Origin of the sequence: Mucilaginibacter sp. P25 (assembly GCF_050859465.1) — a bacterium.
GTDB lineage: Bacteria > Bacteroidota > Bacteroidia > Sphingobacteriales > Sphingobacteriaceae > Mucilaginibacter > Mucilaginibacter gossypii.
In genome coordinates this window covers 6,318,146-6,433,488 of record NZ_CP193937.1, presented here as the reverse complement: position 1 = coordinate 6,433,488, position 115,343 = coordinate 6,318,146, and the positions used below count along the sequence as shown (strand labels likewise).

104 protein-coding genes, 1 tRNA gene and 7 pseudogenes (3 of these 112 only partly in view) are annotated in these 115,343 nt (G+C 41.3%); 73 read left to right on the top strand and 39 right to left on the bottom strand.

The features are described from left to right. Nucleotides 1-34 carry the final stretch of a hypothetical protein gene (locus ACRQ5D_RS32410; protein WP_432327838.1) on the top strand. 686 nt of this gene lie to the left of the window's left edge, so only the last 34 of its 720 coding nucleotides appear in the window; the start codon falls outside the window, past its left edge; the stop codon is at nucleotides 32-34. After that, nucleotides 1-1,269, top strand: partial view of a redoxin domain-containing protein gene (locus ACRQ5D_RS32405; protein ID WP_431198796.1) — the 3' portion only. It extends 12 nt beyond the left edge of the window; the window shows 1,269 of its 1,281 coding nt (coding positions 13-1,281); its start codon lies off the left edge, out of view; its stop codon occupies nucleotides 1,267-1,269. Before ACRQ5D_RS32410 ends, ACRQ5D_RS32405 begins: the two co-directional genes overlap by 46 nt. 75 nt (nucleotides 1,270-1,344) lie before the next feature. On the opposite strand, the gene ACRQ5D_RS32400 is transcribed toward ACRQ5D_RS32405, so the two are convergent. Further along, a complete protein-coding gene (locus ACRQ5D_RS32400) occupies nucleotides 1,345-2,052 on the bottom strand; it encodes a TIGR00730 family Rossman fold protein (protein ID WP_090533093.1) in 708 nt (235 codons plus the stop codon). Between the two features lie 161 nt (nucleotides 2,053-2,213). After that, on the bottom strand, nucleotides 2,214-3,710 hold the full coding sequence (locus ACRQ5D_RS32395; RefSeq protein ID WP_091174451.1) for a sodium:solute symporter: 1,497 nt from the start codon (nucleotides 3,708-3,710) through the stop codon (nucleotides 2,214-2,216). Nucleotides 3,711-3,964: 254 nt separating this feature from the next. On the opposite strand from ACRQ5D_RS32395, the gene recR reads away from it, so the two are divergent. The 3 genes from recR to ACRQ5D_RS32380 are packed head-to-tail and all read left to right on the top strand — an operon-like array spanning nucleotide 3,965 to nucleotide 6,228. Then, entirely contained in the window at nucleotides 3,965-4,591 is a 627-nt protein-coding gene (recR, locus tag ACRQ5D_RS32390) for a recombination mediator RecR (RefSeq protein ID WP_091174448.1), read from the top strand. A 1-nt stretch (nucleotide 4,592) separates the two neighbouring features. Then, a complete protein-coding gene (locus ACRQ5D_RS32385; protein WP_091174445.1) occupies nucleotides 4,593-5,426 on the top strand; it encodes a glycosyltransferase family 2 protein in 834 nt (277 codons plus the stop codon). Beyond that, nucleotides 5,413-6,228, top strand: a complete 816-nt coding sequence (locus ACRQ5D_RS32380) for an SDR family oxidoreductase (RefSeq protein WP_091174440.1) — start codon at nucleotides 5,413-5,415, stop codon at nucleotides 6,226-6,228. Before ACRQ5D_RS32385 ends, ACRQ5D_RS32380 begins: the two co-directional genes overlap by 14 nt. A gap of 82 nt (nucleotides 6,229-6,310) precedes the next feature. Here ACRQ5D_RS32380 and ACRQ5D_RS32375 read toward each other — a convergent pair whose 3' ends face one another. Both ACRQ5D_RS32375 and ACRQ5D_RS32370 read right to left on the bottom strand, forming a co-directional pair. Next, complete coding sequence (locus ACRQ5D_RS32375; protein ID WP_432327835.1) at nucleotides 6,311-6,874, bottom strand: hypothetical protein; 564 nt, start codon at nucleotides 6,872-6,874, stop codon at nucleotides 6,311-6,313. 26 nt (nucleotides 6,875-6,900) lie between these two features. Continuing rightward, entirely contained in the window at nucleotides 6,901-7,242 is a 342-nt protein-coding gene (locus ACRQ5D_RS32370; RefSeq protein WP_431198794.1) for a hypothetical protein, read from the bottom strand. 384 nt (nucleotides 7,243-7,626) lie between these two features. Between ACRQ5D_RS32370 and trpD the strand changes: the two are divergent. From trpD to trpA, 3 genes and pseudogenes are all read left to right on the top strand, one after another. Beyond that, nucleotides 7,627-8,617 (top strand): annotated as a pseudogene (gene trpD / locus ACRQ5D_RS32365) (anthranilate phosphoribosyltransferase). Nucleotides 8,618-8,620: 3 nt separating this feature from the next. Next, on the top strand, nucleotides 8,621-10,429 hold the full coding sequence (locus tag ACRQ5D_RS32360) for a bifunctional phosphoribosylanthranilate isomerase/tryptophan synthase subunit beta (protein WP_091174432.1): 1,809 nt from the start codon (nucleotides 8,621-8,623) through the stop codon (nucleotides 10,427-10,429). 108 nt (nucleotides 10,430-10,537) lie between these two features. Further along, complete coding sequence (gene trpA, locus ACRQ5D_RS32355; RefSeq protein ID WP_091174429.1) at nucleotides 10,538-11,308, top strand: tryptophan synthase subunit alpha; 771 nt, start codon at nucleotides 10,538-10,540, stop codon at nucleotides 11,306-11,308. A gap of 258 nt (nucleotides 11,309-11,566) precedes the next feature. Here trpA and ACRQ5D_RS32350 read toward each other — a convergent pair whose 3' ends face one another. From ACRQ5D_RS32350 to ACRQ5D_RS32340, 3 genes are all read right to left on the bottom strand, one after another. Beyond that, a complete protein-coding gene (locus ACRQ5D_RS32350) occupies nucleotides 11,567-12,187 on the bottom strand; it encodes an L-threonylcarbamoyladenylate synthase (RefSeq protein ID WP_090533076.1) in 621 nt (206 codons plus the stop codon). Between the two features lie 103 nt (nucleotides 12,188-12,290). Continuing rightward, on the bottom strand, nucleotides 12,291-13,010 hold the full coding sequence (locus tag ACRQ5D_RS32345; protein WP_432327831.1) for a hypothetical protein: 720 nt from the start codon (nucleotides 13,008-13,010) through the stop codon (nucleotides 12,291-12,293). 244 nt (nucleotides 13,011-13,254) lie between these two features. Beyond that, the gene (locus ACRQ5D_RS32340) at nucleotides 13,255-13,797 is read right to left on the bottom strand and encodes a YceI family protein (protein WP_091174417.1); all 543 of its coding nucleotides are present in this window, start codon (nucleotides 13,795-13,797) and stop codon (nucleotides 13,255-13,257) included. A 185-nt stretch (nucleotides 13,798-13,982) separates the two neighbouring features. Between ACRQ5D_RS32340 and ACRQ5D_RS32335 the strand changes: the two genes are divergently transcribed. Then, nucleotides 13,983-15,617, top strand: a complete 1,635-nt coding sequence (locus tag ACRQ5D_RS32335; RefSeq protein WP_091174413.1) for an FMN-binding glutamate synthase family protein — start codon at nucleotides 13,983-13,985, stop codon at nucleotides 15,615-15,617. Between the two features lie 138 nt (nucleotides 15,618-15,755). Here the strand turns inward: ACRQ5D_RS32335 and ACRQ5D_RS32330 are convergent, their stop codons facing one another. Further along, nucleotides 15,756-16,241, bottom strand: coding sequence for a nuclear transport factor 2 family protein (locus ACRQ5D_RS32330; RefSeq protein ID WP_091174409.1), 486 nt, complete (start codon nucleotides 16,239-16,241; stop codon nucleotides 15,756-15,758). A 316-nt stretch (nucleotides 16,242-16,557) separates the two neighbouring features. On the opposite strand from ACRQ5D_RS32330, the gene ACRQ5D_RS32325 reads away from it, so the two are divergent. From ACRQ5D_RS32325 to ACRQ5D_RS32315, 3 genes are all read left to right on the top strand, one after another. Further along, nucleotides 16,558-16,974: a hypothetical protein gene (locus tag ACRQ5D_RS32325; protein ID WP_091174405.1), complete on the top strand. Its 417-nt coding sequence runs from the start codon at nucleotides 16,558-16,560 to the stop codon at nucleotides 16,972-16,974. Nucleotides 16,975-17,025: 51 nt separating this feature from the next. Next, the gene (locus tag ACRQ5D_RS32320) at nucleotides 17,026-17,619 is read left to right on the top strand and encodes a penicillin-binding protein activator LpoB (RefSeq protein ID WP_090533063.1); all 594 of its coding nucleotides are present in this window, start codon (nucleotides 17,026-17,028) and stop codon (nucleotides 17,617-17,619) included. 114 nt (nucleotides 17,620-17,733) lie between these two features. Next, entirely contained in the window at nucleotides 17,734-19,107 is a 1,374-nt protein-coding gene (locus ACRQ5D_RS32315) for a COG3014 family protein (protein WP_432327829.1), read from the top strand. Between the two features lie 49 nt (nucleotides 19,108-19,156). On the opposite strand, the gene ACRQ5D_RS32310 is transcribed toward ACRQ5D_RS32315, so the two are convergent. The 3 genes from ACRQ5D_RS32310 to ACRQ5D_RS32300 form a co-directional block, all read right to left on the bottom strand. After that, nucleotides 19,157-19,375, bottom strand: a complete 219-nt coding sequence (locus ACRQ5D_RS32310) for a hypothetical protein (RefSeq protein WP_091174400.1) — start codon at nucleotides 19,373-19,375, stop codon at nucleotides 19,157-19,159. An 18-nt stretch (nucleotides 19,376-19,393) separates the two neighbouring features. Further along, on the bottom strand, nucleotides 19,394-19,951 hold the full coding sequence (gene phnN, locus ACRQ5D_RS32305) for a phosphonate metabolism protein/1,5-bisphosphokinase (PRPP-forming) PhnN (RefSeq protein WP_091174397.1): 558 nt from the start codon (nucleotides 19,949-19,951) through the stop codon (nucleotides 19,394-19,396). An 89-nt stretch (nucleotides 19,952-20,040) separates the two neighbouring features. After that, nucleotides 20,041-20,601, bottom strand: coding sequence for an endonuclease/exonuclease/phosphatase family protein (locus ACRQ5D_RS32300; RefSeq protein WP_431198791.1), 561 nt, complete (start codon nucleotides 20,599-20,601; stop codon nucleotides 20,041-20,043). A 525-nt stretch (nucleotides 20,602-21,126) separates the two neighbouring features. On the opposite strand from ACRQ5D_RS32300, the gene ACRQ5D_RS32295 reads away from it, so the two are divergent. The 4 genes from ACRQ5D_RS32295 to ACRQ5D_RS32280 all read left to right on the top strand — a co-directional run bounded on the left by ACRQ5D_RS32295 (nucleotide 21,127) and on the right by ACRQ5D_RS32280 (nucleotide 23,013). Further along, nucleotides 21,127-21,792: an O-methyltransferase gene (locus tag ACRQ5D_RS32295; RefSeq protein WP_091174390.1), complete on the top strand. Its 666-nt coding sequence runs from the start codon at nucleotides 21,127-21,129 to the stop codon at nucleotides 21,790-21,792. 271 nt (nucleotides 21,793-22,063) lie between these two features. After that, nucleotides 22,064-22,339 (top strand): GbsR/MarR family transcriptional regulator, encoded by a 276-nt coding sequence (locus ACRQ5D_RS32290; protein WP_431198790.1) that lies wholly within the window; start codon nucleotides 22,064-22,066, stop codon nucleotides 22,337-22,339. A gap of 74 nt (nucleotides 22,340-22,413) precedes the next feature. Beyond that, complete coding sequence (locus ACRQ5D_RS32285) at nucleotides 22,414-22,569, top strand: hypothetical protein (RefSeq protein ID WP_431198789.1); 156 nt, start codon at nucleotides 22,414-22,416, stop codon at nucleotides 22,567-22,569. 72 nt (nucleotides 22,570-22,641) lie between these two features. After that, complete coding sequence (locus tag ACRQ5D_RS32280) at nucleotides 22,642-23,013, top strand: hypothetical protein (protein WP_091174382.1); 372 nt, start codon at nucleotides 22,642-22,644, stop codon at nucleotides 23,011-23,013. Between the two features lie 79 nt (nucleotides 23,014-23,092). Here ACRQ5D_RS32280 and ACRQ5D_RS32275 read toward each other — a convergent pair whose 3' ends face one another. Continuing rightward, nucleotides 23,093-23,458 carry a response regulator gene (locus ACRQ5D_RS32275; protein WP_091174378.1) on the bottom strand — a complete coding sequence of 122 codons (366 nt, stop codon included), beginning with the start codon at nucleotides 23,456-23,458 and terminating at the stop codon, nucleotides 23,093-23,095. 1,064 nt (nucleotides 23,459-24,522) lie between these two features. Next, nucleotides 24,523-24,879, bottom strand: coding sequence for a response regulator (locus ACRQ5D_RS32270; protein ID WP_091174373.1), 357 nt, complete (start codon nucleotides 24,877-24,879; stop codon nucleotides 24,523-24,525). Nucleotides 24,880-25,247: 368 nt separating this feature from the next. On the opposite strand from ACRQ5D_RS32270, the gene ACRQ5D_RS32265 reads away from it, so the two are divergent. From ACRQ5D_RS32265 to ACRQ5D_RS32240, 6 genes are all read left to right on the top strand, one after another. After that, nucleotides 25,248-26,564 (top strand): gluconate:H+ symporter, encoded by a 1,317-nt coding sequence (locus ACRQ5D_RS32265; protein WP_091174370.1) that lies wholly within the window; start codon nucleotides 25,248-25,250, stop codon nucleotides 26,562-26,564. 4 nt (nucleotides 26,565-26,568) lie between these two features. Further along, a complete protein-coding gene (locus ACRQ5D_RS32260) occupies nucleotides 26,569-27,390 on the top strand; it encodes an alpha/beta fold hydrolase (RefSeq protein WP_218134512.1) in 822 nt (273 codons plus the stop codon). A 106-nt stretch (nucleotides 27,391-27,496) separates the two neighbouring features. After that, complete coding sequence (locus ACRQ5D_RS32255; RefSeq protein ID WP_090533047.1) at nucleotides 27,497-27,847, top strand: glycine zipper domain-containing protein; 351 nt, start codon at nucleotides 27,497-27,499, stop codon at nucleotides 27,845-27,847. 155 nt (nucleotides 27,848-28,002) lie between these two features. After that, nucleotides 28,003-29,217, top strand: a complete 1,215-nt coding sequence (locus ACRQ5D_RS32250) for a hypothetical protein (protein ID WP_091174367.1) — start codon at nucleotides 28,003-28,005, stop codon at nucleotides 29,215-29,217. A gap of 100 nt (nucleotides 29,218-29,317) precedes the next feature. After that, on the top strand, nucleotides 29,318-30,052 hold the full coding sequence (locus ACRQ5D_RS32245; protein ID WP_431198788.1) for a Bcr/CflA family efflux MFS transporter: 735 nt from the start codon (nucleotides 29,318-29,320) through the stop codon (nucleotides 30,050-30,052). Next, a complete protein-coding gene (locus tag ACRQ5D_RS32240) occupies nucleotides 30,021-30,230 on the top strand; it encodes a hypothetical protein (RefSeq protein ID WP_431198787.1) in 210 nt (69 codons plus the stop codon). The genes ACRQ5D_RS32245 and ACRQ5D_RS32240 overlap by 32 nt, the downstream gene beginning before the upstream one ends. A gap of 1 nt (nucleotide 30,231) precedes the next feature. Here ACRQ5D_RS32240 and ACRQ5D_RS32235 read toward each other — a convergent pair whose 3' ends face one another. The 3 genes from ACRQ5D_RS32235 to ACRQ5D_RS32225 all read right to left on the bottom strand — a co-directional run bounded on the left by ACRQ5D_RS32235 (nucleotide 30,232) and on the right by ACRQ5D_RS32225 (nucleotide 31,371). After that, a complete protein-coding gene (locus tag ACRQ5D_RS32235; RefSeq protein ID WP_431198786.1) occupies nucleotides 30,232-30,501 on the bottom strand; it encodes a hypothetical protein in 270 nt (89 codons plus the stop codon). Nucleotides 30,502-30,657: 156 nt separating this feature from the next. Next, the gene (locus ACRQ5D_RS32230; protein ID WP_091174360.1) at nucleotides 30,658-31,065 is read right to left on the bottom strand and encodes a hypothetical protein; all 408 of its coding nucleotides are present in this window, start codon (nucleotides 31,063-31,065) and stop codon (nucleotides 30,658-30,660) included. 144 nt (nucleotides 31,066-31,209) lie between these two features. Beyond that, nucleotides 31,210-31,371 (bottom strand): hypothetical protein, encoded by a 162-nt coding sequence (locus ACRQ5D_RS32225; protein ID WP_176844569.1) that lies wholly within the window; start codon nucleotides 31,369-31,371, stop codon nucleotides 31,210-31,212. A 286-nt stretch (nucleotides 31,372-31,657) separates the two neighbouring features. Between ACRQ5D_RS32225 and ACRQ5D_RS32220 the strand changes: the two genes are divergently transcribed. Next, nucleotides 31,658-33,547, top strand: a complete 1,890-nt coding sequence (locus tag ACRQ5D_RS32220; protein ID WP_091174356.1) for an SPFH domain-containing protein — start codon at nucleotides 31,658-31,660, stop codon at nucleotides 33,545-33,547. 402 nt (nucleotides 33,548-33,949) lie between these two features. Here the strand turns inward: ACRQ5D_RS32220 and ACRQ5D_RS32215 are convergent. After that, nucleotides 33,950-34,788 (bottom strand): annotated as a pseudogene (locus ACRQ5D_RS32215) (MBL fold metallo-hydrolase). Nucleotides 34,789-35,027: 239 nt separating this feature from the next. Further along, the gene (lpdA, locus tag ACRQ5D_RS32210; RefSeq protein ID WP_091174351.1) at nucleotides 35,028-36,419 is read right to left on the bottom strand and encodes a dihydrolipoyl dehydrogenase; all 1,392 of its coding nucleotides are present in this window, start codon (nucleotides 36,417-36,419) and stop codon (nucleotides 35,028-35,030) included. A gap of 398 nt (nucleotides 36,420-36,817) precedes the next feature. Here lpdA and ACRQ5D_RS32205 point away from each other — a divergent pair, with 398 nt between their 5' ends. Then, nucleotides 36,818-40,120 carry a TonB-dependent receptor gene (locus ACRQ5D_RS32205; protein ID WP_091174347.1) on the top strand — a complete coding sequence of 1,101 codons (3,303 nt, stop codon included), beginning with the start codon at nucleotides 36,818-36,820 and terminating at the stop codon, nucleotides 40,118-40,120. A 414-nt stretch (nucleotides 40,121-40,534) separates the two neighbouring features. On the opposite strand, the gene ACRQ5D_RS32200 is transcribed toward ACRQ5D_RS32205, so the two are convergent. The 3 genes from ACRQ5D_RS32200 to ACRQ5D_RS32190 all read right to left on the bottom strand — a co-directional run bounded on the left by ACRQ5D_RS32200 (nucleotide 40,535) and on the right by ACRQ5D_RS32190 (nucleotide 42,709). Further along, nucleotides 40,535-40,696, bottom strand: coding sequence for a hypothetical protein (locus tag ACRQ5D_RS32200; RefSeq protein ID WP_432327821.1), 162 nt, complete (start codon nucleotides 40,694-40,696; stop codon nucleotides 40,535-40,537). Nucleotides 40,697-40,818: 122 nt separating this feature from the next. Continuing rightward, nucleotides 40,819-41,508: a sterol desaturase family protein gene (locus ACRQ5D_RS32195; RefSeq protein WP_091174340.1), complete on the bottom strand. Its 690-nt coding sequence runs from the start codon at nucleotides 41,506-41,508 to the stop codon at nucleotides 40,819-40,821. Between the two features lie 19 nt (nucleotides 41,509-41,527). Next, nucleotides 41,528-42,709: an AIR synthase related protein gene (locus ACRQ5D_RS32190; RefSeq protein ID WP_432327820.1), complete on the bottom strand. Its 1,182-nt coding sequence runs from the start codon at nucleotides 42,707-42,709 to the stop codon at nucleotides 41,528-41,530. A 553-nt stretch (nucleotides 42,710-43,262) separates the two neighbouring features. Here ACRQ5D_RS32190 and ACRQ5D_RS32185 point away from each other — a divergent pair. Then, nucleotides 43,263-45,038 (top strand): chloride channel protein, encoded by a 1,776-nt coding sequence (locus ACRQ5D_RS32185; protein WP_091174337.1) that lies wholly within the window; start codon nucleotides 43,263-43,265, stop codon nucleotides 45,036-45,038. A gap of 205 nt (nucleotides 45,039-45,243) precedes the next feature. On the opposite strand, the gene ACRQ5D_RS32180 is transcribed toward ACRQ5D_RS32185, so the two are convergent. Further along, on the bottom strand, nucleotides 45,244-47,418 hold the full coding sequence (locus ACRQ5D_RS32180; protein ID WP_091174334.1) for a glutamine synthetase III: 2,175 nt from the start codon (nucleotides 47,416-47,418) through the stop codon (nucleotides 45,244-45,246). A 597-nt stretch (nucleotides 47,419-48,015) separates the two neighbouring features. Here ACRQ5D_RS32180 and ACRQ5D_RS32175 point away from each other — a divergent pair. The 3 genes from ACRQ5D_RS32175 to ACRQ5D_RS32165 all read left to right on the top strand — a co-directional run bounded on the left by ACRQ5D_RS32175 (nucleotide 48,016) and on the right by ACRQ5D_RS32165 (nucleotide 51,666). Then, nucleotides 48,016-49,623: an ammonium transporter gene (locus tag ACRQ5D_RS32175; protein WP_091174332.1), complete on the top strand. Its 1,608-nt coding sequence runs from the start codon at nucleotides 48,016-48,018 to the stop codon at nucleotides 49,621-49,623. Nucleotides 49,624-49,955: 332 nt separating this feature from the next. Then, entirely contained in the window at nucleotides 49,956-50,996 is a 1,041-nt protein-coding gene (locus tag ACRQ5D_RS32170) for a porin (RefSeq protein ID WP_090533026.1), read from the top strand. Between the two features lie 70 nt (nucleotides 50,997-51,066). Next, entirely contained in the window at nucleotides 51,067-51,666 is a 600-nt protein-coding gene (locus ACRQ5D_RS32165; protein ID WP_091174329.1) for a DUF4468 domain-containing protein, read from the top strand. Between the two features lie 130 nt (nucleotides 51,667-51,796). Here ACRQ5D_RS32165 and ACRQ5D_RS32160 read toward each other — a convergent pair. Continuing rightward, nucleotides 51,797-53,106 (bottom strand): annotated as a pseudogene (locus ACRQ5D_RS32160) (ammonium transporter). Nucleotides 53,107-53,271: 165 nt separating this feature from the next. Here ACRQ5D_RS32160 and ACRQ5D_RS32155 point away from each other — a divergent pair. Both ACRQ5D_RS32155 and ACRQ5D_RS32150 read left to right on the top strand, forming a co-directional pair. Then, complete coding sequence (locus tag ACRQ5D_RS32155) at nucleotides 53,272-53,394, top strand: hypothetical protein (protein ID WP_431198782.1); 123 nt, start codon at nucleotides 53,272-53,274, stop codon at nucleotides 53,392-53,394. A 516-nt stretch (nucleotides 53,395-53,910) separates the two neighbouring features. Further along, nucleotides 53,911-54,747 (top strand): energy transducer TonB, encoded by an 837-nt coding sequence (locus tag ACRQ5D_RS32150; protein WP_432327816.1) that lies wholly within the window; start codon nucleotides 53,911-53,913, stop codon nucleotides 54,745-54,747. 517 nt (nucleotides 54,748-55,264) lie between these two features. On the opposite strand, the gene ACRQ5D_RS32145 is transcribed toward ACRQ5D_RS32150, so the two are convergent. Further along, nucleotides 55,265-56,305 carry a hypothetical protein gene (locus tag ACRQ5D_RS32145; RefSeq protein WP_091174318.1) on the bottom strand — a complete coding sequence of 347 codons (1,041 nt, stop codon included), beginning with the start codon at nucleotides 56,303-56,305 and terminating at the stop codon, nucleotides 55,265-55,267. 221 nt (nucleotides 56,306-56,526) lie between these two features. On the opposite strand from ACRQ5D_RS32145, the gene ACRQ5D_RS32140 reads away from it, so the two are divergent. Further along, entirely contained in the window at nucleotides 56,527-56,904 is a 378-nt protein-coding gene (locus ACRQ5D_RS32140) for a hypothetical protein (RefSeq protein WP_091174315.1), read from the top strand. Nucleotides 56,905-56,913: 9 nt separating this feature from the next. Here ACRQ5D_RS32140 and ACRQ5D_RS32135 read toward each other — a convergent pair whose 3' ends face one another. Then, nucleotides 56,914-57,396: a YybH family protein gene (locus ACRQ5D_RS32135; protein ID WP_091174313.1), complete on the bottom strand. Its 483-nt coding sequence runs from the start codon at nucleotides 57,394-57,396 to the stop codon at nucleotides 56,914-56,916. A gap of 217 nt (nucleotides 57,397-57,613) precedes the next feature. Here ACRQ5D_RS32135 and ACRQ5D_RS32130 point away from each other — a divergent pair, with 217 nt between their 5' ends. After that, a complete protein-coding gene (locus tag ACRQ5D_RS32130; protein WP_091174310.1) occupies nucleotides 57,614-58,678 on the top strand; it encodes a cobalamin-independent methionine synthase II family protein in 1,065 nt (354 codons plus the stop codon). Nucleotides 58,679-58,867: 189 nt separating this feature from the next. On the opposite strand, the pseudogene bla reads toward ACRQ5D_RS32130, so the two are convergent. Further along, nucleotides 58,868-59,733, bottom strand: a pseudogene (gene bla, locus ACRQ5D_RS32125) (subclass B3 metallo-beta-lactamase). A 193-nt stretch (nucleotides 59,734-59,926) separates the two neighbouring features. Between bla and ACRQ5D_RS32120 the strand changes: the two are divergent. Next, a complete protein-coding gene (locus ACRQ5D_RS32120) occupies nucleotides 59,927-61,222 on the top strand; it encodes a serine hydrolase domain-containing protein (protein ID WP_143020870.1) in 1,296 nt (431 codons plus the stop codon). Between the two features lie 48 nt (nucleotides 61,223-61,270). Here the strand turns inward: ACRQ5D_RS32120 and ACRQ5D_RS32115 are convergent, their stop codons facing one another. Then, a complete protein-coding gene (locus ACRQ5D_RS32115; RefSeq protein ID WP_091174298.1) occupies nucleotides 61,271-61,771 on the bottom strand; it encodes a hypothetical protein in 501 nt (166 codons plus the stop codon). A gap of 208 nt (nucleotides 61,772-61,979) precedes the next feature. Continuing rightward, the gene (locus ACRQ5D_RS32110) at nucleotides 61,980-62,417 is read right to left on the bottom strand and encodes a hypothetical protein (protein ID WP_091174295.1); all 438 of its coding nucleotides are present in this window, start codon (nucleotides 62,415-62,417) and stop codon (nucleotides 61,980-61,982) included. Nucleotides 62,418-62,736: 319 nt separating this feature from the next. Here ACRQ5D_RS32110 and ACRQ5D_RS32105 point away from each other — a divergent pair, with 319 nt between their 5' ends. The 8 genes and pseudogenes from ACRQ5D_RS32105 (at nucleotide 62,737) to ACRQ5D_RS32070 (ending at nucleotide 70,625) form a co-directional block, all read left to right on the top strand. Beyond that, nucleotides 62,737-63,168 carry a DUF6932 family protein gene (locus tag ACRQ5D_RS32105; protein ID WP_091174292.1) on the top strand — a complete coding sequence of 144 codons (432 nt, stop codon included), beginning with the start codon at nucleotides 62,737-62,739 and terminating at the stop codon, nucleotides 63,166-63,168. Then, nucleotides 63,168-63,695: a helix-turn-helix domain-containing protein gene (locus ACRQ5D_RS32100; RefSeq protein ID WP_091174290.1), complete on the top strand. Its 528-nt coding sequence runs from the start codon at nucleotides 63,168-63,170 to the stop codon at nucleotides 63,693-63,695. Before ACRQ5D_RS32105 ends, ACRQ5D_RS32100 begins: the two co-directional genes overlap by 1 nt. After that, nucleotides 63,692-65,314: a KGGVGR-motif variant AAA ATPase gene (locus ACRQ5D_RS32095; protein WP_091174287.1), complete on the top strand. Its 1,623-nt coding sequence runs from the start codon at nucleotides 63,692-63,694 to the stop codon at nucleotides 65,312-65,314. Before ACRQ5D_RS32100 ends, ACRQ5D_RS32095 begins: the two co-directional genes overlap by 4 nt. A gap of 225 nt (nucleotides 65,315-65,539) precedes the next feature. Further along, nucleotides 65,540-65,671, top strand: a complete 132-nt coding sequence (locus tag ACRQ5D_RS32090) for a hypothetical protein (RefSeq protein WP_256337532.1) — start codon at nucleotides 65,540-65,542, stop codon at nucleotides 65,669-65,671. 363 nt (nucleotides 65,672-66,034) lie between these two features. Further along, nucleotides 66,035-68,257, top strand: coding sequence for a phosphoribosylformylglycinamidine synthase subunit PurL (purL, locus tag ACRQ5D_RS32085; RefSeq protein ID WP_091174284.1), 2,223 nt, complete (start codon nucleotides 66,035-66,037; stop codon nucleotides 68,255-68,257). Continuing rightward, nucleotides 68,257-68,645: pseudogene (gloA2, locus tag ACRQ5D_RS32080) on the top strand (SMU1112c/YaeR family gloxylase I-like metalloprotein). Before purL ends, gloA2 begins: the two are co-directional and overlap by 1 nt. Nucleotides 68,646-69,411: 766 nt before the next feature. Further along, nucleotides 69,412-70,071 (top strand): tRNA1(Val) (adenine(37)-N6)-methyltransferase, encoded by a 660-nt coding sequence (locus ACRQ5D_RS32075; protein WP_176844567.1) that lies wholly within the window; start codon nucleotides 69,412-69,414, stop codon nucleotides 70,069-70,071. 62 nt (nucleotides 70,072-70,133) lie between these two features. Then, on the top strand, nucleotides 70,134-70,625 hold the full coding sequence (locus ACRQ5D_RS32070; RefSeq protein WP_091174273.1) for a metallophosphoesterase family protein: 492 nt from the start codon (nucleotides 70,134-70,136) through the stop codon (nucleotides 70,623-70,625). 41 nt (nucleotides 70,626-70,666) lie between these two features. Here the strand turns inward: ACRQ5D_RS32070 and rnhA are convergent. Both rnhA and ACRQ5D_RS32060 read right to left on the bottom strand, forming a co-directional pair. After that, nucleotides 70,667-71,136: pseudogene (rnhA, locus tag ACRQ5D_RS32065) on the bottom strand (ribonuclease HI). A gap of 103 nt (nucleotides 71,137-71,239) precedes the next feature. After that, on the bottom strand, nucleotides 71,240-73,039 hold the full coding sequence (locus ACRQ5D_RS32060) for a heavy metal translocating P-type ATPase (protein ID WP_431198774.1): 1,800 nt from the start codon (nucleotides 73,037-73,039) through the stop codon (nucleotides 71,240-71,242). Nucleotides 73,040-73,459: 420 nt separating this feature from the next. Between ACRQ5D_RS32060 and ACRQ5D_RS32055 the strand changes: the two genes are divergently transcribed. Further along, a tRNA-His gene (locus ACRQ5D_RS32055) sits at nucleotides 73,460-73,533 on the top strand. 65 nt (nucleotides 73,534-73,598) lie between these two features. On the opposite strand, the gene ACRQ5D_RS32050 is transcribed toward ACRQ5D_RS32055, so the two are convergent. From ACRQ5D_RS32050 to ACRQ5D_RS32040, 3 genes are all read right to left on the bottom strand, one after another. Next, nucleotides 73,599-74,990, bottom strand: coding sequence for a sensor histidine kinase (locus ACRQ5D_RS32050; RefSeq protein WP_091174494.1), 1,392 nt, complete (start codon nucleotides 74,988-74,990; stop codon nucleotides 73,599-73,601). A 737-nt stretch (nucleotides 74,991-75,727) separates the two neighbouring features. Further along, on the bottom strand, nucleotides 75,728-77,146 hold the full coding sequence (locus tag ACRQ5D_RS32045; protein WP_432327810.1) for a PAS domain S-box protein: 1,419 nt from the start codon (nucleotides 77,144-77,146) through the stop codon (nucleotides 75,728-75,730). After that, entirely contained in the window at nucleotides 77,143-77,556 is a 414-nt protein-coding gene (locus tag ACRQ5D_RS32040; RefSeq protein ID WP_431198770.1) for a PAS domain-containing protein, read from the bottom strand. Before ACRQ5D_RS32040 ends, ACRQ5D_RS32045 begins: the two co-directional genes overlap by 4 nt. A 469-nt stretch (nucleotides 77,557-78,025) precedes the next feature. Between ACRQ5D_RS32040 and ACRQ5D_RS32035 the strand changes: the two genes are divergently transcribed. Beyond that, on the top strand, nucleotides 78,026-78,229 hold the full coding sequence (locus ACRQ5D_RS32035; protein ID WP_091174262.1) for a DUF5110 domain-containing protein: 204 nt from the start codon (nucleotides 78,026-78,028) through the stop codon (nucleotides 78,227-78,229). A 132-nt stretch (nucleotides 78,230-78,361) separates the two neighbouring features. On the opposite strand, the gene ACRQ5D_RS32030 is transcribed toward ACRQ5D_RS32035, so the two are convergent. From ACRQ5D_RS32030 to ACRQ5D_RS32020, 3 genes are read right to left on the bottom strand one after another with little or no spacing between them, the layout of a single operon-like run. Next, complete coding sequence (locus ACRQ5D_RS32030; protein WP_432327808.1) at nucleotides 78,362-78,829, bottom strand: helix-turn-helix domain-containing protein; 468 nt, start codon at nucleotides 78,827-78,829, stop codon at nucleotides 78,362-78,364. Continuing rightward, on the bottom strand, nucleotides 78,781-79,344 hold the full coding sequence (locus ACRQ5D_RS32025) for a hypothetical protein (RefSeq protein WP_432327806.1): 564 nt from the start codon (nucleotides 79,342-79,344) through the stop codon (nucleotides 78,781-78,783). Before ACRQ5D_RS32025 ends, ACRQ5D_RS32030 begins: the two co-directional genes overlap by 49 nt. Continuing rightward, on the bottom strand, nucleotides 79,341-80,168 hold the full coding sequence (locus tag ACRQ5D_RS32020) for an SDR family NAD(P)-dependent oxidoreductase (RefSeq protein ID WP_091174258.1): 828 nt from the start codon (nucleotides 80,166-80,168) through the stop codon (nucleotides 79,341-79,343). The genes ACRQ5D_RS32025 and ACRQ5D_RS32020 overlap by 4 nt, the downstream gene beginning before the upstream one ends. Before the next feature lie 1,156 nt (nucleotides 80,169-81,324). Here ACRQ5D_RS32020 and ACRQ5D_RS32015 point away from each other — a divergent pair. The 3 genes from ACRQ5D_RS32015 (at nucleotide 81,325) to ACRQ5D_RS32005 (ending at nucleotide 85,458) form a co-directional block, all read left to right on the top strand. After that, nucleotides 81,325-81,456: a hypothetical protein gene (locus ACRQ5D_RS32015; protein WP_431198767.1), complete on the top strand. Its 132-nt coding sequence runs from the start codon at nucleotides 81,325-81,327 to the stop codon at nucleotides 81,454-81,456. 188 nt (nucleotides 81,457-81,644) lie between these two features. Continuing rightward, nucleotides 81,645-82,562, top strand: coding sequence for an NADP-dependent oxidoreductase (locus tag ACRQ5D_RS32010; protein WP_091174255.1), 918 nt, complete (start codon nucleotides 81,645-81,647; stop codon nucleotides 82,560-82,562). A 1,567-nt stretch (nucleotides 82,563-84,129) separates the two neighbouring features. Continuing rightward, nucleotides 84,130-85,458 (top strand): hypothetical protein, encoded by a 1,329-nt coding sequence (locus ACRQ5D_RS32005; protein ID WP_176844565.1) that lies wholly within the window; start codon nucleotides 84,130-84,132, stop codon nucleotides 85,456-85,458. Between the two features lie 367 nt (nucleotides 85,459-85,825). Here ACRQ5D_RS32005 and ACRQ5D_RS32000 read toward each other — a convergent pair whose 3' ends face one another. Then, nucleotides 85,826-86,185 (bottom strand): hypothetical protein, encoded by a 360-nt coding sequence (locus ACRQ5D_RS32000; RefSeq protein ID WP_143020868.1) that lies wholly within the window; start codon nucleotides 86,183-86,185, stop codon nucleotides 85,826-85,828. 492 nt (nucleotides 86,186-86,677) lie between these two features. On the opposite strand from ACRQ5D_RS32000, the gene ACRQ5D_RS31995 reads away from it, so the two are divergent. Next, nucleotides 86,678-87,133, top strand: a complete 456-nt coding sequence (locus ACRQ5D_RS31995) for a hypothetical protein (protein ID WP_091174241.1) — start codon at nucleotides 86,678-86,680, stop codon at nucleotides 87,131-87,133. A gap of 201 nt (nucleotides 87,134-87,334) precedes the next feature. On the opposite strand, the gene ACRQ5D_RS31990 is transcribed toward ACRQ5D_RS31995, so the two are convergent. Together ACRQ5D_RS31990 and ACRQ5D_RS31985 are read right to left on the bottom strand one after the other, a co-directional pair. Beyond that, nucleotides 87,335-87,604 carry a hypothetical protein gene (locus ACRQ5D_RS31990; RefSeq protein ID WP_432327804.1) on the bottom strand — a complete coding sequence of 90 codons (270 nt, stop codon included), beginning with the start codon at nucleotides 87,602-87,604 and terminating at the stop codon, nucleotides 87,335-87,337. Nucleotides 87,605-87,753: 149 nt separating this feature from the next. Further along, entirely contained in the window at nucleotides 87,754-88,284 is a 531-nt protein-coding gene (locus tag ACRQ5D_RS31985; protein WP_431198766.1) for a UpxY family transcription antiterminator, read from the bottom strand. Between the two features lie 443 nt (nucleotides 88,285-88,727). On the opposite strand from ACRQ5D_RS31985, the gene ACRQ5D_RS31980 reads away from it, so the two are divergent. The 26 genes and pseudogenes from ACRQ5D_RS31980 to ACRQ5D_RS31855 all read left to right on the top strand — a co-directional run. Beyond that, nucleotides 88,728-90,071, top strand: a complete 1,344-nt coding sequence (locus ACRQ5D_RS31980; protein WP_432327802.1) for a hypothetical protein — start codon at nucleotides 88,728-88,730, stop codon at nucleotides 90,069-90,071. Then, nucleotides 90,037-91,215: an Ig-like domain-containing protein gene (locus tag ACRQ5D_RS31975; protein ID WP_432327800.1), complete on the top strand. Its 1,179-nt coding sequence runs from the start codon at nucleotides 90,037-90,039 to the stop codon at nucleotides 91,213-91,215. Before ACRQ5D_RS31980 ends, ACRQ5D_RS31975 begins: the two co-directional genes overlap by 35 nt. Before the next feature lie 79 nt (nucleotides 91,216-91,294). Continuing rightward, nucleotides 91,295-92,950 (top strand): PQQ-dependent sugar dehydrogenase, encoded by a 1,656-nt coding sequence (locus tag ACRQ5D_RS31970; RefSeq protein WP_432327799.1) that lies wholly within the window; start codon nucleotides 91,295-91,297, stop codon nucleotides 92,948-92,950. After that, the gene (locus ACRQ5D_RS31965; protein ID WP_432329935.1) at nucleotides 92,892-93,179 is read left to right on the top strand and encodes a T9SS type A sorting domain-containing protein; all 288 of its coding nucleotides are present in this window, start codon (nucleotides 92,892-92,894) and stop codon (nucleotides 93,177-93,179) included. The genes ACRQ5D_RS31970 and ACRQ5D_RS31965 overlap by 59 nt, the downstream gene beginning before the upstream one ends. A 65-nt stretch (nucleotides 93,180-93,244) precedes the next feature. Further along, complete coding sequence (locus ACRQ5D_RS31960) at nucleotides 93,245-93,694, top strand: hypothetical protein (protein ID WP_431198763.1); 450 nt, start codon at nucleotides 93,245-93,247, stop codon at nucleotides 93,692-93,694. Between the two features lie 137 nt (nucleotides 93,695-93,831). After that, complete coding sequence (locus ACRQ5D_RS31955) at nucleotides 93,832-96,084, top strand: Ig-like domain-containing protein (protein ID WP_431198762.1); 2,253 nt, start codon at nucleotides 93,832-93,834, stop codon at nucleotides 96,082-96,084. Nucleotides 96,085-96,292: 208 nt separating this feature from the next. Beyond that, nucleotides 96,293-98,281 carry an OmpL47-type beta-barrel domain-containing protein gene (locus tag ACRQ5D_RS31950; protein ID WP_431198761.1) on the top strand — a complete coding sequence of 663 codons (1,989 nt, stop codon included), beginning with the start codon at nucleotides 96,293-96,295 and terminating at the stop codon, nucleotides 98,279-98,281. 14 nt (nucleotides 98,282-98,295) lie between these two features. Next, entirely contained in the window at nucleotides 98,296-100,026 is a 1,731-nt protein-coding gene (locus ACRQ5D_RS31945) for a malectin domain-containing carbohydrate-binding protein (RefSeq protein WP_431198760.1), read from the top strand. A 395-nt stretch (nucleotides 100,027-100,421) separates the two neighbouring features. After that, complete coding sequence (locus ACRQ5D_RS31940) at nucleotides 100,422-101,216, top strand: polysaccharide biosynthesis/export family protein (protein ID WP_176844564.1); 795 nt, start codon at nucleotides 100,422-100,424, stop codon at nucleotides 101,214-101,216. A 52-nt stretch (nucleotides 101,217-101,268) separates the two neighbouring features. Further along, nucleotides 101,269-103,563, top strand: a complete 2,295-nt coding sequence (locus ACRQ5D_RS31935) for a GumC family protein (RefSeq protein WP_176844563.1) — start codon at nucleotides 101,269-101,271, stop codon at nucleotides 103,561-103,563. A gap of 59 nt (nucleotides 103,564-103,622) precedes the next feature. Next, nucleotides 103,623-104,609 (top strand): glycosyl hydrolase, encoded by a 987-nt coding sequence (locus ACRQ5D_RS31930; RefSeq protein WP_091174216.1) that lies wholly within the window; start codon nucleotides 103,623-103,625, stop codon nucleotides 104,607-104,609. 104 nt (nucleotides 104,610-104,713) lie between these two features. Continuing rightward, nucleotides 104,714-104,911: a hypothetical protein gene (locus ACRQ5D_RS31925; protein WP_431198759.1), complete on the top strand. Its 198-nt coding sequence runs from the start codon at nucleotides 104,714-104,716 to the stop codon at nucleotides 104,909-104,911. After that, nucleotides 104,908-105,627, top strand: a complete 720-nt coding sequence (locus tag ACRQ5D_RS31920; RefSeq protein ID WP_431198758.1) for a glycosyltransferase — start codon at nucleotides 104,908-104,910, stop codon at nucleotides 105,625-105,627. Before ACRQ5D_RS31925 ends, ACRQ5D_RS31920 begins: the two co-directional genes overlap by 4 nt. A 20-nt stretch (nucleotides 105,628-105,647) precedes the next feature. After that, the gene (locus tag ACRQ5D_RS31915) at nucleotides 105,648-105,944 is read left to right on the top strand and encodes a hypothetical protein (protein WP_432327795.1); all 297 of its coding nucleotides are present in this window, start codon (nucleotides 105,648-105,650) and stop codon (nucleotides 105,942-105,944) included. Beyond that, nucleotides 105,919-106,416 carry a glycosyltransferase gene (locus ACRQ5D_RS31910; protein WP_432327793.1) on the top strand — a complete coding sequence of 166 codons (498 nt, stop codon included), beginning with the start codon at nucleotides 105,919-105,921 and terminating at the stop codon, nucleotides 106,414-106,416. Before ACRQ5D_RS31915 ends, ACRQ5D_RS31910 begins: the two co-directional genes overlap by 26 nt. Before the next feature lie 7 nt (nucleotides 106,417-106,423). Then, nucleotides 106,424-107,080, top strand: a complete 657-nt coding sequence (locus tag ACRQ5D_RS31905) for a glycosyltransferase (protein WP_431198755.1) — start codon at nucleotides 106,424-106,426, stop codon at nucleotides 107,078-107,080. 43 nt (nucleotides 107,081-107,123) lie between these two features. Then, nucleotides 107,124-108,094 (top strand): annotated as a pseudogene (locus ACRQ5D_RS31900) (lipopolysaccharide biosynthesis protein); the annotation flags it as partial. Then, the gene (locus ACRQ5D_RS31895; RefSeq protein WP_432329933.1) at nucleotides 108,083-108,625 is read left to right on the top strand and encodes a polysaccharide biosynthesis C-terminal domain-containing protein; all 543 of its coding nucleotides are present in this window, start codon (nucleotides 108,083-108,085) and stop codon (nucleotides 108,623-108,625) included. The pseudogene ACRQ5D_RS31900 and the gene ACRQ5D_RS31895, both read left to right, overlap by 12 nt. A 7-nt stretch (nucleotides 108,626-108,632) precedes the next feature. Further along, nucleotides 108,633-109,550, top strand: coding sequence for a glycosyltransferase family 2 protein (locus ACRQ5D_RS31890; protein WP_091174206.1), 918 nt, complete (start codon nucleotides 108,633-108,635; stop codon nucleotides 109,548-109,550). Nucleotides 109,551-109,573: 23 nt separating this feature from the next. Further along, nucleotides 109,574-110,467, top strand: a complete 894-nt coding sequence (locus tag ACRQ5D_RS31885) for a glycosyltransferase (RefSeq protein ID WP_091174202.1) — start codon at nucleotides 109,574-109,576, stop codon at nucleotides 110,465-110,467. Between the two features lie 43 nt (nucleotides 110,468-110,510). After that, entirely contained in the window at nucleotides 110,511-111,842 is a 1,332-nt protein-coding gene (locus ACRQ5D_RS31880) for a UDP-glucose dehydrogenase family protein (RefSeq protein WP_091174199.1), read from the top strand. A gap of 259 nt (nucleotides 111,843-112,101) precedes the next feature. Continuing rightward, on the top strand, nucleotides 112,102-112,605 hold the full coding sequence (locus tag ACRQ5D_RS31875) for a hypothetical protein (RefSeq protein WP_432327790.1): 504 nt from the start codon (nucleotides 112,102-112,104) through the stop codon (nucleotides 112,603-112,605). Next, nucleotides 112,512-113,477 (top strand): exopolysaccharide biosynthesis polyprenyl glycosylphosphotransferase, encoded by a 966-nt coding sequence (locus tag ACRQ5D_RS31870; RefSeq protein ID WP_432329931.1) that lies wholly within the window; start codon nucleotides 112,512-112,514, stop codon nucleotides 113,475-113,477. Before ACRQ5D_RS31875 ends, ACRQ5D_RS31870 begins: the two co-directional genes overlap by 94 nt. 29 nt (nucleotides 113,478-113,506) lie before the next feature. Beyond that, a complete protein-coding gene (gene rfaE1, locus ACRQ5D_RS31865) occupies nucleotides 113,507-114,454 on the top strand; it encodes a D-glycero-beta-D-manno-heptose-7-phosphate kinase (RefSeq protein WP_431198753.1) in 948 nt (315 codons plus the stop codon). 93 nt (nucleotides 114,455-114,547) lie between these two features. After that, nucleotides 114,548-115,105 carry a D-sedoheptulose 7-phosphate isomerase gene (locus ACRQ5D_RS31860; RefSeq protein WP_091174190.1) on the top strand — a complete coding sequence of 186 codons (558 nt, stop codon included), beginning with the start codon at nucleotides 114,548-114,550 and terminating at the stop codon, nucleotides 115,103-115,105. Nucleotides 115,106-115,118: 13 nt separating this feature from the next. Further along, nucleotides 115,119-115,343: the start of an adenylyltransferase/cytidyltransferase family protein gene (locus ACRQ5D_RS31855; protein WP_431198752.1), read on the top strand. 225 nt of this gene lie beyond the right edge of the window; the window shows 225 of its 450 coding nt (coding positions 1-225); its start codon is at nucleotides 115,119-115,121; its stop codon lies beyond the right edge, outside the window.

Below are 115,343 nucleotides of genomic sequence, written 5' to 3'. Positions count from 1 at the left end.
ATCAAAGCTAAGTATCCTAACGGCGAATCAGTAAAAAACGAGGCGGAATTTGCCATGATGCGCGAGAAGGATGTGCACAAAAAAGATTCGCTTTATAAAGCATATATAGCCAAATTCCCGGCTATGGCTACTGATAAAGGTTCTCGAATAGATTATATACGAGGGCAACTGGCTACCGGCTTTTTGACTGATGGTAATACAGCTGCTTCTAATGCTTATGCAGCACAAGTCCAAAATAAATCAAGCATTGCAAACAGCTATAACAACATAGCTTATGGCTGGGCTCAACAAGATGAGCGCCTTGACGAGGCTGAAAAGCTGTCAAAACAATCATTGGAGATCGTTATTGAAAAAATGAAGCATCCTGAGGCTTCGCCGTTTATGTCGGTAAAGAGCATGCAAAAGCAAAACAAGGATGTATATAACATGTATGCTGATAGTTACGCATTCATTTTATATAAAGAGAAAAAATATAATGAGGCCCTTAAATATCAAAAAGAGGTTTATACAGACAACAAGGATAACGACCCTATCACCACCGAGCATTACGTACTTATTTTAAATGCCCTTGGCAAATATGCCGAATCAAAAGATGTAATTGAAGGCGCGTTTAAGGCAGCTAAAGTTTCCCCTGCTTTAACAGAAGAGTTAAAAAAGGCCTATGTAGGCTTAAAAGGCAATGAAGCAGGTTACGATCAATACCTGGCCGGTTTAACAGCTATTGCAAAAGACAAAAAAAGGGAAGAGGTGGCTAAGCAAATGACCAACGAGCCTGCTGCCAAATTTGCCCTTAAAGATTTTGCGGGAAAAACCGTTTCGCTGGCCGACTTAAAAGGCAAGATTGTTATAGTTGATTTTTGGGCTACCTGGTGCGGCCCTTGTAAAGCATCTTTTCCGGGAATGCAAATGGCTGTAAATAAATATAAGGATGATGAGGATGTGAAATTCCTGTTTATTGATACCTGGGAAAACGGCGATAATTATATTGATGGCGTAAAAAAATTCATTACCGATAATAATTACACTTTTAACGTGCTGGTAGATGAAAAAGGCAGCGATGGCAGGCAATCAAAAGTGGTTTCACAATTTGGAGTAACCGGTATTCCAACCAAGTTCATCATCGATAAAAACGGCAATACCCGCTTTAAGGTTGTGGGATTTGGTGGTTCGGCAGAAGGGTTGGTAGAAGAAGTGAGCACAATGATTGACATGGCAAAAGCGCCGGTTGCCGCGGAAGTTGCTGCTACGCCAAAACAAAACATGAAATAGCTGATTGCAAACCTAAAACTATATCAAACAAAAATGCCGCCCTCATGGAGCGGCATTTTTTTATTGTATTGCCTGTTAAAAGTTTGGCTTAAGCACGTATTTGTTATAGAAACGGGTGATGTGCTCAACAGCTTCTTCCGCGGTATCAACCACGCGATAAAGGTTCAGGTCGTCGGGATTGATATTGTGCTGATCGTTCAGCATTTTTTCTTCAACCCATTTAAACAGGCCTTTCCAGTACTCAACTCCAACAAAAATGATTGGGAAACGGGCAATTTTACCTGTTTGGATAAGGGTAATGGCCTCAAACGATTCATCCATAGTGCCAAAGCCGCCGGGTAAAATGATAAAACCCTGCGAATATTTCATGAACATAACCTTGCGGATAAAGAAGTAATCAAACTCCATGATCTTATCCCTGTCGATATATTTATTGTGGAACTGCTCAAATGGGAGTTCGATATTTAAACCTACCGATTTACCGCCGTTTTCATAGGCGCCCTTGTTGGCAGCTTCCATAATACCGGGCCCGCCGCCTGATATTACACCGTAACCATGCTCGGTAAGCAGGCGGGCGGTTTCTACCGCCAGTTGGTAGTATTTGTTATCGGTATGCGTACGCGCCGACCCGAAGATGGATACGCATGGGCCAATTTTGGCCAGTTTTTCAAAGCCGTCAACAAATTCGGCCATTATTTTAAAGATCTGCCAGGAGTCGGTAACCTTAATTTCCTGCCAGTTTTTGTTCTCGAAAGCTTGTCTTATTTTATCTTCTCCGGTCATATTCTTTTTTTAGTCCGGAAGTTGGCGAGTCCAAAAGTCCGGAAGTGTTTTTTTAGTCCGGAAGTCGGAACGTCCGAAAGTCCGGAAGTTTTTATTCTATATTAATTAATGCAAAGTACAAAGAAAATTGATTCCGGTTTATTTGTTGTTTTACTTTTTAATTACCCGATCTCCGGGTTTTCCGACTTACGGACTTCTCCAGCTTTCGAACTCGAAGTAACCCAAAGCCCAATAAATGTAATTAATCCGTTTACAATGATGAGTTCGTTACCAAAAACATATCCGCCTAAAATTGTTTTTGATTCGGCATTTAAAAAATAGCATATAGCAGGAGAGAGTATGCAAATGAAGGGTACCAGTTTATCCATTACCTGCCTGTGGCCTACAAACAGGCCAAATGAATAAAGGCCAAGCAGCGGCCCATAGGTATATGATGCCACGGTGAATATGGCGCTAACTACAGCATCATTATTAATGGCGTTAAATATAATGATGGTTAAAAACATCAACCCCGAAAAAGCAATGTGTACCCAATGACGCACGGCCACCATTTTTTTGCTATTCACATCCTTGCGCTTGTTAAACCCTAAAAAGTCTACACAAAAAGAGGTGGTGAGCGCTGTAAGTGCCGAATCGGTAGTGGCAAAGGTAGCAGCTGTTAAGCCCAGCATGAATATCATAGCAGGAACAAGCCCTAAATATTGCAGGGCGATAGTAGGGTACAGATAGTCGGTTTTAGTAACGTTGATGCCGTTTTTGGCAGCGTACATGTATAGCAAAGCGCCTACGCTCAGGAAGAATATGTTAATAATCACGAAAACGCCAACAAAGCTGAACATGTTTTTTTGCGCTTCTTTGATATTTTTAAGGCTGAGGTTTTTTTGCATCAGGTCCTGGTCAAGCCCGGTCATACCGATAGTGATAAACATGGCGCCTAAAAACTGTTTACCTAAATGCAGCTTGCTGCTCATGAAATCGTTAAAGAAGAATATTTTGGAATAGCTGCTGTTTTTGATGGTTTCGGCAGCTTCAAAAATGTTCATGTGCAGGCTTTGGCAAATAAAATATATCGACAGGAAAACAGATGTTACCAGGAAAAATGTTTGCAAGCTGTCCGTAATGATAATGGTTTTCAATCCTCCCTTAAAGGTGTACGACCAGATGAGCAGCAAACAAATAAGCACCGTAACCGCAAAGGGAATATGGTAGCTGTCGAAAATAAACTTCTGCAGTACGATAACCACCAGGTATAACCTGAATGCAGAGCCGATAACCCGGCTCACCAGGAATATAGCAGCAGCTGTTTTATAGCTCCAAACACCTAAAGCGCCTTCAATATAACTGTAAATGGATGTGAGTTTAAGTCGGTAATATAAGGGAAGTAATACCGTTGCTATGATGAAAAATCCCGCAGCGTTGCCCAGCACAAACTGGAAATAGGCAAAATCATCGGTGCCAACCTTACCGGGAACAGAGATAAAAGTAACCCCGCTCAATGCCGTACCAATCATCCCGAAGGCAACTAAATACCATTTGGAATTTCGGTTAGCTACAAAGAAGGTGTCGTTATCTGAAGATTTTTTTGATGTAAGCCACGAGATGATGAGCAATACCAAAAAATAACCGATGATGAATGACAATAATACTCCTGGCGACATAGGTGTTGTTTAAGTCCGGAAGTCGGAAAGTCCGGAAGTCCGAAAGATTTTTTATTTAGTCCGTAAGTTCGGTAAGTCCGAAAGTCCGGAGGATTTTTTGCAAAATACAAATACATTGTAAGATTTGCCAATCATAACTTCTCTGCTTTAAATTTTCTAAATCTAAACATCCAACTTTCGGACTTCCCCAACTTCCGGACTTTCCGACGCCCCCGACTTTCGGACTTCCGACTTAAAATCCCTACCTTCGCACAATGAATTTTTCGTCCAAATTACTGGAAAATGCTGTAGCCGAATTTGCCAAATTACCGGGTGTTGGTCAGAAGACTGCCCTGCGGTTGGTGCTGCATTTACTTAACCAGGATAAGCAGGATGTTGAGCGTTTTAGTACGGCGGTAACCAAGCTCCGCAACGAAATACAGTTTTGCCGGGTTTGCCATAATATATCAGATTTGCCTGTCTGCGAGATCTGCTCATCGCACCGCCGCGATCACAGCCTCATTTGCGTTGTTGAAGATACCCGCGATGTAATGGCCATTGAAAATACCAATCAGTTCAATGGCGTTTATCATGTGCTTGGTGGCTTAATATCGCCAATGGATGGTGTTGGACCGTCAGATTTGCAGGTGGATACGCTGGTTGAACGCCTTAAGCCAACTACCGATAACGAGGTTAAAGAAGTGGTTTTTGCCCTCAGCGCCACTATGGAAGGTGACACAACCTTGTTCTATCTTCATAAAAAATTAAAAAATTTCAATATTACCATCACAACTATAGCTCGTGGCATAGCTTTTGGTGGTGAATTAGAGTACGTAGATGAGATAACTTTGGGCCGTTCCATAGCTACCCGCGTTCCGTACGAAAATTCACTATCTAAATAGCATGAAACTATCTATAGTTGTTGTAAGCCATAATACCTGCAACCTGCTCAGGATTGCCCTGAATGCAGCGGTCAGGGCTGCTCAGGACCTTAGTCACGAGGTTTTTGTGGTCGACAATGCTTCGGCTGATAAGTCGATAGCCATGTTAAATACTGAATTTCCGGATGTAAAGATAATAGCCAACGATAAAAACGAGGGTATGGCCCGGGCATATAACCATGCACTTAAACTGGCTGCAGGCGAGTATGTTTTACTGGTCAATGCGGATACTATTACAGGCAAGAAGACCATAGAAAAGGCCCTTGAATTTATGGATCTGCATACCGATGCCGGCGGTTTAGGGGTACGTATGATAACTCCTGAAGGCAAATTTTTAAAAGAATCAAAACGCGGGTTCAACAAGCCCTGGGAAACCTTTTTCAAGCTAACCGGCCTGGCAAAACACTTTTCAAAATCAAGGCTTACCAGTCCGCAAAGTAAAGATTGGGTTGAAGAGTTTCAAACCTCCGAATCGGATATCATCAACGGTGCCTTTATGCTGCTGCGTAAAGAAGCACTTAACCAGGTAGGATTAATGGATGAGCGTTTTCATACCTATGGTTATGATATCGATTATTCATACCGGGTCAGGCTTGCCGGGTTTAAAAACTACTATTTCCCCAAAACATATATCATCAATTTTAACATACAAAACAAGGTTAAATTTAGCTGGGCACACATTAAAGAATATTATGGGGCGATGATTATCTTCGCGTCCAAATATTTATTTAAGGTGCCCGAACTTAAGGTGGAAGGCATCCCCCAGCTAATTCCTCCTTCGTATGAAGTTAAATGATAAGATCGTAATCATCACCGGCGCCTCGTCGGGCATCGGGAAATCACTTGCTTATGAATGTGCTAAACGCGGCGCCAATGTGGTACTGGCGGCAAGGCAATATGTTACCCTTTGCCAGCTTACCGAACAGCTTGAGCGGGAATATAAAATCAAAGCATTAGCTATACAGTGTGATGTAACCAATGAAGATGATTGCGCCCAGCTCATTAAACAAACCCTTATTACTTTTGGTAAAATTGATGTATTGATCAACAACGCAGGCATCACTATGCGTGCCCTGTTTAAGGATGTAAAAGTGGATGTGCTAAAACAGGTGATGGATGTTAATTTTTGGGGAATGGTTAACTGCATCAAATATGCCCTGCCCGAAATTACTAAAACCAAAGGCAGTATAGTAGGTGTATCATCTATAGCGGGGTATAAAGGTTTGCCCGGCCGTTCAGGTTACTCGGCATCAAAATTTGCCATGAACGGCTTTTTAGATTCATTAAGGATCGAAAATCTTAAAACAGGGGTACATGTATTAACAGCCTGCCCCGGCTTTACGGCATCAAACATACGTAACACCGCTTTGAACAGCGAAGGCAAACAACAAGGCGAGAGCACCCTTGAAGAACAAAAAATGATGAGCAGTGATGAGGTAGCCAAACATATTGTTGATGGCATTGAAAACCGGGTCCGCACATTAACCCTCACCGGTCAGGGCAAACTGACGGTAGCCCTGAGTAAATTTATACCGGCATTTTTAGATAAAATGGTTTATAAGCATTTTACCAAAGAACGGGACCCGCTTCTTCGTTAGTCATTCTTTCATTGGGTCATTGAGTCATTGCACTTACGCTGCAAAAAAATGACTTAATGACGCAATGACCTAATGAATGATATCATACGCACTTATCCTGCTCAAATCCAATACAATGCGACCTGTTCTCGTCGCGCTCAAAGGCTGGTTTAAATTTAGCGTCCCATACAAAATCGTCGTATTGGTATGAAGTACGGGAATGGACGGTTTGCGAAAAAGTATCGTCGAAAGTTTTCAGGATTACCGAAAGGCCGGCTTGCCTGCGTTCAAGCTCCTCGGGTATGATATCTTTAATTGGGCTGTTTTCATCAAGCGGGTGAACTACTGTCCAGTTCAGGGTTAAGATACTAACGCGGGTTCGTTCCAGTTCGAGCTGGAAGAATTTACGTACGGTTTTGCCGTTTTCCTCGTCGTTATAGCTGAAAACTACTTCCATTTCCAGGTCGATGAGGATATTTCTGCGTTCGTTGGCCAGGCGAAACATCAAACCTTTACCGCCTTCGCGATAGGGCGCGATAAGCACATTGCGGCTATACATGATCTTGGCCGAGGGACGTGAAAAACGACCATAAAGTAAACCGGTTGCCAAAGCAAAAGCCAGCAGGCCCATCATTGATTCGAGCGCGGCGATGGTATTGGGAATCATACCCCTGGGACTGATATGGCCATAGCCTACGGTTGATATGGTTTGTGCCGAAAAAAGAAGGCGTCCATAAAGCGGTCGAAATCGGTATTGCCGCTTTTGCCGTCAAGCACATCAGGACCCAAGGAAAAATAAATAAACGCGAAAATAATGTTTACTATAAAATAGCAGCTAAAAACAATGAACCAAAACTTGCGCCAGCTCATGGTAATGAGCGAGTGGTAGTTGTTTGATGTAGTAAAAAACGGAAGGCCGGTACGTTTTACATTGATAGTGCCATCCTTATTTATAACAGGTTGGCTTTTTATAACAGGCTGGGTACCAAAACCAAGATCATCTTCGGGATTAATTTTCTCTTTATGTATGGCCATGGAGCTAATTACTGAATTATTGAGTTATTGAATTATCGATTTTTAGAAAATGTTACAGTTTGCTCTGATCTTCTACTAATTTAGTAGCTAAATCAATAATTCAGTAAATCAATAATTCAATAAATGTACTGTTCTGTTTGTTTTTATAAAAACTATTTACATATTTGTGCCAACAAGTAACAATGACAAAATTAAACAACAATTGGTGGTGGCTTAACGAGTAATCGTAAGGCAATTCCATGTTTGTTTAAAAGATATATTCAAAAGGGTTGCCATACGGCAACCCTTTTTTATGCTTCGCCCCCGGCCCCCTAAAGGGGGAGTAACGGCAAAAGGGGGCAAAAACTTTAACAATAAACTCCCCCTTTAGGGGGCCGGGGGCATATGAAACAGATATTAAATCATCTTTTTGAACACAAAACCTTTAGCAGGGAACAATCAAAAGGCATTTTGATCAATATTGCGCAGGGTAAGTACAACAACGCGCAAATGGCAGCTTTCATGACAGCTTATTGTATGCGAAGCATTACCGTTGAAGAACTGGAAGGCTTTCGCGATGCCATGCTGGAACTTTGTCTGCCCGTTAACCTGGAAACCGATGGCCTGATTGACCTTTGCGGTACCGGAGGCGATGGTAAGGATACTTTTAACATTTCAACGCTTGCTTCATTTGTTGTTGCGGGTGCGGGGTATAAGGTGGCCAAGCATGGTAACTATGGGGTATCATCGGGCTGCGGTTCATCAAATGTGATGGAGTACCTGGGTTACCAGTTTACCAACGATATTGATAAGCTGAAACGGAGTGCCGAGGAAGCTAATATCTGTTTTCTGCACGCGCCTTTGTTTCACCCGGCTATGAAAACCGTTGCGCCTATCCGCAGGGAATTGGGTGTTAAAACCTTCTTCAACATGCTGGGGCCCCTGGTTAATCCGGCGAAGCCCGATAATCAATTGGTAGGGGTGTTTAACCTGGAGCTTGCCCGGGTATACGCTTACCTTTACCAAAAATCAACTACAAAATATACTATCATAAACGCCCTGGAAGGCTATGACGAGAATCTCATTAACCTGCGATTTTAAGACCTTTTCGGCAGATGGTGAAAAGATCAACAGTGTTGAAGACCTTGGATTTGAAAAGCTTGATCCTAAAGAAATCATCGGCGGCGATACTGTGACAGCTTCGGCTGCCATATTTAGTTCGGTGCTTAAAGGCGAAGGCACCCCAGCCCAAAATAACGTGGTACTGGCTAACGCCGCGCTGGCCATTAAAACCATCGGCCCTGAAAAAACTTTTGGTGATTGTTTTTATGAAGCCGAAGAAGCATTGTTAAGCAAAAAAGCGCTGAGGAGTTTTAATACTTTATTACAAAACTAAACCATGAAAATAAAGGTTTGCGGTTTAAAACATCCTGAAAATATTAAAGCGGTTGCCGCTTTACAGCCCGACTATGCAGGCTTTATTTTCTACGGCAAATCGCCACGCTATATGGCAAACCTGGCGGCAGGTGCGTTGCAAACCATACCCGCCTCTATCAAAAAAACGGGCGTTTTCGTAAATGAAAGCTCTGAAAATATTGATCGCCTGGTCACTGAATATGGTTTTAACGCGGTTCAGTTGCATGGTGATGAAAGTCCGGAATTTTGCGCTGCTTTTAAAGGTAGGGTAACTGTAATCAAAGCTTTTGGTATTAACGAAGATTTTGATTTTGAACAGTTAAAAGATTATGCCAACAATGTCGATCTTTTCCTGTTCGATACCAAAACAAAAGAATATGGAGGCTCGGGCAAAACTTTTGACTGGGCTATTCTTGATCAATATAAACTGGACATTCCCTTCTTTTTATCAGGAGGGGTAGGGCTTGAAAATATAAAAGAGGTTAAAAACATCACACATCCCCAATTTTATGGGGTTGACCTTAACAGCAGGTTTGAAAATGAGCCGGGCTTGAAGAATATCGAAAAATTAAAAGAGGCATTTAAAATCATCAAAAATAAAATACAACAGATGAAATACGGAGTTAACGAACAAGGTTATTATGGCGATTTTGGGGGAGCATATATCCCCGAAATGTTGTACCCTAACGTAGAGGAATTAAGGGAGCAATACCTCAATATCATAAATGACGATGATTTTAAAGCCGAGTTTGATGACCTGCTTAAAAACTACGTCGGCCGACCTTCTCCGTTATATCATGCCAAAAGATATTCGGAAAAATATGGCGCTAACATCTTCTTTAAACGCGAAGACCTGAACCATACCGGCTCGCATAAAATTAACAATGCCATTGGGCAGATCCTGTTAGCAAAACGCCTGGGCAAAAAGCGTATCATTGCCGAAACCGGCGCAGGTCAGCATGGCGTGGCTACCGCTACTGTATGCGCACTCATGAATATTGAATGCGTTGTTTACATGGGCGAAATTGACATGGTAAGGCAGGCGCCAAACGTGGCCCGTATGAAAATGCTGGGCGCTAAGGTTGTACCCGCCACATCGGGCAGTAAAACACTTAAAGACGCTACCAACGAAGCCCTGCGCGATTGGATAGGCAACCCGGTTGATACACATTATATCATTGGCTCTGTAGTTGGCCCGTATCCTTATCCGGATATTGTGGCCCGTTTTCAATCTATCATATCGCAGGAAACAAAGGCCCAGTTGCTTGAGCAAACCGGCAAGGAGTTACCGCAATATGTGATGGCTTGTGTAGGCGGGGGCAGCAACGCTATGGGGATGTTTTATCATTTTATAGAGGATGAGGCTGTGAAACTGGTTGCTGTTGAAGCGGCAGGTAAAGGCGTAAATAGTGGTGAATCTGCCGCTACAACAGCTTTGGGCGATGAAGGGGTGCTGCATGGCAGTCGCACCATATTGATGCAAACCGAAGACGGACAGGTGGTTGAGCCATATTCAATTTCGGCGGGACTGGATTATCCGGGTATAGGGCCGCAGCACGCACATTTGTTTAAAACCGGCCGCGGACAATATGTAAGTATTACCGATGAGGAGGCTTTGCAGGCAGGTTTACTTTGCTGTCAGCTGGAAGGGATTATCCCGGCCATTGAAACAGCCCATGCTTTGGCCCAGTTGGAGAAAATGAAGTTTGAAGCCAACGATAATGTGGTGATCTGCATTTCGGGCAGGGGAGATAAGGACCTGGATACGTATATTAATTATTTCGGGTACTAATTGGTTCATAGTTGATGGTCCATAGACCATAGCTGATCCGTGAAAAAATCAACAGTAAAAAACAAAACTATGGACTATGGTCTATAGTCCATGGACAAATAAAATACAATGAACCGTTTAAACAAACTTTTTGCATCAAAAAACAATAACCTGTTATCTATATACTTTACCGCCGGTTACCCAGCGCTGAACACTACAGTTGATATTGCTGAAGCCCTTGAGAAATCAGGTGCCGATTTCCTGGAGATCGGTTTTCCTTATTCTGATCCCGTCGCTGATGGCCCGACTATTCAGCATAGCTCAGAGGTAGCATTGGAAAATGGCATGAGCCTTAAAGTTTTGTTTGAAGAGCTTGCCGAACTGCGCAGCAGGGTAAGTATTCCTATTTTGCTTATGGGCTATTTTAATCCCATTGCACAATATGGTGTTGAACGGTTTTGTAAAAAGGCTGCCGAGGTAGGTGTTGACGGTATTATTGTACCCGATCTGCCGATCTATGAATATGAAAAAATGTACTCGTCATATTTTATCGATAACGGCCTGAGCAATATATTCCTGGTAACCCCGCAAACATCCGAAGAGCGCATCCGCAAAATTGATGAACTGAGCAACAGCTTTATCTACCTGCTGTCGTCATCAACAATAACCGGCTATAACCTGAAACTGAGTGATAGTGTAGAAGAATACTACAAACGCATTACCGCGATGAAGCTAAAGAATCCAACCATTATTGGTTTTGGGATTACTGATAGCAGCAGCTTTACCAAAGCATGTAATTATGCCAATGGGGCAATAATAGGCAGCAAATTTGTGAAGCTTTTAGGTGAGGAAGGTTATATGGATAACATTGAGGGGTTTGTGAAAGGGATAAGGCCGTAAAAAAATATACACCGGGCGATGAATATTAATGAATAAAACCGAATGTCATTTCGACAGAACCGGTTGTGGAAAATGTGTGAAGGGGGCAGGAGAAATCTTATACGCCTTGTTCTAAAACATGTGTACGGCTCTACAGGCGTAGGAGATTTCTCTTTCGCCCCAGCGCCGATGCCCAGCTGCTCAATCGAAATGACATTTTCTTTTAGTTAAAGATGTGTTCACATAGTAGTGCAATGCCCTGTAATATTTAAGGCTTTTCTACAAATACAACTCCAAATCACCTTTACCTTCACGAACAATATCAAAGTCGCCGGTAGTGCAATCAACTATGGTTGATGGGATGTTGTCGCCATAACCACCATCGATCACAATATCCACCAGGTCTTCATATTTTTCGTGGATCAGCTCCGGATCGGTTGAGTACTCGATAATATCGTCGTCGTCCCTTATAGATGTAGAAAGTATCGGATTACCCAACACACGCACAATTTCGCGGGCTATATTATTGTCGGGCACCCTGATACCAACCGTTTTTTTGTTGGAGCTGAGCATTTTGGGAACCATATGACTGGCATTGAATATGAATGTAAATGGCCCCGGCAACGCTTTCTTGAGCACGCGAAAAGTAGTATTGTCAATCGGTTTGATGTAATCAGAAATATGGCTCAGATCATAGCAAATGAATGAGAAGTTTGCTTTTTCGGGTTTGATGTTCCTGATCTTACAAATGGCCTCAATAGCGCGGTGGTTGGTGATATCGCAGCCTAAACCATAAATGGTATCGGTAGGGTATATGATGAGGCCGCCTTTTTTTAACACCTCAACCACCTGCTCAATAGCCTTTGGATTAGGGTTTTCGGGATATATTTTAATTAACATAAGTATAAAAACAAAGATACAGCTACTTGGTTTAAAAAGCGCTTGAAAATCAAGGTTATTGACATTTGGTAAAACTTGAAATTGATAACTGCCGTTTAGTTCTTTAGTAGTATTTCGAATTTTGAAACTCCTGGGCCTCTTCCAGGTAAAAATATCCTGTTATTAAATGATCGATATCATCAGCCTTTTCTGTCAATGCTTTTTTTAATTTAAGCTTTTGGGTTTCCTCGCCAGTAAAAAATATAGCATTTAATTCATCATCAATATGTTGTTTTAGCAGCTTGATGTAAAGCTGTTTTTGTTTTACTACATTATATTTTTTAAAATCCTTATTCTCTTCATGGTATTTGTATTTATAAACAGAATATTCAGCGTAGCCAAATATACGTGCTTGCTGATGGTCGAAATACGTACCTCCGCCGGCCAGCTGTTCATATATAAAATTTATATCCTGATACATTTTGATCAATTTCTCTCTTTGATCCGCATATTTTTCCTTCCCGGTTTTAAGCATCAGGAAATACGCGTATAAGAGATAATAATTGTCCATCCCATTCTCGCTGCCGTAGTTTATATAACTTGTATCGTTGGGACGGTTACTTAATGGCCCCTCGTTGTAGGTAGCATCCGGAGAAAGCGGTATCTTATTACCCAATTCGGAGTTGTAGTACAGAATTCTTTTTAGCTCTTTTTTTGAGTATTTGATCGTATCTGTTTTAACAGTGCTGATGTTTATAGTGTCGTTTATAGAGGGGGATGTATTGTCTGCTTTAACGATGTTTATCAATGAATTTACTTTTTCCTCTTTTGAGGGTGAGTACATGCTGATATTAGTAAAATAACGAACAGAATTGAAAGGTGTTTCATAAGGCTTGGTTACTCGTTTTAAAATTAACCAATTGAAAGCAAAATCCATCTAAAAACAACAAAGCCATCCCGATTAAATCAGAATGGCTTTGCTATTTAAATTTTAACCTGTTTTGCTGTTTCAATAATGCCGTGTTGTTTGGATCCTTTAACAACAGCGGCATTTTAAAAGTTAAAACACAGCAACAGTATTAAAACAATTAAGCTTGTTTAGTAAACTGTATGTTGATCAACAATTTAATGTCTTCGCCAACTACAATTGAACCGGCTTCGGTTACACCGTCCCAGGTTAAACCGAAATCTTTACGGTTGATTTTACCGCTGATCTCGAAACCAGCTTTGGTATTGCCATAAAAGTCGGCAGCCGAACCACCAAATTCTACGTCGAGCGTTACCGGTTTGGTTTGATCTTTAATGGTCAGGTTACCTTTCAATTCATACTCTTCATCATCAGTTTTGGTAAATGAAGTTGATTTGAAAACAATCTGTGGATATTTTTCAGCGTCAAAAAATTCGGCCGATTTCAAGTGCTCGTCGCGTTGTGTCTGATTGGTGTCAATGCTGTTGATATCTAAAGAGAAATCAATTTCAGCATTTTCAAAATCATCATTATCAGTTAATAACTCACCGTTAAAGCTTTTGAAAAAACCACTCACGGTTGAAATAACCAGGTGTTTAACTTTAAATTGTACTTCTGAGTGCATAGGGTCAATAACCCATTTTGTTGCTGTTTCTGTTGCCATGATTTTTATTTCTTTTTTGTTGATACAAAGATAAGCACAAAAATAGATGTTTAAACATCTATTTTTACTTTTTGACTTTAAAACGACATTGAGTAAGTTTCTTAACCACAAATTTGCCCTATTGTTTAAATTATAAATCTATTTTTATCAAACTTAATAGCCGCTTCATATAAAATTAACTATCCATGAGAAAGCTCTTCGTTGTTTCGTTCTTTATCATATTCAGTATGCTTGCTTTGTGGACTGTCATCTGGCCACCCGCTGCATGGTCGTTCCTGTTCATTGGACCTATATATCTTATCGGTTTTTATGATATGGTGCAGCCTAAGCATAGCATTGTGCGCAATTACCCTGTATTTGGCCACCTGAGGTATTTGATGGAAGAGTTAAGACCCAAAATATACCAGTACTTTATTGAAAGCGATACCAACGGTACGCCTTTTAACCGTCAAAACAGGAGCGTAATTTACCAGCGAGCCAAAAAGGTTGATGACACCCGCCCCTTTGGTACCGAGCTTGATGTTTATGATAATGGCTACGAATGGCTTAACCATAGCATCGCCGCTATTGATCACCATAAATTAAATATGGATCCCCGTGTAAAGGTCGGCGGGGCATCCTGTACGCAGCCTTATATGGCCAGCGTATTTAATATTTCGGCCATGAGCTTTGGTTCGTTGAGTATGAACGCCATACTGGCCCTTAACGGCGGTGCAAAACTGGATAACTTTGCGCATAACACCGGCGAGGGCGGATTGAGTGATTACCACTTGCAACCGGGCGGCGATATCATTTGGCAAATAGGCACCGGCTATTTCAGTTGCCGCCATAAGGATGGTACTATCAACTACAATGCCTTTGCCGAACGCGCGGTGCTGCCACAAGTGAAAATGATCGAGATCAAGCTGTCGCAAGGAGCAAAGCCCGGTCATGGCGGGATATTGCCCGCTGCCAAAGTCACTCCTGAAATTGCACGGATCAGGCTGGTGGAGATGGGGGAGGATGTAGTATCGCCGCCATACCATACCGCGTTCACCAATCCATTGGAGCTGATGGTATTTATTCAAAAGCTTCGGGATCTTTCAGGCGGCAAGCCAATCGGATTTAAATTGTGTGTAGGTCATAAAAGCGAGTTTTTAGCTATTTGCAAGGCCATGGTTAAAACAGGCATTACTCCTGATTTTATTACTGTTGATGGAGGAGAAGGCGGCACCGGCGCTGCCCCGCTTGAGTTCAGTAACTCGGTAGGGATGCCGCTGCGCGAGGCTTTGGCTTTTGTTTATGATGCGCTGACCGGGTTCGATCTTAAAAAACATATCAAGCTTATAGCATCAGGCAAAGTAGCCACGGGTTTTGACCTGGTCAAAAATTTTGCCCTCGGCGCCGATATGTGCAACAGTGCCCGTGGCATGATGTTCGCCCTTGGCTGCATCCAGGCGCTGGAATGCAACACGAACACCTGTCCAACCGGTGTGGCTACACAGGATAAAAGCCTGATGAAAGGCCTGGTAGTGGATGATAAAAAAGTACGTGTGGCAAATTTTCACCGGCAAACGGTGAGCAGCGCCATTCAAATGATAGGTGCCGCGGGTTTAAGCAAACCGTGCGACCTGCACCGCATGTATATTTACCGTCGTGTTAACCACAGCCAGATCCTGACTTATGGCGAGTTGTTCCCTTACATCCCCAAAGGCAGTTTGTTAAACACACCTTATCCGGCATCGTTTGAGTTTGATATGGCCATCAGCAGCGAAAATACGTTTGTGCCTGATTATAGCGGGATTACAAATGTTGACTATAGCAATGTGAGTTCGTATTGAAGAAACTTGAGAGTTGGTGATAGTTAAAAATGGCGCGATTGCCGGTTCAAGCACGAATGCCTGAACCGGCGGGTTATATTGCGAAAGCCCCGCGCTTGAGAGGGAAATTCAAAACACTTAACGGATCTGTTAGCATAATTAATGTCCTACACTTACTACCCTTGTCACTTTCCATTGCCCGTCCTTATACTGCCAAATGTGTACGAATTTCATTAGGCCGATTACCGGTTGGCCGTTTTCGGTATGTGTGAAACGATGCGTACCCATTTCAATAGCGCCAAAACCGGGCATGGGGTAAACCTCAAGCGTTTCTTTAAGCAGGTCGCGGCGCAGGTCGGCGGCTTGTTTGTTTTCAAAAATTCCTTTAAAGCCGGCCATGGTGCCGTCATAGTCGGTTAAGCCCTTACCGTCATTATAAAATTCAACATCGGGCGCAAACAGTGTTTTCATCACTTCTAAATTACGGCCGTTAAAGGCGTTGAACATTACACTATCCATGTGTGCGATGGTGTTAAATAACTGCTGGTCTTTTGGTTTAAAGGCCTTGGTTTGCGCGTTGGCAACCGAGGCAGACAGTATCGCAGTAAAGCCAATAATAAACAGGGTATAGGTTGATTTTTTCATGATATGATAGAGCGTCTAATAATTAATTCACATAAAATAATTAAATAATGTTAATAAACAGAATGTTAAGCTTTAGGCTTTGTGCATTTTGCTTTTAGCTTTATATAAATGTTAAATATATCATCATGACGCGCCACCATGACCGATAGTGACAATGATATAGACCATTTTCATGGTTAAAAAAAACGTATGGTACTCCTGCAATTCATAATTAAGTAAAAATGCTCCCGATTAACATAATTTAACGGTTTATGCCCGGTGCCTGTGTAATATTTGGACTGCATTTTACGTAACTTTACTTATTAAATTAAGCGCAATGAAAAGGAATATCTTTATGATAGGCTTGATGCTTTTAGGCGGTTTGTTTAGTGGCGCCGTAAAGGCCCAGGAAACAGCATCGCTGGTTGCCGATCAAAATCCACGCTACATGGAAAGCCAGGCAAAATATATCAGGGTTGCCGATACCCTGAACAGCCTGCACGGGGTAACCATACAAAATACTTACAAAGCTTACGATTGGTATGAAGCCAAACTGGAACGCCGCCGTCAAAACCGCGCGTGGCGGCATGAGGAACGCATGAACGGATATTATGATTATTCACCGTCATGGGGCTTATATGGCGGCTACTCTTATTCGCCATTTTTAAACTATGGATGGGGCAATCGCTGGGGCGGCTATTATGGTGGCCGCTGGGGCGGCCGTACAAGCATCGGTATCGGTTTTGGCTGGTAACAAATTAAGCAACAATCAATCTAACACATCATAATTTATAATATACTACAAATGAAATTTAACAGGATTTTAACAGTTGCTGCAATAGCAGTTTCAGGGATTTTTATAGCCTCATGTTCAAGGCAGGTTACACGCGTTAGCACCGACCAAACTATTGATGTTAGCGGCAACTGGAATAACAGTGATGCACGAATGGCAGCCGATGAGCTTACCGGAAAAATTTTAGGTGCTAACTGGATAGATACTCACCTTAACGAGCACCAGGGTAAACGCCCGGTAGTTATAGTTGGCTTTGTACAAAATAAAAGCCACGAACATATTGATGCCGAAACATTCTTAACTGATATTGAAAGCTCATTCATCCAATCGCAAAAAGTACGTTTGGTGCAGGGCGGTAAAAAACGTGATGAGTTACGTGCCGAAAAGGCCGATCAGCAAACAAACGCTACGGTATCAAGCATGAAAAAATTTGGCCTGGAAAATGGTGCCGATTATATACTGCAGGGCTCAATCAATTCAATAGTTGATTCGCACAAACGCCAAAAAGTTGTTTACTACCAGGTAAATCTGGAGCTTACCAACATTCAAACAAATGAAGTGGTTTGGATAGGCGAAAAGAAAATTGCCAAATACGTTAAAAACTAAAGCTGGTAAACATCATTGCCCTGAACATGGTACGCCTGTGTTCGGGGCAGTTTGCATTTAATAATGATCAACTTACGTACGCATATTCTCCGGGTATTTTCTTTTATCGGGCTGATGCTTTTTTTATCGGCGTGTTCAACCTATAATCAAAGTGTTGCTCCTTATTACAAAAATGTATCGGCCGGTAACTATCCCCAGGCCGAGAAGGAGCTTGATAATAACAGCCTGATTCAAAAGCCCCGAAATAAGCTCCTGTACCTGATGGAGAAGGGGAGGATCTGCCATTTAAAAGGCGAGTACGAAAATAGCAACAACTACTTTAACCAGGCCGATCAGTTGCTTGATGAAGGTTTGACCAGCGCATCTGACGCCGCTGTTGGCGTTTTGCTTAATTCCGCATCGCAAAGGTATAAAGGAGAGGATTTTGAAAAGTTCATGATCCATTATTATAAGGCGCTCAATTATTTGTACCTGAATAAAACAGAGGATGCAATTGTTGAAGCCCGTCGTATTACTTTACAGGCTCAGGAACAGGGCGATAAGTATAACAATAAAGACAGCCGTTACTCAAACGACGCATTTTCGCTGACGTTGCAGGGGATGTTGTATGAAAGCAACAACGATGTAAACAATGCATTTATATCATACAGGAACGCGGCTGAGATCTACCTTAAAAGTCCTGATAAAACTTATTACGGTACCCCGATGCCCGTTGAACTGGAGGAGGACGTGATCCGCACGGCAAAGCTGAACGGTTTTACAACAGAAGCTGACCAGTTTGAAACAACCTTTGGCATTAAATATGAACCTGTAAAACCATCGGAAGGCGGTGAGCTGATATTTTTTTGGGAGAACGGCCTTGCCCCGGTAAAAACGCAGGTCGACCTGTTTTTTAGCCTGATCCGTAACAGCAACGGCGACTTGTTTTTTACCGATGCTGCCGGAGGCCTGGTAATTCCCTTTAATTACGACGGTGACAGGAACAGGGTGAACACCAAGTCGGTTGAAAGCCTACGGGTTGCATTTCCTAAATATGTTGCGCAAACGCCATATTATTCAAGCGCAAGTATCTCGGTTAATAACCAGGATGCGTCATTGGTAAAAGCTGAAGATATTAATGAGCTGGCATTTAAAACTTTGCAGCAGCGTGCATTAAAAGAAATGAGCGGGATCCTGTCGCGCCTTGCTGTGAAGAAGATAGCCGAATATTCGATACGTGCAGCTGCCAAAAGTGATGGCAAAACCAACGGGTTATTGGAAGGGCTCGGTTATGGCATTCAGCTTTACAGCTTACTATCTGAAAAAGCAGATACCCGCAACTGGCAAAGCCTGCCGGCTTATATTTCTTATGCACGGATCCCTTTGCAAAAAGGAGATAACCAGGTGCATATTACCCTCAAAAATGCCCAGGGCGCCACTGAAACCAAAACCATTACTATACAAGGGAATGGCAGGTTGCAGTTTTATAATTATGCTACCTTGCGATAGCTTGCAACAATATTTGAGATTTTTATATAAATAAAAAAGCCATTTGCTGTTAAGGGCAGATGGCTAATTTATATTGATAGGGTTTAGGTTCGATATTTAAATACTTTTCTAAGTATTTTTCAAAAATAGCTTTAATATCATCTCCTTGAAATACCCCTTTATCAGTATATTTAAGTATTTCACGGTTCGCCTTCAAAAAAACTAAAATATCTACTGCAATTGCCAGCTCAGTAATCTTTCGGTGTATTGAACCATCAATAGTTTTCATCACATATTGAAAGCAGGTTTAAGCCAGTTGTTTTTCCGTTACCGAGACCAGGTTTACCAGTTCGTTCCCGGCAAGTTCAATAGCACCGTCATTCTGTATTTCGATGCAGTTTTCGAGATTGGTGTTGAGTTCGGCAGTGCGGGCTATACGATTGGCTATTTCTTCAGTGTTTTCCCGTCCGCGCCCAACCAGGCGACTTGCAATAGCTTCGGGACTCGCAGTTACTAGTATTACTATCAGATCGGGGTAGAGCCGCTGTGCAACGGGCAGGTATTCGCGCGATCCGTTAACCACCACATTAAAGCCTTTATTAAGCCAGTTGTTTATTTCCTGGCCTATGCCATAGTATTTATCGTGGCTGCCCCAGCTTAAAGCAAACATCCCGGCTTTGCTTCTTAATGCAAATTCCTCATTGGTTAAGCTAACGTGGTTCTCATTGCCAGAAAATGGCGGACGGGTAATATACCGGTGTGCAAATACCACATTTTCCGATCCGTTAATTTGCTTGCGGGCGTAATTCATCAAGGTGTCTTTGCCTGCTCCGGATGCGCCAATAACATAAAATAGCTTGCTCATGGTGGTTTTTTATGGATGAAAAGAGCGGATTGTTTGAACCGCTATATTTTGGATGGTAAAATTACCGATTGACGGCAGGTTGTTTATAGTCAATTTATTACAAGTGTTGTGGTGATGCCGAAATGATCGCTCGGGTACAAGCCGGTTTCTTCATCAGGCACGTTTAATACCACTGCCGAATCGATAAACCGCGGATAATTATCCGTATCAGGGAAAGGCAAAGTGAAAATCTGATCAACACATACCTGTTTGTTGGCTTTGTAATAGGCGTCTGTAAGGCTGTATCTCGGTTCTGTACCATTACCTTCGGTATAACAGTCAGCAGCTTTAGATAATTCCCGGAAAGCCATAACCGCTTCCGAATCGGGTGTAGCATTAAAGTCGCCGCAAACAATGTGGTATGGTTTTGGGGTTTCCTCAATAACAAAACCCGCAAGGGCTTCGGCCTGGGCTTTTCTTAGGCCTTTATGCTGGCCCAGGTGTGTAAGATGGGTAGTGGTAACAGTAACTGTTTTTCCCGATGGCAGGTTTACGTTTACCCGGAAAGCTTTGCGGTCGTTATCTTCGGCTACTACAGGTAAATCAAAACTCCCGGTTTCGGTAACCGGGTAAACTGATAATATGCCCAGGCCCGATGTACTGTTGACCATACTCCCTTCAAACCGTCTTTTTTTGATCGGCCGGGTAAAAAACAATAGTGCATATTTAATTCGGCAGCCAAAAATTTCAGGGTATCAGCATTTGCTTCTTCACTGTAAAAACATTCCTGGCAAGCTATAACATGAGGTTTTAATTGTTTAAGTTGTTTGGCAAGTATGCCCATGCGCACCCGATACTCACCATCACATTTCCATGTATTTATGGTGACAATTTTAACATTTTCCACTCAGGCAATATCAGCAATCTAAATTATACAATCAATATTCGGTAATTATTAGCTGATAACACCGGCCTGGCGATACTGACCAGGAGCCTGCCGGTTAACCCATGTAAAATTTACGGTATAAAAGTTTCAATTGAGCGTGGCAAGAGGCAAGGTGTTTTCGGCAAACAGGTTTATAAAACTATTAATTTCACATATAGCAATTTAAATTTAAACCAGTTCATTAGCTTTAGGCTTTGTGCGTTTTGCTTTTAGTTCGTGTTTAATTTTATCATAATAAAAAATTTGCGTTATGGATACTTCACTTTTTGAATCGGTTGATCAGTATATAGGTAATTTGTTTGAGGATGAAGACGCGGTGCTGAAAGGTACTTTGAAATCAATGGAGGATGCCGGTATTCCGGGCATCAATGTGTCGGCTAACCAGGGTAAGTTTTTACAGGTACTGGCCCATTTATGTGGTGCGAAAAAGATCCTGGAAATAGGTACGCTTGGCGGTTACAGTACCATTTGGCTGGCCCGCGCGCTGCCTGCCGATGGACAGCTCGTTACGCTTGAACTGGAACAGGCTTATGCTGATGTTGCCCGCCGGAATATCATCAACGCCGGTTTGGACCCTGTGGTTGAAATTAAAGTAGGCAAGGCAATGGAGAGCCTCGCAACCCTTGAGGCCGATGATGAAGGCCCGTTTGATATGATCTTTATTGATGCCGATAAGCTACCTTATACCGAATATTTTGAATGGGCGCTTAAACTTTCCAGGCCCGGTACCCTTATTGTTGCAGATAATGTAATCCGCGAAGGTAGAGTACTTGATGATAACTGTGATGATGAGCGCGTTAGCGGGGTGCAGCGTTTTAATAAAGCGCTTGCCGCCAACCAACAGGTAACAGCCACCATTATCCAAACAGTAGGAACCAAGGAGCATGATGGCATGGCTATAGCTGTTGTGAAGTAATTTAATACCACGTTGGCGGGCTGTTTCGGTAAACGGAGTGCTTTACAAACCGTTGGCTCCTTTGCTACAGCTGTGTTTGCACGTACAGAATGTGGTGCATATTTATTTTACATTTTAAAACAAAGCAAGTGAAAGCGCATTAACCTCTAACCTCTAACCTCTAACCTCTAACCTCTAACCTCTAACCTCTAACCTCTAACCTCTAACCTCTAACCTCTAACCTAAATTTTCATTTTTTTTTGAAAGTTTAAAAACTTGTTTATATTTGTGCATGGAATTGGCAGAGGCAAAGTTAAAGTTCATTGAGGCCTGGGGTAAGCTGGGGTCGGAGTGGGGGATTAACCGTACCATGGCCCAGGTACATGCTTTGCTGATGATCTCGCCAGAAGCTTTGACCACTGAAGAAGTGATGGCCGAATTAAGCATATCACGCGGTAATGCCAATATGACCCTGCGCGACCTCATTGATTGGGGTTTGGTTGAAAAGCGGCATAAAACCGGCGAGCGTAAGGAGTTTTTTACGCCGAAAAAGATGTATGGACTATAGCCCGCTGTGTTGCCGAAGAACGTAAAAAGCGCGAGCTTACACCAATCATTAAAATACTTGATCAACTGGCTGAGGTGGATGGCGATACAAAAGATCCGGCTTATAAAACATTTAAAACCACGGTTACTGATATAAATAAGCTGGCTAATAACGTGAACAAAACACTTGATACCATGCTCAAGGCCGAAGAGAACTGGTTTTTTGGTTCGATATTGAAAGTGTTTAAATAAATTTTTTTACAAAAAAATTTTCAATTTTTACTGAAAATTCTAAATAATTAATAATAACTAAATCTTTGTATCATGAACTACTTTATTTTAACCTATGTCATTTACCTGTTGGCAAGCATAGCATTAACAGTATGGGTTGCCAAAGTGCTGTTTAAAAACGGGCGTATATTTTTAGTGGATATTTTTCACGGCAATAGTGAACTTGCCGATTCTGTGAACAAGCTGCTTGTAGTAGGCTTTTACCTGGTAAATATAGGCTATATGAGCCTGGCCTTAAAGGAGTATGGCAGTATTGCAAATATGCAGGTAGTGGTTGAAGTACTGAGTTATAAAGTGGGCTGGATAATTTTAATATTGGGCGGTATGCATTTCCTAAACCTTGTCATTTTCTTTAAGCTGCGTAATCGTGCTAAACGGGAAAATGCATTTACTATAAATGCTTAGTTTTTAGTTTTGTTTTGATTTGACGGGGTAGGCCAATATTTGCCTGCTCCGTTTTTTTTGCGGGGACATGTCCAGTATATCAGGCAGCATTTCTTAATTGTCTGTTTATACTATTCAGCAAAACATCAATATCAAAGGGTTTGGCTATAAAATCATCAGGCGAACCGGCTTGGCTGAGCATACCCGGATTATGGCTTGCCGAAATTAATATAACAGGGATGTTTTTGGTTTCCTGTTGGTTTTTAAGGGTCTTGCAAAGTTCACGGCCATCTAAATTGCCGAGCATAATGTCAAGCAAAATCAAATCGGGTTCATGTTGCTTTATCCGGTCAAACAAATTTTTGCCTTCAGTTAAGGTATCAACCTCGTAGCCTGAATCTTCCAGTATATATTTTATGATTTCTAAAATATCTTTGTCGTCGTCCACCGCTAATATCCGTCGCATAGGTAATCTGTTAAAAAAATGTATCAGCAAAAAAGTCAATGGCGATATGGCTTTATACAATATCAGGAAAATTACAGCAATTTTTATACCAAGTATTATGCTTAACTATCTTAATCCAAATTTGTAGTTTATACGGCTTTATATGGGAATACTCTGTAATTCTGTATTTATAACATATACAACGATTATATTTTTGTATACAAATAAGGTCGGGGCTTTAAAATAACAGTATAAGAGGAGTGCAAACGCAGATTATCTGCATTTACTGGTAATAACAGGGTATCAATACACCGAAGAAATTGATTAATTGAAAATTATTTGATGAAAACGTGAGCCGATTTTTTGCACTTTGCGCAAAAATATTTCCTAACTGGTATAAAAAACAGGACGTTTTTCAAAAACCAACTCCTTCGCATCTGGAAGTGGTAAGGGGCTCCGCATTTTGAACAATAATATCTTTTCTTTGACTTGGCTTCGTTTTCTTCCACAAACTTAAAATAACAGGCAGCCAAAATACAATATCTATATTATGGTGAAGAAGAAAAGGAAGGAAAAGTACTTTTAAGTAAGTGTTGATTTCTTTTTATGAAATAAATTATCGTAATACGTATCTCTTGCGTTGGCATTTGAAGCACATGTACCTCTTTAAAGGGAGAAAAAACAAAACTTTTTTCACAAAAAAGCCTCTGGGCACACGGTTATCAAGCTCTGATTTACACCTTGGGCATACCGGTGCCTTTTTTACTTCTGTTTTCTCGTGTTGATTTATTGATAGTACCATAATACAATCAGGGGCTTATTGTATTTAATTAATTATTTTGCTTTAACCTATAAAACAAAGTTAAAATAATTACCAATATTTCAATCATGCTCTTTAAGTATTGATAATTAGTCAATTTATACCTTGAAAATATGCTGTATTTGTAATGTTGAATGCTTTAAAGCGCTTTCTTTGCTTTTTTTATAATTATTATCCCGGTTTAGCAGAAGAAAAAAATGAAATAAAGGTTAAATGGATAGTGCAAGAGGGAGGTAAATTGACCGCTGAGGTTGAGATTACGTTTTTAAAGCAGGTTATTAACCTTTTCAACAAGTTCGGTCAAATCAAATGGTTTGTTGATTATTGCGTCGCACCCGTAGCCGATGAGCTCATTTTCATTGTTCACATAGGCCGAGAATATAATAACAGGAGTATTGCCAAATTTAGGATGTACTTTTATGTTTCGGCAAATTTCGCCGCCATTGGTACCCGCTACCCGGTAATCAAGTATAACAAGGTCCGGTTCAAAACTCTCAATTAACGGAAGCACATCGGTGCTTATTGATGTACTTTTAACTTCAAATTGTTCATAAGTAAGGGTTTCATGCACAATATCAAGTATGTCTTGATTGTCGTCTAATACTAAAATACGCTTTACCATAATAAAAGTTAAAGAAATAAATGCCGAAAAGGTATTAAAGTATGTGTTAAAATTACAGTATCCTGTAAAATAGCGGTTTGGGTTAATCTTAATCGGATAAAACTTTAACGCAAAATTAAAACTATTTTTTATAAAATTAATAAAACAATGCTATAAATAGCAACATGTTGTATGTTAGTTACACAAACTGCTTGTTTTTCAAGTACAAATGACAAAATTAAAAGGCTTATTGATTATTGAGGCCGGGTTATCAAAGCTTTTACCATATAAAAACCCTAAACTCAAATTTTGTTATTACTTTAGTTGGCATCAGCAGGTGCCCTATACTGAGGTTGCACGCCCGCTGGCCACACATAACCTATAACTTAATGGTACTGTTAACTATCTTTTTTTGTATTGTTTTACTGGTTTTGCTGGTGAGCCTGGTAAAAATAAACCCTTTTATTGCCTTTCTCATTGTTTCGATAATTGCAGGTTTGTTATTAGGCATACCCATTAATAAGGTAACCGCTTCCGTTCAAAAAGGCATGGGTGATATTTTAGGTCAGCTGCTCATCATTATTTGCCTGGGCGCTATGCTTGGAAAGCTGGTTGCTGTGAGCGGGGCCGCGCAAAAAATAGCGAGTGTACTTGTTGCCGCCGTAGGCGAAAAATATATTCAATGGGCGCTGGTTGCAGCTGGGTTTATTATAGGCATTCCGCTGTTTTATGGTATTGGCTTCGTGCTGATGGTACCGCTTATATTCTCGGTGGTTTACAAGTATAAACTGCCGGCTGTGTATATAGGCTTACCCATGCTGGCTTCGCTGTCGGTAACGCATGGTTTTTTGCCCCCGCACCCGTCGCCATCGGCATTAGTGGCTTTATTTCACGCTAATATGGCAACTACCTTTATTTACGGACTTATGATAGCTATTCCGGCTATTATACTGGCGGGGCCGGTGTTTGCACAATTTCTTAAAAAAATCCCGTCGGAGCCGCTGGCTACTTTCAGGGCTGAAGAGTTACCTGCCGAAAAGCTGCCCGGCGCGTTCAATAGCTTTTTTACGGCTTTATTGCCGGTTTTGCTTTTAATGCTTACCGCATTTTTTCCATACCTTAACATACAGGATCCGGGTGTAGCAAAGTTTATCACATTTCTTGGCGATCCTTCAATTGTTATGCTGATAGCGCTTATGGTTGCCACTTATACTTTAGGTATAAAACAAGGTAAAAGCATGGGCCAGCTTGCGGGCAATTTTACCGATGCCGTGAAGGATGTGGCCTTGATATTATTGATCATAGCAGGATCGGGCGCCTTTAAAGAGGTTTTAACCGCCAGCGGTGTAAGCGGCCAGATAGCATCGCAACTGCAATCGTTCAATTTGCCGCCGTTGTTATTAGGCTGGGTGATAGCCGCTATTATCCGCGTTAGTTTGGGCTCGGCAACAGTTGCCGGACTAACAGCTGCAGGCATTGTTGCGCCGCTGGTTTTGCAAAATCATATTAATCCCAATTTAATGGTATTATCTATCGGGGCCGGGAGCCTGGCATTTTCGCACGTAAACGACTCGGGTTTTTGGTTGTATAAAGAGTATTTTAATTTAAGTATTAAGGATACTATAAAATCATGGTCATTAATGGAAACGCTTGTTTCTGTTATAGGGCTTGTGGGGGTAACCGTTATTAATCTGTTTATTAAATAAAAATATGCTTGTTATCAAAAAACTATCGGCAAGTTTAGCTCTGTTAATTTTTATGCTGATTACCGGCAATTGTGTATTAGCGCAGCCGGTTACTGCTCCGGGCAGCTATTATACCTCGTTTGATGGTGTTAAAATCCATTATGAAGCGAAAGGCGATGGCTTCCCGGTGATACTGGTACATGGTTTTTCGGGCACGGGCGAAGGCTGGAAAAAAGGAAAGCTTTATAATGATATGTTAACGGCTGGTTATAAGGTGATTATACTGGATCAGAGGGGCAACGGACGGTCGGACAAGCCCCACGATGATGCGGGTTATGCTAACGATGCCGAAGCTAAAGACATTATGGGCCTGGCTACAAGCCTGGGGCTGAAACGATATGATGTTGTTGGATACTCCCGCGGATCGATCATTACTTCGCGCGTGTTTGTGCTGGATAAACGGGTTCAAAAGGCGGTAATGGGTGGTATGGGCGATGCTTACACTAACCCCGAATGGCCGCGAAGGATTCATGCTTATAAGGCTTTAATGGGCGATACCAGCTTTCATGATGTTGATGGGATGATCAATTATATCCACAGTAACCCTTTTGATGAACTTGCTTTAGCCTATCAGCAAAAGTGGCAGCCATCAACCAGCAAACAGGAGTTAGCTAAGGTGAAAATCCCGGTACTGCTCATAGATGGGACCGAAGATCATGATAACGGCGACGAGGTTGCTCTTCATAAACTCATTCCCGGCTCAAAGCTGGTTCACGTTCCGGGCGATCATAACAGCGCCAGCCGCACTCCCGAATTTTCAAAAGCTGTAATAGCTTTCCTGAAATAAACATTGTCGGTTAACTTTTAATTGTTGAATTTTTGTGCCGCTATTTTCGATAATGGTCTATTATTTGCATGAGTGTTTATGTTAACACTTATAAATACATACCATTATGAAAAAGCTAATGATATATATGTGCTTTTTAATTGGCCTGATGCTATCCATCAGTATCACTGCCAATGCACAAACCACACAGAAAAAGGGAATAAGTAAACAAGGCAAAGGCGCAATCATAGGTGGAGCAGGCGGTGCAATTGCGGGTGGCCTTATTACGCATAGTGCGGGCGGCGCTTTAGTTGGCGGTGCGCTTGGTGCCGGTGGCGGTTATATTATCGGTAATGAAGCCCGCCGGCGCGAAGAGAAAAGGCAGCGTGCTGCCCGCATTGCCTGGCGCAGGGCACATCCCCATCACCATTATACCACAACCAAAACAACCGTAACAAAACAAACAACCTATCATTAATTTAAATGGTTGTTATAAAGGCCTGTAGGTTTCAATGCTTACAGGCCTTTTTTATTTCAATTAATTTAGCTAAATTGAAGCGATTGCCCTGTTTTCTCCGTTATTAAAATTATTAACAGCCAAACAGCAAGTCAATATTTTTCGTTTAAGGTACGATGGTAAAAGGGTTATGCGTAATAGTTTTATGTTTGATTCCGGCAATGTTGCTGGCACAGCAGCCGGTTGCAGATACCATCAGCATAAAAAAAGATTCAGTACCGCAACGGGATGTTATTGACATTGTACGTTCGCTTTTTAAAATACAACCCCGGCACCAGGCAACTCAACGGAAAAAGATCTACTTTTCTGTTTTTCCCACCTCAACAACCGATGGGCGGAGTGGCGGAAAAGCATTGTTTACTTCAACAACAGCTGGGTTTTATCTGGGGGATGAAGCTACTACTAATTTATCAAGCTTTACTTTTACCCCTTATTTTAATTTGAAAGGGAGGTACGGCTTGCCTATCCGGTCAAATATCTGGCTTAATAATAATGAGTGGAATATACAGGGTGATACCCGGCTGATGGTTTACCCTCAATATACCTGGGGCTTGGGTGGCAACCAGGGGCCAGCGGATAAGTTTTTGATAAATTATAATTATCTCCGCTTTTATCAAAGCGTGTTAAAGCAGATTAAGCCATACTTTTATGCCGGGTTAGGGTATAATTTGGATTACTATATGGATATTGAAAGCAACGGCGATCAAAACCTGCGTAAGTTTACCGGTTATAAATATGGTACTGCGGCCGATCAGGATGCGTTTTCATCGGGTGTAACGCTCAATTTATTATACGATTCGCGCAAAAACTCAATCAATCCACTACCCGGGGCTTATACCAACATAGTTTACCGGGTTAATGCCAAGGCCTTTGGAAGCCATACCGACTGGAGGTCACTGTATATCGATATGCGTAAATATGTGCAGTTAACCAACTCGGGGCCTAAAAACGTGCTGGCTTTCTGGGCCTATTACTGGACAACACTTACGCCCCGCACACCTTATCTTAACCTGCCAAGTCTTGGCTGGGAACCTTATCAGCGATCGGGCAGGGGATTTCCGCAAAGCCGTTACCGGGGCGACAGGCTGGTATATTTTGAAACTGAATACCGCCGCGATATCACCCGCAATGGTTTATTGGGCTTTGTAGTATTTGCTAACGTAAACTCCGTTACCGAGCCCGAGAACCATGCTTTTGTGTACTGGCACCCAGCAGCCGGCACAGGCCTGCGTTTTAAGTTCAATAAAAAAACAGGAACCAATATCAGCCTCGATTATGGCATGAGCAAAAACTTTTCATCAATAAGTCTTAATTTAGGCGAGGCGTTTTAGGGGAGTTCATAGTCGATGGTCCATAGACAATTGCCTGGACTTTGAAAAATCACTAAGATACAATAAATCCAATATCACCATCGACCATGGCCTATTGACCATGGACCAAATAAATATGACCAAACAAAAATATACAGTACTGATCCTCATATTGGGTTCGCTTACGGCACTTGGCCCTTTTTCTATCGATATGTACCTGCCGGGCTTTAAAGCCATAGCTAAGTACTTGCATACCAGTACCGATGAGGTAGCGCTGTCATTATCGAGCTATTTTATTGGCATCGCCGCCGGGCAATTACTTTATGGGCCTTTGCTCGACAGGTTTGGCCGTAAAAACCCATTATACTGGGGGCTTGGACTTTACATCGTGTCATCAATGGGATGTTTTTTCTCTTCATCGCTCGAAATGCTTATTGCACTGCGTTTTTTTCAGGCGGTGGGCAGCTGTGCGGCAAGTGTAGCCGCCATGGCCATGGTGCGTGATTTGTTCCCGATTGAGGATAATGCCAAAGTATTTTCGTTGCTGATCCTGGTACTCGGTGCTTCGCCTATGCTGGCCCCTACCGTAGGCAGTTATATTACCGCGGCTTTTGAATGGCAGGTCATTTTCCTGGTATTAACTATTATAGCGGTGCTCATATTGCTGTCCGTAATATTCTGGCTCCCCGAAAGCTATCAGCCCGATCCTGCTTATTCCTTAAAGCCAGGGCCGATTATAGGGCATTTTATAACAGTTTTAAAGGATGCGCAGTTTGTAACCTATGCCATAGGCGGCGCGTTCGCTTTCGCGGGTTTGTTTGCCTATGTTCTCGTCATCGCCCATTGTGTTTATTGAGGGCTTTAAAGTAAGCGAAAAACAGTTCGGCTGGATCTTTGCAGGGCTTTCGGTAGGGTTTATTGGTTCAAGTCAGCTAAACAGTGTGCTGATAAAAAAATACAAAAGCGAACAAATGATAGGCGCATCACTTATTTTAATGGTGATTATCTCCACATTTTTTTGGCGGGTTCATTAAATCATTGGTTCGGGATAGGTGGTACTATAGCGATGATATTTGGAGTGTTATGCTGCGTTGGCATTTGCGCGCCCAATACATCAGCATTATCCCTTGCTCCCTTCTCTAAAAATGCGGGCTCGGCTTCTGCAATATTGGGCGCATCGCAAATGGCGGTGGGGGCCTTGTCATCTATCGGTATCTCTATAATAAAACAACACAGCTCGCTGCCCATGGCGGCGGTTATGGCAGCCTCATCAATTTTGGCACTCCTGATTGTATTTATTGGCAAGCGGTTTATAAAAAACAAGGTTGAGGCAAGCACAGATGTTGTTGCGGCACATTGAACCTTGATTTTAGGATTACAGGATTAGCTTGATTTTAAATTACTTGTAAATTGCTGCCACAAGGCACAGCCTTGTGGCCTGCATGCAAAGAATTAACTGACTTAAAATTTGCTTGCCCGCAAAGCTGTAACCTTTGAGCCTTCGGGGCCGGTACTTTCAAAAACTATCTTAGTGTCGGTTAGTTCCGAAACGTAAAAAACGAAATTGCGGGTTTTGCCATCAGGGAGTTTCTCGGTTACATTCATGTTGCTGCCATTCAGCGTAAAAGAGCCGTGCGACAGGAACTTGCCGCCCCACACAATCAGGAATTTCATTTCGGGCGTAAACTGAATATAAGGTACGTTGGCATCCAGCTCGGCTTGTTTTACGGTATCGGGCGGGCTGGCATTTGGATGCTCGATTTTTATATATTTCCATTTGCCGGTAAGCGTCCTAACCGAAACTTCAGGTTTACATGATGCTATAAAAAGCACTACAACAGCAAACAATAAAAAGCCTTGTTTTATCATAACAGAAAAATGTTTGGATAAAACTATACAATTGCTTTTAAAATTGAAAGCGAAGGCTTAGTCTTTAGTCTAAAGTCATAAGTCTGAAATGCGGTGAGGAAAAAGAGATCTTTTGACTTCCGACTTAAGTCTATTGATTTTACACTATCTCTTCTTCAAACCTTTATTAGTGCGCTCTTCGGCTTGCTTCACTTCATCTTTTTCACTTAGTGGGCCTTCGGTTTTGATCTCTTTGGCTTTTTGTCCACCCGCTTTTGCCGGACTTATCCTGGTGCCTTCTTTTTTGATGTCTTTTGGGATACTCATAGCGGTAATGTTAAGTATGCATTAAACAATAGGATACTTATTTAACTATACCTGTTGTAAAATGTTTCCTGAAAAGCGTTATAAAATTTACTTTCTGTGTATCAATTAATTACATGTATCTGACGATGCCCTTAAAATATTTTTAAGATTTTTCGTAACAAAGCTTAATTGCAACTGTCTTAATGACACTATATAGCCAAGGTACTCTTCCAGGTAAGCTATAAGTGTTGTGAGGGCCCGCACCTTAAGGGTTCCGTTAAAAAAATCAAAAACAATCTTTAAAAAAATGGACAATCTAATTGTTAGTCTGTGGTGGGTTATACCCGTCATAGTGTTATTGCTGATGTACAAATTTGTTTTGCGCGTGTTTTGCGGCATGGTTATCGTTCCGGACGACCGTATTGGGTTGGTGATCAAAAAGTTTGCCCTTACAGGTAACAGCCGCCTGCCCGATGGTCGGATCATTGCCACCAAAGGCGAGGCTGGTATGCAGGGCCGTGGCCTTGCGCCGGGCTTATATTGGAAAATGTGGCCATGGCAGTATACTATTATCATGCAGCCCTTTACCATTATTGAGCAAAACAAGCTTGGCCTGGTAAAAGCAAAAGACGGTGCCTCGTTTGATACCGGCCGTGTGCTGGGTAAACCGGTTGATTGTGATAAGTTTCAGGATGCGGTAGCATTTTTGGATAATAATGGTCAAAAAGGCCCGCAGGCAGCTTTCCTTACACCGGGTAGTTATCGCATCAACACATTTTTGTTTGATATTGAGATGGTGCCTATCACCCAGATCCACGAAAACAAAGTAGGTATTATTACCACTTTGGATGGCGAGCCGCTGAACAAAGGCGAGATAGCCGGCGAATCGGTTGCAGGGCATAAAAACTACCAGGACCCAATCGCTTTTATCACCGCAGGCGGTCGCAAAGGTTTGCAGGAGGACGTGATCCTGGCGGGTACTTACTACCTTAACCCCTGGTTTGTGAGCGTTGAGCAGGTAGATATGATCTATATCCCTATCGGTTACGTAGGTGTTGTAAACTCCTTTGTGGGCCCGGAAGGCAAGGATACCAGTGGCGATAATTTCAAACATGGTAACATTGTTAAGCGTAACGAAAAAGGGGTTTGGGACGAACCGCTCGATCCCGGTAAGCACCCGGTAAACATCTATACCCATGCTGTTGAAATTGTACCCACAACCAACATCGTATTAAACTGGGCAGATAGCCGCACCGAGTCGCACGAACTGGATAAGAACCTGTGTACCATTACGGTAAGGTCAAGCGATGGTTTTACTTTTAACCTGGATGTGTCACAGATCATCCACGTGCCACGTAACGAAGCACCGAAAGTGATAGCAAGGTTTGGTAAAATGAAAAACCTGGTATCGCAGGTACTGGAGCCAACTATTGCCAACTACTTCCGTAACTCGGCCCAAAAAAGTGATGTGATCGGCTTCCTGGCCAACCGTATCCAAAGGCAAACTGATGCCCGTGAGCATATTGGTCGCGTACTGGAAACCTATAACGTAATTGGTGTGGATACCCTGATAGGTGACATAGTGCCTCCGGCAGCGCTGATGAAAACACTTACCGACCGTAAACTGGCCGAGGAGGAAAAGGTTACTTACGAGATACAGCGCCACGCGCAAATTGAACGTAAAGAATTTGAAAGCGCCCGTGCCGGTGCCGATATGCAGCCTGAGGTAGTAAAATCAACCCGCCAGGTTGAGATTAACACCCAGATGGCCGCTTCAAGGGTTGCCGCTTCAAAAGGTGAGGCAGAAGCTAAGACCATCAACGCCAAAGCCGATGCTGAGGTAAGGATCACGATAGCCAAAGCCGATGCCGAAGCAAAAACAGTGAACGCCAAAGCCGACGCTAACGCCACAGAGGTGAATGGTATGGCCGAAGGTGCCAAGATCAAAGCCATAGGTTTATCAGAAGCCGAGGTTACCAAACAAAAAACCGAAGCCATGGGTACCGAACAATACGCCATAGTGCGTGTGGCCGAAGCTTTGGCTGCTGCAGGTATTAGGTTGGTTCCTGAGATATTGGTAAGCGGCAAAGAGGGCGGTAGCGGCGGTATGATTGATGCCCTCATAGGTACCGAAATGCTCAAAAAACTGCAGATCGAAAACCAGGGCAAAGGCGGCAACACCACTAAAGGCGAATAATTGAATATCCCTTTGCATAAAAATTTGCGGGTTGGTTATGTAATCCCTTCAAATTATGCATCGTGGTTAAGGTTTGTGATGAGAGATTTTGAGGAAGAGTACAAAATAACTCAAAATCCTAAACCTTTTTATTGAAGAGATCAACGGTTGGAGGTTGGTAATTAAATGCCGCCTCCGGCCAAAGATAATACGTTCTTTATACCTAAACCTTTTTTATAGTGATCAGAGCTTGAAGATTAAAGATAGGTTGCTGTGATAGTATCCGGCTTTATGATTCAATCGCACTGATTTAATTGACGAGGCTTTTAACCTAAACCGATCAATGAACAAAGGCATCCCGCGAGGGGATGCCTTTGTGTTTTTACAAGTTAAAAAATCAACGAAATCAAAACCAATCAACGGTTAAAGGTCGCTTAGTTTAAACGTATCCTTAACCCGGATGCCTTTTTCTGTTTGCTGTAAAGTGCAGCATTCATTAACCGGGTCGTGCTCAAAGTATAGTATGTATTCTTTTTCAAGGGCCTCGTTTAAAAATAGTTTTTTTCAGTAAGCGTTTGAAGCGGGAACATATCATAAGCCATTATATAGGGGATAGGCAGGTGCCCGATTGATGGCAGCAGATCGGCCATATAGAGTACCTTTTTCCCCTTATAATTAATAAGCGGCAGCATCATTGATTCTGTGTGCCCGGATACAAAGCGGACCTCAAAATTTTTCATAAAGTTAATGCCGTCTTCGGTATCAACAAATTTTAGCTGGCCGCTTTCCTGTATAGGGATGATGTTTTCTCTGAAAAAGGAAGCTTTTTCCCGTTCGTTAGGGTTAACTGCCCAATCCCAATGTTTGGGATTACTCCAGTAGGTGGCGTTTTTAAAGGCAGGGAGCAGGTTTTCGCCCTCGCGTACAACGGCACCGCCCACATGGTCAAAGTGCAGGTGGGTTAAAAACACGTCGGTAATATCATTCCTGTGGAAACCAAGAGAAGCCAGCGAACTATCTAAACTTGCGTTGCCGTGAAGATAATAGTGGCTGAAAAACTTTTCGCTTTGCTTGTTTCCTATGCCGGTATCAACTAATACTAACCTGTTTTCATGTTCAACCAGCAGGCAGCGCATGGCCCAGGTGCAAAGGTTGTTTTCATCGGCGGGATTGGTTTTGTTCCAGATGGTTTTAGGAACAACGCCAAACATAGCGCCGCCATCTAATTTAAAAAAGCCTGTATCAATGGTGTGTAGTTTCATTTTAGTTCATGGTTTATAGTCCATAGTCCATAGTCGATGGTCCATAGATAATGGGCGTGACTTATAATGTGCTGATAGGGCTAAATTAGAATAATATTTTAAAGATAAGTTGTGGTTATAAAGTATGAAACTAAAAAGCCTCAAACCAAATGCAATGCATTTAATTTGAGGCTTTAAATATTTATTGTAGCTATAACTATCAACCATGGTCTATGGTCTATCGACCATGGGCCAGAATACTACAAGTGGATACACTCGCCGTAAGCTTCGGCAGCGGCTTCCATTACAGCTTCACTCATGGTTGGGTGAGGGTGTACCGATTTGATGATCTCATGGCCGGTAGCTTCCAGTTTGCGGGCAGTAACTACTTCGGCAATCATTTCGGTAACGTTGTAGCCAAGCATGTGAGCGCCTAAGAACTCGCCGTATTTGGCATCAAATATCACTTTTACAAAGCCATCTTTAGCGCCGGCAGCACTTGCCTTACCCGATGCCGAGAATGGGAATTTACCAACTTTAACTTCATATCCAGCCTCTTTAGCTGCTTTTTCGGTATAACCAACAGAAGCAACTTCTGGTGAGCAATAGGTACAGCCCGGAATGTTGTTGTAATCAAGCGGGTGAGGGTTTTGACCGGCAATTTTTTCAACGCAGATAATACCTTCGGCAGATGCTACGTGAGCCAGGGCCTGGCCTTTAACAATATCGCCAATGGCATAAACGCCTTCAACATTGGTACGATAGAAATCATCAACCAATACTTTGCCGCGATCGGTTTTAACACCGTTTTCTTCAAGGCCGATGCCTTCAAGGTTGGTGGCGATACCTACCGCAGAAAGAACGATCTCGGCTTCAAGAATTTCGGTGCCGGTAGCTGTTTTTACAGTTACCTTGCACAAATCGCCGCTGGTATCAACCGATTCCACATTGGAGCTGGTCATGATGTTGATGCCCTGTTTTTTAAGAATGCGGTTTAATCCTTTTGATACATCCTCATCCTCTAACGGAACGATATTATCTAAAAACTCAACTACGGTAACTTTTGTACCTATTGAGTTGTAAAAATAAGCAAACTCAATACCGATAGCACCCGAACCAACTACAACCATTGATTTAGGTTGCTGCGGTAATACCATGGCCTGGCGGTAACCGATAACTTTTTTACCATCCTGTTTCAGGTTAGGTAACTCGCGCGAGCGCCCGCCTGTTGCTAATATAATGTGTTTTGCACTGTAGGTTTTAGCTGTACCATCGGCAGCTTTAACTTCAACAGCGCCTTTGCTTTTCAATTTACCAAAGCCAACAAGAACATCTATCTTGTTTTTCTTCATCAAAAACTGAACGCCTTTGCTCATGCCATCGGCAACGTTACGGCTTCTTTTAACAACCGCGGCAAAATCAACTTCGCCGGCGCCGTTAATTTTAATACCGTAATCGGCACTGTGGTTAAGGTATTCAAAAACCTGGGCGCTTTTTAATAAAGCCTTGGTTGGGATACAACCCCAGTTCAAACAGATACCGCCTAATGATTCTTTTTCGACAATGGCGGTTTTTAAACCAAGCTGGGAAGCGCGGATAGCAGCAACGTAGCCACCCGGACCAGACCCAATAACAATTACATCGTAATCCATATTATTATTGATATACTTTAATTTCGTTTCAAAGGTAAATAAGCTGCGCGGATTTTTGTGGTTTTTCCGCAGCGCCTATTTTTTGAATGCCAAAGCTAAGGAAAAGGGCTGAAATCAAAAAATGTACTGCCGGTATATATTACCTGCCTTGGGTTATTTATATCTGCGCTGTGTCATAAAAGCAAATGGTGTAATGTAACCGTTAAGCTCCGATATGATTTAAACTATATTATTTGTAATATTTTCATTGTTTTTGGCGATTGTTTTATGGTTTTTATACTTATAATGTAAAATGTTGATAAATATATAATAATTGTTAACGTTAACTTAACATTGGTAATTAGTTCATTAATTATCTTTGCGCCAATTAATTAAACGTATAATTAAAAAAGCAATTTATGAGGAAGCATTACCTTCTTTTATTCATTTTTTCGCTGCTCACACTAAACTTTGCGTTCGCGCAAAACGTTACTACAAGTAGCATGTCTGGTACAGTGGTTGATGAAAAGGGATTACCACTCCCTGGTGTAACCATTACCGCGTTACACACACCCACAGGTACTAATTATTCAACTGTTAGCCGCGCCGACGGCCGTTACAACTTACCAAACATCCGTGTTGGTGGTCCGTACACTATCAGTTTTAAATTTATTGGTTTTAATACCTTCAGCCAGGATAACATAACGTTATCATTAGGTCAGGACTTTAAGATCAACGCTAAACTTGCACCAACCAATACCGAACTTAAGGAAGTTGTGGTTTCGGGTGTACAGAACAAGGTTATTAATACTTCAAGAACAGGTTCTCAGGAGATTATTAACCGCGCCCAGATCGATCGTTTACCAACTATCAGCAGGTCAATTTATGATTACACTAAATTAACTCCTACTGCAAATGGTACATCATTTGGCGGTCGTAACGGTAATGGTAACAACTTAACTGTTGACGGTGCCTTGTTCAATAACTCGTTTGGTTTATCAAACACCTTAGGTGGCCAGGCAAACTCACAGCCAATTTCATTAGACGCGATTGAGCAGATCCAGGTTTCTGTATCTCCTTTCGACGTTAGCCAGGGCCGTTTTGCCGGTACCGGTATCAATACCGTAACCAAATCGGGTACCAACGAATTTAAAGGTAGCGTTTACTACTACAAACGCTCGGCTGGTTTAGTAGGTTTACATACGCTTACTACCGATGTTCAAAAACCAACAGTTGATTATAACCAACGTGGTATCAGCTTAGGTGGCCCGATCATCAAAAACAAATTATTCTTCTTTGTATCAGGCGAGCAGGAAAGGATCAAAGATCCGGCTACTTCTTACACCGCTTTACGCGATGGCCAAACTGCCGGCGGTAGTATTTCACAAGCATCTTATGCTGATTTGACAGCCCTGTCTACCTTCCTTAAAACTACTTATGGTTATAATCCTGGCGCTTTTGAAAACTACCAGTTACGTACGCAATCAGATAAGATCGCTGCCAAATTGGATTGGAATATCGACAAAAATAATACCTTGTCATTGAAATATTTCTATTTGAAATCTTTCCGTGATGTGCCTCCAAGCAGTTCAGGTGCGCCTACAGGTGGTCGTGCACCAAGCAGCACTTCGTTGCCGTTCTTTTCATCTTACTATACCATCAACAACAACTTCAATATTGGTATTGCCGAGTTGAACACCCGTATCAGCTCAAACCTTGCCAATAAATTAACTGTAGGTTACCAGGCCCTGCGCGATTTCCGCCAGTCTCCGGGCGGTGGTTCATTCCCATTGGTTGATATCCAAAACCCTAATGGTACTACTTTAACCTCATTTGGTTATGAGCCATTTACTGCCAACAACGTATTGAATACCGATACCTGGCAGGCATCTGATAACTTAACCCTTTACAAGGGTAAACACGAGCTTAACTTTGGCTTATCATATGAGTCGAATAAATTTAAAAATGGGTTCGCTCCTAACTACTATGGTGGTTACCGTTTTAAAAGCTTAGATGATTTTTACGCTTCGGCTAAACAAGGCTTGCCAACCGCAACCCGCTACGATTTCCGTTATTCAGCTTTGCCTGATGGCTCGTTCCCGTTTGCTATTGTAAAATCATATACCATCGGCGCTTATGCTCAGGACAAATGGACAGTTAACGACAACTTTAAATTAACTTACGGTATTCGTTTTGATTTACCGGTTTACAATACTGACAGCCAGTATAATACCAATGCAGCAGCGTTAACGGGTTTCAGGGACGGTTACAAGATCAATACTTCACAGTTCCCTAAAACGAATATTCAAATTTCACCAAGGGTAGGCTTTAACTGGGATGTTAACGGCGATGCCAGCACACAAGTTCGTGGTGGTGCAGGTATCTTTACCGGTCCGGTTCCTTATGTATATATATCAAACCAGGCCAGCAACAATGGTGTACAGTTTGGTTCATACAGCATTGTGCCTGGTGCCGGTGGTGTATTACCAACCGACCCCCGTTTGGTTTTCAGCCCGGATGTTAATAAAAACAGGCCAACTGGGGCTGCTGCAAACACTTCATATAACCTGGTTGTTACCGACAGGAATTTCAAATTCCCATCAAACTTCCGTTTAAACCTGGCTTTAGACCAAAAATTGCCATTAGGCATTATCGGTACTTTAGAAGGTATCTATTCAAAAGATATCAACTCGGTATATTTTGTTAACCTTGCGTTGCCTACATCAGGTCAGGCTTTAAAGGGTAATGATAACCGGATCCGTTACAGCAGTACTACTGTTTATCCTTCAATCCCTGCTGCCCAGGGTGGTAACACAGCGGCGGTACCTAATATTACCGACGCTATCCTGATGAAAAACACCAGCAAAGGTTATACTTACAGCGTTACCGGCCAGTTACAAAGAACGTTTAAAGAGCTTTACTTTAACATAGCTTACACTCACTCTGATTCACGCTCGGTTAATGACGGTGGTTCTATCGCCCAGTCAACCTGGAGAGACCGTGTTGTATCCGGCGATCCAAACGCTGATGTTACTTCATATGCTAACTTTTACCAGCCAAACCGTATCATCGCTTCGGTATCATTCCGTAAGGATTATATCAAACACCTTACTACTTCGGTTGGTTTAACTTACGAAAGTGCTAACAACGGTGTTGCTTCATACACTTATAATGGCGACTTGAATGGTGACGGTCAAACTACCAACGATTTGATGTACATCCCTAAAGATGCAAGTGATATCGTGTTGGTAAAAGATAACTTAAATGACCCTCGTACTGTTGACCAAACTTACCAGCAGTTGAACGCGTTTATTAACCAGGACCCATACCTGAGCAAACACCGCGGTCAATATGCTAAGCGTAATGCTTTGGTATTGCCATACTTTCACCTGGTTAACTTTAACTTCACTCAAGATTTATATGCTTCAACCGGTAAAGTTAAAAACACCTTACAGTTTGAGTTTAACATTATTAACCTTGGTAATTTCCTGAACAGGAACTGGGGTAACTTTAAATTTGTTAACCGTACAAGCCCGTTATCATTTAAAGGTTTATACGCTAACAATGCTAACCCTAATGATCCTAACATTGGTAAGCCAACATTCTCGTTCCCTTACTTTGATGATAAAAACCAAATCCCGCTTACATCAACTTTTGGTAACGGTATTTCGCAGGTATCACGCTGGCAAGCTCAAATTGGTTTAAGGTATCTCTTTAACTAATTGAATTTACCATATGATTTAAAGCCCCGGTCAATTTGACCGGGGCTTTTTTCGTTAGAAATAATTTGATTATATATTTATATTATTTCATAGTGAGTGAAAGTTAATGTATTGGTTAATAATTATTAACCAATACATTAACTTTGTTTTGAATTATGTTTTATATTTGAATAATACTTAAATTTTATCACTTATGAAAACAAATATCAAAATCATCGTGCTCATCCTCTTTAGTTTTTTAATCGGCTTCTCCATACACTTAGGCTTTACTATGTCAATTGTGTCGTTTGAATTTACGTTATTGAAAGATATATTAAACCCCGGAAATAGCTTTTGGAATCAACTAAATATCTCACTTTTAGTGTTGTTTCACCTTGGATTGTTAGCGCTGCCCTTCATAAGATCATCAAAGTATTATAAAGTCTTTTTGATCTTTATTCCGGCGTGTTTTCTGTTAACGGTTTGCACAAATACGGTCATCTTTTTATTAATAGCGCCGGATTTGGCAGTCTCGATGATTCCCTTTATAATTATGTGGATCATCTGCCTGGTTAAAAAAGATAATTCTAAGCGCATACCATATGAGGTGTCGTTGAACATATAAGCAAGGATAAAATTCGATTTAACCAATTATAGCCGGGAGCATTTGCATCGCCTCCGGCTTTTTTTATAAAAGGTGAGCTTATAAGCTTATTGTTTTAAGGCTTATAAGTTTTAAATAACCTATCCCAGATGTTGGTATAAAAGCCGAAATTAAAATCAATTTCCAGGTGATGCCGATGGTGAAAAGAGGGTGTACCTAAATATTTAAAAGGAGCCATTTTTCGAACAGAGGCAGGAACGGGTTCGATACCTAAATGGCCCATGATACCGAAAAATACATTGGCTGTAAGGTAAATCAGTACCGCATAGAAATTGAAACCATAAAGAGCCAATATTACAAGCCATAAAGAGCCAAAGCCAATGGTTTCAACAGGATGGAGAACAAACAGGTCGATAGGGATAGGATCGGTGTAATGATGGTGAAATTTGTGGATCGCTTTATAAATAACTGAGTGGTGGATGAAGTAATGGAAAATGAACATGGCCAGGTCCATCAGCATAAATAAGAGCAAGAAATCAAGAAGGGTGTACCACTTTAACTGGAACGTGAGTGTTATATAGTTGTGCTTAAAAAGCCAATAACCGGCATAGGTGATCGCTGTGTTGATGGCATTGGTTAACATGCATACCAGAATCTCGTTTCGGCTTGCCCATTTTATTGGTTTGTTGGATAGTTTTAAGATCAACCATCCGAATAGCAGGGCCAGGGTAGTAACAAAAAGGTTTTCGGCTAAAAATATCGCCCATAATTTTAATGGGGACAAAGTAGCCAAAAACCTCAGCATAAATTTATGTCGTTATTATTTACTCGTACTCAAACACTCCAAACTCCGATGTCACGGTTACTTTTTTAGTATCTGCCTTTTCTACACGGCCAATAACCTGCGCATCAACACCAAAGCTTTTTGAAATATTGATCAGATCAGCAGCTATAGCTTCAGGCACGTAAAGCTCCATGCGATGTCCCATATTAAATACCTTGTACATTTCCTGCCAGCTGGTTTTTGATTCCTCGTGAATGAGTTTAAACAATGGTGGTACAGGGAACAGGTTGTCTTTTATAATATGCAAACCTTCTACAAAATGCAATACTTTGGTTTGCGCGCCGCCGCTGCAATGTACCATGCCATGAACCTGGCTGCGGTAGCCATCAAGTATTTGCTTAATGATTGGCGCGTAGGTACGGGTCGCACTTAAAACAAGCTTGCCTGCCGTTACGGTTTCACCGTTGCCAATGTCAATAGCGTCGGTAAGGTTTTTACTGCCCGAAAAGATCAGCTCGTAAGGGATGGCCGCGTCATAGCTTTCGGGGAATTTATCGGCGATGGTTTTATTAAACACATCATGGCGGGCAGATGTAAGGCCGTTTGAGCCCATGCCGCCGTTGTATTCTTTTTCATAAGTAGCCTGGCCGTATGAGGCAAGCCCTACAATTACATCGCCGGGCTCAATACGGTGGTTAGATATCACATCTTCACGTTTCATACGGCAGGTAACCGTCGAATCAACAATGATGGTACGTACCAGGTCACCCACATCAGCAGTTTCACCGCCGGTGGAGTAGATGCCTATGCCGGCCTCGCGCAGTTCTGCCAAAATTTCTTCGGTGCCATTAATGATCGCGGCAATAACTTCACCGGGAATGAGGCCTTTATTGCGGCCGATGGTTGATGACAGCAGGATATTATCTGTAGCGCCAACACAAAGCAAGTCATCAAGGTTCATGATGATGGCATCCTGGGCTATGCCGCGCCATACAGAGATATCGCCTGTCTCTTTCCAGTAGGTATACGCCAGGGACGATTTGGTACCGGCACCATCGGCATGCATAATATTGCAATACTCAGGATCGTTGGTTAAGATATCGGGTACTATTTTGCAGAAAGCTTTTGGGAAAATGCCCTTGTCGATATTTTTTATGGCATTGTGCACGTCATCTTTGGAGGCTGATACGCCACGCTGATCATATCTTTGCGAAGAAATCATGGGCAAATATAATGCTATTAACCTTAATTTCCTTACCTCAGCTATCTGAAGTCGGGGACTTAGGAGCATTATACTTGTAGTGCCAAAACTGTAATGTGTTTTAGACTTAAAAAATTATGGAATAGCTGTGGTTGCAACTACTATTATAGATAATTTGAAATCGGTGAATTTTAACAGGGAGTTTTTAATATTCCCATCCTTCATACTTGATGTCTGGTATTTCGGTTTTAGGTGATTGTCTTATTTTTCGGTTCCGCTGCTTTTTTAACCATTTTCTAAAGCCGGCTTTAGGCTTTACGTCGTATTTTCGATTAAACCAGTGTTCAATCTGTTGGTTTCTTAAAGACATATAATAAGCTATAGACGCAAGTTTAATAATTAATTAGTTGTTGTAAATTAACCTCTATTTACTTTAATGAATATAAATTGCCCTGAATTGTGTTAATTTGTAACAAATAGACTAATACATGTCATTGGTCTGTTTTATCAGCTTAATTGAAAACAATTCGCGCTCATAACTCTTCATCAGCAGAATTGGTAGTATATACTTCTTATGTTAAAAACGCTTTCCTACAAAATAAACCGCTGGCGGTTAAAACGCAATAGTCAACGTAACTTTTTAATTTATTGCAGCGTGTTTGTAGGTTTTATGGGCGGACTGGCCGCCGTTGCCCTTAAGTTTTTAGTGCATTTAATGGAAGAGTTAAGCCGGAATATCTCTTCGCACCTGTATTATCATATAGCATATGTGTTTTTACCTGCAATAGGCATTTTGGGTACGGTGCTGTATCAGCACCTGATCAATCGCGATAAGATTGAAAAAGGGATAGGTAAGGTGCTCATCAATATCAAAAAGAACCGTTCAAACATCAAAGCCAATAATATTTATTCGCATTTAATAACCAGTTCGTTAACCATAGGTTTCGGTGGCTCGGCAGGGTTGGAGGCGCCTATTGTTTGTACGGGTACAGCTATCGGTTCAAACGTAGGTAAGTTTTTTAAGCTTACACCCTATGAAAAAACGGTATTGTTGGCTGCAGGATGTTCGGCGGGCATAGCTGCTGTATTTAACAGCCCTATTGCCGGGGTGCTTTTTTCGTTAGAGATATTAATAGGAGAGATCACCATTCCCACCTTTATACCTTTATTAATAGCCTCCGCTACAGGAGTTGTGGTTTCCAAATTATTATACTCGGGGCAATTGTTCCATCTGGTTACCGAAGGCTGGGCAATGAACGCCCTGCCATTTTACGTGCTGCTTGGCATATTAAGCGGATGGATAGCGATATACATATCCAAAGTAGGGGGTAAACTTGAAGGAGGGATCCTTAAAAAACAAAACCGATATGTGAGGGCAGTTGGTGGCGGTGTGATATTAGGGTTGATCATTGCTGTGTTTCCTCAATTGTTTGGCGAGGGGTATCATTATCTCACCGAAATTTTAAATGGTAATATCAATGTATTAAAGGAAGAAAGCTTTTTTGCCAACTGGCTTTCCGAACCGCTTATCATGCTGTTATTTATAGGGGCACTCGTGTTTACCAAGATCATTGCTGCGGGTATTACCATTGGTGCCGGTGGCAATGGCGGTACATTTGCACCTACGGTATTTACCGGCGCTTTCCTGGGCTTGTTTGTGGCTTATGGGGTTAATCAAACCGGGCTGATACATTTAAATACGGTTAATTTTATTGCGGTGGGTATGGCGGGGGCCCTGGCCGGTGTATTGCATGCACCCTTAACTGCTATATTTTTGATAGCCGAAATTACCGGTGGATATGTGCTGTTTATCCCGCTCATGATCGTATCGGCTATGTCATACATCATATCTCGCTATTCATCGCCTCATAATATGTACTGGAGCCAGCTGATTCATCACAACAATATTCACCCGGGGCAGGATTATGGCATGCTTAACAGTATAATGCTTGATAGCATCATTAACCGCAAATACACCCCGGTTGATAAACAAATGCCGGTTGGCGAATTTTACCAGGTACTGGCCAAAACCGATGCTAATATTTTCCCGGTGCTTAAAGGGGACGGGAGTCTTGAAGGTGTTGTATTGATAGACGACATTCGCCGGCGCCTGTTCAATAAAGATATCGCGGATGAAAATATAGCCGATATCATGATTGAACCACCGGCTATAATTGATTATGATCAACCGGCCAGCAGCGTTATGGACACCTTTGATGCCATTGACGTATGGCAGTTACCGGTGGTAAAAGATGACGTTTTTATCGGCTTTATATCCAAATCGGCATTGCTATCAAAATACAGGGCTGTGATTATTGAACAGCATAAGGCGAGTGATTTGTTTGCATAGGCACTAATTTTACAAATTCAATCGAATTTCACGAATTGCCTTGCTTATTTGTGAGAATTAAGAGAAGAGATAGGGGCCTGGTAGCTCAGGTTATAATTCTGCACAGCCAGATTATGGGATTAAAATAAAAAACGAATTGCCACAAAATTTATCGAACTATAATTGGTGTAATTCGATTTAATTCGTGGCAATTCGTGTTAATATCTTATTTAATAAACAACAGCTCCCTGAATTTAGGCAGCGGCCATTGGCGGTCATCAACCAGTTGCTCCAGTTTATCAACGTGGTAGCGGATAGGCTGGAAGAATGATTTTACCTTTTCATCGTAATCAATAGCGCGCTGACGAAGGTCGTCGATAACGTTAGCTTTTTTGCGCTCGTTAACCATTTGCTCGGTATTGGTTTTAATGAAGTTCACATGCTCAGAGATCCTGTTAATGATGTCAAGCTGCGAAGCATAAGTTGCTTTATCCAGGCCAATATCTTTTAGTCCTTTTACATTTTCAATCAGTTTGCTTTGATAAGCAATTGCTGCCGGGATAATCACGTTCATCACCATTTCGCCAATTACGCGGGCTTCTATCTGTAGCTTTTTGTAGAAAGCATCAAGTAAGATCTCGTGACGTGCATGTGCTTCACGCACGGTGAACACGCCGGTTTCGGCAAAAAGATGTTCCGACTTATCGTTTATTAAAGCATCCAGCGCTTTTGGTGTGGTTTTAATATTGGGTAAACCTCTTAGCGCGGCTTCTTTTTCCCATTCTTCGCTATAGCCATTTCCCTCAAAGCGGATGTTTTTTGATTCTTTGATGTACTTTTTGATCACCATTAATAAAGCCAGATCTTTTTTCTCGCCTTTTTTCATCAGCTTATCTACATCGTATTTGAATTTTTTAAGCTGATCGGCAACGATAAGGTTAAGAATGGTCATCGGGCTGGCCGAGTTGGCTGATGAGCCTACTGCGCGCAGCTCAAACTTGTTACCGGTAAAGGCAAAAGGCGAAGTACGGTTGCGGTCGGTATTGTCGGGCAAAATTTGCGGGATCTTAGGGATGCCCTGCCATAACAGGTTTTCTTCTTTGATTTTTTTGCTGATGCGGGATGTTTCTATCTCATCAAGCACGTCGCTAAGCTGGCTGCCCAAAAATATAGATATAATGGCTGGAGGGGCTTCATTGGCACCTAAACGGTGGTCGTTATTAACTGATGCAATGGACGCTCTTAACAGATCAGCATGCTCGTGTACCGCTTTTATGGTGTTCACAAAAAAGGCCAGGAACATGAGGTTGTTTTTAGGCGTTTTACCAGGCGATAACAGGTTTTTGCCTGTATTGGTTATCAGCGACCAGTTATTGTGCTTGCCCGAACCATTAAGGCCTGCATATGGTTTTTCATGAAGTAACACCTTAAAGTTATGGCGCCTGGCAACACGGTCCATCAAATCCATTAACAGTTGGTTATGGTCGATGGCGAGGTTAATCTCTTCATATATCGGTGCACATTCAAACTGGGATGGAGCAACCTCATTATGACGGGTTTTAAGCGGGATGCCTAATTGCAATGCTTCGGCTTCCATATCCTGCATGTAAGCATACACGCGCTCAGGTATCGAGCCAAAGTAATGATCTTCCAGTTGCTGGTTTTTGGCCGACATGTGGCCGAATAAAGTACGGCCGGTTAAATAAAGATCGGGACGGGCATTAAATAAGGCCAGGTCAACCAAAAAGTATTCCTGCTCAATACCTAATGATGCATTTACTTTTTCTATGCCTTTATCAAAATAATGGCAAACATCAACAGCCGCTTTATCAAGCACGTTCAGTGCCTTTAATAAAGGTACTTTATAATCAAGTGCTTCGCCGGTGTACGATACGAACACTGTTGGGATACACAGGGTACGCGCCATTAAAAAGGCAGGCGAGGAAGGGTCCCAGGCAGTATAACCGCGGGCCTCAAATGTATTACGGATGCCGCCGCTCGGGAAGCTTGAGGCATCAGGCTCCTGTTGTGCAAGGGCATCGCCCGAAAAACGTTCTATAGCACCGCCATCTGCAGTGGGCTCAAAAAAAGCGTCATGCTTTTCGGCAGTGGTGCCGGTAAGCGGTTGAAACCAGTGTGTATAATGGGTTGCACCTTTGCCCAAAGCCCAGGCTTTCATTGCCGAAGCGATCTGTTCTGCCAAATCACGAGGGATCGGCTCACCTTTTTCAATTGAATTTACTATTCCCTGGTAAGCCTCTGATGAAAGGTATTCTTTCATCTTCTTTTTATCAAAAACATTCGACCCAAAATAATCGGAAATTTTTGGTGAGGGCGGTTTTACTTCAGGGATAGTTCTTGAAAGTACATCCTGTAAGGCTTTAAAACGAATATTGGACATATTTTATGAGGTTTAAATAAAGGTTAGTGTTCAAAAATATAACTATCCTTTAAAATATCGGGCAAAATTAAGTGAAATATAACATACCACCTAATCATTAAAAAACTGATATAATTTAAAGGAAAGTCTTAATTCTTCTAAAAGTTCTGCCTGAAATCAATAAAATCGTGTTTTTTTATTGCTTTTGGGCGATTATTTGCTTTTAAAGCTGATTAAATGGTATTTTAAACTGTAAAAATTAGATTTTTTAATTTTTTTAATGATGAAAATGAATTTATATTGAAAATGTCATTTTTAAATGTTTAAAAAATGACATTTTAAGAGCCTTGTTTTTGCAATTTTCATAATTTTTCTATTTTTTACCATTAATTTATCATTAATAATTTGTTATTCTTAAAAATACTACCTAATTTCAGAAAATAATTTACGAAAACACACCAATTATTATGCTTTTTATAAAAAATGAAAAAGATTAGAGGCGTGATTGAGGATTTGGAGGTGAAAAGTGTTTTGTAATTCAGGATAGCAATCAAACTAAATTTAAATACAACAATCAAACTAATTAATTTTTAAAAAACAATCAAACTAAATTAAACGATGAAAGTAGGTTCTACAAAACACAACTTCCTAAGTGCAGTCCGACAGCTGACACGTGAAAAATGGGCGCTGGGAGCAACCATTTTTACAGGGAAAATGATTGGCTTATTGCTGGTGTTTGCCGCAATGATGGTTTTGCCAGGTGTATTTGGCACAAAAGCTAACGCTGCCGAAACGTACACCGCCCATGAAACAGCGTTAATTAACACGGTTAATACTGTTTGGACACTGGTTGCTGCCTTTTTGGTATTTGGTATGCAGGCGGGTTTTGTTATGCTCGAGGCTGGTTTCGCCCGTAAGCGCGAAACAGTGAACGTGCTGATGGAGTGTATTTTTGATACTTGTCTTTGTGGTTTGCTATTTTACGCTATAGGTTATGCCTTTATGTTTGGCAATGGCAACGGCTTTATTGGCTGGGGTGGTGCTGATGGCAAAACCTGGTTCTTCCTTCAAAACACACCTGAAACTTATGGTTCAACCGGTATCCCGGTATTGGCACATTGGATTTTCCAGTACGCTTTTGCTGATACCTGCTCAACCATCGTATCTGGTGCTATGATCGGTCGTACCAGTTTCCGTGGCGATATTCTTTACAGTATCGGTATTACCGGCTTTATCTATCCTATTATCGGTCACTGGGCTTGGGGGCCGGATGGTTTCCTTGCTACCATGGGAACTTCAGGTTTCTTTAAATCAATAAGCGCTCAGCCTTTCCGTGACTTTGCAGGTTCAACAGTAGTACACACTATTGGTGGTGTGGCTTCTTTGGCTGGTGCAATGGTATTAGGCCCACGCCTGGGTAGGATATTTGCCCGCGATGATAAAGAAAAAGGCGGTTTGCCCCCAGGTCACAACTTATTGGTTGCTGCTGTAGGTGGTTTCTTACTTTGGTTTGGTTGGTATGGTTTTAACCCTGGTTCAACTTTATCGGCAATGGATATGCAGGGTATCGGCCGTGTTGCTGCAAACACTACGCTTGCTGCCTGCGCTGGCGGTTTTACTGCTATGCTTGCTGCCTTATGGTTTGGCCCAACAAAAGGCAAATTTGATTTAGCCTTTACTATTAATGGTTTCCTTGCAGGTTTAGTTGCTATTACCTGCCCTTGTTACTGGGTTAGTCCGTTTGGCGCTATCATGCTTGGTGCTATTTCAGGCTTCATTATCTTCGGCGGTGTTTACCTTATTGAGTGGTTCCGTATCGATGATCCGGTTGGTGCAGTATCAGTACACGGCTTTAACGGTATCTGGGGTACTATTTCATTAGGTTTATTCGCTTCAGGTCAATATGGTGCTACCGGCCCAACAGGTGCTGATAACTCTGCTCCGGTAACAGGTTTATTTTACGGCGGTGGTTTTGATGTATTAAAAGCTCAGCTGATCGGTAGCCTTACCATTACCCTTGCAGTATTCGCGGTATCATATGTGATGATGTTTGTGATCAACAAATTAGGTCATCCATGGAAATTGCGTATCGAAGAACACGGTGAAACAGGCGCAGGTGGTATCGACGTATTTGACCACGGTATCGAAGTTTACCCTGTTCAGGATGATGAGATCAGCTTAAGCGGTCTTTTTGATAATGGCGCTAAGGTTGCTTCTGAAGCCTGATCATATAGGAGCTTAACAGCTTAAATAAAGATATTGATGCCTTGTGCGGTTGGAGAGTGGTAGTATTAGCCTGTAGTCCTCAGTTTAAAGTCGGGAGTTCATTTCTGACTTTAAACTAAGGTGGAGGCTTAAGACTAAACAGCATTTCATATTAAAACAGCAGTAGTTGTTTAAATGGACGTTGCCGTTGCCAATCGTGCAGGGATTTTTTATGCCGACACATAAACTATCCTTTTAACTGCAAGGTGTTGATAATCAAATAATAACAGTGTATTTATCCCAAAAAACAACAATTAACAAATAGTTTATCAATTCACAATTAAATCGTTATCATGAAAAAAGTATTTCTACTCTTCTCATTTTTTTCAATTGCGGCCTTTACGGTTAAGGCTCAGGACACGGTTAAAACAACCTCAGATTCTCCTCTGGTGATCTACGGTTCGGTAGATACCTATTATAAATATGATTTTTCTGATAAGGGTTCGCAAATCCCTACCAGCTTTGCAAGTGATCATAATTCAGTATCAATTGGCATGATTGATCTGGGTTTGAAGAAAAAAGTTGGTAAAGCAGCTTTTGTGGGCGAGCTTTCATTTGGTCCGCGTGGCCAGGCCCAATCAATTCCTAATGGTCCTAATGGCGATTCATTCCACATTCAAAATTTGTATGTATCATATGATCTAACCGATAAATTAAACCTTACCGGTGGTTATATGGCTACCTTTATTGGTTATGAGGTTATTAGCCCGGTAGGTAACTTTAACTACTCTACTTCGTATTTGTTTACCAACGGTCCGTTCCAAAATCCTGGTGTTAAATTAACTTACGCGTTTAGCGATAAAGTAAGTTTAATGGCGGGTATTTTTAATGATACCTGGAACAATTATACTTCAACGCATAAGGTAAATACTTTCGGCTCACAGTTGTTTGTATCTCCTGTTAAAGGATGGACTGCTTATCTTAACCTTGCTACCGGAAGTACTTCAGGTACCGAAGTTGATTTAACAACCGCTTATCAAATTACTGATGCCTTTAAACTGGGCTTAAACGGCGCTACTTATTCAGCTCCGCATGATGGTGGTGGTTTTAGTGGCGTTGCTTTATATCCGCAGTTAGCAGTATCAAAAACAGTAACTTTAGGTTTAAGGGGCGAGTACTTTAAAACTAAAAAAGGGGATTTGGTGACTTTAGGCCCTCCTCCGGGACAAAATGTTAAAGCATTTACCTTTACTGCAAATATCAAATCAGGTCCGCTTACTTTCATTCCTGAAATCAGGTTAGATCACGGCTCATCTACTTCATTCCTGAACCACTCTGGCGATCCTTCAAAATCAGCCGGTCAGTTTGCTGTAGCTGCTGTGTACGCTTTCTAAAAAAATAATTTAATCTATTTTTATCACGAGCCGTTCCGGAATTATCCGGAGCGGCTTTTATATTTGTTACATGAAAAAGATACTATTAGGCTTTGTCGGTCTCCTTTTTTCATCCGGCGCTTTTGCGCAGAAGGATTCACTGGCTTTTGATGAGAATAATAAATACATTTATTATAAAACGGTTGACCAGCCCGGCTCCATTGCAGATTCGCTTTATAGCAGGGGATTGTATTTTTTGACCAAGGCTTATCCTAAAAAGGTGCTTAAACTGGCAAAGGCTGATAAGGATGGCAATGCGCTTACTGGTACGGGTATTTTTTTAGTTAACAAAAAAGGCCTGATGGGTAATAGTGAAGGCGGTGAGCTAAGCTATACGCTTAAAATAGAGGTAAAAGATGGCAAATACCGTTATTGGTTAACGGATTTTGTTTATCAGCCATATCAGCGTAACCGTTATGGTAATGTGGAACATATGCATGGCAAGGATGTCTCCCTGGAAAAGGCGTCGGAAAAATTATCAAAGGTTGATTTTAACGCCTGTTTAAACCAGGTGCTGAGCAACAGCAAGCATGTAGGTGATAATTTAAAGGCTTATATGCTTAAAACCTCGTCGCTTGAAAAGCCGGCGGAAGTTAAAAAAGTAAAAAGGGTATCTACTAAAGAATGGTAATTGTCTTGAGATTGGAGTTGCAGTTTCAGTAAATAATGCGCAAGATGAAATAAAAGAGCCGCACCCTGTAAAGGGTGCGGCTTATTTTTTATGTTGTTAATTGAGTTTAATCAGGTAGGGTAGGATCTGGTTATAGTTCCTCGTCGTGCTGGCTGATGTCAAGGCCTGCAAGTTCTTCTTCTGGTGTTACACGCAGTGTGCTGATCATGTCGGTGATCTTTAATAAGATGAATGAGCCGAAGAAAGCGAAGGCTGATACACCTACAAGGGTAATTAAATGAATAATGAAAAGGTGTGTTTCGCCGTAAAATAAACCGTTACCGGTTGTGTTGGCGGAGTTTACGTTTTGGTGTGCAAATACTCCGGTTAATAACATGCCTACCATACCGCCTACACCATGGCATGGGAATACATCGAGGGTATCATCAATGCTGGTTTTTGTTCTCCAGATCACAACCAGGTTACTTACAACTGCTGCTACGATACCGATAATTAATGAATGGGGAATAGTTACATAGCCCGCTGCAGGGGTGATAGCCACCAAACCTACAACCGCGCCGATACAGGCACCTAATACACCTGGTTTTTTACCGCGAAGGATATCAAAGAACATCCATGCCATAGCAGCCGCGGCTGATGCTGTGGTGGTTGTTGCCAAAGCGGTTGCTGCCAATGTGCCCGAACCCAGGGCCGAGCCTGCGTTAAAGCCAAACCAGCCAAACCACAATAAGCCTGTTCCTAATAATACATAACTGATCCGGGCCGGATTGTGTGATGTTTCATTACGGCCCTTTAAATATATGGCTGACGCCAAAGCTGCCCAGCCTGCACTCATGTGCACCACGGTGCCGCCGGCAAAGTCAAGTACACCTTTTCCGAAAAGGAAGCCTTTTGGATGCCAGGTAGCGTGAGCTAAGGGTGCATATATAAACACCATGAACAGGCAAAGGAAGATAACATAAGAGTTGAAGCGGATCCTTTCGGCAAACGCGCCGGTGATGAGGGCCGGGGTGATAACCGCAAATTTTAGCTGGAACATAGCAAATAGTATCAGCGGGATAGTTGGGGCCAGTTCCCAGGTGGCGTTGCCCAATGTGCCTTTCATCATAAAGAAAGTGCCGGGATTGCCGATAAAGCCACCAAACTCATCTTCGCCAAAGGCAAGGCTAAAGCCGAATATTACCCATATAACAGTAATTACACCCATACAAACAAAGCTTTGCAGCATGGTTGACAACACGTTTTTTTGCTCACCATACCGCCATAAAAAAATGCCAGGCCGGGGGTCATGATCAGTACAAGGGCGGTACTTACTAATAGCCAGGCGGTATCACCTGTATCAATTTTGCTGTCTTTAATGGTTGTAAGTGTAACTGAAGGGTATAGAAGGGCTAATACAATTACAATTAAAAGTATGCCGAAGGGTATGAATTTTTTCATGTTTTGGGTTTAAGGGAGGAAAAATGAAGGTTTGAATAATACTGCCCGGTATCCAATCAAAAATACCGGACAGCATTAAAACTAAATTTTTTTAAAAAACAATAAATCCTACATGCTTAATCAGAGCATGAGGGTTGGTTTATTGTTTTTTGCCTACCAAAAATCGTGAAACGGAAAAAGGATGAGCTTGCGGAACCTGGAGAGCTTACTTGTATCCAGTTCGCAAATGAAATCAAGGTATTTAAATTTAATGGCGTAGCCGCCGGGCGTTGCTACAAAGGCCTGTAAAGAATGTGCACCCCTATGCTGGTGTATATTAATAGCGGGCGTGAGCGCATTATTGAGTGTGAATTCAAAATTTAACGGGCGGTGATGCGGTATTGTCGCGGATACCGTGGTTTTTTTTGTGGTTTTGTGGTAATAATGGTATAATTCACCCTTGGCGGACGCAGTAAAGCCGCTAAAGAGTAAAAAAATAAGGCGATAAGTTTATAAAGCCTGTTAACCATATCTAAAAGTAATAAAAAAATAAAATAGCTGCACTTTTTTTTAAAATATTTTAAGATTTTGATGATTTATATATAAAAATTGTGTTCAAATGAATGTTTTTGTGCTGTTTTTATTTAATTGATAAAAAAAATGGACTTGGTTATTGATTTTTAAACAGATTATTATGATTTGATGATTTTTGTAGGAAAATGAAAATTTGATGAAAAATTATACGGAATTATTTTCGAGAAATTTAGTTTTATACAAAATATAATATAAGTATATTCGTTATAATTGAAATTTAATTCTGAAATCATGCTTATCACCAAATTTGATTTGTACAATGCCGAGTGGCTCGACCTTGTATTTGACCATCGCAACAAAAATTACGGCGCTTATGAATTAAGACAAAGCTATGGGCGTACCATGACAAAATCCATGGGGATAGCCTTTGCGGCAGTAGCCCTTTTATCGGCCGCAGCCATTATTTTTAAGGCAAAGCCGAAACCAATTGATAATAGCCGGACAATTGAAGTGACACTTGATCCTTCCATCCCCAAACCACCTGTTGAGGCTAAACCTAAGCAGCCGGATGCTTCAGCACCGGTTGAACATCAAAAGCCCGCTGCTCCTATTGAAACTAAAGGCTTTACTACTCCGCATATAGTTCCAACTGATCCGCCAACAGACCCGCCAACTATTACCGATTTGAAAGATGCAGCTATTGGGCCGGCTGATGTAAAAGGAACTCCTGGGGGAAACACTGTTATTGAGCAGCCTCAGCAAGGGGGAGGTGGCGGTGGCGCCGGAAAAGGAGAGGAGGTTGTTACTGATTTCGGTGGGCTTGAGGTTATGCCCGAACCTGTTGGCGGGGCTGCAGCCTGGGCTAAGTTTTTGCAAAAAAACCTACGCTTTCCGGGAGCCGCACAAGATGCGGGTGTTTCAGGCAAAGTTCTTCTGAGTTTCATTATTGAAAAAGATGGCACTTTATCAAATATAAAGGTGGACCGTCCAGCAGGCTATGGTTTTGATGAGGAAGCTTTACGTGTACTTAAATTAGCCAAAGCCTGGAAGCCGGGCGTGCAAAACGGCCAGAATGTACGGGTTAGGTACAGTATCCCGATAAGCTTTCAGTTAGCGACAGAAGAGTAGGTAATAATTTGCTGTGTGTTTTTAATTAAATGTGTGTTATATAGTAGCTAACTGTTTCGGCCCCGCTTACGCGGGGCTTTTTTTATCCATCATGCCTCCCGGAAAGTGGTTTATGAACAGGTGAAACATTTTTGGTAGAGACGCATAATTGCGTCTCCCATAGGACAAGCCGGTTTGTAGGTCATTAAGTTCAGGAATTTGCATGTGGGAGACGCATGTGATGCGTCTCTACATAAAACAAAATTCGTCATTGCGGGTAGCCTCCCTGGGGAACCCGGAAAAAGTTGCGGTGATGTATAAAATAGGTTTTAGTGATGGTGCGCGGGAGCCGCGTTAGTGATAGGAGCGGATACCGGCTAATGAGCATAAGGCCTGCAGGCGTATGAGCGTATAGCACGGCCGCAGGCAACGCCCATATTTATAATATTGATCGGGAAAACACATTTAACGATCAGTAACTTACAGTCGCGGTATTATAAGTAATGAAACTATGAGGCCTTATCTAATAAAATCTTCATCAGGCTGTTTTTAAATAGCCTCTTAATACCTCATTATATAAAGACTGTGCCGAAACTATCGCCGAGTATTTGCCACTTTCTGTTATTACAATAAAAGGATCTTCATTGGCGAACAGGGCGTTTGTTTGCTGCTCATTGTCCCAGTTTTTGTCTATCTGTTTTTTTATCAGTACCGGCTTAAATAAATTATCAAGGTGTACGGTGCTGATATGCTTTGCGCCGCCCGTGCTTTCAATAGTTTGGCCAAGTTCGTTCTGTAATAACTGCTCGGTTAATAATTCGTTAGGTAAACCGGTGGTGGTTGAAAATGCCATCCAGGCGTGGCTCAGGGCAAGTATACCCTGCATCCAGGGCGGTGGCGGCGGAGCATTATAATAACTGCCGGGCGGCAAGACAGCTAAAGGGCCTAATAATGCCCATTGCGCGGCAGCCGCACGGGCGGCATAAAAGGTTCTTAAATATCGCGGGTCTTCTTTTAGCAGCTGTTCCAACAGGTCGCCGGGGCGGGCCCAGCCTAAATAAGTTTGCTCTCTTGCTTCGGCAGTTGCTACAAAAACAATTTTATCGGGCTTTTTAAGGCGGTCGGCGCCGGCCAGCAAAACTAACAACCGGGTTTCCCACCAGGCGTGCCCATCTTCAAGGTCGATCACCGCGACGCCCGAAGAGGTGGCTGCGCGCAGTGTTTCGAGGATATTGGAAGTGCCGCTGTCGGCAACATACTGTCCCCGTACCCCAATATTGGCGGGCACGGTAAAACCCGAATTTGACAGTTGCTGGATTTTTGAAAAGTCGATCTTGAGGTCGCCATAGCCTATGCTGCCCCCGCGCTCAATAACTACATTGAGGATTGCGAGGACGATAGGGAGCAGGCTAAGGATAAAAATACCGATCAAAACGGTGTTATTGGCCGATTCGGCAGGCCAGCCTGTATAAACACGGAGCACCCCGGTGAGCAGCAGGAGTACCAATAAAACAACAACGGCGGTAATGATACTCACCTTTGGCGTAAACGGCCAAAAACTATGATCGCGCGGTTTCATTTATTTCGCCTTTTAATAAATATTAATGATGGTAAAAGCACAATTGTGCTTGTGCAAATCCTAATTGCTGGTTGGTATGGTTTTATTGCTGTTAGATGAATGAAATTAAATATAAATTATTGAAAAGCAATGCGTTGAACCACTTTTTGCGTGTGCGGTTTTTACGTGAATGTAGTATATAATATAGCGAAAACAACTATCTTTAATTCAATAAATTTTTTATGAAAAAGTTAATTCTGACTATATTTTTACTGGGTTTTAATTGTGCTTTTGGTTATGGGCAGGAATATGGGGCAGCTACAAATGCAACAGAGCGAAAGGTATTAAAGCTTATTAATGCTTTACCAGAGGTGCAGCGGGAAAATGAGTTTAGAAAAGCACATAAAAATCCCAGGTTGTTAAAAGCACAAATTGAGGATACACCAACTAAAGAAAATAATTATTACAAGGTATCAATAATTGAAGATCTCGGCTTTCAATTGCGAACTTATGAATGGTACGAAGTTGATGCCAAAACCTTCGCTATAAGGTATTGGGATGTCGCGAACGATAGAACCATGTCATTAAGCGAAATGCGCAAGCTTAAAAGATCTCAATGATAAACAGAATTATTTTGCAACTTCAGGAGCCGCCTGGGCCATTTCCCTTATAGAAACCCAACCGTAGGGGCTGTTTTTATACCTGACAAAAACAGTCATTGATCGCCCCCGGCCTACAGACGGCTTGCCGCCATTTACCGGGGTTGCCCTAAACGCGAATATGCAGGTTTCGATAATGGTGTTGCCATTAAAGGCGGTACTTTCAACCTGGTTCTGGATTAATTCCATCCTGGATGTACGGAACATGGCCTTTAACTGCCGGGCCAGCTGCGCGCGGCCGGTAACCACATTGCTGCCGCCAAAATATTTAACAATATCAGGATGGTGCAGCGCTACAATAGCCTTTACATCACTATGAGCAAAAGCAGCGGCAAAGGCGGCCTTGGTTTTTTCAAGAGCAAGTTTGTCGGCGGCAAGGTTATCGCTTTGGGGTGCTGAGGAGCAGCCGCAAAATATTAAAGCGATGAAAATAAGACAGCGTGATATTTTCATGCCGGTTATTGGTTTTTGATACCAAAATAGCTAATGCTAACGGTATGGGTTTGATGAATTGATGATTGTGTTGGGATAATTGACGAGATGCGGGTTGGGAGGGACGAGAGGGGGCGGATATTGATATAGCGTGCATTGAATCATTATAATTTATTTACCCATAATACTTTACCATAGGTTTCATTTGTTAACTTTATGAATCAATCTTAACCTATATATGAAAATACTTACTGAACCCATCGGGAGCATTCCGCGCCCGGTTTACTTGCAACAAGCCATGGCCGCCTTTGCAGGCGGACAAATTAAAGCCGACGAATTAAACGACCTGTTCGATCGGGCTACGCGGGAAACTATTCAGGAACTGGAAGCAACAGGTTCGCCCGTGATTAGTGATGGCGAGCAATCAAAACCAAGCTTTGTTACTTACCCAATGCAGGGTTTTAAGAACTTTGCTGCTGATGGCGTGGTGATCCCCTTTGCTGACGGGCATACCCGCCAGTTACCCAAACTAACAGCCGGCCCATTTCATTACACTACTTTTGCAAACTCATACCTAAACCAAGCCAAAAAGTATGCTAATTTGCCGGTGAAACAGGCTGTTATTTCCTGCTCGGCCATGAGCCTGCTTTATCCGCAGGAGGGCATCGACGGTTATTCGCGCGATCAGTTCCTTGCCGATTTGGTGAACGATGCGGTGTATGATATCCGCTCATGCCTTGAAAGCGGCGCTTATAATGTACAAATTGATTTTACCGAAGCCCGCCTGGCCATTAAGTTAGATCCCAGCAAACAACTGCTATCGGCTTTTATCGACCTCAATAACCAGGTACTCGACCGCTTCACTGCCGAAGAACAGAAGAAGATAGGCGTACACACTTGCCCCGGCGGTGACCATGACTCAACCCATAGCGCCGATATTTCTTATACGGAACTGCTCCCGCTGCTGTTTAAACTCCATGCCGGTAATTTTTACCTGGAATATGCAGCAGAAAAGGATAAGAAAACGGTGCTTAATGCTATTAAAGAAAACCTTGGAGCAGGCCAGCGGGTATTTCTTGGTGTTACCGATGTGATTAATCCCAAAATAGAAACTGCCGAAGAAGTAAGTGACCTGATCCTGGAAGCCGCGCAGGTGATTCCTGTTCAACAACTGGGGACTACCGACGATTGCGGTTTTTCGCCATTTGGTGATGATACTTCAACTGCGCGGGAAATTGCTTTTGCCAAGATCCGCGCCAGGGTTGAGGGTACTAAGCTGGCGGAGAAGGTATTGGGGAGGTAGAAGGTTTAAATATCTGATACTGGTTCAAGTTTAGCGATAGCGTAACCTGGACCTAAAACAATGTAAGCGTCCTGCTTACGGTTTAAGTTGATATTTTTTTATGGATTTGGGTTAAGCTAAAAGCTTAACCCATTTTAGGACGAAGTTACGCCGTTGCTAAGCTTTGACCAGTAAACGATTCTTCAAAAATTATTTTAACGCCATTTTCTTATCATACTCATCCTGCAGTTCATTTATTTCATCATAATAATTCTTCTTATCAGCAAAAACCATCGGATTATAAGGGCTGCCTGGCTTGTGCTTGCTGAGGAGATCAAATTGGATACCATGGGATGCTAACCAGAGATCAAATTTCAACCCCTGCATTGCTTTTAAGGTATACGCATAGTCATTAGCGATGTTAGGGTAAGAAGGTATATCTGTGAACTTTTTATTGGTAACGATAGTGGGCATGTTGGCGATCAAAACCCTGTAGTTTCGTTTATTATCTTTTACATCAAATAAATAGCTGCAAGACCCTTTGGTATGGCCCGGATGGTGAAGTATAGTTAGTTTCATGTTACCCAGCTTAATACTATCGCCGTTGTGTAAAATACGGTCTGCTTTTACAGGGTTGAATGTGCGCACATCCCCTTTAAGATCATAATCAGAAAGCCCCCGTCGGCTGCTACCGCCGCGTCGCCTTCATCTACCATCATTTTGGCTTTTGTGATCTTCTTTATTGCCGCCATAGCGCCCATGTGATCAAAGTGAGCCTGCGTTGTTAAAAGAATTTTTGTGTCTGAAACCTTGAAGCCCAGGGTTTTGATATTTGCTGTGATTTGTGGTTCGGATGACGCAAGCCCGGTATTGATCAGGATATTGCCTCCGGAAGTGGTGATGAGATAACAAGCCAGATCGGTGGTGCCCACATAATAAAGATTGCCCGCGATTTGAAATGGGGGAAACGGCCGGGTCCATTCCGGGTGCTTTTCTGCTGATGGTTCCAGTACCCTTTGTGCCTGGGCTATTAAAGCGTTGCAGAAAAATAATAACAGGATAAGCGTTCGTTTCATTTCATCAATCTTTTAAAGGTGAAAGGATTTATTTATGCGCGCATGGTGCTGCAACAAAAATGCAACAAACTCGAAAGTATTTGCAACATACGCGTAAGTGTTTTTTTACCGGTAATGTAGCTTTGCCTTTGCGTTATAGCCCCGGCAACAAAGCCCGAAATTTACACTAAACCTAATATCCATTAAATACCCTATGAAAAACACTTATCCATCCGGGCTTTATAGCCTATCGTTTAATGCTTTGAAAATCAGTAAATTAATTACAATTGCGTGTCTGCTGTTTTTTGCCGCCTGTAAAAAGGATGCACCTTCTGTAACTAAAACAAACAACGGTGCAGATACAACCGGTAAAGGAACGGGTACAGGCACCGGTACAGGTACCGGAACAGGCACAGGTGGAGGAACGGGTACCATTATTGATACCCTAACCCCCAGTAAAGTTGCTGTTGCCGCTTTAGATGATGAGGTAAATACCTTTATGACTACTTATGATGTACCGGCGGTATCCGTAGCGATTACCAAAGGCGAAAAGCTGGTTTACCTGAAAGCTTACGGCGTAAGCGATAAATCTAAAGGTACCAAAGCTGTTATTAGCGACCGTTACCGGTTGGCCAGCTGTTCAAAACAATTCACGGCGGTTGCCATCATGAAACTGCTTGAGCAGGGCAAAATAAAACTATCGGACAAAGTATTTGGCGATGGTGCTATTTTAGGTAAAACCTATGGTACTAAAGCCTACGGCTTACACATTACCGATATTACGGTTGATGAATTGCTGCACCACACCTCGGGCGGCTGGGGGAATGAAACAGATGACCCGATGTTCAGTAACCCGACAATGACGACGGCCCAGCTCATTACCTGGACTTTAGATAACCGCCCGCTCGATCATGTACCGGGTACCAATTACGATTACTCTAACTTTGGATATTGCATATTGGGGCGTGTAATAGAAAAAATTACCGGCCAAACCTATGCTGAAGCTGTAAAAACATTGGTTTTAACTCCAATCGGAATTACTGATATGACCATTGGCGGCAACACACTGGCCGATAAACAGGCTAAAGAAGTTACCTATTACGGTCAATCCGGAGAGGATCCTTATGCTTATAATATTACGCGGATGGATGCGCATGGGGGCTGGGTTGCTACCGCTGCCGACCTGGCCAGGTTCCTGGTTTATATTGATAAATTTCCCGTACGGCCAGATATCCTTACCTCGGCTTCGCTAACCACCATGTATACCGGCTCAACTGCAAATGCCGGCTATGGTTGCGGCTGGGCCATTGCAGGCGATAGCTACTTTCACCAGGGAAGCCTGCCCGGTACGGCTACAGAACAAGCCCGTTTGGGTAACGGGTTTAATTTTGTGATCCTGACCAACACACGCAGTTTCAAAGCTAATTTCGATTTTGCCCTTGATCAGATCTTCTGGAAGGCGTACGCCAAAAACCCAACCTGGGCTACAGGGGATCTGTTTCTGAAATAGTTAATTGGCTGCATCCCCTCGCTGGTTGGGAGACCGGTGGGGGATGAATTATTTTTGCTTCAGTTTTGCAAAGAAATCGGTAATAGTGCCAATAACCGCGCATGACGAATTGGCCGGGCAGTTATTAACTACCGGAACATAAAAAATCCTCCTGCTGGCGGCCTGCCCGTCGGGACTTATCTCTATAACATAGGTTTCCTCACTCATACCGCCGCAATTACATTCCCGCTTGTTGATGTTTTCGAAATTTTTTGCGGTCAGCTTGCTCATGAAGTTGTTCATGGTGGCATCCGCTATGTATTTGCCGTTTTCGGCTGATAAAGGTTTACCTATTTGCAGATGCGGTACTTTTTTAAAGTAATAACACTTAGTATCCAAAAGTGCTATGGCCTTAACCTTATGGTCTTTTTTATGATGCGGGTTATACCGGTAAATCACAACCGACTTTGAACTGATGTTTGACGGAGATTGGCTGCCGGTTTTGGCAAATGGGTTCCCTGTGCTTATGATAAGCAGCGCTGTCGATACGATTTTTATAAATATGGACATGGGTTTAAATTGGTGTTTGCTGGTGAATGCCTTTTTTGTGTGCTTTTTAGCTCTTCATTACTCTAATCAACATATCCGCCTTGTGCTTGTGTCTGGCATCAGAAGGGTGGAGGTTATTGTAAGGCGTGTTTAGTTTGAGTTGAATAAAATTAGGGAATTGTTGGGGGAATGGCAATTGTTGGTTGTTAGCATCTTATTTCACAATAAATCAAAACTTCAAAATAAATAACCACTTGTGGTCTTTCTTTTTGAAATAATAGATTATACGACGCTGACTGTTTAGTGAATCATATGCTATCGTATCAGCATTAATTTTCATTAGGTTTTTGCCAATGATTTGGCATTCCAGTTTGGGTTTTAGATCAAAGGCTTCAAAGAAATCCCGGATCCTGGAAAACTCTTCTCTTTTATATCCAAGCCAGCCTTCGGATTTTAAAAAACTAACGCTATTGAGCGAGCCATCTTTGTCAAAGTTTTCGATACTTTTTATATGGTAATTATTCTTTTTGTATCTTATTGACTCATTTAAAGGAGGTTGTGGAAAAATTTTTTCTACCACAATAGCTGTTGTTCGCTCTTTAACCTGAATCTTATGCGGTTCGCCGAATAAGATGATTGTTAGTAGAAATATCAAATGGTTTTTCATCCTTTGGTTTGTTGGTACCCTGTAGCTTCATGATATGCTAAGTTATTTAAAATGCTTTACAAAGTCACGAGTACACCACGCTTCTTGCCTGCGCTGCATACTCGCGCCAGTTGGGGTTTAGTTTGAGTTGAATAAAATTAGGGAATTGTTGGGGGAATGGCAATTGTTGCACGGAGATATAGTAATGAAAAAGAGGTTGAATAATAAACACCGGTACCAGCACGGCATCAAAAGGCTCGTTTTAGTAGAATTTATCCAAACAATTTTGTTGTGTTATTCGTATAAGATAGTATCTTTGAACAAAAACCAAGTTTAATTAATGATTCCCGAACTCGCCGAAAATGGCATATTGCCACCAGGAATTCATATTTGCGAGATTAAAGAACTGGAGGCCAAGTTCGTTTATAATTTACATAGACGTAATCTATATAATGGTTTAGTGAGATTAGTGCAAGATTTAAAAAGTATTAACGCACAAGCTATTTACGTCGACGGCAGTTTTGTTACCGCCAAATTAATGCCTGGTGATATTGATGTGTGTTGGGATGAAGGTACCGGCACTGGCTATGAATACGAGCTAGCCAATCTTCCAATTCTGTTTAATAGGCAATTAGCCAAGGCGCGATATTTAGCCGATATTTTCCCGGCGGCGATCATGGAGCAAGGTTCTAAAAAATTATTTATCGATTTCTTCCAAATAGATAAACAAACGGGAGAGCAAAAAGGTATTTTAAAAATAAATCTATTCTGATGATAAAGAATCAAAAACAAGCAGCACTTACTAAGGAAAAACTAAAAGTGCTTGAAAAGGATAGAATCGCCTTTATGGCTGATGCAAAAAATAAGACGTCCGCGGAATTGATCCTAGGTTTAAATTCTTTTGATGCATTAATAGACGATATGAAGGCTGAACTTCACGAGTTTGATGAATTGACAAAAGGTAATTTACATATCATATCTGCAAAATGCTTAGATGATATACATAAATTATTAATAGGGGCTAGAATTGCGCAAAAAATCACTCATCGCGAATTGGCAGATCGAATTGGAATCCAAGAACAACAAATACAGCGTTATGAAGCAACGGATTATGAATCTGCAAATCTAGCTCGACTAAGAGAGGTTGCTTTGGCATTGCAAATTAGATGCTATTTTGAAAAAATCATCTTTATAAGCATTGAACCCGAGTTTAATTTACCAGATCATATTACTCCAGAGAACGTTGCGATTACAGAAGATCAAATAAGAGAACGGGGCGCTTTACTTTGCATCGAATGAAAACAATAACATTTTATTCCTACAAAGGCGGAGTTGGACGTTCATTAGCATTGACCAATATCGCCGTTCGCCTTTCAGAAATAGGACAGCGCGTATGCATCGTTGATTTTGATCTTGACGCACCAGGCCTTCATTTCAAGTTCAAGAATTATGAACTAGCTAATCCAATAAATCGTGGCATAGTTGATTATATCCATCTATTTTCGTCAGAAAAAGTCATTGATCAGGATTTGGAATCATACGCTGTAATACTAGAGCCGGCGGCTAGTGTTTTCCAGCCAATTACTATGATACCCGCAGGAAATATCGATTCTCCGGAGTATTGGAAAAAACTGTCCATGATTAATTGGTCTGATTTGTTCTACGCTGAAAATGCGTCTGGAGTTAGTTTTTTCCTTGATTTTAAAGCCAAAATAGAAAAAGTATTCAAGCCTGATTTTTTATTGATAGATTCCAGAACTGGAATAACAGATATTTCAGGGATTACGCTCCGTTTGCTTGCAGAACAAGTAGTTATACTATGTATCAACAATAAGGAAAATCTTTTTGGTAGTAAAAAAATTATCAAAAGTTTAACAAATCCAAATAACGCACTTTTTGGTACGACACCTAAAATCAATTTTGTTTTAAGTCGAGTTCCTTTTGGCCCCAATGAAAAAGAAAAAGAATTCTTGATCGTCGAAAAACTTAAACATGATTTTAAAACTGATTTTAACCTTCCTGAATTTGACGTGTCAGTTATCCATTCTGACAAAAGAATAGAAGAGGAAGAGAGTTATTTGTCATCCCCTCATTATGATTATCAGCCAGGGTCGATTTCCAATGATTATCTAAAACTGTTTGAGACTATAACCGGAGATCAACTTCACCTGGATGATCGCTTCCTTACTTCCAAGCGCGCGGAAGTGGAATTTCACAAAAGCAATATTGAAAGTGGCATGAAAATGAAAATGCAACATATAAATAAGGCTATTGAGTTAGACAGTAGTAAATATGCGTATTATATTGCTCGTGGTGTTTTGTACGCACAACAAGGGAATGCATCGATGGGTATTGATGATCACTTGAAAGCCTTGGAGCTGAACCCTGTGTCTCCTCATATCAGATTTAACCTGGGATTGCTTTATATGAATTTAAAACAATATGATGAAGCACTTAAATACTTGCGTTCAGCTGAACGTTATGGACCCATTGTGTTTCTTAACATAGGGTTAATCTATGCACGATTAAGGAAACCAGATAAGGCGATCGATGCATTTGACAAAGCTTTAGCTTTACATCCATCTTTCGATATGGCTTTAAATGGAAGAGCAGATCAATACCGAAGTAGCAAACAATTTCAACAAGCGTTAAGTGACATAACAAAAGCGATTGAACTGAATTCGAATCAGCCGATTTTTTTCGCGACACTAGCTGAAATTTATGCCGATATGGATAAAATAGAAGAATTCTATTTGAATTTAGCGATAGCGTTGTCCAAAGGATTAAAGACATCTAATATGTATTATGCAAGAGAAGTGTACGAGCGTTTTTTTAATGACGAAAGATTTATCGCGTTAATATCAAAATATGATATGAATATAGATGACTTCCAAATTGATCCCGAACAATATATTTGATTTATCCATTTACAAACGCAAGCAAATTCAAAACATAGCACATTTACCACAGGGCACAGCTCCCCAACTGGCGCGAGTATGCAGCTCTGGCAAAAGCGTGGCGTACTCGTGACTTTTATACAAGGTAAGTTATAAGATGAGCCTGATTAGAGAAAACACGAGCACCAGACCACCGTTCCCTGCTGCATAATCGCGCCAGCAAAAGAAATTTAATGCCTTGTCTTAATGAATTTAAGCTATAACAATGGTGTCGCTATTCTGTCAGTACCTTTTGCAACTAAAGCGCTGATTGCAGAAAATCTCCAAAAAATCATAAAAATGAGTGAAATAGATGGGGATGAAAAATCGATGGCTTGATCCCGTTTTTTACTCATGAAAGTTTTATTTACTGATTATGAGTTATTTAATGGTGTTTCGGGTGAAATGATAGTTGTTTGATTATCAAAGTGTTTCAATAAAAAGGTGTCCCGCGTTTTCACACTCAAAATCTGGAACATGCCCATTTTAAAAAAAAGGACGCCGGAGATTTTTTTATTTTTTTGGGGAATCAAAAAAATTGGGACAGCCGCTTTGTTACAATTGAATGCCTCAATTTATGCAATTATCTGCTCGTACCTTTCGCCTTTCAGCTTCTACCTTTCACCTAAACCTAAACTCCCTTTCGCCTTTCCCTCAAAAATTCATACTTTTGCGCATCCTTTCAAATAAAACAATATTACATTGGAGCACCAGGAATTAACCACCGTTGAAACCGCTAAAGATCTGGGCCTTTTACCCGAAGAATTTGCACGTATAAATGAAATATTAGGGCGTGTGCCCAACTTTACCGAGCTTTCTATTTTCTCGGTTATGTGGAGCGAGCACTGCTCATACAAAAATTCAATTACATGGCTTAAAACTTTACCAAAGGATAGTCCGCGGATGCTGGCTAAGGCAGGTGAAGAAAATGCCGGTCTGGTTGACCTTGGCGATGGCATAGGCTGCGCCTTCAAAATCGAATCGCACAATCACCCTTCGGCCCTTGAACCGTACCAGGGCGCCGCGACAGGCGTGGGCGGTATTAACCGCGATATTTTCACCATGGGCGCAAGGCCAATCGCACAGCTTAACTCATTACGGTTTGGCGACTTAAGCCTCGACAAAACCAAATGGTTAGTTAAAGGTGTGGTTAAAGGGATCAGCCACTATGGTAACGCTTTCGGCATCCCAACTGTGGGCGGCGAATTATTTTTTGACGATTGCTATAATGTTAACCCGCTGGTTAACGCTATGTCGGCCGGTATTGTTAAGGCCGGCGAAACCGTTTCTGCTACATCATATGGTGTAGGTAACCCGGTTTATATAGTTGGTTCGGCTACAGGTAAAGACGGGATCCACGGTGCCGCCTTTGCTTCTAAAGATATTACCGAAGATTCGGTGAACGACCTTCCTGCCGTACAGGTAGGCGACCCTTTCCAGGAGAAATTGTTACTGGAAGCTACCCTTGAGGTTATTAAAACCGGTGCAGTTGTTGGTATGCAGGATATGGGCGCTGCCGGTATCATCTGCTCAAACTCAGAAATGAGCGCCAAAGGCGAGCACGGTATGCGTATCGACCTGGACAAAGTGCCAACCCGCCAGGATCATATGAAACCTTACGAAATCCTGCTTTCTGAATCACAGGAGCGCATGCTGATCGTGGTTCACAAAGGTCGCGAAAAAGAAGTTGAAGACATTTTTGACAAATGGGACCTTAACTGCGCCATTATTGGTGAAGTTACTGATACCAAACGTTTGGAGTACTTTATGCACGGCGAAAAAGTTGCCGATGTGCCTGCCGATGACCTTGTATTAGGCGGCGGTGCCCCGGTTTACCAGCGCGAATACCGCGAGCCTGCATACTTTGCCGAAAACCAGAAATTCAATATAGACGACGTTGCCGAGCCTGCAAACCTGGTTGAGGTTGCAGAGCATTTGGTTGGCCATCCTAATATTGCTTCAAAACGTTGGGTAACCGACCAGTACGATAGCATGGTAGGTGTACAAACTATGACCGCCAACCGTTCATGCGATGCTGCCGTTGTTGCCGTTAAAGATACCGATAAAGCTATCGTATTAACTACCGACTGTAACTCACGCTACGTGTACGCCGACCCATATAAAGGTACTGCCATTGCCGTTGCCGAAGCTGCACGTAACATTACCTGTGCCGGTGGCGAGCCGGTTGCTATTACCAACTGCTTAAACTTTGGTAACCCTTACATTCCTGAAGTTTACTGGCAGTTTGTAAGCGCTATTAAAGGTATGGGTGATGCCTGCCGCAAATTTGAAACCCCGGTTACCGGTGGTAACGTGAGTTTCTATAATCAGTCTGCTGACGGTGGTTCGGTATTCCCTACACCAACTATTGGTATGCTTGGTGTAATGGACAACGTTGAAAACATCATGACTGCCGACTTTAAACAGCCTGGCGATTTGATCTATCTGATTGGCGAATCTGTTAATGATATTGCTTCGTCGCAATACCTGGCTTCATGGCATAAAATAACTAAAGCACCTGCGCCGCATTTCGATATCGATAAAGAATACGATATGCAGCAAACCGTTAAGGAACTGATCAAACACAAAGTGGTTGAATCGGCTCATGACGTTGCTGACGGTGGTTTATATATTGCGCTGTTAGAGTCGGCAATGCCTAACGGACTTGGTTTTGATATAGCTACTGATGACAGCATCCGTAAAGATGCCTTTCTGTTTGGCGAGGCACAAGGCAGGGTAGTGGTAAGCGTTGCACCGGAAGAGGAGGAACGTTTTGTTGAGGTAATGGCTACCAGCGAGGTTGAGTTTACCCTGCTGGGGACTGTAACCAACGGTGCTTTAACTGTTGATGAAGAAGCCTTTGGCCATGTTACCGACCTGAAAATGGTTCACGCCAATATCCTTCACGGTATTTTAGGCGAATAATGTTAAAACTTAACCGGGTACATCATATAGCTATCATTTGTTCGGATTATGCAAAATCCAAACGGTTTTATACTGAGGTGCTTGGTTTAAAAATAGTTCGTGAGGTTTATCGCGAACAACGACAATCATACAAGCTTGATCTGGAAGTGGGTGACCTCTATCAGATCGAGCTTTTTCTTTTCCCAATCCGCCTGCACGTTCTTCGCGTCCTGAAGCGGCAGGTTTACGTCATTTAGCTTTTGAGGTTGATGATTTGGATGAAGCGGTAGCACATATCTCTTCTTTTGGTGTGGATATTGAACCTATCCGCATAGATGAAACCACCGACAAACGCTTTACGTTTTTTGCCGATCCGGATGGTTTGCCGCTGGAGTTGTATGAGCGATAAAGGACGTCTAACTATATTCTAAGATAGAAAGTCGTGCCGAATTTATTTCGGCATCCCACGGGAAGTGTCTACTTCGTTTTTAAAAATAACTTTTGTTGTTATTAACTATCATCGGCCCGCTCAATTGCCGCGGGTTGGCTTTGTTCTTTTGTCTTGATACAAAAGAACCAAAAAATCAAGTCAGCAGATAGGCTTCTTTGCCGCACTGGCCACCCACACATGCCTTTGCTTGGTCTTTGCCCTGCAAAACGGGCAGAACCACGGGCTGCAATTATTTTGCCCTGCCCGCGCTTGCCCAATGCTTCTGCAAAAACTTGCTATGCCCCTGCAACCGCACAGGCCACCATTGTTCTGCCCGCTTTCACCCGAAGCTTACCTGCTGACGGGGAGGGGAAAAGATTCAGGAGATCAAGATGCAAGAGACAAGAAAGAGGTGGGAAAGAGAAGCGAGAAATCGATATACAAGCAGTAAGTCAACTGCTTCCTTAGGAGAAAAAAATAACCTTACGATTCCCAAACCAAAAGCGGGTAAAGGCCCGGCAAAAAAGCGGGCCAGGGAGTATGGCCTGTGGGGGAAGCATTTTTTTGCCTTGATGTTTGGTTACTTTGCATCTAAGGTAAAGTAACTGGCCCCGCCCGGCCAAGAGGGCGACGATGTAAGTTATATAGTAGAAATATCTTTAAAACCCAACCAACAGAATAAAACAATAACTTCGCCCTCATGTTCCGTTTCAAACAATTCAGCGTTGATCAAGCCGGCTGTGCCATGAAAATTAATACCGATGGGGTATTGCTGGGTGCAATCGCAGGTGATGGTCATCCGTTAAACATACTTGATATTGGCACCGGAACAGGTGTAATAGCCCTGATGCTCGCACAACGTTTCACGGATGCCAAAATAGACGCAGTTGAAATTGACGAACAAGCAGCAGCTACGGCCAAAAGCAATTTCGGCAATTCGCCATTTAAAAACAGGTTAACGCTTTACGCAAATGGGTTTGAACAGTTTTTTGAAGATTATCCTGAAAAAAGATATGACCTTATTGTATCTAATCCTCCGTTTTACATCAACTCCCTGCAATCGCCGGGAGTTAAAACAAATTTAGCCAAACATGCTGCTGATGGCTTTTTTGAAAAGTTGATATCGGTAGTCGCAACGCAGCTTACAGAGCAGGGCATTTGCTGGCTGATACTGCCTGTAGATACTTCGGCACTGGTGAAAAATCTCGCCTTACAAAGCGGTCTTTATCTGCAAAAAACAATTAGCATTCACTCCTTTAAGGATGATACAGCGCACCGGGAAATTCTTGCTTTCGGAAAAAACAACACGCATATGATAACCGGTAAATTTGTAATCTACAGCGAACCAAATGTATATACGGAAACGTACCGGGGAGTGCTAAAGAATTTCCTGACGATATTTTAGCCCGCCTCGAATCTTAATTCTTGGCTCTTAACTCTTGACTAATTAAATCCTAACTTTGCCCCATGACCCGCATAGGCCTCATTTCCGATACCCACAGCTACCTTGACGATGCCGTTTTTAAACATTTTGAAAACTGCGACGAGATTTGGCATGCCGGCGATTTTGGTACCATTGAACTGGCTGATAAACTTGCTGCTTTTAAACGTTTAAAAGGCGTATACGGCAATATAGATGATAAAGACGTACGTATAGTTTACCCCGAACATTTACGCTTTAAATGCGAAGAAGTAGATGTATGGATGACCCATATCGGGGGCTATCCCGGCAGGTACAGCCAAAATATCAAGGCTGAGATTTACAGCAATCCGCCTCAATTATTTATTACCGGCCATTCGCACATATTAAAAGTGATGTTTGATAAAAAGATCAACTGCCTGCACATGAACCCCGGCGCTGCCGGTAAGCAGGGCTGGCATAAGGTGCGTACGTTGTTGAGATTTAATATTGATGGTGACAAGATCCAGGATCTGCAGATAATTGAATTGGCGGGGTGAAAGTTTTGATGTAGAGACGCATAATTGCGTCTCCCGCAAAGCTAAACCATCCCCGCCCTTGCATTCTCCGCCTCAAAAACCGAATCAATGAGCAGGGGAGGGCGTTTACCAGCAGCTACTGCCAATTGGTCGCAACGCTCATTTTCGGGGTGCCCGTTATGCCCACGCACCCAGGTGAATTTAATTTTATGAAGCTTGCTGATCTCCAAATAGCGCATCCACAGATCTTTGTTTTTTTGCCTGCGAACCCTTTTGCTACCCAACCATTAACCCAGCGTTTTTCGATAGCGTCAATAACATATTTGGAGTCGGAAAAGATCATTACATTTTGATTGGGCGCTTTCAGCGCTTCCAGGCCTTTGATCACAGCAAGTAGCTCCATCCGGTTATTGGTAGTTTTCCGGAAACCTTCGGATAGCTCTTTATAATGCTGTCCCGAACGCAAGATCACACCATATCCACCCGGTCCCGGATTTCCGCTTGAAGCTCCGTCTGTAAAAATCTCGATCATATCTTAAGTCCATGGACGATAGTTGATAGTCCATGGCAAAAGTAAGAAACTTTAAATCATACGTTGCATTGATCTAAAGCAAATAGAAACTATGGGCTATAGACTATGGTCTATCGACTTTCTTAATCTTCAGTCTCAATGAGTTCCCAATCACTACCACGTCCGAAAACGCCATGGTGAGTGCGCCAACCATAGGATTAAGGAAACCCATTGCTGCCACAGGGATAGCTATGATATTATAGGCAAAGGCCCAAAAAAGGTTTTGTTTTATGGTAAGCAGCGTATGCCTGCTGATCTGTAAAAACTTGATCACCGAATGCAGGTCGGTATTTAATAATACTACATTGGCCGACTGAATTGCCACCTGACTGGCATCATTCATTGATATGCCAACATCGGCATGGGTTAGGGCAGGAGCATCGTTAATGCCGTCACCTATCATAATGGTTTTACCTTTTTGTTTATAAATGTCAATCACTTTCAGTTTTTCTTCGGGAAGTTTTTCGCCATGAACCTCTGTGATACCTAATTGATGAGCTACGCTAAGACAACGGTCTTTTTTATCACCGCTCAACAGTACCGGGATAATACCCATTTGTTTAAGTTGAGTTATAAGCGTGGCGGCTTCAGGTTTTACCTGATCATCGACAGCAATTTGCGCCATCAGTACCTGGTTTTTATACAGCACAATGTTGAAATTGGCTTGGTGGTTGGTTTTCGCTGTACCCAAAAAGTAATTATTGCCGTGGATATCTTCTGCACGCATACCCAAGCCTTTTTCTTCTTTAACCGATTTTAAAATGAGCTTTTGCTGTGGTAATTCTTTTAAACCGTTTACAAGCGATTTGGCTATCGGATGATTACATCGCTCCTCAATGGCAGTGATCATGCCCCTGATGTGTTCTATATCCGCACCATTCTCAATCCTGATCTCATTAACGGTAAACTTGCCGGTTGTAAGTGTGCCTGTTTTATCAAAAACTACATATCTGGTATTAGTAACGGCTTCAATCGTATCTCCGCCTTTTACCAGGATGCCGTTCTTAGCCGCCCGGCCTAAACCAACCATAACAGCAGTGGGCGTGGCTAAACCCATGGCACATGGACAAGATATAACCAGCACAGCAATAGCATTCATGATAGCATGTTGTAAACCCGAACCGCCAACAAAGTAAGTGAGCATAAAGGTGGTCAATGCTATCAGTATTACCGCAGGGACAAATACAGCCGCAACCTTATCACCGAGTTTTTGAACAGGTGGTTTAGCCGCCTGGGCTTTCTTCATCAAGTCGATGATCTGCGCAAGAATGGTATTTGAGCCAACACGGGTTGCCAGCATATGGAAATTGCCATTAAGCAATATAGTACCGCCAATAACCTTATCGTATTTTTGTTTTTCAACCGGGATACTTTCGCCTGTGAGCATGGCCTCATTAACCGAACCCTGGCCTGAAAGGATCTCGCCGTCAACAGGTATTTTATCGCCTTCATTAACCAGTAATGTATCACCAGGGCGCGCCTCTTTGGCATTGATTATTTCAACGCTTCCATTTATGATGCGATTGGCATTCACTTCCTGAAATTTGATGAGGTCTTTTACAGCCGAGGTAGTTTGACTCACCGAACGTTTTTCGAACACATTACCTAACAACACCAGGGTAATAATGGTGGCGCAAGTTTCGTAAAACTGGTATTGAGGGCCGAGGTTTTGTATTGTGCCGATAAGGCTATATATAAATGCCGATGTTGAGCCCACAAAAATGAGCACATCCATATTAGGGACACCTCCCTTTATTGAACTAATGGCGCTTTTGCCAAAGTGTAAACATCCAACTATAAAAACCGGAAGGCATAACAACAATTGAATTATGGGCTGATGCAGAAAATGCCAGGGTAATATCATGTGCAGCAAAAGTGGTGCGGTAAAGATGGCGCAGAAGATAAATTTGTTTTCTACCCGTTCGTAAAACGGTACCGAATGGGTGCTGAGATCCTCGACAACTTTAAAACCTAAACTTTCTATCCCTTTTTTTATTTCAGGCAGCCGGGTTTCATCGTTGGTTGAAAATTTTACCTCTTCGCCGGCAAAATCAACCAGGATATTGTGTAAACCTTTTTTTCGAGGAATTTATGGACGGACATTGCGCAATTATTACAATGCATGCCGGTCACATTTAGTTCTATCAATTGCTCAGCCATAGTTACAAAAATACTTATTAAGCATAATCATTCTAAATTAAACGGGTAAGCTTAATGTAATTTTAAAAAAGAGTTTGCAATTAACCGGGAGATTTCTATTTTTGCACACTCGAAAAACAAAACGGTAGGCATAGCTCAGTTGGTTAGAGCACCAGATTGTGGTTCTGGGGGTCGTGGGTTCGAGCCCCATTGCTTACCCGCTTTTATAGGGCTCATTTACATACGTAAATGGGCCTTTTTTACGCCCATATTATGGCTCATTATTACCTGGCACGGTCCGGCAGGTTGGGCACCTGTTCAGACAGGGGGAGAAAAATAAAAAAACTGGAACCTGTTCCGACAGTGCTTTCATAATTAAGCCTGCCGCCCTGGCGTTCCATGAAATCTTTACAAAGCACCAAGCCGAGGCCAATACCCCGTTCGTTTTCTGTACCGTAAGCGGGTTCGGTAACCGGAGAGAAAAGACCTGCTCTCTTGTCCGATGGTATACCAACTCCATTGTCGTTTACTTCTAGCTTACAATCAGCACCGGATATGCTTCCACGGATTAAAATGAGACCGTTCGGTCGGGTAAATTTGATCGCATTGCTGATCAGGTTGCGGATCACCAGCTCAAGCATGTCTTTGTCGCCGGTCGCGGTAAGCCCGGATGCAATGTCCCATCTAAGATCTATCTTTTTTACTGCAGCCAATGAACGTTCCATTTCCAGTGTTGGCAGGAGGGTACCCAGCAAGTTAAGCGCGGTGAGGTGAACAACGGGGCCTGTCATTTGTGTCCTTGACCAGTTTAACAGGTTAGACAACATGTTGATCGTATCGCGGGTGGCGTTTTTCAAACTGTTTTCCAGCATTTCCCTATCCTGGCTGTCCAATTGATCCTCGCTTAATAGTTCCAGATAATTTTGGATATTGATCAGGGGCGCTCGTAGGTCATGTGAAATGATCGACATAAGTTTGCTCTTTTCTGCGTTGCTTTTTTCAAGCTGTTCTTTGTGTTGCAGCATTTGCTCGTTTCTTAATTCGATGGACTTCGTTTTTTCCGATACCTCGCTTCTTTCTTTATCATAATTTTTCCTGATAAATTTGATTATGATATAAATCGCCAGCACAGGAATGGGAAACGCCGTGATCCGGTCAAGGACCTGGCCCTCGCCCTGCACGAAAGGATGGCTCACCAGGGAAGGATCGAGGTATTCGGCCAAGTGGATCAATATAAAAACGATGACATATGTTGAAAGCCAGGCAAGGTGCTGCCGGTATGGCGAGATGGCAAACACGAGTAACAAGTAAGACGGCCAGATGAGGTCTGTGGAACCGCTGATGCCGGCGTTGGAAAAATAGTTTACTGAAAATATGAAAAGTCCGGTTATTCCGAATATGACATTACTATGCGGTTTGCTCCTGAATCTGGAGAAATAGAATTGATGTAGGAAAACGGTGCCAATCAACAGGCATGATACAGCTGCTACTTTCAGACCCGCGACAAGATTGTATGGAATATAACAGGCGGCCAAAACCATCAGGCTTAGGCTGATTGAATGAAATATACGTGATTCAAGCGAGAAATTTGAGGAATCGCCAATTAATGAGTTCCACAAGTGAGGAATACGTCGGCAGTACCGAACAAAGAAGTAGTTTAATTTAGGGTTTTGCATGATGAACAGGTACTTGGAGCGCAAGAATACACTTCTATACGCCATTTATTTTAAAAAGTTGTTTATGTGAGATTCAGGCCCCCGGGTTGTTTTTATTTTTTCTGATATTGTTTGTCGGATAATGACATATCATTGCTTTTCATTACCTGATTAAAAACCCGGCCATGTACGGCCACTTCATCGATAAGTAAAATCAGATACTGGAAGCTGCCTTTTCGAAAATTTTTGACAGGAGTGACCTCGGCGTAACATTACTGGATCGTCGCTTTAAGATCCTCTACCGGAGCCCGGCTGTTAAACGTATAAAAGGTTAGGCGTGTTTGAACTATTTTAAATGCTACGCTCTCCGCCTCGCTAATTGAGCAAAAATGAATTTGCCCCATTGGAAAAACTGGCGAAAGCAAAAAAACTGCACAAACAACCGGCGCAACAGAGAGATGGCTTTAGCTATTATCAAATTATTTGTCCGGCAAGGCGCCTATATTTATATCACCGGCACCGCCAAGAACGACTCAATCCCACCGCTAAGTATTTTTGAATTAGAGAGAAATTTCTGCAAGTCAATTATTTACAAGTTTTTTATAATTTTAGCCCGATCAAAATAAACCATTAATCGCTTTGTTCCGGTGACCTGTAGATGAACTTGTTAGCGGTAAAACTGCTGATTATCAAAACGATTATATAAAATTTTTGCCGTTTAAAGTTATTCACCTTTGCAGACTTTCATTTCAGAATTGTTATTTGTATTTTATTTCCTCAGCATTTTCAACGATTTCTAATATTATTGCATCTAACTTATTAACTGCAGTTAACAAATGATTTAATACCTCCCCCTTTTCAGCCTCTGTTAATTCCTCGTTTTTCAAAACATTCATTAAGCCCAATAAATTTGCAACATGAGGCCGGGTTAAGTGGGATTGCATCCAGGCAACTGTCCTTAATTTTTCATTTTGTTGCTCTATAGCTTTGGAATGAAGCAACCTTTCGGTAATGTCCTTAAAATACACCGACAATCCGTTTTCGGATGGGTAAACCATTACGTCAAACCACCTATTCACGGCAGGGCTTAATGTTTCAAACGATTGTACAGTTTTTTCTTTAAACGCTTTTTTGTAGTGCTCGTAAGTAGCGCGTCCTGGTATATCGGGATAAATATCTCTCAGGTCTCGTCCAATAACTTCTTCGCGAGGCTTTTCCAGAATAATTTCGGCCCTTTTATTCCAATAGTTTACTACCCAATTTTTGTCCATCGCAAAAAAGCCATCGCCAATACTTTCCAGTATTTCATTTCTTTCCTTGTAAGAACTGTTTAATTTTTGCTCTGCTAATTTTTGCTCTGTAACATCCCGCTCAATCGCAATCCAATGAGTAAACCTACCCTTTTCATTTGCTATGGGCGTAATAGAAGTGTTTATCCAAAATTGCTCGCCACTCTTTTTATAATTGATAATTGTGATCTCACAGGATAGCCAATTACGGATTGCCTCATTAAGTCGTGCCAACTCGGCCCAATCACTGCTCGGCCCCTGCAGAATTCTTGGCGATTTACCCAGAACCTCGGCAGCAGTATATCCCGTCATTTTAGTAAATGCATTATTAACATATATGATACGTGGTCCCTGCTCATCAAATGGCTCAGCCTCCATTATAATTACCGAATCGTTGGTATTAGTAATCACAGATTCCAACAATCTCAGCTGTCGTTCTTCTTTTTTCAATTCGGTAATATCGTGTACCGACCCTACCAGTTGCACACAATTATTGTATTGGTCAAAAATTGGTGTAACTGTTACTTCCCCTATTTTTGTGCCTGTAGGGTATGGTGTTGTTTCTGTCCAGGTAATTTTTTCTTTACTACTTATCGCCTGTTTATACTTAGACACCGCCAGGGTTAAAGATGGTTCGGGAATTATATAGTCAATGTATTTTCCTATAACATCACTTTCCTGAATTCCTGTTATGTCGGTAAAGGCTTGGTTTACAGATAGGAATTTAAACTTCCCGTCCGCTTCAATGCTAATCACAAAAATTACATCTTTAACATTGTTATATATAAGCGATAACTGCTGTTGGCTATCCAATAGCTTTTGTTCGTTATCTTTTATCTTCTTCAAGCTAATTTCCTTTTCGGTAATATCGTTAAATACAACCATCATGCATTCTTTGTCGTCATAAGTGATGGCGTAACCCGAAACTTCAACGTTAATAGTCGTGTTGTTTTTTTTAAATGCTCATATACCCCAAATTGGTATGCCCGATTTTTATCAATAAGGCCATTAAGTATCTTATTAACCTCTTCAACATCTTTTTGAGGCCTGTAATCATGTATAGTCATGTTTAAAAATTCGGCCTTGCTATATCCGTAATGTAAGACAGCCATCTCATTTACATCAAGTATTCTATAACTAGATAACTCATATATGAGCATTGGTAACGGGCTTTTGTCAAACAGCACACGGTATTGCAAGTCGTGTTTCTTGGTTTTTACCTGGCCCTTGGTTTTTTCTACGTAACTCCCACCAGCAGCGGTAATTTTTTGTAAAGAAGCATCATTTCTCTTTGACATAATCTTGGTCCTAACACCTGTAAATACAAATAAATGTAAGTTATGAGAGTTTAAAAAGTAACAAAAGAATGAATTTTATTTTCGTTTAAAAATTGGTTCGAGCATAATACAACTAAGTTTAATTAATTACAGTAAATGCATGTTAAAGTCAGATAATTAATCCGACATAAGATGTTAATTTCCGAACAATAATATCGCGTGCGATCTCATATCATGTGCCAAGATATTTTGACTTATCAAATGGCTGGATAAACCATAACAGATTGACCCCTGCAGGCCAATTTGATTTTGACCGCCTTTATTTATCAGTCAAAACTTTAAATAAAATTGGTGAAGACGGGGCCAATCAAAACAGTTTCTCCAGTTATCAAAATACAGGCGAGAAATCGTTGAAGACTTTAACGCTATATATTAATCCAGATGCAAAAGACAACGCTACGGGCGAACTTTACTGGGATAAGGACGAAGGTTGGGATTTAAGAAAAAGCAGTACAGCAAAATCAAATTCAAGGCAGCAAAAAGCGGCCACGAAATTACGCTGCGTGTGGTTACCCAGGAGGGCAGTTATCCCATTAATAAGGAGGTTGCCAATTTAAAAGTTGTCGTCCTTAAGGATGGCAAAGAATATTTGGGAGCAGGTAATTTGAAAAAGGGCGTTTCTGTGCAAATCTGAAGTTTCTGGCTACTGCAGTCTCGTTAGTTCAAGTTGCAGAACAACTGGCAATTCTGGTAGCTGTAAAAAGGGGGCAACTATTATCTGCCAAATGTGTAATTATTAAAATGACAGCGGATAACAGGCAAGTTGCTAATTAAAAGATTTCCTGAATTCCAGCGGCGAAAGATTCGTCCTGGTCTTAAATAGCTTACTGAACGACTGTGAATGCTCAAAACCTAAAGCATAAGCCAACTGGTTGACCGACAGGCTTGTGGTAGATAATTTTTCCTTCGCTTTTTCAATGAGATGATCATGAATGTGCTGTTGGGCGCTTTGCCCGGTCAGTGATCGCAGCATGTCACTCAGGTAGTTAGGCGAAAGGTTCAGTTTTTCGGCCAGGTAGGCAACGGTAGGGATTCCGTGGCTCAACGTCAGTTCATCATTGAAATACGTATCCAGTGTTTCCTCCAACCGTTGCAGGATGTCGGTGTTGGCCGCTTTGCGCGTCAGGAACTGCCGCTTATAAAAACGGTTGGCATAACTGAGCAGCAGTTCAATCTGGGAGATCATCACCTCCTGGCTGAAGTCGTCGATCCGGCCTTCGAGTTCCTTTTCCATAAAGCTAAAGATAGCCAGGACCGTGTTTTTTCTTCTTCCGAGAGATGCAGTGTTTCGTTGGTGCTGTAGGAAAAGAAGCCATATTGCTTGATCTTTTTAGCCAGTGGGTACCCCAAAAAGAAATCCGGGTGGATGATGAGAGTGTACTCTGAGCACACCGTCCCCTCCAGGTCGTTACCGCCGATGATCTGCCCCGGTGCGGCGAATAACAAACCGCCGTTATCAAAATCATAATAGCCCTGGCCATATTTCAACTTACCGCCCAACCTGGGCTTGTAGGCGATCTTGTAATAGGCCAGCACATGCCGGGTGGGTAATTTGCCTTCCAATACCGTGTGTGCACCGTTAATCAGGCTGATCAGCGGGTGTTTAGGCTGCGGTAAGCCGAACATCCGGTGCGCCTCGGTCAGCGACTCAAGTTTCAATGGCGGGTTCTCATCCTTTTTCATCATAGCTAAGTTAAGGACACCAAGCCGTAATTTGCAGTGGCTGGTGTCCGTATTTTGTAATTTCATTGCGCAGAGCGCGAAACTTCATCCCAGGCTTCCCAGGTGGCAATGCGCTCCGCGTAGGCAGTTTTCAGGCCGGTTAGGTTATGGCTACCAAGGTTAAAACGTAGCGGCGGATTTTCAGAGTCCACCACTTTGAACAGAGCCTGCGGGGTGGCGGCCGGGTTGCCTCTCTCCATGCCTTTTATTCCCTCCATGAATTTCGCTTTAAAATCGTGGTACACCGGATTTCCTTCGAAAACCGTCGGGATCTGATCGCTACCAAATTCGGTTGCATATGCGCCAGGTTCAATGATGGTGACTTTGATACCGAACTGCGCCACTTCCAGGGCCAGGCTTTCATGGATAGCTTCAAACGCCCATTTGGACGAACAGTAATAGCCCAGGATCGGCATGGCCAGATGGCCCAGGTTACTGGAAGTACCCAGGATATGTCCGTAACCCTGCCCACGCAGCAGCGGCAAAGCCGCCTGGATCACACTTACAGGGCCTATCACGTTGGTTTCGTACAGGGCGCGGATATCGCCGGCACTGCCGTCCTCGATCGTCCCGATCAGGGGGTAGCCCGCGTTATTCAACACGATGTCCAACCGGCCAAAATGCTCATGAGCTTTATTTACGACTTCTTTAACCTGAGCAGGGTTAGTCACGTCGAGTTCCAGTATCAATACCCGATCACCATATTGTTCTTTTAATGCAGCGATGCTGCTCAGTTCGCGGGCCGTAGCGGCCACCAGATCTCCGCGCTCTAATGCCGCTTCTGTCCATATACGTCCCAGACCGCGCGAAGCGCCAGTGATGAACCATATTTTATTCGTTTGCTGTGTCATACTATATTTTATTTGATGAAAGCAAAGTTCAGGGAACAAGCCTTTTGCTTTGTAGCCTAATTACTGTTCTTTGTAGGCTGATCTCTGTATTTTTTCAGGTAATCCGGGACACATCCAGAGAGATCTCCAAAAAAGCGCAGGGACATATCAGGGCTTTAATCGCTGCGGGGAAAAGTATATTTTGCCCATGCTGCAGGTGCACAGCGCCCCACAGGTAGGAAGCCAGAAGCAATAGCCCCAAGAGGGCGATCCATCAAATGATGAATAAGTCTGCCGAAGTTAGTTATGTAATGCCTAACAACTGATAGGTTCCGGGTGCAATGACAAAAAATTGCGTCATTAAGCAAGCTCTGTTATTATTTAATTCAAACAGGTTAATTAAATGCTTTTATGTGAATTTGAATGGGATGCTTTTATTCAAGAACCTGACCTGGTCTTAAGTTACTTATAAAGTATTATTATATAAATTCTAAAAAAAGTGGAGGCGGAGGGAGTCCTATCGAACAGTTAATGTCGCTGCTTTTATTTTTAATGAATTGAAAATCAAATAGTTTTAGCGCTGTATAGCTCTATGGGGAACATAAAAACAGGGTTCCTTTTCTTCGTTTTTATTTGAAATCAATTTATGTTGACATTTTTGTCTACTCAAAATGCTCGATTATCGAACACTCTTATAGGTTTTTAAATCAGGGGTTATAATTTTGCTGATTTCATAATCAAAAGAGCTTTTTAAAATCTTTGCAGATTTTAGAATACGCAAGTGATGTAACTTGATGAATATATTAGGCCATTTAAGCGTTATTCATTAATGAATCGCTAATCCAATTATCTATTGGTTCGAACCCAATTAGGGGAGGCATTCTTGAAGGCCAGAACCGAAAGGGATTTGATCTGGCTCAGGCTTATATCTTCTTTTGACTTATTGATTCTTGAAATCGGTTACGCCGACCGAGGTAAGCCGTGCTGAAACTCAGGTTTATTATCGATAATTTAAAAGACAAGTTGCTAAAAAAAGTTGCCAATAAAATTGACAACTTGCCTGAAAAAGTAATCCTTATTGTATAAATCTCGAACTATTTCCTGTCTGATCTGCACTTATTTGCTGATTTAGAATTATAAACCGAAACGTGACGTCGCCGTTCAGTTTGCGAAAAAAGTGATCGAGACCCGTGGCAAAGTTAGCGACGCCGATTTAGGCGTAGTACGGGACGCAGGCCACACAGATGCAAATATTATGGAGATCGTTGGCCTGGTAGCCATGTACTCCCTGACGAGATTTTATCAATAACGTGTCTGATCCTGAAAAGGATTTTCCGCCGGTATTGCCTGCCGGCTCGATCTCACTATAGCAAAGTAATCTCCGGGAATGTCTGGATTATAATATGGATTAACGCTAAAAAATAAAAAAATAAAAACCAATGATCAGCAACATCACTTCTTTTAAGTGGTTGCTGATCAATAAAAAGGAGGTGTATTATGAAAGCAATTGTTGTAACAGATCAGGATGCTGGATTAGCCGGAATGAAACTGGTGGAGTTGCCAGAGCCGCAGCCGGCCATCAACGAGGTCATCGTTCAGGTTTACGCGGCCAGTATTACCGGGGACGAGCTGTCATGGCCGTCGACCTGGACCGATCGTACTGGTCGTGACCGGACGCCTTCGATCCCGGGACACGAACTGGCAGGGGTGGTAACAGCGCTTGGCTATGGCACAACGGGATTGTCAGTAGGACAACGGGTTTTCGGCCTTCAGGATTGGTATCGCAATGGTTCGTTGGCAGAATACGTGGCCATTGAAGCGCGCAACCTTGCACCATTACCAGACGATGTTGAGTTCAATGATGGCAATGCGCTCGTGATGTCTGGCTTAACTGCATGGCAAGCGCTTTTTGATCACGGCCAACTTCAGGCAGGGCAAAGAGTCCTGGCGCATGGAGCGGCTGGTATCGTTGGATCGATGACTGTCCAACTCGCACGTGAGGCCGGTGCGTACGTCATCGGCACTGGTCGGGCTGCTCACCGTGAAGCGGCGTTCAACTTCGGCTCCAATGAATTCGTTGACCTGGATAATGATACGTTAGAAGACATTGGCCAGGTAGATCTGGTTATTGATGCCCTCGGCGGCGATATCGCGAAGCGTTCCCTGGGTGTAATCCGTCCCGGCGGAAAGTTCGTGTCCATTACCGGCTGGAATGAGGAACAGGCCAACGGAGTCTTGAGTATTGATTTCGTCGTGGAAGCAGACCGCGCTCAATTAAGTGAGATCGTGAAACGATTCCGGGATGGATGTTTGAAAACGAATACCGGTAACATTGTTACGCTTGACGATGCGGTAGCCGTCTATAACTCGCCCGGTCAGGCTAAGGGTAAGACGATTGTCCGAGTTCGCCCGTAGACCCGGTCTTAATTTATATTTATCATTTTGTCAAACTAAAATTATCTAAATCATACGAGATAATTAATGGGAATTCTTCTGTTCCCCAAACTATACTATACCCTTAATCCAGACTTTATTTGCATGAAATGCATGAATACACTTTTGTTCTAAAGGAGCCTTGGACTTATTAAGATAAATGAATGTTAAACGTGGCGTATTCGTTTTCTTTTCAACTTGACAAACGGCGATGGAATCCTGATAGATTTTCGCGCTGTAAATGCTATCATGGGCGATGACAACTTTCCAATCATTTCATAAAGTGTTGGTACTTTTTTTGAGCAAATGTGATTTGACCCAATAAAAGTATGAATGCGATTAATAAAGATTGTTTCATGTCGGATTACTGTTGGCAAGGGTTTGCGGGAGGATTATAAAAAAGTACTGGCGGAGACAGTTGCAGAAACCGCGAAGGCTATGACATTAAATAAGCTCCTCAACTCAAGTAAAACATCAAATTATTCGGGGAACAAGTGATTTGTGAAACCTGTAATTTATTTAAACTCGTCCCGGGGCTTATCTGCCCCCTCATCTGCCAATTCATTAAATTCGATAGAACGCAGGTAGCTATTGAAATCGTTTAATAGCGTCTGATATTTTTTTGCCAGTTATTTATCCTATCCGCACCATTGCAACAATTGTTATTAATAAATAAATCAGATTGTCCTAAAATAGCGAAGTCGGCGGGAACAAAATATTCGGGAAATTCTTTCGAAAAATCGTGTCTTATAACAAGGCCTATCTTTCGGATATTTGGCGGAGGAAGATTCTTTTGTTGAAACCAATTGTAGCAAGAGCGGCGATTTATCTGCAATGCCCGTGCTAAGTCACTGATATTATAACCGTTTTTCCGTACTATGTACTCCGTAATTTGCCCGTTATGTTTCTCCATAATTATAAGTTGCATTTTACAATACAAAATTCCGACCGAAAATGAAGAAATACCGTTTTTAAAATCTAATGGTGTAAGATTTTTCCGTTCATTGTATTCATTTTCTTAAAACGAAAATTAAATTTAGTGTTTTAACAGTTGCCGGATCAGGTGAATGTTTTATGATACAAAAATGCTCACAAAAAAAGACTTTCCCATACATGATATTTTTTAGGCATAATCTTCTGTAAGTCAGTTTTTTATATTATTTAAAAAAGAAATTGACGCAAGATAAACTATGGGTTAATAGCTCTTTTTAACTGGGAGTTTAAAAAAATAATGAATACAAACGATTCAGCTACTGGATATTTGCTGAATTTCATTTAACGATAATTAATTTGTTATTACTTTATTTATGCCAGGGATATTTTTAATCAAAAGATTATAAAAAACGCACACATTGGAAATAAAAAAGCCTTTTATTAAAGAAAACTTACAGCAATTATTTAAAATGATGTAAATTAAGTCAATTCATTTGAAGCATGGAAAAACCCCGATACCAAAGCGTTACAATCCCAATAATATTGTCTTTCCTTTTGATAATTATAACGTTTTCCTATGATATTTGCACTGCTATTGACGTCGAACAAGACAGAATTGGGCGCTTTAATAAATGCATTTGTTCCGCTTGTTCTTGGGGTATTAAGTTTGGTTATTATGGCAATGGTGTTAATTTTTTCGAGGAAGGAAAAAATTGCTTTTTACACGCTGATATTTTTAGGTGCAGTTAACTTAGCTACTGCAGTTTTTCTTAAGTTCAATTTTAAAGATTTCTCACCGCTAAATTCTAATCACGACTTAACTACGTCAAAAGTTCTGCTTTCTTCGGTTTTAACACCAATTAACGAGCGTAGCAAAATTATAATTGAAAATCTTGACGGCTTGCCTGATAATGATGTTCTCGCATTTTCATTTGTGCATAAATCCGGTATTACCAATAGTGATATCCGCAAAAAAACCTTCGACCATAAGGAAGTAACTGTCTGTTTAATCAATAATGCTTCTTCTGATTTGATAATCAGAGGTATGGCGCTATCTGACGATGAACTTTGGCATATTAAATCAATAAAAAAAGATGACAAAATACAAAGCACTTATCCTTTAGTAATCACGCCTTCAGGCCAGGTATACATAACAGTCGAATTCACCGCTGCTAAGATCGAACAGCGCATCAAAGCCCCGTGGTGGAAATATCTGCTTAAAACTCAAAATTTTTTGGCCGTACAATCAAGATATTTTAATTATCAGAAATTAAGAGGCGCTACCTGTATCAATACAAAGGGGATTTTGGTTTTAAAAACCGACAGTAAAACGGAGCCATACTGCAATATTCATCTAAATGGTTTATGGCAATATAAAGTAGAGGGAGATTGGGAACCAGATTTACAAAGAGTGGTTAATACGTTGGGCTTCGGGACCGTAATAGGCTTTAAAAATTTTGATAACGGTTTAAATGGGAATAAGCTTGTTCCTTTTTCTGATGAAGTTACAGGGAACTGTTTCAGTGTTGCCGACCAGAGCAAATCCGTAAGAATAACTAAGATAGCCGCTTATCACGGCTGTTGTTCCGTCGAGGCCGTTGATTCTACCTGTTACTATTATCCTGCAAAAAATAAAATGTTCCCTTTGTTTGTGTCAATGCCGCGTACCAGGCAAATGTTATTTCCTAATGGCTATAATACGGGTGTAAATTCAGTTTGTTTTAAACCAGATTATCCGTTTGTTTTAAAAGTTGGTAAATCCGACATGGAGAGAAAAAGAAACTTTCAAAGTAAAATTGGATTGAGAATATGGAAAGCCCGCGACTTAAACGGCTCACCTATTTCCAATGCCTTTATTTTAGGTGCTGATCATTTAGGTGCAAGAGGCACCAATTATGATTATCAGGATGAAGTTCTTTATATAGAGAATGTTAAAATTAAGTAAAACCTCTTTATAATTATATTGCCGGGGAGACAAAAAATGTAAAAACCTCGACTATCTATAAATTAATGTTTTTAACAATTTCTTTTACTTGGCTCAATGTGTCCTCCTGGCCTTTGAAATTGTCAAGTACATCATCGATTATAATCCTAAAATTTTGGGCGGATATATCTCCTTCACAATTGTAAGTATTTTTAGTTGTTGAAATTAAACAATAGCTGTCTGATTTTAGAATGATCTTAAGACTTTTATAAGCATTTAACAGCCGTTTCACTACAGTTTTTTTAACAGCTTAATACGTACTACGCATGTAGAAAGTTACGTGTTAGGCTAATGAAAAAAACAGCATTAGCTATAAATCAATAGAAAATTATAGGTAAGCACGATCTTGCAGGATCAGGTCATTGAATTCTTGTAATAAGCGTAAATATTTCTCTTTCCAAAAATCATTTTGGCTTTGTGCAAAATTACTGATATAAATTACCGGGGCATCCTGCATTTGATAGATAGATTTAAAATCATCCCTATGGAAAAATTCCGGAAACTCATGCGAGAAATCATGCTTTATTGTTAATCCTATCCTGAGAATGATTTCTTCCTTTAGGCGTTTCGAATTAAACCAATTGTATACTGATCTCCGATTTATGTTGCAAGCTTTGGCTAAATCACTAATACAATAAGCATTTTTTCTTACTCTATATTCCACAATTTGCCCGTGATGCTTTTCCATAAATTTAAGATATTGATAGTTGGCTATAATTTGTTGTTTATTAATGGTCAAAAAAGATTTACATTATTGGTGGCCCGATAGCTAATTAAAAATATTGGCAGACATTACGGCATATCCCTGTGTTGTTTGTTATAGACATACACAATTATATTTAATAATACTAATGATGTAACTAATGCCTCCATAAGGGTAGCGTAAAAAGGTTAAAATATCGATGGAAGTCAAATTTAACTAACGCGACAATGAAAATCTACAATTTACTACCTCGCAATTTGATACAATAATATGCTCATAAATGACCGCTTTTTGTGGTGGTTTCTCGTTTTTTAAGCGGGAAGCAAGTACTAAAATTCATTATTGGTCTTCATTTATAAATACAATTACGATATGCTGGGTTGGATTTACAATTATTCTCATAATGTTATACACTTTTGTGTATGAGGCACTTCGTTGGTTTTGATGTGCTATTTTTACTAAAAAAAGATCAAGATTATGGAAATTTTAGACAAAAAATTAAAGCTAGGGATGTTAAACCAAGGGAGTGCAAATGCTTTAAATGTAACTACATTTATTAAACGAGTGGGGTGTTTATTTTTAGCGGCCGTATCGTTTTTTGCAAATTCAGGATGTAAAAAATTATCAGATGAGGATATACAAAATAAAGGTAGCTATTATGGTTACGGCAAACTTGTTGTAACTTGCAGTGGAGAATGTAACGTGTCGTTTGGAGAAGTTGGAAAAATGAATGTCTATACTATTAGCTCAACAACAGCAACATATAGCTTCAGGTATCAAACCAAATACCAACTCGGAATTTCTATCACTCCGACAGATAAGGACCAAAGCATAAAAATGGATGTATATAGCAGGGAAGAGAAGCAAATTTTTCACAACACCGTCAATCAAAAGGTTAATATTCCATGGCAATCACAGATTCTGGTACCATAACGCTAAACATGGTGCTATATCCCCAAGGTTTAATTGGAGTTTAAAATATTATATTTTTAATGAGATTTAATTGAATCTGCCTCCAAAAGGGCCTGGTGCACAAGCACCAGGCCTTTAGAGCCTAATTAGTTGGATGGCTATAAAAAAAGAACCCTATAAGGGTAATTGAATTTGAAATCAGGGAAGTATGATTATGACCGGTTAAGAATGTCGATTACTTTCAACCCTGCTTCTCAATAGGGTATTGTATTTCTCAAGTAATTCAATGTATTTGTCCTTCCAGATAGCATTTGCATTTTCGGACGGATAATCGCTATGAAAACCACCCTGTGTTTGCATAAAATCGCTTTTTCTAAATAATTCAGGAAACTCTGCGGAAAAATCATGCGAAATTAATATACCTATTTCATGAATAATTTCCTGCTTTAAATATTTTTGGTTGAACCAATTATAAACAGATCTTCTGTTCATGTTTGTCATTCTGGCCAGTTGGCTTATACTGACCCCTTTTTTCTGATGACTAATTCAACTATTTGCCCATAATGCTTGTCCATGCCGGTAGAAATTTGGAGGTTAGGTTATACAAATTACTCAAATAAGTATATAAATAAAAACGCAGATCAAACTTGTTGATATGCACGGAGGTTTTGCAACGGTTCACCAACCCGAGACAGATGCTCCGGCTTGATTTTAACAGTTAATGCAAATCCCAGATTTTCAATCGTCAAAATAACCAACCTGCCGTTGTAAGCTGTTACAATGCCCTCGTGATGGGATAACAAACCATCTTTAACTTTTATTTGCTCGCCTAATGTATAAGGCTTCAATGAAACAACCTCAATATCGGTATAAGTGCGTATTGTTGATTTTATATTTTCAATTTCCTGAATTGTAATAACCACCGGATTGCCGCAGTGCTTTACCACGTGTAACACACCTGATATCTGCATAATTTTAGCGATATCATAATTATTGGCTAAAACAAAGATATAAGATGGAAAAAGCGGTATTCCCACAGATTTTAAGCGGTCTGCCCATTTTCTGGTAACGTGTAACAAGGGGCAGAATGATTTGAAGTTATGATCTTTTAAAGCCCGGTCGATTTTTTTCCCACCTCGGTCGTGTGTATAAGACAAGCCATTTCTTTTCAATCTGATCCATTTTTGTAAAAGATTTTATCTTTTTAAGCGATTTCCGGTTGGTTTCAAATGTGTATTCAACCAATTCTTCATAACAATTGTTTCTAAAGATAAACGAAAACTGATACGGGATTGTGCAAGATGGGAAATTTGTGTATGAACATGAGAAATGGTGAGAAGCAGAATAGAAATATGTTACAGTCTATTACAAACAAAGCATTTACTACATTTCTTGGCCCGGGTCGCTGTTGCTTATTAGTTTCTCACATTTATACAATTCAGCATCAACGATGTTTAATATCAGCTTTTTATGTCGTTTTATAGGTAAAATTGCTATCGAGGATACAATAAAATGATTTGCGAGGCGGTGAAGTTATCTCTTATGCTATTGTAAAAGGTAGTTATCAATAACAACTCAAATGGGTATTAATGATCGACCGTAAAAAATAAAACATATGACCAGATTTTTCCCCATATTGTTTTTGCTACTTATAAACTTTATCCATCTTAACGCGGCGACCGGTATTATTAATCATAAAGTTTTGCGCGTCGGGATAAAGACAAAACCGGATACCTGCAGCAGTATCAGCACATTGCCCTGTAGTGCCCTTACCGTTACTCTTCCTTTCAAATTATCGTTTGATGCCTCAGTACCTAACACTATTATTGATAGAAATGGCCAGGGAACAGGTTTTACAACGGTAAACAAGTACTCTGGTGTAAGATTAGCGGCTGACGGTAACCCCTCAAACCCAGTCATGCCAGGTTATGAAGCATCAAAAATAACTGTAATGGGCGGAAGTTTACAGCTGGTTACCAATAAGGGCATTGATATATTAACTAATAACAACCAACTAAATGTGCTGGGTGTAAAGGTTAATCCTGTGAAAAAACTACAGATAGATGTGAAGGTTATCAATCCTGTGAATGGAGCACAGGCCCAGCAGGCAGGTATTTGGTTCGGATTAAATGATAAAACATATCTTAAACTGGATGTAAGCAATAATAAAATTGAATTAAGAAGAGAAATCAACGACGTTACCAGTTCAATATCTGGTATTGCTAACCCGGATCAACGTATTACGCCAGCTATCACGGCTTTAAGTGCCAAAACAGTTAGTCTGAGGTTAGTGATAGATTCTGTAGCCAAAACAGCAGAAGGCTTTTATTCAACCGATGGGTTAAATTTTTTGAGCGCTGGGGCGGGCTATGCAGCGCCGTATATCAGTATTGATAGTACTGGTATAATTAACCATGCAAATTACGCAGGCATTTTTGGAACGCACCGTAACGCCAGCGGGGCGGTAACATATAGTTTCGACGACTTTGCAGTTACGGATATAGGTTCAAATTCAAAAGTGCTTTCCTTTTCTCAAAACATACTCAATATATCAATAATCAAAAAGGGGCTGGTGTATCCGCAAACAGTAAATATTACTTCAAACGTTGCTTTGCCGGCAGGTTACACGCTAACTAAAACAGATGCAAATTGGTTGAATTTACCACAACCCAAAAATAACTTATTAACCTTTGATGCCAACGCAATCGATTCAAATACAAATGCGGGTAGTTATCAGGCTGTCGTTACCTGCGCCGCCACTGGTTACAAATTTGCAACATTACTGGTAAACCTTAACGTAGTTGACGGTCAATTCTCACAACCGATAAATGTTAATTTTCAAGACCCGGCAGCGATTCCGCCTGTAAATTATATGAGAGATTACGGCCAGGGCTATGCCCTGCGTACAGCGCCATTACAGGGGAGTGGGTTGGAATTTGGTTGGCGACAGAAAATCTGATGGCTCGGCAATAAATATAACCGGTAATGGCCGGAATAGAAATAACCCCGAAGACGTACTATTGGCCACGTTAATTCATATGCAGGCCAATACTATCAGCGGATCGTTTAGCGGCACCAAGGTCGAATCGTTTTGGGAAATTAAGGTTCCTAATGGTATTTATGATGTAACAGCATCTGTTGGTGATGGTTATGTGGGTTCGGCACCCGAGTTTCATTCGTTAAATATTGAAGGCGTTAATGTGATAAATCGCTTTGCGCCGGTTGGTAAGGAAGGCTCGATAGGGCGTTTTAAAGCTGTAACCAGCCGCATAATCGTTAATGACGAAAAACTAACTATAACAGCAGATGGCGGTACAAATACCAAAATAAACTATGTTAATATAGTGCCATATTCTTTGAGTTCGTATTTGTTTTGGGGCAAGGGCAACCAAAATTTGATTGTGAATGCAGGATCAAAAGATGTAAGCACATTCTCGATACCGTTAGGCAGCTCAAATAACCAGGCAACATCGTACGCCGTTAGCGCAAGTTATACGGGCGCGAGTAGCAACTGGCTTACTTTTACCCCCTCGCAAACGGGGGTACAACCCGAAGTTTTCTTTAACTATTCTGCCACAAAAAACTTACCAATAGGTAATTACAAAGCCGTGATTACCGCAAAAGCGCCACAGTTTACGAGCAGTACATTTATTGTGCAGATAAATGTTGTTGATAGTTTAAGGCCTTATGTGATATCATCATCGCCGGCAAACGGGGCAACGAAAGTGCCGTTAAATTTGGTTAGTATAGCCGCGAATAATTTACATGTGCCTGTGGCTGCCGGGTATCATGGCGGTGTGGATAACAGCACCATCACCAATAATACTGTTAAATTATTTAAACTTGTTGATACATCATATATTGAAGTGCCGGGTGTTGTGCAAGGCACCGGTGGGGGCGACGCCATCAGTATTTCGCCTTCGGCAACCTTAGATCCTAATGCCATTTATAAGTTTGTTATAACTTCGGGAGTTAAATCGTACGCAAACATCCCTTTTGTGCCTTACGAGATGACGTTTACTACCGATGCTGCGCAGGTAGATTCTGTCGGCTCTTTTAAACGCTCAGTTTACCAAGGTACCCATTGCCGGAACACAGAATAAAAAGTATAGTTCGTTAGCTATCGGCCCCGACGGTAAATTTTATGCTCTGCGCCTGGATGGTACGATCGAGCGTTATTTAATGAACCATACCGACGGGTCCCTTACGCTGGATAAAACAATGGGCACCTTGGTTGCCAAATATGGCGAGCGGACAGCTATTGGCTTAACCTTTGCTCCTACGTCTACCTCAAGCAATGTAATTGTATGGGTTTCTCATTCTTCAGGCGGATTGACTGCGGCCCCATCATATGATGGAAACATATCTAAATTATGGGGAGATAGTTTACAATTTGAACAGTTGGTAATAACTAAGTTACCTCGGTCAACTCGCGACCACATGGTAAACAGCTTAGCATTCGGGCCTGATAACGCACTTTATATATGCCAGGGCAGTAACAGTTCGGCCGGATCTTACGATAATGACTGGCAGCGTAATGAAACATTATTATCAGGGGCTATATTACGATTGGATTTAACCAAGCTTAATAGTTTTGTTTTACCACTAAACGTGCAAACTACCTCTAACCAAATGGTGATAAACGCCGCTCCCGGCAACACTGCTGCCATGTCTGACGGAACGTATAATCCTTATAGCACGGTTTCGCCGCTAACTATTTATGCTTCAGGGGTGCGCAACGCTTTTGATATGATTTGGCATAGCAACGGGCAGTTGTATTTGCCAACCAACGGCTCGGGCGGTGGAGGTAATTCGCCGGCATCCGTTGCAGGTACCCGCAGACCTGACGGCAGTTTTTATCACGGGCCGGCAGTTGCCGCTACCGTTGGTGTAAAAGTACAAAACGACTGGCTGTTCAGGGTAAATCCCGATTTGCCTGTTGGCTTTTTTGGTCATCCCAATCCGTTGCGCGGCGAATATGTTATCAATAGGGGATATCCCGATAACCCGCTTTATTCACCTACAGTTAATCCCGATTCCAATTACAGGGCCGCATATAGCTTTGGTTTAAACAACTCGCCGGATGGGGCTTTGGAATATAAAAGCAACACTTTTAACGGCGCTTTAAAAGGGAAATTATTAGTATGCAGGTTTAGCGGCGGCGGCGATATTATTGTGATGGAGCCCGGCGCGATGACTAAAACTGCTTACTCCGGAACTAATGATCATATCTATGATATAGTAAAAGTTACCACCGGATCAAGTAACAGTGGCTTAATAGGTATGTCGGGCTTTGCAAATCCTCTTGATATAGTGGAAGATGCAGTAAATGGGAATTTGTATGTAAACGAATTTAACTGGAATAACAATACAAATCTTATTTCGCAGATAACCTTATTAAAGGTTTCAAGCCCTGCCCCGCCAATGCCGGTTTTGGCGGTTAGTGCCGTGTCCCGCTCATCGGTTAATGATAACGATGATAAAGAGTACCAGATAACACTGATTAATAAAGGAGACGGGGTATTAAAGATCAAGGATATACGGCTATCTGGGCGCGATGCCGGGCGTTTTGCTATCAGCAATATTCAACTGCCATCTGAACGGTCACTACTTGTGCTTAGTAAAAACAGATCTTTAAGTTTCAAGGTTAACTCAAAAACTAAGGTCGATGGCAACTTAAATGCCTTATTAAAAGTAACGAGCATTGACGATACCACTAAAATAGTTCAAATAGATAATTCTGCGCATGTAGATTCGGTTATCATCAAAAAAAGTATTGATGAATTTAAATCGGTGGCTGCAAGTGGCGACAGAACGTGTGTTGCAGGCTTATCCTAACCCCATAACAAACGGAATAGCGAACGTTAAGCTATCTCATTTCAAGCCGAATGAGCCTGTATCGATTTATGTTTTTGATATGACGGGCAAGAAACTCAAAACAAACAAAGCCCAGGTAGATGAAAAAGGGTCTTTAAGTACAAAATTCGAGTTAGAACAGCGGGGGGTAATAAATTCTACATCATTAGGGCCGTATACAAATCCGGTTACAAGTATGCCAAAATTATAGTTGATGGTGGCAATTAATAAAACAGCTGCCAAATGGCAGCTATATAACTATAAAGATTGTTTTAGATGAGGCGGTTTTTAGAAAAAAGTTTAAGAGTTTATTTAATTTATTTAACAGCGTTTGGCTGTATCGTATTCCTGTTTTGCAGTAATTATGAAACAGTAATTAAGCCTTCAATTTATAAACATGATGAAAAACTTGTTTCATCACTGCTTTGCATAGCCGAGAACCCCGTTATAGAGCCCGTTAAGATAAATTTTCAGGATGAAAAAACCGTACCGCCTCCGGGGTGGCTTAAAGATTTTGGCGGCCAGTTTGAAAACAGGCCGGGTGTGTATGAGGGATCGCAGTTAATGTATGGCTGGAAACGTGTTGATAACGGGCGACCGGTAGACATAACCGGTAACGGACGTGCGAGAAATGAACCAGAAGATGTTCTGCTGTCAACCTTTGTACATATGCAGGCTAATGATATTAATACCCTGTTTTATGGAATTTTTAAGGGAAAAAAATAGATAGCTACTGGGAGCTTAAACTGCTAAATGGGGTTTACAAAGTTACCGTCGCGGTTGGAGATGGAGAAGTTGGCAGGGCTACCGAAAAGGATTGTATAAATGTTGAAGGAGTAAAAACCATTTATAATTTCACGCCGATGGGACGCGTTCGAAGCCCCGGAAGATTTAAAACCTCTACCGTAACTGTTACCGTAAGTGACGGCGCGTTAACGATAGATGCGATAGGAGGTACCAATACCAAGATCTGTTATGTAGAAGTTGATCCCGTTAGCATATCACCATATGTTTATTTATCAGCAGGTTCCCAAAACCTTTTGGTTGATAAAAATAATAAAGACAGTAATACGATAAACGTCAATATCCATAATTCATTAAACACTAACATAAAGTACAAAGTATCAGCAAGCTATGACAAGGAAAGCAATGGGGTAGGCTGGTTAAACAAATTAAAAAATGTTAAAGAGGGAGATTCAGTTATAACTTTTGATTATTCGGCAGCAAGAGCAATGCCTACAGGCACTTATACAGCCTCTGTACACGTTTCGGCCAATGGATACAGTAATGCCGTTATAAATTTAGCCTTGCGGGTTGTGGATCATAAACGGCCTTATGTTATATCCTCTACACCAATAAATGGCTCAAGCGCAACCTATAATAATATCACTATAGCGGCCAACAACCTGTTTATACCTGTTGCCAAAGGAGTAAAAGGAGGGGTTAATAATTCAACAATAACCAACGAAACCGTAAAACTTCTGAAAATAAGCAACGGTGAAAGTATAGAAGTGGCTGGAAATGTGCAAGGTACGGGTGGTGGCGATGCTATCAGTTTTGCGCCTGCAAAGTCGCTTGAACCCAACACCATTTATAAGTTTGTTATCACAAGCGGCGTAAAGTCATACGCGGGAACATCTTTTATGCCTTTTGAAACTGCTTTTTCAACTGCTTCAGCGCCCGTTGATTCTGCCAATCTTCTCAATGCTTCTTTTACCAAAATTTCTATCCCCGGCACACAGAATAAAAAATACACCTCGCTAACTTTTGGCCCCGACGGGAAGTTTTACGCCTTGAAAATGGACGGAAGCATAGAGCGATTTGACGTAGACCATACAAGCGGAATGTTAACCAACATGACACTCATCAATACGCTTATCGCAAAATATGGTGAAATAACCGCCATCGGATTAACATTCGATCCGAGTTCAACGTCATCAAACCTTGTAGCTTGGGTTTCTTTTTCATCATCGGGTCTTACTGCAGCCCCGGTTTTTGATGGTAACATAACCAGGCTAAGTGGTAATGCTCTGAAAGATGAACAGCTTATGGTTACCAGGTTGCCACGCTCAACGCGTGATCATATGGTAAATAGTATGGCTTTTGGCCCGGATGGCGCTTTGTATATATCAGTAGGCAGCAATAGTTCGGCCGGCGAATATGACAAGGGATGGCAAAGGGATGAAACGTTGCTGGCCGGCGCAATTTTAAGGCTTGATTTAAAAAAATTAAGAGATGTGAAGTTGCCGCTTAATGTACAAACAACTGCTAATCAGGGTCTGATAAACCAGGCATCTGATCTGGCCTTGAAGTTACCAGACGGTACTTATAATCCTTATTGCTTAACCGCACCGCTTACAATATTTGCTTCAGGCATACGTAATGCGTATGATATGGTTTGGCATACCAACGGCCAGTTATATGTCCCGGCAAATGGGTCTGGTGGTGGCGGTAATTCACCAGCATCTGTAAAAGGAACCAGGAGACCGGATGGTACATATTACACCGGTGCCGAAATACCTTCTACCAGGAGTGTACCGGTTCAGCATGATTGGTTATTCAGGGTAAATCCTAACAAACCGGTTGGTTTTTTCGGGCATCCAAATCCTTTAAGAGGCGAATATGTAATTAACCGTGGTTCGGTGGATAATCCTAATTACCAGTCAAACACAAAGCCTGATATTAATTACAGGGGTGCTGCATACGATTTTGGTTTTAATAAATCGCCAAATGGCGTGATCGAATACCGGAGCAACAATTTTAACGGGGCCCTTAAAGGTAAATTATTGGTTTGCCGGTTTAGCGGTGGTGGCGATATAATGGTTTTAGAGCCGGGATCGATGCTAAAGCAAAATAACAAAGGGACATCTACCGATGATCGCATTTATGACATAACTCATACTGCAACCGGGGCAAGTAACTATGGCCTTGAAGGGATGAACGGATTTGCCAATCCGTTGGATTTAGTAGAAGATACCATAACCGGCAATTTATATATCAGCGAGTTCAACTGGAATGAGAACCCAAACTCTATTTCACAAATAACTCTGTTAAAGGCTAATAAAAAAGATATAGAACAATCTAAACCCACTGTGTATGCGTCGGGTAAGCGTTGATCTTGTCGCGTGTGGATGGTATTAAAGCAATTTGTAATGTTTTTTAGTCAATGATTATCATAAGATACGGTAATAAATTTAAATCCCCTTTTTCATGAAAAAACACAGGTACATTTTAATTGACAGCTCAATATTTAAGCGGTGTTACAGTGTTTTAATTTTATTATGCCTCGGGATAGGCTCTGCTTATGGAGCAGATAGAACAGCGGTGAAAGACTCTGTCAAAGGTATTACCGATCGCGTTTTGAGTCAGCCAGCTGATGGGTGCACACCTATTAGTACGCTGCCATGTTCGGCAATTACAGTGAGTTTGCCATATAGTTTGTCATTCACCGGCGGCGTAGCCTCCTCCATTGTTGATAAAAATGGTTTAGGAACAGGCTTTACTACGGTTAATAGTTATTCAGGTACACGATTATCTGAAGATGGTACACCTACTGATCCGTCGGTTCCGGGCTATGTACCTTCAAAGATAACGGTAACAGGAGGCAGGCTTCAATTGGTTACCAATAAAGGCATAGATATGCTTACTAACAATAACCAGTTGAATGTACTTGGGGTTAAAATTGTTGCAGTATCAAAATTGCAATTAGACGTAAAAATAATAAATCCCGCAAATGGTACCCAATCACAACAGGCGGGATTGTGGTATGGGTTAAATGATAAAACCTATCTCAAACTGGATATTAGCGGCAATAAAATAGAGTTGAGAAAAGAATTTAACGATGTTTCCAGTTCAGTATCCGGTACCACTAATCCAGACCAACGGATTACGTCAGTAATTAGCGGATTAAACACTCAAACTGTTAGCTTAAGGCTAATAATAGATTCAACAACCAATACGGCGGAGGGTTTTTACTCTGTAGACGGCGTAAATTATTTAAGCACGGGCGCTGCTTATTCAATTGTAGGGTTAAATATTGCCGGAACAGGCTTAACAACAGGGGAGCTATTTGCAGGCGTTTTTGCAACCCATCGTAATTCATCAACGGCACTTACATATACTTTTGACGATTTTGCAGTGAGTAGCATTGCGGTTCCAACCACCACTAATATTGACTTTTTACCTGCCGGTTCAACTGCTCCGGCAGGTTTCATTGCAGATAATGGCTTGCCTTATGATGCGACTAGAAAATACGGGTGGGTTAACCCGGTAACAAAGGTTCCTATAGATCTAAGTGCCAATATGCGCTTGCGTACAGGCACAAGTGATGCAAAACTGCGTTCAGTAGTTCAGATGCAAGCCAGCACTAACGGGCAAAATCCGGGTACCTGGGAATATGTTGTTCCAAACGGAAAGTATAATGTAACAGTAAGCGCGGGCGATGATGGCTATTACGACAGCAACCATCAAATTAATGTGGAAGGTTTACCTACAATAAGCGACTTCACGCCTTCTGCTTCAAATAAGTACAAATCAGGAAATGCAACTGTGCAGGTAAGCGATGGGAAATTGACTATCGATGCTAATGGCGGTACCAATACCAAAATGAACTATCTGACGTTTGCTCCATTTAGTGCCGTAACGGATAACACGGCTCCTACAGCCAGTGTTAGAACGGTTGGTTCGCTAAAGTTAACCGGCGTTTACTATGACCTGGTGAGGGTTTACATCACAGCGGGTGATGCTGGTGGGTCGGGCTTAAGTTCATTGCAATATTCAATAAATAATGGTGCCTATGTTAATTATACGGTTCCATTTTTCTTAACAGCTACCGGTGCCTACAAAATACAGGTAAAAGCTACGGATGGTAACAATAACCAGGTAATTACAAACGCCTACAACTTTAGTATCGTCCCTTCTTCGGGTGCATTTATGGTATTGAACAATCCGGATGCTTTTCCAAGCAATGATCGTTTGGTGTTTTCACTTATTCAAACGCCATGGAGAAGAACCAGCCCGGATACCACTGCTTATAATGCCAATCACGATAAAGTGAAGTTACGGATAAACAATAAAGGTACAGGCAACCTGGTGTTAAGTAACCTTACTTTGTCAAATAGTACAGCCTGGAAAATAGCATCTGTTAATACAGATACAAACAGTGTTGTCCCTATAAGTATAGCGCCTTTATCGTATGCGGATGTTACTGTGCAATTCATAGCCCAAAATGCGGCCACAAGGCTTAAAGTATTTAATGATACTTTAACTATAGCGAGTAATGATAGTATCAGCCCGCAAAAAAGGTTGTCTTAAGTGGGATATGGCAAGTGGCAGGGGAGAGTACTAACGAGCCCTATGCGCAGCAAATAATAACCGCGTTTGGTTTTAATACCAGTACAGGCTATGGGCATGATGACGGCGATATAGACGGCACAACAAGGGTTCCTAATTCGAGCGAAGTAAACGCGGGATATTTTGTAATTGCCGATCCAAGTAAGCCGATAACGGTTCATCAACTTGCTGCTTACCACGGTTGCTGCTCGGCGGTAGAAACTTTTGCCTATTACAAAAAAGGATCGAACACGCTTACCACGTTGTTTACGCATAGTAATTTAGATGGGCAATCTGTTTTGCCGCGATTAACAAATACAACAAAAGGGTCTGCACAGGGTTCGTTCACGATATCGGGATCTTTTGGAATTAAAGTTGGTACATCATATTCTGATCGTACCAAAAATTTCAACGGCCTTATAGGCATAAGATTTTTAAAGGTATATGGGCCTGATGGTAACATTGTTCCGGATGCCTATATTTTAGATTGCGATTATTTAGGTACATCTGCCACCAATTATGATTACCAGGACAATGTTTACTACATTGATAATATTAAACCGGATTCTGGTTCGCTACATCATTCTGAATTGGCGGCCTTACCCAACACGGCTATTAATTTCGACCCCATTAAAACCGGTACATCTTCATCATTTGTGGTAACGATAAAAAATCAGGGTATTACCTATCCGGACGGAACCGGCGATTCGCCAATTACATTGAAAAGCGCGGTTATATCAGGGCCGAATGCTTCGGAGTTTACTGTAAGTGCATTAAAAACTGCTACTTTGGCCGAGCAGGCGACTACCACGCTTACCGTTAAATACACACCTGCTTCTGTTGGTATTAAAAATGCTGCCTTGCTTGTAAATTATAACAGCGATGCTTCGCCATTGAGGGTGCCATTATATGCTATAGCCAATAATGCAAATAGCACGGTTAGTATTGTAAAACGCATTAAAGGGGGCTCTGACGTAAACTTGACTATCGGCAATCAGGTTTATGAAGCAGACAAAAATTATCGTTCCGGGTCGATCAAATTTGATTCCCAGCAGGTACTTACCGGGGTTGCCGGAACTGATATCGATTCATTGTATATAAGTTATTTGTCGGCAGCGGCAGACCAAGCACAAACGAGGTATGAGATCCCGGTAATAAATGGTGATTACTTGCTAAGGTTACATTTTGTAGAGAACTTTTGGACGGCACCAGGCTCACGGATCTTTAATACTACAATAGAAAATAAAGTAGGATTGCAAAATTTTGATATTTTTAGTGAGGTTGGATATCGTACGGCCCTGGTTAAAGATTTTACTACCACCGTAACCGACGGTTCATTAAGTATAAAATTTGACCCGACCGCAAATAGGGTTGCATTGGCCGGTCTTGAGCTGTTTAAGGTGAGCACACAGGCTACCTCATTGGCATCTACATTTATTGCGCCTGCGGGACCGTCTATCACCACCAAAAAAATTGTTGTGTTCCCTAATCCAAATTTCGGAGCATCATTTAGTCTTAACGCTGCAAATTTCCCCGTGAATGAACCAGTTCAATTATCAATAAGTAATATAAGCGGTAAATTGATCCAAACACAAACGTTTACGACCGATGAGTTTGGCGCTGCTGGGATACAAGTTACTTTTAAAAACAAGTTGGAACGAGGCGTATATATAATTAATACACATTCTTCTTCCGGAAATCTTTATTCGAAATTGCTAGTTCAATAGCCAGGTGATTTTTAATAATCATTGAGTTGAATTTGGTAGGGAAACCTGTCAAATTCAACTTTTTTTGAGAATTTTCAATTAAAAAGAGCCAATAAAACCGCTGTGCTACATGTGAATTATCGCTGGTTTTCACACCTATTCTCACAATTCTACATTAAAGTATCAATGCTCAAAATCAGGCCTTAATAATTGATATTTTGATAATATTTGTTGGAGATCAATGAGGAAATGCTTTAATAAATCATGAAATATTAAATTGATCGCAACTGATAGCCAAAATCTTACACGCTGTAAGCGAGATGGCGACGCTGTATCGAATCAATAACAATATATATGTATTACAAAATTATACAGATTAATAAGTAAAACGAGAAATGATTATAAAACACCTATACATGGAAAATAACCGTTACTTCATTGCTTTAATAGTTGCACTTTTTGGCTTCATGTTATGTTCATGCGGAAGCACAAAAAAGCTAATTTACGCGCAAGACGTTTCACAGGCGTCTACGCCAACTTCCCTGGCACTTGGTAATTACACAGAGCCTGTAATTCAGCCGGATGATATCCTGGCGATAAATATAAATACAACCGACCCAAATGCAACCTTGAGCATAAATAATAAAAATGGTGTTTATGCAAACGGCGGCACCTCAACCAATGGCTCTTCAAATCCGCTTGCGGGTTATTTGGTAGCGAAGGACGGCAATGTTGATATCCCGGTTCTGGGAACAGTGAAACTTGCCGGTTTAACAACGTTTGAAGCTCGTAAGACGCTAAAGGCTATTGCTAAAAAATCCTTTGAGAACCCAACCGTTGATGTTAGGTTTTCGAATTTTAAGATCACTGTTTTAGGCGAAGTGAATCATCCTGCGGCTTATATAGTGCCTAACGAGCAAGTGACAATTTTAGATGCCTTAGGATATGCCGGCGACTTGACAATTTACGGACGCCGCACAAACGTATTGCTTATACGCAAAAACGCCAATGGCAATGACTTTTCTGTGAGGCTGGATATGACGAGAAAGGAGTTTTTGAATTCGCCATATTACTATCTGAAGCAAAACGATGTATTATACGTGGAACCGCTTAAAACAAAGGTTCTTAACAATGACAATAATCTGGTTAAGTACTTGTCGTTGGCAGCTACCTTACTCACTGCTGCAATATTTGCAAAACGCTATTTGTAGTAACCGTTTAACGCAAGTTAATTCTCTATCTATAATTCACCCCAAGAAACAAATGAAAACAAGATATTTAAACGGGAACGATAAAAATGACAATAAGTTGCTGTCGCAACTAAAGTCCTATTGGTACTTATTCTTATTATGTCCGATACTATTTGTGGCATTGGCGTATTTTTTTACCATTTACGCCACTCAACAGTACCTTGTAAGCAGCTCAATGCTGCTGCAGCAGCAACCTAATAATCCAGATGCCAGCTCCGCATATGCAAATGGCGGCGCAACATCTGCATTAAACCTGAATGAGATTATAAAAAATGAAGGCGATGTGCTCCGGTCGCGCAACCTGATTCAGGAAGTGGAGCAAAAGCTGCAACTCAACATTAAATTGTTCGCTAATAGTGGATTGTTCGCGACAGAGATCTATGAAGAATCGCCTTTTGACGTAAAAATAGCCAAAACTAAAGTCGACTCTTTGAAAAGGCGGGAGTACGTAATTACTCCGGTGGATGGTACCCATTTAAACATTGCCAACTCAAAAGAGAACGTAAACTTAAATGTAAGCTATGGAGCTGCTATCAAATTGCCTCAGTATGACCTGATAGTTACAAAAAAACCGAACGTGCCAGTTTTGTTAAGCGAATATTCTACACAAATTGTATCTGATGATGACGCTATAGCGGATATTACCCGCAACTACGACGCGGAGTTTATAGATAAAGGTACTACCACCGTTGCGCTAACATTATATTATCCAAATTCAAAGAAAGGTGAAGTGATATTGCAATCCTTAATGAATCAATATCTTGAGGATAATCTTACACAGAAAAAAGCATCTATTGATAGTACTATTAACTTTATTAATTCTCGACTGGGGGTTGTAGAAGATGAGTTAACTAACGTTGAGAAAAACTATCAAAACTACCGTAGCAGTAATAATATCGCGGATCTTGATGAACAGTCGAAAGTTTTGGTTGGCTCAGCAAGCGAAAACACCAATAAATATCAGCAACAGCAAATTCAATTATCTATAATTAAGGATATAAAAAGTAGGCTTGACGATCCTAACAATAAGCAGGTTATTCCAAGCTCGTTGAATATCCAAAACGCTTCGTTTGCAGCAAGCTTATCCCAGTACAACAATTTGCTGAATGAAAGGATAAAACAGCGTTTATCCTTCACAGAAACCAATCCGGTTATAGTTAACATAGATCAACAGATACAAACAGTAAGGCATAATTTGTTGCAAAGCATTGATAGTTACAAAAATGAGATGGTTTTGAACAGCTCGGGAATTAACGCTCAAACTAATATACTGAGTAACTCCATCAAACAGGTTCCGGGCAAGCAACGTACTATTATGGATTTTAACAGGCAGCAGGAGCTTAAACAGCAACTATATGTATACCTGTTACAAAAAAGAGAAGAAACTTCGATGGCCAAGGCGGCCAATATATCTTATTCAAGGATAATTGATGACGCGAAAAGTTCAAAAGATCCTGCTAAACCTATCAAACCGCTTATTTACGCCATGGGCTTTTTTATGGGGCTGATAGTGCCTTTCGGTATAGTTAATTCTAAAAAGCTGATACAGTCAAAAATTGTTTCTGAGGGAGATATAGAGCAACAAACCGATGTTGCGATTATAGGTAAAATTGGGCATCAATCGCTAAAACTCAATTCAAAATCAGATCAATTGGCCCGGACACAGGTTACAGAAAGCATGCGCACATTGCGAACTAAGCTTAGGAATATATTGGATAGCGGCCAATCCAGTGTGATAATGGTTACCTCGAGTGTAAATGGAGAAGGGAAAACTTTTCTGACCAAGAACCTGGGTGGCACTTTTGCGATGGCGGGGAAGAAAGTATTACTGATAGAATTAGACCTCCGGAAACCGAAGCTCTCATCCGTATTGAATGTTGATAACGCAGACCTCGGTTTTTCCAACTACGTTTTAGAAAACATCAATGCCGATGATCTTATCAAGCCCAGCGGATTTGACGATAACTGCTTTGTAATAACATCGGGACCGGTTGTTTCGAATGCCAGTGAACTTTTGTTGACAGATAAATTGGGTGAACTTATAACCGAAATGAGAAATAAGTTTGATTACGTAATTATCGATAGTTCGCCCGTAGGGCTTGTATCTGATGCACTTGTGATCCAAAAGCATGTTGATATGACCATTTATGTTTGCCGTCATAACTACACAAATAAATCCCAGATTGAAATCATAAATGAAATAAAGGAGAAGGATAACGTGGATAACCTGTACCTGGTTATTAACGACGTTAATTTTTCGAAAGCAGGTTATTTCGGGTATGGATATGGCATTGGCTACGGGGATTGACCTACTGATATAGTCTCATTAATATAAAAGCTTCAAACATCTTTTAAAAGCTCGATTTTATGATGAAAGTATCATTTATGGTTACCACTTGCGTGTTGCTGTTTTACACATGCCGTGCGCAAAACCCTAAATCTCAGTTTGTATGGGGTATAAATGGGCATCCCTTAACACAAAAGGACTACAGTAATAATTTAGATGACCAAATAGCAGCTTTAAAAGATTTGAATGTTTCCAGCTATCGTTTTGACGTAATACTCACAAAGGATGGTTATGCAAAAAATCAGCCGGCGTTCATAAAATTGCTTCAAGCGCTTAGGCAAAATAATATTTTGCCTTTTGCCGCCGTGATGCAAACAGGTATTGGCGGGATGCCACCAGATTCTGTCTATCAAATCGCGTTTTCACAGGGGAAGAATTTTGGTGTAGCCTACGGTGATTATTTTACCGTGCTTGAAGTAAACAATGAAGTTGATAACAAGATCAGGGTAAGAAATGTACCAGCCGGAGTTAGACCTGATGCCGAGTATGATATCGAAAAAAGTAAGCGTTTTATGGCGCAGATATCAGGCTTTATAGATGGTGTCAAAACGGTTAAGCCCTCTATAATGATCTCGCTGTCAGTTAGCTTTACCCATTTTTACTATCTGGAGTTATTGAAAGAAAACAAAGTGAACTATGATATAATTGGCTGCCATTGGTATTCCAACATGGGAGACATGCTTGCTCAAAAACTACCAATAGCAAATGTGCTTTCCTATATACAAGGTCATTTCAATAAACCCATCTGGATTACGGAGTTTAATAGGTTCAAAGGCACGGGTGCTGTGAGTTTTGCTCTGCAAAGCCAATATATAACCGATAATATCCCTAAGCTGATATCGCAGAAGAATATAGGTGCATTTTTTGTTTACGAGCTTTTTGATGAACAGTCTTTGTCAGCAAAATTCCCATTAGAAGCAAACTATGGTATCATGTATAAGGATGCTTCGGGTAATTATGTTAAAAAGGATTCCTTCTATGGCTATAAAAGATTGATATATAAGTAAATAAATAAAGTGTTGAAAGTGGTTGACTACGGCTCTGATATCAGCCGGTTGCTAACCGACCCTAATAATTTAAGTATTGCGTTAAAATTACAAATCTCACAGCTATGAAAATCGCAATTGTACATGATGACTTGGTGCGTAAAGGTGGCGCAGAACAGGTGGCTTTAAGTTTTCACCATGCATACCCATCGGCACCAATTTATACGCTTTCTTATGATGCCGCCAATACTTATCCGGAGTTCAAATCGTGTGATATCAGGACAAGCTGGTTTGGTAAGTTCATAAAAAAGGAAAAAACATGAAGCGTTTTTTCTATCCTCTTGGGGTGATGGCCATGCAAAGATTGGATTTAACTGACTATGACGTTATACTTCAATCAACAACACATTGCGCTAAATATATCAAAGCGGGTGCTAACGCACTGGTAATTACCTATTGCCACAATCCCTTTAGATTGGTTTGGAGCCCAGACTCTTACGAAAAAGTTAGAGAATCGGGCAAGCTAAAAAGGAGCATATTAAACAAGGTGCTGGCCACTTTGAAAAGCATCGATATTGAGGCGGCCGATCGTACAGACTGGTTTATCACAAATGCAAGGGAGGTTGTATCAAGAATTGAGAAAGCTTACCACCCAAATAATCCAATAGTGGTTATCAACCCTCCCGTGCGGATTGAGAATTTTTATGTTTCAAATTCCGTTAGCGATTATTTTTTGGTGGTTTCCCGTTTCGAGTCCTATAAAAAAGTAGACTTGGTAATTGAGACATTCAACCAGATGCCAAACAAAAAACTTTTGATTGTAGGCAAAGGCTCAAGAGAAAAGGAACTAAAGGAAATAGCCAATAGTAATATAACATTTTTGAGCGGGCTTGATGCCCGCAACCTTGCCAAACTTTACGCTAATTGTAAAGCGTTCATTTTTCCACAATTGGAAGATTACGGTATAACCCCCTTAGAAGCAAATGCATCGGGCAGACCCGTTATTGCTTATAATAAGGGGGAGTATTGGATACAATGATCCCCTATACCGATAATTCGATGAAATCAACAGCGATTTTCTTTGAACACCAGACTGTCGAATCGTTAAAAGAAGCAATTTTATTATTTGAGCAATTGGAGTTTGATCCCACCTTTATAAGCGCGCACGCGCACGGTTTTGATGAAAATCATTTTATTGAAAAAATAAGAGCCTTTGTTTCAGAAAAATACACCGGCAGCACTGGTGAACCAAGCCTCAAAGAAGCTAAAAAGTGGAGAAAGTTGGTGTATGAGAGTTTTGCTAACAAACAGTTTTTATTATCCTGCTTTTGTGGGCGGTGCCGAAGTTTCTGTTAAAATTTTGGCAGAAGGCCTTGTAAATGCCGGTCACCAGGTATATGTATTAACAACCGGATTGTATGATCAGGTTTACCGGGTAAATGGAGTAATCGTAATCAGCCTGAAACAACAAAATATTTTCTCAATATATGGCGGTACTGATGGCGTCTCTAATCTGAAGAAAAGTATTTGGCATTTAATTGATTCTTGTAACCTGTTTTATCACACCCGGATCACCTCTATATTAAAAAGGATCTCGCCCGATATAGTAAATACAAATACCATACAGGGGTTTTCACCGGCTTTGTGGCTTACAATCAAAAAGCTCAGAATTCCCCTGGTACACACCATGCGCGATTATTACTTATTGTGTCACAAATGCAGCATGTTTAATAACGGTAATTGTGCCACTTTATGTGCACCATGCAAGGTTACCCATCAGGTAAAAAAACTTTTTATCATACCCAGACCATTACATTGCTATCAGTGATTTCATTTTGAAAAAGCACCGTCAGTTTTTCACTATAGCAGATGGCCGCGCTACTACAATTTACAATGCGGTATTAAAGGCTGGAAACCATAAGCACAACACCGAAACCGGAAAGTTCAGGTTAGGCTATATAGGAAGGGTGGCAGCTGATAAAGGGGTGAGATACCTGGTTGATGAGTTGTTAAAGCTTCCTGACGATAAAAAAGATATGCTAAAAATTATTTTCGCCGGAAAAGGCGACCCCGAATTTGTAGCACAATTACAAACTGAACTTACAGGGATTGAACATGCGTTTCTGGGTGTTATAAGTCCAGCTGATTTTTATGGGTGTATTGATACCCTGATTGTCCCGGCGCTTTGGAACGAGCCTTTCGGCCGTACTGTAGTTGAGTCCCTATCTTTTGGCGTACCAGTATGCCAAAGCGACAGGGGAGGACTGGAGGAGATTTTTAGTGCTGATTGTTCCTGGCTGTTTTCACCGGACGAGGGTAACCTTTTAGACTTACTTCAGCATGTTTTAGATAACCGTGATGAAGTAGAGAGGAAAAAACAAAATTGCATCCGTCGGTCACGTGATTTTTCGGCAGATAACTATATCAAAAATTACCTGGAATTATATCATAAAATACTTGTCCCCTCGGCCTTACTTCAATCTGCAAATTGATTTACAGCCGGCGATAAAACACTGTTATACTTTTTTAACTTATATGGATAATGCAATTCTATCAAACGAAAACACACAAGAACTAAATATCAAAAAAGCAGGGTCCGACAAAAAAGTTGTAGTGTCCGGTATCTTTTGGAATTTTGTTCAGTTAGTTGTTAATCAATCCTTCAATTTTCTGCTAAAACTGGTATTAGCAAAATTGCTTTTTCCCGGCGAGTTTGGAATAGTAGGCATGGCAACCGTGTTTACGGGCTTTGTACAGGTATTGAATGATTTGGGCGTTGGTGCAGCGTTGGTACAGAAAAAAGAAGAAACTTTACGCTCGGAGCATTATCATACCGCCTTTTGGACCGGGGTTGGCTGGTCGCTGTTGTTGTTTCTGGTTATGAGTTTTGCGGTAGCGCCCCTGGCTGCAATATTTTATAACAAACCTATTCTTGAATCAGTAATACCGGTACTTAGTATAGGTATTTTAATAAGCCCGGTTAATTTAGTTCATAAGGCCCAGCTTACAAAGCAAATGGCTTTTAAAAAGCTGGCTTATATTGATAATGTATCAAATATTGTAGTTGGTTTGATAGCCCTTGTAATGGCGTTTAAAGGGGCCGGGGTTTGGGCTTTGGTTTTTAACTCAGTTGGTAATGTTTTTTTTGCCATGCCTTTGTTTTTCAGGGCAACCAGGTGGAAACCGGCCTTCATTTGTGAAAAAAAGCATTTAAGGAAATATTTGGATTTGGTGTTTACACAACCGGCTCTAATATCTTAAACTATTTATACAATAACATTGATTATTTGTTAATCGGCAAGCTTTTAGGCGCATCTGCCCTGGGTTTGTATACGTTGGCTTTTGTGCTTACAGATACTTTTCGCGGAAGGTTGATGGCTGTTATCAATAACGTGATGTATCCTATTTATGGAAAAAAGCAAAACGATCTGGTGGCAATTAAAAAGTATTATCTAAAAGTAGTTTTATTCAATTGTTTACTGGTTTTTCCGGTAATGATCTTTTTTATCGTAAATGGCGAGCCCTTTATTATCCATGTTTTTGGTGCCAAATGGCACGACACCGTAACTCCTTTACAGATTTTATCGGGTTCTGTCATGCTGCATATTCTGGTTAGCGGGAACACCTCTTTGTTGAGAGGTTTAGGACGGCCAGGTATGGAGATGAAGCAGCAACTTCTAAAAGCCGCTATATTTCTCCCTTCTCTGGCATTTGGGATATACTACGATGGACTTGTTGGAGCAGCCTGGGCAATTTTAATCAATAAACTTTTTGTGGTGCTTATAGCACAATATGGGTTTAGCTTTTTATTGACGGTTAAAATTTCTGTAAAAGACTTTTTTACCGAATTAAAGGTACCGTTCATCGCGGCGGCGGTTTCATTCATCACCATTTATTTGTTAAAAATGGTTGGGATAAACTTTATTATAAATGGTATTTGCCTTTGCATAGTGTACTTCGGCCTGGTTTATTTACTGATGGGCGATGAGTTAAAGATACTTTATCAAGGATTTAAAACGAAGAGGACGCAATCTTAAATTTATAATGATATCTGTTATAATACCATGTCATAATGCTGCAAGGTTTGTTGAACGGGCCATTAGGAGTGTATTGGTTCAAAGTTATAAACACATCGAAATTATCCTGGTAAATAATAATTCGACGGATAATACTTTGGAGATATTAGAGCGTTATGCTTCTTCTTATCCCGGTAAAGTGTGGGTTTTAGACGAGAAGAAACCAGGTGCACCGGCAGCGCGCAATACCGGCCTTAAAAAAGCTCGTGGTGAATGGATTCAATACTTAGATGCGGATGATGAACTGATGCCCAATAAACTCAGCCATCAGTTCAATATTACCGCACTACACCCGGAGACGGGTGTTATTGCAGGTGGGTGCATACTGAACTATTATAATACCGGTAATCCGGAGGAAATCAGGAGGACTGTTGATCATCACATTTGGCGGGGGCTGATCAACTCTAAACTGGGTATCACCAGTTCCAACCTTTGGAACAGGGCAGCTTTAAATGGCGCAGGCGGCTGGGATGAGAATATTACATCATCGCAAGAATATGATTTACTGTTTAGATTGCTAAAAAATGGAGTTGTAATAATTACAGATCCTGATGTTAATACGATAATACATTTTTCCGATAATTCCATCTCTAAAAGCAAAGACAAAGAAAAAATCAAAAGAATTTTAGATAACCGTATCAACTTCCGGGTCCGGATCCGAACAGAACTTAAGTTGATTGGTATGTTAACTGCCGAATTAGAGGAATGCATTGACAACTACATCTACATGGAAATTATGCGCAATTACTTTGATGTGCCAGCTTACGCTAAAGTTTTGCTTAAAAAATTTCCTTATAGAATACCTTTTCACCGTGCCGCTTTACTTAAATCAAAAATGCAGGTTAAGCGGCTGCGAACACGAATTAGAAATTACATCATCCGCTAATACTTCAATCACATTTTGCCTGTATGAACAATAAAAAAGTTACGATAATAATTCCAACTTATAAAGACTGGAGTAGATTGTCGTTGTGCTTAAACGCCCTTGAGGCACAAACCTATGATCACGATTTATTTGAAATCATTGTTGTTAATAATTACCCAAACGACAAAATACCTGCTAATTATTTTATACCTCAGAATTGCAAGATCATTGTTGAAGGCAAGCCCGGCTCATACGCTGCCCGGAATGCTGGAATCGCAATGTCTACCGGCAATATCATCGGTTTTACAGACTCTGACTGTATCCCCGATATAAACTGGGTAAAAAATGCGGTTAGTTTTATGGAGGCAAATCCCGATTGCGATAGAATAGCCGGCAGTATAAAGCTATACTATCATTCAAATAAACTTACCGAAGCCGAATTGTACGAGAAAATTTATGCCTTTAACCAGGACATCTACGTCCATAAGGATGGAACCGGTGTTACAGGAAACATGTATAGCTATCGCCATGTATTTGATGCTGTTGGCATTTTTAAGGATGATTTAATGTCGGGTGGCGATTATGAGTGGTCGGTAAGGGCAAGGGATGCCGGGTATAAAATCAAATACGCCGAGGATGTTATAGTAAATCATCCGGCAAGGAAAAATATATCTGAATTGATAAATAAGGCCAAGCGAGTTGGTGGAGGACAATCCGGGTTTAATTCGACGTCTGGCAAAAATAAGTTCAAAACCATTGTTGACTTCCTTTATGATCTGAGGCCTCCAATTAAAAGCATAAAACTGATAGTAAAGAAAGGCAAAGATCTTCATTTAACACAAAAGCTTACCGTGTTTTATATCCGTTATTACCTTTCAATTATCACTGCGCGCGAAAAATTTATGGTAAGCCTCGGCAAAAGTGCCCAACGCCAATAAATATTATAACTCATTTAAATAATAACCTTAAAAAAACATCATTATGAAAATTGCTATTGTCGGAACCGGCTATGTTGGATTAGTAACCGGAACATGTTTGTCAGAAACTGGAAATGATGTAACCTGCGTTGATATAAACAAACAAAAGGTTATGATGATGCAGCAAGGTCAGCTGCCAATTTATGAGCCCGGATTAGAGGCATTGTTCCAAAGAAACATCATTCATGAAAGATTACGTTTTACAGACAACCTGGCTGAAGCGATAGAACACGCCGAGGTAATATTCCTCGCGTTGCCAACCCCTCCGGGCGGAGACGGATCAGCAGATTTAAGCTATGTGCTGGGCGCAGCTAAAGATATTGCTAATTTGATAACCGATTACAAAGTAATAGTCACAAAATCAACGGTGCCGGTTGGAACAGCCGATAAAGTAAGGGCCGTTTTCAAACAGCATACTGATATTGAAATCGCTGTGGTATCTAATCCGGAATTTTTAAGGGAGGGCGTTGCAGTTGAAGACTTTATGAAGCCTGACCGCGTTGTCGTTGGCACAACGGATGAAAGGGCCAGGAAATTGATGGCGGAATTATACGCGCCATATGTAAGGCAAGGTAACCCCATAATTTTCATGGATGAGAGATCATCTGAATTAACAAAATATGCAGCTAATTCATTTTTAGCCGCAAAAATCACTTTCATGAATGAAATAGCCAATTTGTGCGAGCTTGTTGGTGCCAACGTGGATATGGTACGATTGGGGGTTGGTTCGGATGATCGTATTGGCAAGCGCTTTTTATTTCCAGGTATAGGCTACGGCGGTAGCTGCTTTCCAAAAGATGTTCAGGCGCTTGCAAAATCGGCAGAAGATAATGATTATCATTTCCGGATATTGAATGCCGTTATGGAAACGAATGCCATACAGAAAAAAATTATGGTTGAGAAGTTGAAAAAGTACTATAACGACGATTTGAAAGGGAGAAAGTTTGCTATTTGGGGGCTTGCTTTTAAACCCGAGACTGACGATATCAGAGAAGCTCCAGCGCTGGAAATTATTGGCGAATTGCTTAATGAAGGCGCTCAAATTGTAGCGTTCGACCCGGAAGCCGCCAATAACGTAAAATACCTGCTTGGTGATAAGATCGAATATGTTGATGACCATTATGATGCACTGGCAGGTGCAGACGCCTTGTTAATATTAACTGAGTGGAGTATTTTCAGGAACCCAGACTTTGCGCTAATCCAAAAAAGCTTGAAAGCGAAAGTGATTTTCGATGGCCGGAATCTCTACGACCTTGATAAAATGACCGAATTAGGATTCTACTATAACAGTATTGGGCGGAAAACTATTAACGATTCTGTGCCTTCTGTTGCGTAATGGCAGAGTGGTGATTATACCTTCATTCAACCACGATTTACCGTAACAATTTGAGATTGCACAGTTTTATACATATTAGTGCCAGAATCATAATTTGCCTGAAAGAGTAGCGTGTATATTGTATTATTGTTAAAGAATTCGCCATTAGTTTGTTAACTTTTTCTATTTGAGTTGTTAAGCTTATTATTTTTTTATTTTAAATATTTAGGCGAAGTTAATTTGAAAGCATTCTAAACATGGTATTTTAAAAAACACTCCTATGAAGACACGCTACCTTTTTTTAATTTATTTTGTGATGGCCGTCACCGATCTTGCTGTAATTAACCTGTCATTTTTGCTGGTCGTTGATTTGCTGGGTTATGATAAGACAGGTGTTGATATGGGATCGGTGATGAGTGCAAACTATCTGTGGTTGCTTGCAGCATTGTTATCCGGCCTTTATACAAGCAAATCAATTCATCGTCTTGACAATATCTACCGGTTAACAGTAAAGAGCTTTATTGTATTTTCTGTGCTGTTTTTGTCATTCGTCGTATTGGCAAAAGCTCATCAATTCTCCTTCACTTTAATTTTTCTGTTTTATTTACTGGTTCTGGTAGGCCTGGCGTTGAGCCGGGTTTTAGGAGCCGCTTTTGAACGGACACTTAAAAAGAATTTCAACATCACGCGATCTGTCGCTGTAATAGGTTTGAATTCGATGGGGCTTCGGTTGGCCGGCTTTTTCAAGATACTGATAATCACTTTTCCTTTCAGGGTTTTTTAAATCAGGAGGATAACTCGATACTTGATAATGGCGGTGAGTTGTTGGAATCTGTTAAAGAGCAGATTGTTAGTGCAGCAAATTCTGGCATAAGAGATGTTTACGTGTCTCTATCCCCAGAGCGTATCACTGAATATAATAAACTACAAGAGGAGGCGGATAAATCCTGCCTGAGGTTAAAACTTGTACCGGATATATCAAACTCAACTGTGAATAGCTTGAAACTAAGTTACATGGGAAATTTTGCAGTATTAAGTAATCGTAACGAACCATTGGAAGAGATTGAAAATCGCTTTAAAAAGAGGGTTTTTGATATTTTGTTCAGTTTGTTGGTCATTGTCTTTTTGTTAAGTTGGTTATACCCACTTATCGGGCTGCTGATCAAGCTTGAAAGCCGTGGTCCGGTGATGTTTAAACAGTTAAGAAGCGGTAGGGACAACAAGTCATTTTTGTGTTATAAGTTCAGGAGCATGAAGGTGAATAACCAGGCAGATTTACAAGCCACTAAAAATGATAGCCGGGTTACAAAAATCGGAACTTTCCTGCGGCGTACCAGCCTCGATGAGTTACCACAGTTTTTTAACGTATTGCTTGGCGATATGAGCGTTGTTGGCCCGCGTCCGCATCCGCTTAACATGACAAAGCAATATAGCCAGATCATTGATAAATACATGGTAAGGCATTTTCTAAAAGCTGGTATAACTGGCTGGGCCCAGGTAAACGGTTTCAGAGGTGAAACCCACGATCCTGCCCTTATGGAACAGCGAGTTAAACACGATATCTGGTACCTGGAAAATTGGTCGATGTGGCTCGAGTTGAAAATAGTTTATAAAACCGTTTACAACATTATAAAAGGCGAGGAAAACGCCTACTAACAAAATTTTTAACTTAAGAGCCAAGTTGTATGTTAACACAAAAAGTATCAGAGATACAATTCAAACAAAAACCTAAAATATTGGTAGTTGGCGATTTGATGATTGACCGTTACATATATGGTAGTTCTAGCCGGTTATCGCCCGAGGCACCCGTTCCAATTGTTAATATTCAAAATGAATCGATTACATTGGGCGGTGCTGCTAATGTGATCCAAAACCTGGTTAGTTTAGGCGCAAATGTTAGCGTAGCCGGAATGATTGGGAATGATAATGCCGGAGTTCAGTTAATTGACCGTTTAAAGATCGATTTTTTAGAAACAGACCTGATAGTAAAAGATAGCACCAGGGTTACCACGTTAAAAACGAGGGTTTTGGTTGGGAACCATCAGTTGCTCAGGCTTGATAACGAGGTTGTACATCCGATTTCCACAGCGCTTGAGAATGAATTGATAGACAAAATCAATGATGCAGTTCAGGAAACCGATTTGGTAGTGCTATCCGATTATAATAAGGGGTTGTTTACAGAATCTTTCACAAACCGCGTTGTTGCATTGGCCACACAACATGGCAAACGAGTTATTGTTGACCCCAAAGGCCTTGATTACAAAAAGTACAAAGGGGCCTTCCTTATAAAACCAAATAGAAAAGAACTTGCTGAAGCTTCAAAATCTGAAAATATTAATTCAATTGAAAAACTGAAGAATGCGGCTAACGTTATATTCGATCAAACCGAAGTGCCTTACCTGGTAGTTACACTATCAGAACAAGGGATGGTCCTCCTTTCGCCCGACTCCCATGTTGAGCTGCCGGTAAAAGCTACAGAAGTTTTTGATGTTACGGGTGCCGGAGATACCGTAATTGCCTGTATTGCTTACTTCATTTCATTAGGCATGGATTTGGCGGATGCCTGCGAACTTGCCAATCATGCGGCTGCTATTGTAATCTCGTCGTTTAGGCGCGGTTACTACTACGGTTGAGGAAATCCTGGCAGATCTTACCCAAAGAGGAGTACAAGGCATTCAGCTGGTGCCATAAATCTTTACATTATAACATCTACAACTTAAATTATCATGATTTCTGATGAATTAAAAGATCACCGTGACGTTATCACGAAGGTGATTGACAATCTTGTTCCTGATATTGAAGCCGCCTGTGCCATAATTTGTGAAGTCATTAAGGCCGGTAATAAAGTTTTACTTGCCGGAAATGGCGGAAGTGCTGCCGATGCGCAGCACATTGCCGCCGAACTTACAGGCCGGTTTGTTAAAGAGCGAAAACCATTACCTGGTATAGCACTTACTACCGATACATCTGCACTCACAGCTATAGCCAATGATTACGGTTATGATCAGGTTTTTTCCAGACAATTAGAAGGCTTGGCGTCTGCAGGTGATTTATTTATAGGCATTTCAACGAGTGGTAACAGTGCTGGTATTATTAAGGCTTTTGACGTAGCCAGGGCTTTAAATTGTAAAACATTAGGCTTATCTGGCCGTGATGGAGGAAAAATGAATGATTGTTGTGATCTGAATATCATTGTCCCTTCAATCTTTACTGCCCGAATACAGGAAATGCACATTCTAATTGGGCATATCTTATGTAAAGCAGTTGATAATTTATTTGAATAATATCCTATAAACAATGGAAAACAGCCTTTCTGCATTATTAAGCGAAAAAGTATATAATTTACCGGCATTACTGCAGCAGGTAACAAACTGGAAAGATGAAGGTCAACGAATTGTTTTTACAAACGGAGTTTTTGATGTTCTACATATTGGGCATGTTAGTTACTTGCTAAAGGCTAAAGAATTAGGTGATAAACTTATTATCGGCCTTAATTCTGATACCTCCGTTAGCCGCCTGAAA

Bases quoted from the DNA above. Each gene is read 5' to 3' on its own strand.
- ACRQ5D_RS32400 (WP_090533093.1), bottom strand. From the start codon at position 2,052: ATGACCGGAGAAGATAAAATAAGACAAGCTTTCGAGAACAAAAACTGG.
- ACRQ5D_RS32395 (WP_091174451.1), bottom strand. From the start codon at position 3,710: ATGTCGCCAGGAGTATTATTGTCATTCATCATCGGTTATTTTTTGGTA.
- recR (WP_091174448.1), top strand. From the start codon at position 3,965: ATGAATTTTTCGTCCAAATTACTGGAAAATGCTGTAGCCGAATTTGCC.
- ACRQ5D_RS32385 (WP_091174445.1), top strand. From the start codon at position 4,593: ATGAAACTATCTATAGTTGTTGTAAGCCATAATACCTGCAACCTGCTC.
- ACRQ5D_RS32380 (WP_091174440.1), top strand. From the start codon at position 5,413: ATGAAGTTAAATGATAAGATCGTAATCATCACCGGCGCCTCGTCGGGC.
- ACRQ5D_RS32375 (WP_432327835.1), bottom strand. From the start codon at position 6,874: ATGATTCCCAATACCATCGCCGCGCTCGAATCAATGATGGGCCTGCTG.
- ACRQ5D_RS32370 (WP_431198794.1), bottom strand. From the start codon at position 7,242: ATGGCCATACATAAAGAGAAAATTAATCCCGAAGATGATCTTGGTTTT.
- ACRQ5D_RS32360 (WP_091174432.1), top strand. From the start codon at position 8,621: ATGAAAATAAAGGTTTGCGGTTTAAAACATCCTGAAAATATTAAAGCG.
- trpA (WP_091174429.1), top strand. From the start codon at position 10,538: ATGAACCGTTTAAACAAACTTTTTGCATCAAAAAACAATAACCTGTTA.
- ACRQ5D_RS32350 (WP_090533076.1), bottom strand. From the start codon at position 12,187: ATGTTAATTAAAATATATCCCGAAAACCCTAATCCAAAGGCTATTGAG.
- ACRQ5D_RS32345 (WP_432327831.1), bottom strand. From the start codon at position 13,010: ATGTACTCACCCTCAAAAGAGGAAAAAGTAAATTCATTGATAAACATC.
- ACRQ5D_RS32340 (WP_091174417.1), bottom strand. From the start codon at position 13,797: ATGGCAACAGAAACAGCAACAAAATGGGTTATTGACCCTATGCACTCA.
- ACRQ5D_RS32335 (WP_091174413.1), top strand. From the start codon at position 13,983: ATGAGAAAGCTCTTCGTTGTTTCGTTCTTTATCATATTCAGTATGCTT.
- ACRQ5D_RS32330 (WP_091174409.1), bottom strand. From the start codon at position 16,241: ATGAAAAAATCAACCTATACCCTGTTTATTATTGGCTTTACTGCGATA.
- ACRQ5D_RS32325 (WP_091174405.1), top strand. From the start codon at position 16,558: ATGAAAAGGAATATCTTTATGATAGGCTTGATGCTTTTAGGCGGTTTG.
- ACRQ5D_RS32320 (WP_090533063.1), top strand. From the start codon at position 17,026: ATGAAATTTAACAGGATTTTAACAGTTGCTGCAATAGCAGTTTCAGGG.
- ACRQ5D_RS32315 (WP_432327829.1), top strand. From the start codon at position 17,734: ATGCTTTTTTTATCGGCGTGTTCAACCTATAATCAAAGTGTTGCTCCT.
- ACRQ5D_RS32310 (WP_091174400.1), bottom strand. From the start codon at position 19,375: ATGAAAACTATTGATGGTTCAATACACCGAAAGATTACTGAGCTGGCA.
- phnN (WP_091174397.1), bottom strand. From the start codon at position 19,951: ATGAGCAAGCTATTTTATGTTATTGGCGCATCCGGAGCAGGCAAAGAC.
- ACRQ5D_RS32300 (WP_431198791.1), bottom strand. From the start codon at position 20,601: ATGGTCAACAGTACATCGGGCCTGGGCATATTATCAGTTTACCCGGTT.
- ACRQ5D_RS32295 (WP_091174390.1), top strand. From the start codon at position 21,127: ATGGATACTTCACTTTTTGAATCGGTTGATCAGTATATAGGTAATTTG.
- ACRQ5D_RS32290 (WP_431198790.1), top strand. From the start codon at position 22,064: ATGGAATTGGCAGAGGCAAAGTTAAAGTTCATTGAGGCCTGGGGTAAG.
- ACRQ5D_RS32280 (WP_091174382.1), top strand. From the start codon at position 22,642: ATGAACTACTTTATTTTAACCTATGTCATTTACCTGTTGGCAAGCATA.
- ACRQ5D_RS32275 (WP_091174378.1), bottom strand. From the start codon at position 23,458: ATGCGACGGATATTAGCGGTGGACGACGACAAAGATATTTTAGAAATC.
- ACRQ5D_RS32270 (WP_091174373.1), bottom strand. From the start codon at position 24,879: ATGGTAAAGCGTATTTTAGTATTAGACGACAATCAAGACATACTTGAT.
- ACRQ5D_RS32265 (WP_091174370.1), top strand. From the start codon at position 25,248: ATGGTACTGTTAACTATCTTTTTTTGTATTGTTTTACTGGTTTTGCTG.
- ACRQ5D_RS32260 (WP_218134512.1), top strand. From the start codon at position 26,569: ATGCTTGTTATCAAAAAACTATCGGCAAGTTTAGCTCTGTTAATTTTT.
- ACRQ5D_RS32255 (WP_090533047.1), top strand. From the start codon at position 27,497: ATGAAAAAGCTAATGATATATATGTGCTTTTTAATTGGCCTGATGCTA.
- ACRQ5D_RS32250 (WP_091174367.1), top strand. From the start codon at position 28,003: ATGGTAAAAGGGTTATGCGTAATAGTTTTATGTTTGATTCCGGCAATG.
- ACRQ5D_RS32245 (WP_431198788.1), top strand. From the start codon at position 29,318: ATGGACCAAATAAATATGACCAAACAAAAATATACAGTACTGATCCTC.
- ACRQ5D_RS32240 (WP_431198787.1), top strand. From the start codon at position 30,021: ATGTTCTCGTCATCGCCCATTGTGTTTATTGAGGGCTTTAAAGTAAGC.
- ACRQ5D_RS32230 (WP_091174360.1), bottom strand. From the start codon at position 31,065: ATGATAAAACAAGGCTTTTTATTGTTTGCTGTTGTAGTGCTTTTTATA.
- ACRQ5D_RS32225 (WP_176844569.1), bottom strand. From the start codon at position 31,371: ATGAGTATCCCAAAAGACATCAAAAAAGAAGGCACCAGGATAAGTCCG.
- ACRQ5D_RS32220 (WP_091174356.1), top strand. From the start codon at position 31,658: ATGGACAATCTAATTGTTAGTCTGTGGTGGGTTATACCCGTCATAGTG.
- lpdA (WP_091174351.1), bottom strand. From the start codon at position 36,419: ATGGATTACGATGTAATTGTTATTGGGTCTGGTCCGGGTGGCTACGTT.
- ACRQ5D_RS32205 (WP_091174347.1), top strand. From the start codon at position 36,818: ATGAGGAAGCATTACCTTCTTTTATTCATTTTTTCGCTGCTCACACTA.
- ACRQ5D_RS32200 (WP_432327821.1), bottom strand. From the start codon at position 40,696: ATGCGCTTAGAATTATCTTTTTTAACCAGGCAGATGATCCACATAATT.
- ACRQ5D_RS32195 (WP_091174340.1), bottom strand. From the start codon at position 41,508: ATGCTGAGGTTTTTGGCTACTTTGTCCCCATTAAAATTATGGGCGATA.
- ACRQ5D_RS32190 (WP_432327820.1), bottom strand. From the start codon at position 42,709: ATGATTTCTTCGCAAAGATATGATCAGCGTGGCGTATCAGCCTCCAAA.
- ACRQ5D_RS32185 (WP_091174337.1), top strand. From the start codon at position 43,263: ATGTTAAAAACGCTTTCCTACAAAATAAACCGCTGGCGGTTAAAACGC.
- ACRQ5D_RS32180 (WP_091174334.1), bottom strand. From the start codon at position 47,418: ATGTCCAATATTCGTTTTAAAGCCTTACAGGATGTACTTTCAAGAACT.
- ACRQ5D_RS32175 (WP_091174332.1), top strand. From the start codon at position 48,016: ATGAAAGTAGGTTCTACAAAACACAACTTCCTAAGTGCAGTCCGACAG.
- ACRQ5D_RS32170 (WP_090533026.1), top strand. From the start codon at position 49,956: ATGAAAAAAGTATTTCTACTCTTCTCATTTTTTTCAATTGCGGCCTTT.
- ACRQ5D_RS32165 (WP_091174329.1), top strand. From the start codon at position 51,067: ATGAAAAAGATACTATTAGGCTTTGTCGGTCTCCTTTTTTCATCCGGC.
- ACRQ5D_RS32150 (WP_432327816.1), top strand. From the start codon at position 53,911: ATGCTTATCACCAAATTTGATTTGTACAATGCCGAGTGGCTCGACCTT.
- ACRQ5D_RS32145 (WP_091174318.1), bottom strand. From the start codon at position 56,305: ATGAAACCGCGCGATCATAGTTTTTGGCCGTTTACGCCAAAGGTGAGT.
- ACRQ5D_RS32140 (WP_091174315.1), top strand. From the start codon at position 56,527: ATGAAAAAGTTAATTCTGACTATATTTTTACTGGGTTTTAATTGTGCT.
- ACRQ5D_RS32135 (WP_091174313.1), bottom strand. From the start codon at position 57,396: ATGAAAATATCACGCTGTCTTATTTTCATCGCTTTAATATTTTGCGGC.
- ACRQ5D_RS32130 (WP_091174310.1), top strand. From the start codon at position 57,614: ATGAAAATACTTACTGAACCCATCGGGAGCATTCCGCGCCCGGTTTAC.
- ACRQ5D_RS32120 (WP_143020870.1), top strand. From the start codon at position 59,927: ATGAAAAACACTTATCCATCCGGGCTTTATAGCCTATCGTTTAATGCT.
- ACRQ5D_RS32115 (WP_091174298.1), bottom strand. From the start codon at position 61,771: ATGTCCATATTTATAAAAATCGTATCGACAGCGCTGCTTATCATAAGC.
- ACRQ5D_RS32110 (WP_091174295.1), bottom strand. From the start codon at position 62,417: ATGAAAAACCATTTGATATTTCTACTAACAATCATCTTATTCGGCGAA.
- ACRQ5D_RS32105 (WP_091174292.1), top strand. From the start codon at position 62,737: ATGATTCCCGAACTCGCCGAAAATGGCATATTGCCACCAGGAATTCAT.
- ACRQ5D_RS32100 (WP_091174290.1), top strand. From the start codon at position 63,168: ATGATAAAGAATCAAAAACAAGCAGCACTTACTAAGGAAAAACTAAAA.
- ACRQ5D_RS32095 (WP_091174287.1), top strand. From the start codon at position 63,692: ATGAAAACAATAACATTTTATTCCTACAAAGGCGGAGTTGGACGTTCA.
- ACRQ5D_RS32090 (WP_256337532.1), top strand. From the start codon at position 65,540: ATGAATTTAAGCTATAACAATGGTGTCGCTATTCTGTCAGTACCTTTT.
- ACRQ5D_RS32075 (WP_176844567.1), top strand. From the start codon at position 69,412: ATGAAAATTAATACCGATGGGGTATTGCTGGGTGCAATCGCAGGTGAT.
- ACRQ5D_RS32070 (WP_091174273.1), top strand. From the start codon at position 70,134: ATGACCCGCATAGGCCTCATTTCCGATACCCACAGCTACCTTGACGAT.
- ACRQ5D_RS32060 (WP_431198774.1), bottom strand. From the start codon at position 73,039: ATGATATTACCCTGGCATTTTCTGCATCAGCCCATAATTCAATTGTTG.
- ACRQ5D_RS32050 (WP_091174494.1), bottom strand. From the start codon at position 74,990: ATGCAAAACCCTAAATTAAACTACTTCTTTGTTCGGTACTGCCGACGT.
- ACRQ5D_RS32045 (WP_432327810.1), bottom strand. From the start codon at position 77,146: ATGATGGTTGTATTTAACGATATTACCGAAAAGGAAATTAGCTTGAAG.
- ACRQ5D_RS32040 (WP_431198770.1), bottom strand. From the start codon at position 77,556: ATGTCAAAGAGAAATGATGCTTCTTTACAAAAAATTACCGCTGCTGGT.
- ACRQ5D_RS32030 (WP_432327808.1), bottom strand. From the start codon at position 78,829: ATGGAAAAGGAACTCGAAGGCCGGATCGACGACTTCAGCCAGGAGGTG.
- ACRQ5D_RS32025 (WP_432327806.1), bottom strand. From the start codon at position 79,344: ATGAAATTACAAAATACGGACACCAGCCACTGCAAATTACGGCTTGGT.
- ACRQ5D_RS32020 (WP_091174258.1), bottom strand. From the start codon at position 80,168: ATGACACAGCAAACGAATAAAATATGGTTCATCACTGGCGCTTCGCGC.
- ACRQ5D_RS32010 (WP_091174255.1), top strand. From the start codon at position 81,645: ATGAAAGCAATTGTTGTAACAGATCAGGATGCTGGATTAGCCGGAATG.
- ACRQ5D_RS32000 (WP_143020868.1), bottom strand. From the start codon at position 86,185: ATGGAAAAGCATCACGGGCAAATTGTGGAATATAGAGTAAGAAAAAAT.
- ACRQ5D_RS31995 (WP_091174241.1), top strand. From the start codon at position 86,678: ATGGAAATTTTAGACAAAAAATTAAAGCTAGGGATGTTAAACCAAGGG.
- ACRQ5D_RS31990 (WP_432327804.1), bottom strand. From the start codon at position 87,604: ATGAACAGAAGATCTGTTTATAATTGGTTCAACCAAAAATATTTAAAG.
- ACRQ5D_RS31980 (WP_432327802.1), top strand. From the start codon at position 88,728: ATGACCAGATTTTTCCCCATATTGTTTTTGCTACTTATAAACTTTATC.
- ACRQ5D_RS31970 (WP_432327799.1), top strand. From the start codon at position 91,295: ATGAACCATACCGACGGGTCCCTTACGCTGGATAAAACAATGGGCACC.
- ACRQ5D_RS31965 (WP_432329935.1), top strand. From the start codon at position 92,892: ATGAATTTAAATCGGTGGCTGCAAGTGGCGACAGAACGTGTGTTGCAG.
- ACRQ5D_RS31960 (WP_431198763.1), top strand. From the start codon at position 93,245: ATGAGGCGGTTTTTAGAAAAAAGTTTAAGAGTTTATTTAATTTATTTA.
- ACRQ5D_RS31955 (WP_431198762.1), top strand. From the start codon at position 93,832: ATGGGACGCGTTCGAAGCCCCGGAAGATTTAAAACCTCTACCGTAACT.
- ACRQ5D_RS31940 (WP_176844564.1), top strand. From the start codon at position 100,422: ATGGAAAATAACCGTTACTTCATTGCTTTAATAGTTGCACTTTTTGGC.
- ACRQ5D_RS31935 (WP_176844563.1), top strand. From the start codon at position 101,269: ATGAAAACAAGATATTTAAACGGGAACGATAAAAATGACAATAAGTTG.
- ACRQ5D_RS31930 (WP_091174216.1), top strand. From the start codon at position 103,623: ATGATGAAAGTATCATTTATGGTTACCACTTGCGTGTTGCTGTTTTAC.
- ACRQ5D_RS31925 (WP_431198759.1), top strand. From the start codon at position 104,714: ATGAAAATCGCAATTGTACATGATGACTTGGTGCGTAAAGGTGGCGCA.
- ACRQ5D_RS31920 (WP_431198758.1), top strand. From the start codon at position 104,908: ATGAAGCGTTTTTTCTATCCTCTTGGGGTGATGGCCATGCAAAGATTG.
- ACRQ5D_RS31915 (WP_432327795.1), top strand. From the start codon at position 105,648: ATGAAATCAACAGCGATTTTCTTTGAACACCAGACTGTCGAATCGTTA.
- ACRQ5D_RS31895 (WP_432329933.1), top strand. From the start codon at position 108,083: ATGATCTTTTTTATCGTAAATGGCGAGCCCTTTATTATCCATGTTTTT.
- ACRQ5D_RS31890 (WP_091174206.1), top strand. From the start codon at position 108,633: ATGATATCTGTTATAATACCATGTCATAATGCTGCAAGGTTTGTTGAA.
- ACRQ5D_RS31885 (WP_091174202.1), top strand. From the start codon at position 109,574: ATGAACAATAAAAAAGTTACGATAATAATTCCAACTTATAAAGACTGG.
- ACRQ5D_RS31880 (WP_091174199.1), top strand. From the start codon at position 110,511: ATGAAAATTGCTATTGTCGGAACCGGCTATGTTGGATTAGTAACCGGA.
- ACRQ5D_RS31875 (WP_432327790.1), top strand. From the start codon at position 112,102: ATGAAGACACGCTACCTTTTTTTAATTTATTTTGTGATGGCCGTCACC.
- rfaE1 (WP_431198753.1), top strand. From the start codon at position 113,507: ATGTTAACACAAAAAGTATCAGAGATACAATTCAAACAAAAACCTAAA.
- ACRQ5D_RS31860 (WP_091174190.1), top strand. From the start codon at position 114,548: ATGATTTCTGATGAATTAAAAGATCACCGTGACGTTATCACGAAGGTG.